This window comes from Dehalobacter sp., assembly GCA_023667845.1.
In the GTDB taxonomy this organism is placed as follows: Bacteria; Bacillota; Desulfitobacteriia; order Desulfitobacteriales; family Syntrophobotulaceae; genus Dehalobacter.
This window is the reverse complement of record JAMPIU010000073.1, coordinates 115344-196606: the sequence shown is the minus strand read 5'-3', so window position 1 is coordinate 196606 and position 81263 is coordinate 115344. Positions and strand designations below refer to the sequence as shown.

The window sequence follows — 81263 nt, the reverse complement described above, 5'->3', positions numbered from 1 at the left end:
ACATGTGTTGTTCGGTTACTTTCAATACCGCTTCTAGACGTTGTTCATAAGAATACTTTGCCAAAGAAAAGTGCACCTCCAAATGCTAGATTTTTTTGTCCAACATTTGGGGTGCACTTCAACTGGCATCTTTTTTAATGACAACTAGTATGTCCTAGAAAACATTTCTTCCTGAGAAAATCTCCTGCATCTCATGTTTGATTCTTTGTTTGACCCTTCTTCTTTTGCTGGAGGATATCTCTTCTTTTTCAGCTCCGAATAAATAATGGTCAAGATCAAACTCTCTCAAAAGCATTTTGGTGTGGAAAATATTGTCCTGATAGACATTGACATCAATCAGCTGATATCTGTTTCTGGTCTCTTCCGAAATAAAATTCTGAATGGAATTGATCTTATGATCAATAAAATATTTTCGACCGTTGACATCCCGGGTAAAGCCCCGGACACGGTAATCGATAATCGCAATATCCGGTTCAAAACTCGTAATCAAGTAGTTTAAAGCCTTTAGCGGCGAGATCTGGCCGCAGGTGGAGACGTCAATATCGGCCCGGAACGTACTAATCCCCTTATCAGGGTGGTTTTCCGGATACGTATGCACCGTAATATGACTCTTATCCAGATGACCGACCAATGACTGCGAATCAGGACCAGGGGCCTCGTTTTCAAGAATTTCCATCGGTTCACGGATCATAATCTGGTTTTCAGCAACCAGCATGGTGACACTGGCGCCCTGAGGGTCGTAATCCTGATTGGCGATATTCAGAATATTGGCTTCAATGATCTCAGCGACAGAAGTTAGAATTTTAACCAGCCTGTCGGCATTGTATTCTTCATCAATGTACTCAATGTATTTCTTATGTTGATCCTGCGATAAAGCATAGCAGATATCATAGAAATTAAAGCTCAACGTTTTCGTCAGGTTGTTAAAGCCGTATAATTTTAGTTTTTTATTGATAGGTTTTATATTCATTTCCTGCACCTGTGCCAAATATTATTTTTTAAGCCTTTTTCTCTCAAGTTACTGCTTTATTATACATATTTTTTAGCTTTTTCTATAGACAGTTCGAATATTTTTTGAACAAATTTTTAAACAAATCTTTTAAAAACAAGACGAAAATGGTGATAATATTCTTTGTAAGATTAACAAGATATAGGTTATAATTTATTAAGAAAAAACAAAGTTTGTGAGTTGAAAAAAATGCGCATAGGCTTCTTTGACTCCGGGGTCGGTGGAATCACCGTACTGCATGAAGCGATCAAGCAGCTGCCCCGGGAGGATTTTATTTATTACGCGGATATTGATCATGTGCCTTATGGGACCAAAAGCAAGGAAGAAGTCCTGAAACTGGTTTTGGATGCTGTTGATTTCATGGCTGCTGAAGGGATAAAAATTCTGGTAGTTGCCTGCAATACGGCGACGAGTATTGCCATCAATGAGCTTCGCCAAAGATATGATTTTCCAATCCTTGGCATGGAACCAGCAGTAAAACCAGCTGTCGAAAATAATGGTTCCAAGAGAATCCTGGTCATGGCCACCCCGCTCACACTTCGCGAAGAAAAGTATCAAAATCTGGTCACCAGACTGGATCAGGACCATCTTGTAGATGGCAAAGCATTTCCGGAGCTTGTTGAATATGCAGAGAATTTTTATTTTGACAAAGATGAAATCCTGAAATACCTGAATCGCAAACTTGGCACTCATAATTTGACCGAGTATGGTACTGTCGTTTTAGGATGCACACACTTTCCATATTTTAAGCGGGTTCTGCAGGAACTGTTTCCTGCTGATACGCACATTATTGATGGAAGTACCGGAACGGTCAATTATCTGAAAAAAATCCTGACCGAAAGAAAACTTTTTGCTGAGGACGGTCATGGTGAGGTCGCTTTCTATTCTTCAGGCCGAAAAGAGCCTTCGGAATCCCGTTATGCCCGGTATCTTCTGCTGCTAGATCAGGATCAATAAAGCCGCTAAGACGGCTTTATTTTTTTGGCGAATATTTCATAACTTCCAGATCTTCGACGGTTATTAATCCTTCATTGACGACCTCGTCCAAAAAAAGCAGAAAGTCCTGCAGATACTCAGCGCTGTCTATTACTTCAATAACGATGGGAAGGTCATTGGAAAGATCCAGTATCCTGGACGTTTTGATTCTCGTATTGGCGCCGAATCCTTCAATTCCCCTAAAGACAGTCGCACCTGCCAGGCCCAGCTCTTTGGCCTTTAAGACAATCGTGTGATAGAGGGATACTCCTTTATATTTGCTGGCTTCTCCAATGTAGATGCGGATGCGTCTTGCCTGACCGGATATCTTTACCATTAGGATCCCTTCCTTTATTTTATTAATAGCTGAGTCAGGCTCATTCCAAGCCAGACTGCAATCAGTCCGACAATCATGCTTCCCAGACCGTTCAGCACAGCTACAATAATTTCTCCGCTCTTAATAAGATTCAGAGTTTCAAGGCTCAGCGTAGAAAAGGTTGTAAACGCACCCAGAAAACCCACAGATATAAATAAACGGGTATTCGGGCTGGTTACGAGGTTTTCAACTCCTAGTACATAGACAATGCCCAGAACAAAACACCCCAGCATATTGACGACGAAGGTTCCCCAGGGAAAAGTATAAAAATATTTTTGATAAATCCAGGTGGAAAGTACATAACGGGCAATAGCTCCAAGTGCACCGCCTAAACCGATCACCAGATAGACGGAATAATTCAAAGGAAGATCAGCCTCCTGCAAAGTTAAATACTCCCTGAAAAAAGAGTTATTTAAGTATATCATTTCATTCCGGCATATTTCAATAAAAAGCTCAATACTTGAATAGGAAGATACGAATTGACATTTTGAGCAATAAGCGTTATATTTATGATGTGAATTCGATAATCATTATCAAAATCGTCATATCGTTATGACATTTGAACAAAATAATAAATTTTTTAAATCTATAAGGAGATTACAATGGACGCTACCTTTCTAACAATGGACAAGATACCCGTAAACTCGAATGCCAGAATTGTCAATATACACATGGATGCCGTATTAAGAAAAAAACTGACAGATATGGGCCTGGTCAAAGGGACAGAATTTAAAGTTGACGGCCAAGCTCCGCTGGGGGACCCTATGAAGATTAATCTGAGGGGATATCATCTAGCTATCCGTAAAAGCGATGCCAGGAAAATTCAGGTTGAAGAGATTTGGAACAGATAATATGAATCTTCCTCCCTATTTTTGGTCATTAAATGATAATCATAATCACTATCATGTATAATTTGCGATGATAAACACCGCAAATTATACCTTGTTAAAACAGCATAGACAGTAATAAATATTGAAACAAACATTGTATGGAATGCTTAATCGCAAGTGTTTCAGGGCAAGGATTAACAGATGAAAAAGAATTTTACGATAGCTCTCGTTGGAAACCCAAACTGCGGGAAAACAAGCATTTTTAATGCGTTGACAGGCTCGAGGCAGCATGTTGGCAATTGGCCGGGAGTAACCGTTGAGAAAAAAGAAGGTACGGTCAGGTTCAACGGGGATGAGATCAGCGTAATTGACTTACCCGGGGCGTATAGTCTTTCCGCCAGTTCGGAGGATGAAATAGTTGCGGTAAACTATATTTTGCAGGAAAAACCCGATGTTGTTGTGAACGTGATTGACTCAGCAAATCTGGAGAGGAATCTTTATTTCACGTTACAGTTGATTGAGATGGATACGAATGTAATCATTGCATTAAATATGACAGATGAAGCAGTGAAAAAGAATATTTTCATCAATACAGCGAAACTTGGAGATGTTCTTGGCGTACCGGTTGTTACTACAGTGGCAACGAAGAACAAAGGGATTCAGGAGTTGCTGGAGACTTCAGCGGCAATGAAAGTAAAACCAAGCCGGCCCGTCCAGCCAGACTATTGGCAAACGATGAACCGGGAATCTGGAGCTTTGGCTGAGGCCCTGGCCCAAGCAGGTATTGCTGGTAAAGAATCGGCGAACTTGGTGGCTGTCAGGCTGCTCGAGGATGAGGCGTTTGCTCGAACGCAAATAGCAGGTTGTCCTACCCTGGAAAAACTGGCTGACAAGGAAAAGGACAGGATAACGAGCCGTTTTGGTCTTGAGCCCGGAATCTATCTGGCAGACCAACGTTATATCTTTATCGGCCAAATCATTAGGGATTGTGTTCGTAGGGAAACGCCTCCGCAAAGAGATCTGACAGAAATGATTGACAGGGTGGTGACAAATAAATGGATCGGGATTCCTTTGTTTTTTGTAATTATGTTTTTGCTGTATCAGATCACAATGGGTCTCGGCAATAATGTTCTTGGGGGCTATGTGGACAGCGCCTTCGGGATCCTGGGGCGGTATGTTTCCGGCTTGCTGGTAAATGCTCCGGTCCTGGCCCAGTCCTTTGTCAGCGATGCGCTGATCGGCGGAGTAGGTTCTGTACTCGTATTTGTCCCGATGATGTTTACCATGTATTTCTTGATTTCTTTTCTTGAAGACAGCGGTTATATGGCCAGGGCAGCCTATGTTATGGACCGGCTGATGAATGCTGTCGGGCTGCACGGGAAAACGGCCGTTGCCATGATTGTCGGCAGCGGCTGCAATGTGGCCGGAATCATGTCCACCCGAACCTTGGACAGCCGGAAAGACCGTATGATCGGCATTTTAATCAGTCCGTTTATTTCCTGCAGTGCCAGGCTTCCGGTCTATGCGCTGTTTGCCGGGGCATTCTTCAGGGGCAAAACGATCGGCATCATACCGTTGGCAGGATTGGTTATTTTTTCACTGTACCTTTTAGGGATCATGGTTGCTGTCGCCGCCGGGAAAATCCTGAGTGAAACATTGTTCAAGCAGGAAAAATCCTACTTTGTTATGGAACTCCCGCCTTATCGTCTGCCGACGCTGAAGAGTTTAATGCGGCACATGTGGAAAAAAACGGAGTCGTTTGTCAGGAAAGCAGGGACCGTAATCCTTGCGATCGTCATCCTGATCTGGATACTATCCGTTTTCCCGGTCGGCGTTGAACCTGGAAGCGCCGAAAGTTTCCTCGGAAAATTAGGTGCAGTCATCGCACCTATATTATCCCCGGCTGGTTTTGGCAGCTGGCAGGCCTCTGTAGCACTTCTTGTCGGGATTGGTGCCAAGGAAGCAATCATTGCGACGTTCGGGCTGGTTTACGGGACAGGCGAAGGAATGCTCGGAGCAGTCTTAGCACAGCATTTTACGCCGCTCTCCGCCTATGCCTTTATGGTAATGACCCTACTTTATTCACCCTGTGCAGCGACCATCGGAATAATTAAAAAGGAGACCAATTCTAATAAATGGACACTGTTTTCTGTTCTCTACTCACTGATCATCGGCTGGATCGCAGCGGTGCTGATCTTTCAGCTCGGTTCGTTGTTCATCTGAAACGAAGAATAGGCAGGAGGTATTGCGATGCTGATCAATTTGTTAACAGAGATTGCCGGTAAACAAGCGAACTCCTTTTCTTCGCTGGCAAAAAAATTGGATATCGATCCAGAGATGATCAAACAAATGCTGAATGACCTGCAAAGACTTGGATACCTGACTGCGGATAATGCAGCCTGCGTCAATGAACAATGTAAGGGGTGCGGGGGCTGCTGCAGCAAAGGAAACGGAGAAGCGGGAGCAATCTTGTGGACGCTCACGGCAAAGGGGAGGGTGCTTTTGGAATCCACGAACCGGTAAGGGTATATGACGCAACACCTAAGTTAAAAAAACCGTTAAAAAAATACTGTCAACAGTATAAAACGATTAACAGTATCTTATAGATTTTAAGTTACGCTTGTTCTAGGGGTTCACCCTACAGTCGGAAATATGAAAAAGCCATTCATCTACTATTTTATTTATCTGTTATTTATTGCTGTCGAGATTCATCATGCCGTTAATGTCGACCACTTCCATTCCTGACGGCAGGTCGAAAGTCCCAGCGGGTACGGCACCTGTTCCAATTTGCAGGTTTTTGAATTCCATAGTGGTCATCTCGCCCCCTGCCTCATATTGGGCCTTCACAACAATGCCGTACTCGGTGCTGATCCATTCCTTGACAGTTGATCCTTCGTTGGTGAAAGTAAGGACTTTGCACTCCATGCCGTTGACTGTTTCAGTCCCGCCTATTGTATACTTAGATTCAACAAGACCACTGACATAATCAACAGGGGTGGTGGTATCCGGACCGTTATATTCATTTAACGTCATTTTTATGGCGCTGTTTTGACCCGAGGTATAAGTAATAAACTCCTTCTTGGACCTATCAAAAATAAAAGTCATCTTTGGGCCGTTAAAGGTGCCCTCCATTTTCATTTTCTGATCCTTGAACCAGACTTTGCTTTCCGAAGATGCTCCGCCGCCAACAATCACATAATCATAGGCCATTTCTTTGACCAGCTGTCCTTTCCCGATCAGACCGGATACAATTTCGTTATCATCAGGTAAAGTCTGTGTTTCTGTCTCTGTCGGAGCCGAGGTTGCTTCATTTTGGGCAGCGGGTTCTTCTTTTCCGCCGCAGCCAGATAAAGCCCCAACGCAAAGAAGCAGCAAAACGAGCAAAAGCGCAAGATACCGTCGCGTCAATCTCATGATATTTTCCTCCTATACCTTCTTTTGTATTCAGATATTAGTATTCAGATAATGGAATTTAAAGATTTAATCATTCGATAAGAATGATGTCAAACTCTATTAGCGGGTAACTCTTCAAAAATGATATTTTGTTAAACTATATTTCGTTATATTATTTTTCGTGATGACTCGTAAAAAGTCCTCTATATACGTATCATTTCATTCCAGAAATTAGAACACCATCCTGAATACTGGAATGTTTTTTTCAGCGATAAAAAAATCAGAGGAACAAGTATTTGAAGGAACAAGTGTTTGAATGTTAGATTTTTTTCCATTCCATGGTATAATATGATGGTCGATTTTTGATTCGACCAAAGCACAGCCATATGAAATGATTGGGAGGGTTGGTAATGATGAATAACAATGTTGAAACGAGGGAGTTTCAGACAGAAATCACCCAGCTGCTGGATATTGTTATTAATTCTCTCTATACGGAGCGAGAGATCTTCTTAAGAGAATTGATATCCAATGCAGCTGACGCTACGGAGAAACTGCGCTACTGCAGGCTCACCGAAAATGAAACAAGCGAATCCGAACAGCCGCTGGAAATTTCCATCGAAACGGATGAAGAAAAGCACACGCTTACCATTACCGATAATGGGATCGGAATGACCAAAGAAGAACTGATTGAGAATCTGGGTACGATCGCCCATTCAGGATCCAAGGAATTTATCAGACAGCTGACCGAGGTCAGAAAGGCCGGATCCGGAAACAATACCGATTTAAGCCTGATTGGACAGTTCGGCGTCGGATTTTATTCAGCGTTTATGGTTGCGGAGAAAGTAACGCTCTATACCCGCTCTTTCAGACCGGACTCCGAAAGCTGGATCTGGTCTTCAAACGGAGCAGGAAGCTATTTAATAGAACCGGGTGATCAAAGCAATTACGGGACCAGGATCGTTCTTCAGTTAAAAGAAAATGCCTATGATTTCAGCAAAGCTGACGAAATCAACAGGATTATCAAACAGTATTCGAGTTTTGTCCCTTATCCCGTGAAAGTCAACGGTGAAAAAGTCAATACCGTCGAAGCAATATGGACGAAAAACGCATCCGAAATCAGTGAGCAGGAATATACGGAATTCTATAAATATATCGACAATGCTTTTGACGAGCCATCTTACAGAATGCACTTTTCCTCCGATGCGCCGCTTTCCATCAAAGCACTGCTGTTTGTGCCTGGAGAAAATTATGAGCGGTTCGGCTTCAGCAAAATGGAGAGAGGCGTTAACCTATTCTGCAAAAAAGTCCTGATTCAGGAAAAATCTGAAGCCATCGTGCCGGAGTGGATGCGGTTTGTACGCGGCGTCATTGACAGTGATGACCTTCCCCTGAACATTTCCAGGGAGACCCTTCAGGACAATGCGCTTGTGGCCAAACTGAACAAGGTAGTCACCGGCAGATTCTTAAAATATCTCGAAGAGCAAGCCAAAGATGATCCGGCCAAATACAATCAATTTTGGGAAAAATTCAGCAGGTTCATCAAAGAAGGAGCAGCTTCGGACTATGCCCACAAGGATGCGCTGGTCAGGCTCCTGCGCTTTGAATCCAACATGACGGCTGAAGGTGAGCTGATTTCACTGGAAGGCTACGTTGGAAGAATGAGAGAGGAACAAAAAGCGATCTATTATGTCAGCGGCTCTAACCGTAAAGTCATTGAATCCGGGCCGTATCTTGAGATATTTAAGGACAAGGGCATCGAAGTGCTTTATACGTATGAACCGATTGATGACTACATCTTAGGCGGGCTTCCTGAATTCAAAGAGAAGAAGATTGTTGCGGCAGAACAAGACAGTCAGGATCTGCCGGATTTAGATGCTGAGCAGCCCGGTAATGCCGAAAGTGAAATTCCTGAGGATGAAGTGAAGGCCTTGTTGGATTGGTTCAAAGAAACACTCGGGGACAGGGTAACCGAGGTGCGTGCTTCCAAACGTCTCGTGGACAGTCCTGCGGTTGTGCTCAGCTCATACGGAACGCATAGTATGCAGAAAATGATGCAGATCATGAACAAGGATATGGAAGATATCCCAGCAGGAATCTTGGAGATTAACAGCCGGCATCCGGTCATTCAGGGAATCAATGAACTGCGCAAGTCGGGCGACGCATTTGCTGCGGCAGCGGCGGAACAGATTCTGGAAAACTCGCAGATTGCCGCCGGGCTGATCATCGATCCCAGGAGTATGGTTAACAGACTCTATAACATCCTGGAAAGAGCGGTTGTAAAGAAATAGTACCGGAGTGATTATTATTACGATTCTACTCTACGGGCTGATAGCGGGTCTGGTTACCGGGCTTGGCGCTGTCATCTCTATCTCGATAAAAAATATCACGAACAAGATACTTTCAATATCGCTCGGATTTGCGTCAGGAATCATGATCGGGATATCTGCCTTAAGTCTGATTCCGACCAGCCTAGACATGAGCAACAGTATCATTTGTATTGCCGGCTTTGCAGCCGGAGCTCTGTTCCTGTTTCTGGTGGATATTTCAATGCCGCACATTCACAAGGTTGAAGCGGATTTGAGTAACTATGCCAAGATGGGGTATTTTATCGCGCTCGGAATCACACTGCATAATCTTCCCGAAGGGATCGCGATCGGTGCGACCAGCGAAGTATCGTATCACATGGGCGTCATGACAGCCTTGACAATCGGTCTGCATAATATTGCTGAAGGTCTTTGTGTGGCGATGCCGCTGTGTCTCGCCAACGTCCCGAAATCGAGGGTCGTCCTGATTACGACCATGACCGGTATGTCAACGCTGCTCGGTACCGGGCTGGGAATGATTCTTGGCCTGATCTCTCCGCTCATCATCGCTTTCTTTCTGGCGTTTGCGGCCGGAGCAATGATCTATATCAGCAGTGACGAACTGATTCCGAAAAGCCACCATTCCCACAGTGAATATGCCAATGTCGGCATCATGCTCGGCTTTATCCTGGCATTAATCCTGTCGTAGAATGATCAATCAATTATTTTGTTTCATCTAGGTTATCGTTTTTTACATGAATCAGTGGGAAAGATATTGTAAAGGTGGTTCCTTCTCCGGGAGTGCTTTCGACCCGTATTTCTCCTCCGCGAAGGTACACCAGTTCGGATACGATTGCCAGGCCGAGTCCCGATCCTTGGCCTTTTCCATGGGAACGGGAACGGTCTCCCTGGAAAAACCTTTCAAAAATATGAGGAACGTCTTCAACCGGGATTCCTTCACCGTTATCCCTGACGGATAGAATAAAACGGGAATTTTCCGATTTAGCGAGGATATCAATCGTTCCGCCGGAAAGTGTATGTTGAATAGCGTTATTAACAAGATTGTACAGGATCTGTTTCAGTTCATCGGGTTTTAATGGAAGTACTTGTGACGTATCCAGGACTTCTGAGACAAAATCATCAATTGTCCGGAAATCCTGGCCGTTGAATCTGAAAGTACGGTCTTTAAGCAGGGGGGCCAAAAGCGGCATAAGCTCGGGAAGCACATCGTGCAGTCCGGAATTGAGCTCTTCGGAATGATCGCTGTTTATTTCTTCCTGGGCGATCCGATTTAAGGTCAGCAGACCCTCGGTAAGCCTGATCAGTCTTTCCGTCTCGATCAGCATGGTCTGATGGGCGGCATCCAAAGTCTCTTTGTCTGCCATACCTGTCCGCTGGAGTATTTCAAGGAAGCCTCTGATCGAGGTCAGCGGAGTCCTGAGTTCATGAGAAGCATCGGCAATAAACCGAGCCATCCGGTTTTTAGCCGATCTTTCCGTATTTAGAGCATTCTCCATCTGTCCAAGCATATGGTTTAAAGCTTCCCGAAGCTGCTGGATTTCCGAAGCGGTTTTATTCATATACGGAAGGCGCAGGTCATAGCGGCCGGCGGCAATCTTGCGGGCCGTAGAGGAAATGTTCAGAAGTGGTTCCAGTGGTTTCTGCAAAACCAGCGCTGTAAAAAATGTACTGAGTAGAATAATGATGATCGCGTTAAAAGTATATCCTCTGAGATTTCGGCTCAAGATCAGGTCCTGTTCAGCCAGCGGCTGACCGATCAAAGCATAGCCCGCATAAGGCTGAATATCGTTGTTTTGTTCCAGGGGGAGACTGTTTACCGAAAGCTGGTTCGTTACGACCGGGGCCACCATCAGCATATACTGCTGTTCGTCGGTATCCTGAAAAATAAAACATCCGCCGGATCTCGCCTTCTCAGCAAGATCAAACTGCAGTTGGTTGCGGCTGAGATTCGGGACCGTACTGTTCGTCTTGCCGTAGCTGTAAACAATCGATTTAAGTTGATAGCCGCTGGTATAAAACGCCACAAAATTTCCCGGGCGGAGTTCGGAGAATCTTCCCGGAGGAAGCTCACTGCTCGAAAGCCAGCTCCCCATACTGTTCCGTATGGCGTAATAGTCTGAAAGCAGGTTCTGCTCCACGCTTTGATACAGGGAATTTTTCAGGGAAGTATACTGAATAGCCCCAATTAACGTAAAAAAAATGATATGGCACACCCAGAAACGCAGCAGGAGCTGCCCTACCAGGGATTGCCGCCAAATATTCAGTTTTTCCAGAGGATGAACTTTCATGATGATCTCCCTAATGTGATCATACTAAAAACACAACGATTGAAATGTTAAACATGCAATGTGTCATGATATTCCTGTGTAAAATGCTTGATATTTGATATCTCGTGTAGACTGCCAGTTACTGCTGTTCCGTCTGCAGGTGGTAACCAAGGCCCCTGACGGTTTTAATGATCGTGTGATCCAGATCCCCGAGTTTCTCTCGAAGATAGCGGATATATACCTCGACGATATTGTCCTCTCCTTCAAAATCGTAACCCCAGATGTGAATCAGGATTTGTTCTTTACTCAACGTTTGATTGCTGTTCCATAAAAGATAGGACAGCAGTTTATATTCGGTAGGAGAAAGCTGCAGAGGCTGATTATCGAGCAAGATTGACTTTTTCAGTTCATCGATCGTAAACCGGCCAATGGTTCTTTTGCCGGATAGATCCGGGAAACGGTTACGCAGCTGAACCTCGATCCGGGCCAGCAGCTCGTCAAAGTGAAAAGGCTTAACCAGATAGTCGTGGGCTCCGAGGCGCAGTCCTTTGACAATGTCTTTGGATGTATCCTTGGCAGTCAGCATAATTATGGAAGCACCGGATATTTCCGGGATGGATTCACATAGTTCATATCCGTCCATGACCGGCATCATAATGTCAAGGATGATGACATGAGGTTCAAAGACAGGGATTATTTCCAGTGCCTTTTTTCCGTTGTCCGCTGTTCCGATATCGTAACCCTCCTGCTTCAGCCCCAGGCTGAGCATCTGGCGGATTGAAGCGTCGTCATCCACGATAAGTATTCTGAATTTATTGGCCATTCGTTTATTCCTCCTGTATCTTTAAAATACACGATTATTCTGAAAGAAAACTGAATACAGTCGCATTCGTCTGTATATCGCCATATATAACTATTTTAACGGTTTGAACAATTTTAACAAGAATTTTCTGCAGCTCGGAATATCCGGATATGCTGCTTAAAATATACAAAAATGATTACGCAGGAAATACGAAATGTATAGATTGGACGAATCGTATAATCATGGTAAAATAATATGATAAACCCAAGGGAAGCTTGGAGGAAAAGTTTGCAAAGAAGTGGTGAGACCATGAAACAACAGATTTTTAATGAATTACTTGCGAAAAAAATTCTGATTCTGGACGGAGCGATGGGAACCATGCTTCAGCAGAAGGATCTGTCTGCCGAAGATTTTGGAGGGCCTGAACAAGAAGGCTGCAACGAAATCCTGACGCTCACCCGTCCTTATATCGTGCGTGATATTCATGAGGCCTATCTGAAAGCCGGTGCGGATATCATTGAAACCAATACCTTCGGAGGCACAAATATTGTCCTTGGGGAATATCATCTCGGGGACAGGGATATGGAAATCAACGAGGCTGCGGCACGGCTGGCCCGCGAAGCGGCCGACAAATGGTCTACAGCGGAAAAACCGCGGTTTGTGGCTGGATCCATGGGCCCGACGACCAAGATGCTGGCCTTTGGAGGCGGTATTACTTTTACTGACCTGGAAGAGGCTTATTGCCGTCAAACCCTTGGCCTTATTAAGGGAGGCGTCGATCTGCTGATCGTCGAAACCTGTCAGGATACGCTGAATATCAAGGCGGCAGGACTCGGGATCCAACGCGCCTTTGCTGAACTTGGGCGGGAGGTGCCGCTGGTCGTTTCCGTGACGATTGAACCTTCGGGTACGATGCTCGCAGGACAGAATATTGAAGCTTTATATATTTCGATACAGCACCTGAAGCCGGCTGCTGTCGGCATGAACTGCGGCACCGGAGCAGAACTGATGAATGATCACCTCAGAACCCTGGAGGGGCTTGCCTCTTGCGCCGTGAGCTGTTACCCGAACGCGGGGCTTCCTGATGAAGAAGGCGGCTACCAGGAAACTCCGGAAGAGTTTGCCGGAAAGATGGCCGCTTACGCAGCCAAAGGCTGGCTGAACATTGCCGGTGGATGCTGCGGGACGACGGATCGCCATATCGAAGCCTTGGCAGCAGCCTTGGCCAAGTACGCTCCGAGACAAATGCGGGCTGCTGAACGAAGCAGCGTCGCAGGACTCGAAGCAGTCTGGCCCGAAGAAGAAAACCGGCCGCTGCTGGTCGGCGAGCGGGCCAATGTGATCGGTTCTCGCAAATTCAAGGAGCTTATTGCCGGTGAGTATTATGAAGAAGGTTCCGAGATTGCCCGAAATCAGGTCAAGAAGGGCGCTCAGATTGTGGATGTCTGTGTGGCCAATCCCGACCGGGACGAACTTGAGGATATGGTTAGCTTTCTGCCCCATGTTGTCAATAAAGTCAAAGCGCCGCTGATGCTGGATACGACCGATCCCGCGGTTTTGGAAGCAGGACTCCGGTTAATTCAGGGCAAAGCAATCATTAATTCGATCAACCTTGAAAACGGCCGGGAACGCTTTGATGAAGTTGTTCCGCTGCTTCGAAAATTCGGTACTGCAGTCGTAGTTGGCTTAATCGATGAACAGGGTATGGCCCTGACCCGGGAACGCAAGCTCGAAGTGGCCGGACGCTCTTACGATCTGCTGGTGCATGAATACGGTCTTTCAGCTGCCGATATTATCTTTGATCCGCTGACATTCCCGGTAGGGACCGGGGATGTCAAGTATCTCGGTTCTGCAGTTGAGACCATTGAAGGCCTGCGACTGATCAAAGCCAAATATCCGGAATGCAAGACGATTCTTGGGATCAGCAATGTCTCCTTCGGTCTGCCTGCGGCAGGCCGGGAAGTGTTGAATGCCGTTTTCGTCTATCTGAATACCGTAGCCGGACTGGACTACGCGATTGTCAATTCCGAAAAACTGGAACGTTATGCGACGATTCCTCAGGCAGAGAAAAAACTGGCCCAAGATCTGCTCTTAAATACGAATGACCAGACCTTAAAAGCTTTTACCGATTTTTACAGAGAGAAAAAGGTCACGGAACAAAAACAGACGTCCGGGCTTTCCGTTGAGGAACGGCTGGCAGGAGCTATTGTGGAAGGCTCCAAAGAGGGCCTGGAGAATGATCTGTACGAGGCCCTGACGAAATATCGGCCGCTCGAAATTATTAACGGTCCGCTGATGAAAGGTATGGAGGAAGTCGGCAGCCTCTTTAACAGGAACCAGCTGATCGTGGCTGAAGTTCTGCAGAGCGCCGAAGTCATGAAGGCAGCGGTGACCATCCTGGAGGCCTATATGGAAAAAGCCGAAGAGGCAGTCAAAGGGAAGATCCTGCTCGCAACGGTCAAGGGCGATGTCCATGATATCGGCAAGAATCTTGTGGAAATCATCCTGGCCAATAACGGCTATAAGGTGGTCAACCTTGGCGTCAAAGTCAGTTCCGAACAGCTGATCGAAGCGGCTAGGCGAGAGATGCCTGATGCGATCGGTCTATCCGGGCTTCTGGTCAAATCGGTTCAGCAGATGCTGTTGACTGCCCAGGATCTTCAGGCAGCCGGAATTAATATCCCGCTGATTCTCGGAGGCGCGGCTCTGTCGCGCAAATATACCGAGGAGAAGATTGCCCCGCAATACGGCGGACCGGTTTTGTATGCGCGCGACGCCATGGCTGGACTGAATCTTCTGAATGGCTTGAAAAGCAAGACGGCCAATGATTCCGGAAGCTATAACGCAGCTAAAAATAATGATCAGGCCGGTAATGTTGGTACGATTTCCGGCAACATCCCAGACAGTATCTCCGGCAGTATTTCTGACAACCACAGCGAAAATAAATTTTCGCCGGTCAGCTTTGACGGACCTGTCTGCCGCCCGCAGCATACAGCACGGGAGGTCCTTCTGGATTATCCGCTGGCGGAGATTATCCCGAACTTGGATCTGCCTTTTATCCTGAGGCGTTATCTCGGGGTCAAAAACAAACTGCGCCACCCTTCCCAGGAAGAAATCAAGGCAGCGGAAAGCCTCCTGCTGGATTCCGAAGATGTTTCCCAAGATAAATCAGCCAAAATCCAGAAATTTGTTCAGGATTTCCTGGAAGAGATCCAAGAACACAAGCTGATTACGGTCAATGGGGTATTTGCGTTTTATCCGGCCTGTGCGAACGGAAATACGGTCGCTATTATGGATTCAGAATCAGATTCGAATCCGGATTCGAATCTGAAAGCTTCAAATATTGTCCTTGAAGAACTCAGTTTTCCGCGTCAGCAAAAAGATAATGGCCTTTGTCTCGCTGATTATGTCCGTCCCTGGAATAAGCTTGACGGTCAGGAGCAGACGTATGATTATCTTGGTATGTTTGCGCTGACTACGGGCCTGGGAATTAGAGAAAAGGCCGAGAATTACCGGGACAAGGGCGAATACCTGAAGTCGTTTCTTCTTCAGGTTCTGGCCCTGGAGCTGGCTGAAGGATTTGCTGACATCATGCATGAAAAGATGCGTAAAATCTGGGGGATTGATAACGGCATCCGGGTTTCTCCGGGCTACCCGATCTACCCTGCACTGGAAGAACAGGCCAAGCTGTTCAGACTGCTGAAACCGGAGGAGATTGGAATAACGCTGACAGAGAATTTCATGATGGACCCCGAAGCGTCTGTTACCGCTGTTGTTTTTTCTCATCCTGAAGCTAAGATATTTAATATTAATCGTTGATCTCTATAATAGATGCTAATAGATGCATGAAATCCCGTCTCGAGACTGAGGCGGGATTTCAAATTTTTCAAAAACCGTGGTTTTGCCTTCTTCTGCTAAAGAGACTTGAAGCATAATTCTGATTTTGATCAAATAGTTCATAAGAATTTTGGACAGCTGGATTTTGAACAAGAGGCTGGACGAAGGTACTCGGTGCTTCCGGAATAGGAGAAGGAACGGCCGGCCCGGGTACAATCTGGTTCAGCGGACGGATTCCAGTCGGGAAGGACTGAAGATTTTTACCAAAGCTAAACAAGCCTCTCCGTGTTTTTTGGCGCTTTCTGTTTTGCTTTTCAATCTTTTTTTCTGCTTTGGTTTGTTTTCTCCCGCGTACACCTGCTTCAGATCCTACTCCTGTTTCTGTTCTTTTTGTCCCTTTTATACCTTTACTTGTATTAATAACTGTACCTGAACCGGTGCTTATTCCAGTACCGGTACCATTTTCTGATCCTGAACTTGGCCCAAGTCCTGATCCTGCTTCTGTCACCATTGTCTTTATTCCTGTGCCACTGTTTGCCTGGGGATTTCCGGGCAAGAGGAATGAAGGGGGATTTCCTTTGAAAATGACTTTATTAATAAGCGGATAGCCGACCCGGTTCAACAAAAAGGTACCGGTTTTACGGGCCATAGGAATACCTATTCTTTTAGCAAGTGGAAGTCCGACTTTCCTGGCAATGGGCATGCCAATTTTTTCAGCAACGAGGGGACCAACTTTACCGGCGATGTATGGCTGAAGTTCCCTCAGTACAATCGGTGCAACTTTTTGCAGAAGATAGGAGGGTTGACCAATACTCATGGGGATTCCTCCTTATGGTTATAATGGAATATATTTACAATAAAAGGATATGTTTTTTTGACGGAAGTGTGTTTGTCTTGATTTATTTATTTTGCAATGATATGGGACTTAAGTAATGTTTTGCATGAAATCTCCAAGAACTAAAATCGCAAGTAAAACGTAAAATAATCCATATAGAAGGCCTTAGATGCATAAAAACGCCAATAAAAGGCTATTGCTTACTATATGTAGTGTTGATAAAATAAGGAATATACAAGATATAGGAAGGATGAGGGTATTGCGCTGTCCTTTTTGTCAGAGTGACGACACGAAGGTGCTGGATTCCAGACAGATTGAGGAAGGCACTGCTATCCGACGCAGACGGGAATGCGATGTCTGCACAAAGCGTTTTACGACGTATGAGCGCTACGAGGATTTTCAGCTGATTGTCGTGAAAAAGGATGGCAGAAGAGAGCCCTTTTCCCGTCATAAACTGCTGTCAGGCTTGAACAAGGCCTGTGAAAAACGCCCCGTGTCTACCGAACAGCTGGAAACAATGGTCACCGATATCGAAAGAGAAATGCGTGATATCAACGACCGCGAAGTGCCGAGCGAATTGATCGGCGAAGCCGTCATGAAAAAACTGTTTGCAGCAGATGAAATTGCGTATATTCGCTTTGCTTCTGTTTACAGGCAGTTCAAGGATATTCAGAAGTTTATGGAAGAGTTGAACGGACTGGTAAAGCGTCGCAAATAAAACAGCCCCCCAAATTGAGATCCTTGCGATAAAGACAGGATATCCATGCAAATAAATATATATGGGAGCAGGAGGACTAAGCCATGTACGTTGTGAAAAGGGATGGAAGAAGAGAAATTTTTAATCAGGAGAAGATTTGCAAGGCGGTAGAAAAGGCTTTTATCGCTACCGAGACCCCCAATGTCACCAACTGGGCGAAGATTGTTACCGACAGGGTATTCTCGGAATTGGAAGCTGCTTACAGTAAGAATGAAGGCTTCCAAATCGAGCAGATTCAGGACAAAGTCGAAGATGTCCTGATGCAGACAGGAAATACCAATGTCGCCAGAGCATATATCCGGTACCGCTTCCAGCATGAAATCATTCGAAATCAGGAAAGCGCCAAAAACGATAACAATAAATTATTCTCTGATTACCTGGGGCTGGGAACCTGGGAAATCAAAGAGAATTCCAATATGGGATTTTCGGTTCAGGGGCTTAACCGGTTTGTAACCAGCAAAGCGACCAATGCTTTCTGGCAATCTCTGCTTCCGTCTGAAGTCGGCAAAGCGCACGATTCCGGTGCTTTACACAATCATGACATGGGAGACCTTGCTCCATATTGCGTCGGCTGGGATCTCAAAGATCTGCTTCTGGTGGGTTTTAGGGGCGCGGAAGGCAAAACGACCTCCAAACCGGCCAAACACTTCCGTTCCGCACTCGGACAGATCGTTAATTTCGTTTATACCTTACAGGGAGAAGCTGCCGGTGCTCAGGCGCTCTCCAGCTTTGATACCTATCTTGCTCCGTTCGTCAGAGTGGATAACCTCGATTATAAACAAGTCAAACAGGGGATTCAGGAATTTATTTTTAATGTCAATGTCCCGACCCGGGTGGGTTTCCAGTCTCCATTTTTTAATATTACGCTCGATGTGCGGGCGGCCGAATCGGCCATCAAAGATGAGCCTGCTGTCGTTGACGGCAAATTCCTGGATACGCCGTACCGGGAATATCAAGCTGAGATGGATATCATCAATATGGCGTTCTGCGAGGTCATGCTTGAAGGGGACGCTGACGGCAATATTTTTAGCTTCCCGATCCCGACATACAACATCACGAAGGGCTTTGACTGGAACAGTGAAGTATCGAGAGCGATCTTTAAAATGACCGATAAATACGGAATCCCGTATTTTGCGAACTTTATCAACTCCGATATGAATCCGGAGGACGCCAGAAGCATGTGCTGCCGTCTGCGTCTGGACAACAGGGAACTCAGAAAACGCGGCGGTGGCCTGTTCGGAGCCAATCCGCTCACAGGAAGCATTGGAGTTGTAACCCTGAACCTGCCGTTGTACGGCTATCTGGCTAAAGGCAACTGGGATCAGTTCATCACACTGATCGATAACCACATGAATATCGCCCGGTCCTCGCTGCAGACCAAACGCAAAACGCTGGAGATCCTGACGGACAACGGCTTGTATCCCTATACTAAATTTTATCTGAGAGATATTAAAAAACGATTTGGCAAGTACTGGACGAACCACTTTTCGACGATCGGTCTAGTCGGCATGAATGAAGCGATCCGTAATTTTACTTCGGACGCCGATGACATCACCACCGTTTTCGGACAGAATTTTGCCAAGGAAACATTGAACTATATGAGAGACCGCATCCAGGAATTCCAGGAGCAAGACGGAGACCTCTATAACCTCGAAGCAACACCGGCGGAAGGTACGAGCTACCGTCTGGCCAAAATCAACAAAAAGCACTATCCCGATATGATTACGGCCGGCGACAATGAACCGTATTATACGAACTCCACCCACCTGCCTGTGGGCTATACCAGCGACCTGTTCCGCGCCGTCGAGCTTCAGGATGACCTGCAGACGCTTTATACCGGCGGGACCGTGCTTCACGGTTATCTGGCTGAAAGTCTCGATGATCTTGCCGTCGCCAAGGCCGTCGTACGCAGGGTGTTTGAGAACTTCCAGCTGCCGTATTTCACGCTGACTCCGACTTTCAGCATCTGCGAAGACCACAAGTATATCAAAGGCGAGCATTTCAACTGCCCCGAGTGCGGCAGGGAAACTCTGGTCATGACGAGGGTCACCGGGTTCTATAGACCGATCTCCGCCATGAACCCCGGCAAACAGGAAGAGAAAAAAGAAACCGTCAAATACCGTGTTATGGGAATCACTCCAAGTCTGTTTGACGGCGTAGCAAAGTAAGGGTAAGTTGTCACAACGTATCTATTTTATGCAGAAACTTTTACGAGTACAGGTATTTAGTATAAAGCAGAACAAGGATTGGTGATCGCAGATGCTAATGGATATTGAACCTTTCTCTCTTGTCGATTATCCTGGACATATCGTAGCAACGGTCTTTTTTGGAGGTTGTAATTTCCAGTGTGGCTACTGCCATAACCCTGCTTTGGTCAACAAGAAGGAGAAGTCGCGGACTTCTCCTTCTGCTGTCATTGAATTTATGAAGACCAGGAAAGGATTACTGGACGGTGTTTGTCTTACTGGCGGGGAGCCGCTTTTATCCCCGGATCTGAATCCCTTTGTAAGAGAGGTCAAAGCGCTCGGTTTCAAGGTGAAATTGGATACCAATGGAAGCAGCCCGGAAAAACTCCGGGAGCTGGCTCCTTTCCTGGACTATATTGCCATGGATATTAAATGTACTCCTGATAAATACGAGAAGCTGACCGCGTGCAAAAACAGCGGAGAGGCGGCGTTTGAAACCATCCAATGGATCAGGGCGAGTACAATTGCATACGAATTCAGAACTACGGTACTGCCGGTCTGGCATACATTTGAAGATCTAAAGCTAATCCGTGAGTTCCTCGGAAATGAAACTCCCTGGGTGCTCCAGCAGTTTCGGCAGTCCCCCCAGGGCGTGCTCGACGGGAAAACTTATGATGCTTATCCTGACTCATGGCTCAAAGAAATGGGAGAGAAGCTGAATTGTCCTGTCCGTGGCCTGAAATAGAAGATTAGTATGAATAGAAGTATTGCTAACCATTTTTTGTGGTTAGCAATACTTCTATGTGGCGGCCTCTGAGTCTGAGGGCGTACGGCTTCATACAACACGGGGTTCCCGCCACTTGGAGAATGATGCATGCGGTTAGGGCGCAGCGGGAACCCCTAAACGTTAGTGCGCCAAGCAAAGCTTGGTACTTCCTGCAAGGTGAAAGTCCTTGCTGGGCAAGGTCTAGCCAACCACCCATATCGAGTGTTGCGCCGAAACTGGCAACAGCAAGGTGAAGCGTACACATTTGGGGGAAGTAAGAAAGGAAATAAGAAAGGTACTTCTCTATAATAAAAAGCTTAACGACTGAGGTAGTACACTTTTAAGCATGGCCACATATCCTATAAGTGAAATTGGTCCAAAGGAGTGTGGATATCATGATGTATCCAGCAAAGGATACAGCAACCGATCCGGAGAATGATCCAGTAAGCAATACAGTACCTGATGTCATCAGCGGACGTACGCCGCATGTCATAGCGGCTGAGATTAACATGATCAAATATCAGGCTGAGAATATCTACCTTACCGCTATCGTCGAGATTGGAAGACGGTTGACGGAGGCCAAAGCCTTTCTTAAGTTTGGAGAATGGGGCAAGTGGCTGGAGGAGTCGGTCGATTTCTCCCAAAGCAGGGCCAATAAACTGATGCGTATCTTCAAAGAGTATGGAGAAGGACAGCTTACCAACTCAAATTCGGAGCCGAATCCGAAATTAAACTACAGCCAGGCGGTGCTTCTTTTAGGTATCCCGAAGGAGGAACGGGCGCAATTCATCGTCGATATGGATGTCGAAGGCATGACCACCCAGGAACTGCGTCAGGCGGTCAAGGAACGGACGCAGGCCCGGCAAGAAAAAGACCAGACCCAGCAAGAGAACGCGGACTTCCAGAAAAAAGTGGAAGACCAAGGTGGTACCATCACCGAGCTGACTGCGGAACTCGCCAATCTAAAGGCCCAATTGGAGAACGTCAAGGCGTCCAAAGAAGAACTCGCTATAACGGCCAGACAGCTGAATGATTCGTTGGAATCGCTCCGAAAAAGCTCATCCGCCCAGAGCTACGAGAGGATGAGAAATAACTTCATGAAGAGTTCGCTCAAAGTCAGGGCTAACCATCTCGCCTTCCTCTGTGAAAACTTGGATCAAACCGTTAGGGAAGTAAAGCAAAAGCTGCGCGAAATCGCCCCTAATGACAAGGAGACGTATATCATTTATAAGAATAAGGTTTGCGATCTTATGGATGTGTGGCGTAAAGACGAGGCGTGGAGCAGGGAAGCTTGCCCCTGCGGAGATGGGCAGTAAGGAAAAAAGAGAACGGAGCTGGACGGCATACCTCCTCAAATTCGGAGCCGAATCCGAATTCGAGGAGGTATACTACAAGCTCAAAATTGCTTTCACCGTACTGGTTCCAAAGCGCTTGAAGCTGTTTATTCGGATAAACGCATATGACATAAAAAGGAGTTCCCTAAATAATACCAAAATTATTTTTCAGGATTGACCATGCAAATTAAAGAAGTTAAAATATTTTTGTAATGGTATTTATTAGTAATATTTCCATTATGTAAGAATGGAGCAGAAAGATGGCTGTATATGTCAACGCCCGGGAAGAAAATCAAAGGGAACTCTTTGTAACTTTTGAGTATACGGCAGAAAGAGTCGAGAAGATCAAATCTATTAAAGGGCGAAGGTGGGAGACTCAGGGCTGCGATGCTGGATTGTACCAAGATCAGTGGATACAATTCTTTCTCTTTACAAAGTTTTTGACGAGTGTTCAAAATATTTTTAAGGAAGCCTGCATAAAAGCAAATATTAAGAAAGATGTATCTGTTCACTCACTCAGACACTCCTTTTCCACCCATTTGCTGGAAGGCGGTACGGATCTGAGATATATCCAGGAACTTTTAGGGCATAAAAATTCTAAAACAACAGAAATATATACCCATGTAAGCCAACGGGATCTAGCCAAAATACACAGCCCAATCGATGCACTGGACATAGAGGTTTAAAAGAAGTAAATTCTGCTAAAGGAAATATCTCCGCAACCCTTGCGGTTTACCTCCATATTTAGATGTAATACGCAATAATTGCGGGAAAACGACGTTAGGCGCAATGTGGTGGCGGCCATCCTAGCCGCCAAGTTAATTTTCTTATTGGAGTTGATATCTTGGGTTATGATTTTAACATACTGAAAGAAAGAATATCTTCTAGTCTTTTGAACCTTGAGTGCGTTGAGGAGGGCGAGGCAGTTGATCTTTCTTTCCATATGACAGATTGGTTATCGGACTTGGAGGATTTAATCAAGTTCTATTCAACGCCTGAGGGTTATAGTGACGAGGAGGTCGAAAGAATTCTTCTGAGGTTTCTTGCTCATGTTCCGGAACATTTAGCAGCTGCAAAGAAGATATTGTATGGGTTTGGCGTAAGCGATACCTTTGGAATAGGAGCCGTAGAACCGACAGAAGTTGATAATGATAAGGAGTGATCTTGTCGGTTTAATCTAGGCTTTGTAGGTCAGTTGTCTGGGGGCTGACCTCCTGTCAGCCTCAGTATTTGAAGGCCACACTGCGCCTAACAGCGAAGTTCCGCAACTTAGAATATATGAATGTAGTAAGACGCTGCGGAACTTCGCGGGACGTTAGGCGAAAGACCATGCGGGAACTGCGCATCCATGCGCGGATTGGAAAAGGACGAATAAAATGATTGGTTTACTGCACATATGTTGGTAAATTCCGCACCAGTGCGGAATTTGAAAAGCCTATTGATAATTGTAATCTGGCTAAATATAGTGAATAGAGGAGGAATAATATGGGATTTATTTCATTGATCTTAGGAGCAATATTAGGGTTTGTCTCTATTTTCGGAATAATATTAAGCCTTATTGGATTAATATTATTAATTATATATTTAGCGAAAAGAAAAACAAAAAAGAAAAAAGGGTTATTAATTGCAGCAATTGTACTGTTATTAATTGGAATACCAACTGCATTTACATTTCCTGGGTTTTATACAATTGCAAATAATGCATCAATGAATCAGTACGTAAACCCTAAAGAATACCCTGTTAACAATGCTGTTATGAAGCATGACAATAACAAGTTGAAAAAATTGTTAGATGAAGGTGCAAATCCAAATGAGATATTTAAAGGTGTACCCGCAATTTTTTGGGCATGCAGCAATTTTGACGATGGTGTTAACTATGAAGCCGCAAAAATATTAATTAGCCATAAAGTCAATCTCTCATACGATGACTGCTCACTGATGAAGGATATTCTAATAGGGGAAAAGCGTTATGATGACCAATCCGACATATACAATATTGTTAAATTATTGATAGAAAATGGTTACAACGTTAATGAAACAGATAGCGACGGGATCACTTTGCTAATGTATGCAACTGTTGATTCCAAATTTGATAAAGGATTTACTCTGTCTAATAAACTTACAGATTTATTATTAAAAAGCGGCGCAAAGATAAATGAAAGAGATAATAAGGGTAGGACAGTACTTATGTGGGCTTGTGGCTCTGTATTGAATTCTAATGCAGATATCTCTAAAATTCCAAGTATTGAACTTAAGGATCAGTTTGCGTCATTTGATTATAATATTATAAAATCCTTGATAAAAACTGGAGTTGACGTAAATTCAAAAGATAACCAAGGGTTTACAGCACTCGATTATTTTAAGCAGACAGAAGAAATTGATAAAAAATGGGGCCAATATGATACGGTTGGACAGACTAAAGATTATATTGATGAATGTAAAGCAATTGAAATATTACTTCAGGGTGAATAATATTTTATCGAGAATTAAAAGAAATGAAATATTAACTGTGCTTATTGTCACATAATGGATGTTAAATATAAATTCAAGAGGAACGTTAAGTGACTCCCATCCGTGGTCGTCTCTGAATCTAGGGGCATGGTCCATCGCCTAACACGGTGTTCCCGCCACTTGGAGGATGATGAATGTGGTAGGGCGCGCGGTGGGAACACCTGAACGTTAGACAAAACCGCCTTGCATGTGGTTTTTAATAGAAGGAGAAGAACGATGCGTCAGTGGAAGATAGGGATATTACTTTTTAATGAGGTCGAAGTATTGGACTTTGCAGGACCATTCGAGGTGTTGTCCATTACCTCTTACCCAGAATCCAATGTTAAACCATTTGAAGTTAATACTGTTGCTCAAACAAAAGAAACAGTCCGAACACGGAATGGACTCCAAGTTGTACCGGATTATAGCTTTGCGGATAATACTAACTTTGACATCTTGATTATCCCAGGCGGATACGGTGCGGAAGAAATTGAAATTCATAATGAAGTAGTTATTGGCTGGATAAAAGGCCAAATGAATAAGGTCACATTTATGTATGCACTGGTGCATTTTTGCTTGCTAAAGCGGGTTTGTTAGATGGTAAGAGAGCCACAACGCACTGGATGGATATTGATAGGTTAGAGAAGGAATTCGAGAAGGTGGTACTAGAGCGAGGCGTTAAGTATGTTGACGCTCAATTAATACACCAGGAAAGAAAATAATGGAAGATATTAGAATCTTGAGATACAATAGGAGTATCGGCCCTTTTCATTATCATAGATGCCGCTATAGGCGGCATAAGGACGAGTTATATGCAATAGTCCGTATCGTGGCTTTCCTTGGAGAATAATCATAATTATATGTAGTGAATCTTATTGATAGTCATTGGAGTGAAAAGTTTGAAAGTTTCAAAGCGAGGTTTTATTACCATATCGTTATTTATATTAGCATTTATAATAGGAACTACTACTGGAACAGGATTTTCTTTTGGCGATGAGTTATTTTTATTTTTAGGAATCCCTTTATGGTCAAATGGACAGATGGGGTTTCATACTCCATCAATAGTCGCTATTATTCTTTTTATAATAGCTTGTATTTGTGCCAAAGCTGAAGTTCCTCGTCTAAGGATTGCTGTCTTAATCCTTTTCTTTATCGTACTATCTCCAATGCTTGTTTCGATAATCAAACCAGCTTATTTTAAAATACAAAACGGGCTTGCTGCAGTTGAATATGAATATAAAAGGAGTCATTTTGATATTAGAAGTACCGCAGACAATAAGGATTTAGATATTACAGGCTATATTGTTTTAACCAATTATGGGAGAGATGAACTAAAAGTTGGGATAAAGATTCCTTTAGATGGATACATGCAACAAATATGGTTTTCAAAGGATGTGATCTTAACAGGATCAAATATATCAGAAAAAGATGGGATATTTACATTGCCTCCAGGTGAAACCCAAACTATCTCAATATTCACGGAAATTCCATCAAAAGATGGTAATAATCATAAAGGTTCAATGAATGGTCCTAATCTTATTTTATCTACTGATAATGAAGTGCGGACGGTTGGGTATGGTCATCTTTGATTGCCTTTGAAGCCGGACTACTGCATATAACACGGCATTCCCGCCACGTTGTCTATATAGGTGTAGAAAGGCGCAGCGGGAATAGCCTGGACGTTATATACGTCATATCCCGCACGGGCGCGCCGTCCTTGGCGCGCTAAATAAAAAATAAAGGAGAATATATGAAAAAATTATTAATAATTGATATTTTTCGTCAAGGCTTTAATCTTTACAAAAAGAACTTTGAGATTTTATTTACTATATCTTTTTTTATAGCACTTATTAATATTTTTAATATATTACCTCAATTTTTGTATCAACTACTAAATGAACCAATATTTATTCTATTAGAATATGTTGTTAGTTTGATAGCAGCTTTTTTAAATGTCAGGTTTGGTATATGCTTGATAATTGTTATATGGGAGTTAATTCATAATAGAAGAATTAATATAGAAAAAGCATATCAACAATCATCAAAATATTTTTGGAGAAGTATAGGTAACACAATTTTAGTAGGACTAACAGTTGTTATTCCTATGTTATTACTAGGGCTTGTTAATAGGTCACTTTTAGAAGTTTATTATAAGTACCCATTGATTGCTATCTTGTCATTGATAATTGCTTTGATATCGACATTTTTCTATTTCGCTCCGATTTCGGTACCACTTTCACCAGAAATTGGCAATAGACTTCGATACAGCATGTATTTAGTAAAAAACAACGTCATTAAAGTTATAATAATTATTTTTGTAAGTACATACCTTATTCATATTCCGTGGTATTTTATTCACTCATTTGGAACAATTTCGCCAGCTTACTTTACTCTATTAAGTGGAAGTATCAACGTTGTTATAAATTTGGTGCTTTTACCATTCTCAATGAGTGTTACAGTAATTTTATATGATAAGTTGATTAAGCTAAAAGATAAAAAGAAAAGCCGAAAATAAGGGTGCGCCATCCGGGCGCACTCTGAATCAAGGGGCGGGATACGACGTATAACAGCGAAGTTCCGCAACTTAGAATAGATGAATGCTGTAAGACGCTGCGGAACTTCGCGAGACGTTCTACGACATATCGTGCACGGACGCGCCATCCATGGCGCAAAAGAGAAAAAGGAGAGGGAGAGTTTTGGAAGATAAAATAATTGTTGAGATTAGTTATACGGATAAAGATATTAGAAACGCAGTATTTGAAGTTATTAATAGAATAAATAGCTTGTGGGTACTATCTGTCTGTGCTTTTTTTGTGTTGGGATTGGTTCTATTTATTACCATAAAAAATGGTTTTTCAGCCTACTATAATGGATTGTTAATTGTTTTTTTAATCATTAGTTTATTATTTTTCGCCATCTACTATATTTACCCAATTAATCGATATATTAAAGTATATAAAATTTGGAAAGTTAGTACTTTTATATTCACATCTGAAAATATAGAAATAATACGTGATTATGCTCAGAGCATATGCAAATGGACCATGTTTATTAAAGCTTGTGAACTAAAAAGGTATTTCATTTTAGTAGATATCAATAAGTCTTTGACGATATTGCCCAAGAGTGCTTTTGGAGATGAATCTGATATCGAGAAGTTTAAAAATATTCTTGCAAGTAAGATGAAATTGCTGAAGTAGATATTCTTAAGGCATCGCCATCCATGGCGCTGTCTGAGTTTGGGGGCACGATACATCGTAGAACAGCGTGTTTACGACACTTTGTCAATATGAATGCGATTGGGACGCGTCGCAAACACGTGAACCGTTCTACGACATATCGTGAAAAGGCCGCGCCGTTCTGGCGCGGATAAAATGGATTATAGGTTATTTCTTTGCGGCAGTCGGATTTTTAGTAACAGTAGAATAACGTGACGTTATTATATATATTCTGAGGTGTGAGGTATGAGATGAATAATAAAATGAAGGAAGAATTGATTGCTCCTTGTGGTATGAATTGCAGACTTTGCTTAGGTAATCAAAGAGAGAAAAATCATTGCAAAGGGTGTCGGAATGAGATAGATATTAGGTATAAAACAAAAGGTAGCGTCAGTTGCATAATCAAAAACTGTTCTGTAATTAAAAGCAATGAATCGGGATTTTGCTTTGAATGTGATAAATACCCTTGCCGGAGGTTAAAACAGTTAGATAAGCGATATCGAACAAAATATCACATGAGCATGCTTGAAAACCTTGAGCAGATAAAGCAATATGGCATTGATTCGTTTTTGCGGAATGAGGAAAATAAATGGACTTGCAAAGAATGTGGCAATATTGTTTGCGTACATAGAGCTTTTTGTTTGATCTGCAAAACTACATACATAGAGTGAGTCTTCTCCTAGATACATAATTATAAAGCTTCGGATAAATTTTTCTTATTTTGTAATACTGGTGCTGATTGCTAGATATTTAAGGCAGCGCCGTCCATGGGAAAGGTTTCCATACCGGGTGTCGAAGGGTAAAATAAAAAGGAGCCTTGAACAAACTCCTTCAATCATTCTATTTAACTTTTCGTACATGGGCTGTTTCCATCTGTAAGGTTTCAATTTTAGTTTCGATTCTTTCGAGGGCATTGATAATAGTATCATTTTTCTCATTTTGTACTTCGCGAGCATCAAATAATGCTTTGATTTTAGAACCCAAATCATTTTCAACTTTTGTTTCTATTTTTTGGACTCGAGAGGTTAATTCTTTAAGTTGGGAGCTAGTTTCGGTTTGGTTTTCAAGGATCTTTCCGAGAAGATCCATTACCTTATCATCCAATACGATCGCCTCCTAATGAATAGCTTATCGTTTTTGGAAGATAAGTCAAGGAGAATTTTTAAGGATCGCCATCCATGACAACTGCTAAATTTGAAGCGCCACACGACGCCTAACACGAGGTTCACGCAACTTTGCAAATATGAATGTGGTTATGACGCTGCGTAAACCCCTAACCGTTATCTGGCATTGGTCGACTGGCCCGCACGTCCTGTGCGGGATTTAGGATTAGCAATTATTTGAGGCAGAGGTTAATTTGAAAGAGGTATGGAAGATATGATTAATATTGAGAGACTGTTAACAATAAAAAAGGAGAATTTACTTGAATTCTCTAAAACTTTAGAGGCAGAAGACATATCTCAGTTAGTGGAATTGTTAACTGAAAAAGATGATAAGCTGAGATATCATTCATTGCTATTATTGGAACATCGTTCAGAGGAATATGATGATGTGTATCCTTTTTGGGATATTTTTTGTGAAAAACTAAAAAGTACTAATTCCTATCAGAGAAGTATTGGGGTAATGCTTATTTCTACTAATGTAAAATGGGATAGAGAAAACAGAATTGATATAACAATTGATGACTATTTAAGAATTTTAGATGATGAAAAACCGATTACGGTACGCCAATGTATACAGTCATTAGGCAAAATAGTTACTTACAGGACAAATTTACATAATAAAGTTGCAAATGAACTTATATCCATTGATATTATGGATATTAAACCAACAATGAAAAAGCTAATATTAATTGATATTCTAAATATTCTTTTGTTAATTAAAAAAAATGATACCTCAGAAGAAATTGATACGTACATTTTTAAAGCACTTACAGGCGGATTGCTTGATAAGAAAGCGATAAAACAAATAGAATTGATGTTAATTTTGAAAGGTGATTTGATAGGTTCATAGACAAGCCTTCACCATCCGAAGCTCGTCTGCGTATGCTGTAATTAAAGCTACCAAAAAGGCGGGAATAAAAATGAATGAACCAATCACTGAACGTACGCCGCTTGTCATCGCGGCTGAGATTAATAGAATCAAACAACAGACTTGTAAAATCAAATTCGTCAGCGCTGACGAATTTAACCTACTATCAGGCCCTCCTTCTTCTGGGGATTCCGGAAGATGAGCGGGAGAAATTTATCCTGCAGCATGATGTTAAAGATATGACTTCCCGGGAGCTTGATCAGACTCTCAAAGAACTGAACCAAACCGCTCCGGAGAAAGAGCAGGCTCAAGTCACGCCCATACCAAATAATCCTCAGGATATCAAAATAGAATATATAACCGTCAAAAAAACCGACAAACCAAAAAGTGGGCCAAAAACTGCAGCCCCCTCAACCTTTACCACGGAGTATGAAGAAAAATGCGCCGCTTGCTGCCAAACAATCGCCGATACATTCTACCAACTGCTGACCATCCAATAATATATGTTTGGTCTAAACTACAGATTCTTGCTATAAATGGCGATTACATTATATTTAATTCTTTAGCTATTTCCCTCAAATAAAAAGTTTCTGTTTTGTCCTTGAATTGTAATATAACGCAATCACCCTTAGTAAATTGTACTTTATTGCCATTATAATCGGTACAGTGTATGCCATATGAAAACTTGTTTGGATGTTCACCTCTGTCATCTAAGATACTACTGAAACATTCTGTAAACTTAATAGTTTTAGCATGAATGTTGTCCGCGTCCGGATGACTCCAAGGATTAAGAACTCTACCATCTGTCAGTTCAAATTCAAATAATATCTTGTCGTCTCTATAAACATAGTCGATGTTCATATCAGCGGAGTTCACTTTCCATCCAAATCCAAAGAAATAGAGATAAGATACTACTGCCAATGCACAGATTGTCAAGGTTATTAGAACTGCTTTAAAAACTTTTCTATTCAGCTTTTTGAATGGTTTGATTTTTTCTTTGTTGTATTCGGTATTTTCTACCCTGACCTCTGCTTTCATTTGCTCAAAAATTTCCTTGCATTGAGGACAATTATTAAGATGCTCTTCGATTTCCAGGTTGCTTTCAGAGCTGGTCAAACCATCAATATAGCTTGGTAACAGGTCTTTTATAATTGCACATTTTATCATTTACAATCTTCCTTTCATAATTTTTTGTTTTGCACGGTAAAAAGTGACTCTTGCCCAGTTTTCATTTTTGTTGAATACTTCCCCAATTTCTCTAAAAGAAAATGCACCAGTGATGCGTAAGAGAACTATTTCCTTTGCAGTTTCATCAAGAATATGTACTGCTTTGATAAGTTGCATTTTATCTTCTATCAGACATAATTCTTCCTCCGGATTAAATTTGTTGGAAACAATATTGTCATTAAGCATAGATGTTTCTTTGCGGCTTCTTTTATCAATCTCTTGATACCACAGATGTTTTGCAATTTGGCAAAGCCATGTCGAGACTTTACATGTACCGTCATAGCGATTGGCTGATTTTATTGCACGGTAAAAGGTCTCCTGCGTGAGCTCTTCCGCAGTATCCTCATCGTTACAAAGAATGATCAGAAATTTAAAGACTGTCTCTGCATATTCCTTATAAATGTCATCTATGTCGAACATGCAATTCACTTCCTTCAAAACATATATCCGATAACGCAGTGTTTTGTTACACCATAATTTAATTTTTTAAAAAGCTGTCCGCCTAAGCAAACAGCTAAACAAAGGTTACAATTACTATGGTCAAAAAATCCTGTACAAATGGCTAAACCAAAGGAGTCAAAGAAGAAGCTTTACCTGGAAAGAGTATGAAGCAAAAATGAAATGGTATGCACTAATAACACCAAGAATAACCGAAAGGCCGGGGTGAACCGGGAACCGACGTGTCTACCGTGACGGCAAAAGCTTTGTTTTACTTTGGAGATGATATGTAGAAAGTCGATTTTTGGTGATATACTATTATTAGAGATGCTTTTGTAACACTGTGTTTAGCGACACTTTGCCAATATGAAAGCTGTATGGGACGCGTCGCAGACACATAAACGTTAGGCGAAAAACCATGCGGGAGACAGCGCTTCCAGGCGCGGAATAGTTTCAGAATAATTTTCTAATGAATGCCATTATAAATGCGATAATAAAGGAAACTGCAAATACATAAATGAATGTTTTTATCCAAGTCTTACCTAAAATCTTTTGTTTGTATTGATATAAGGACATAACCAGACCACTTACAATAATTAATGCAAGCAGATCCCAGGGCGCTTCATTTAGTTTTAACGATCTATATACAACATCAAGAAGCAAAGCAAATGTAATAAAAACATATCCGAATTTATAACTAATATTTTCGATAAATGTTGTTCTTTCATCTTTCTTAACCATATTACTGGCCATTTTCTATAACCTCCTCAAAATAGAATAAGTCTTCAAATTGTTTATTAAGAACTTTTGATAGAATCAATGCTAATTTTGCTGTCGGACAGTATTGACCTGTCTCAATAGAACTAATTGTTTGTCTTGTTACGCCTGCAAGAATTGCAAGATGTTCCTGCGAAAGATTCTTTTCTGCTCGGGCGACTTTTAATCGATTTTTAAGCTGAATATTATCATTCAAACTATCACCTCCTGACTAGATAGTAGCACAGTGAAAAGAAAATGTAAAGCATACTATGCAAACAGACAAGTATACCTATTAAGGGGAGTTGATTATTCTGAATCTGGGGGCGTACAGCTTGGTAGAACAGTGAATTCCCGAAATCTGGAAGAATATGCAAGTAGTAACCAGACTTCGGGAATTCACAAGACGTTCTACGACATATCGTGCAAAGACCACGCCATCCTTGGCGCGGATGTTGTAGTATTCGCAGTAGTAGAAAAGTGTGAAGAAGGGATAATTTATATTAGCTAAGTACTTGACTAGCACCTAAGAGGATACCTTAAGCTGAAATCAGGAGGTGTAAGGTATGCAAGTGAATGAGATTTGTAAACAAACAGGTTTAACGAAAAAAGCAGTTGAGTATTATCAATTAAAGGGTTTAGTATCACCTAAAGTTAACGAGAACGGATATAGGGAATTTTCTGACTCAGATTTATCTCGTTTGAAAGAAATTGCGTTGTTTCGAAAACTGGAATTATGCACTGATGAGATCAAGCAAGTGCTTGATAGTAACGACAAGAAGCACACCCTTGCTTTAATTAAGCAAGCAAAAGAGATTCAGGCAAAGGCAAAATTATATCGACTTGATTTGATAGGACAGTTGATTAATGGGGTGGATGTTGCTGAAATTCAGGATAGATTGAATTTATTAGAACAACAATCTACGATTAAAGAAAAGTTATTAATGGCGTTTCCCGGATACTATGGGAGATACTTCAGCTTTCATTTTGGCCAATTTCTCAATGAACCAGTAAAGACAAATGAGCAGAAAGTGTTATATGACAACATTGTTAACTTCCTTGACGATATGGAACCAATCGAAATTCCAGAAGAGTTTCAATCAATTTTGGACGAAGCTGACAAATATATGGACAATGAAAAAATTGAAGAAATGAGTGCCAACATACAGAGTACTTATGATGACTTTGACACGTATTGGGAAAACAACAAAGATAATATCATTCAATATACAGAATTTAAGAAAACGGATAAGTACCAGAATTCAGTAATGGCACAACTCATGGATTTGTTTCGTAAATTTGGAGAAACAAACGGATACTATGATGTGTTCATTCCGACGATGAGAACGCTAAGTCCAGCATATGATTTTTATTACAAGAAGATGCTGGAAGCAAATGAGAAATTGATACAAAAAATACCTGATGTTGAAAATTGGTACGAACTAACAAAATGAGCATTATCCTTGGTTTATAATTTAAAGTGAAGATGCTAAAGATAAACTGGAAAAGTGGAAAAAAGACTTAAGTGAAAAAACATAAAGAAAGAAGGCCGAATCTCAATTTATTATGACTCGGCCAAAATCTATACTTTTCCAAGCCTATTGACCAAGGTTTATTATCTGGTACTGTCCACCAGACCATCCTAAACCACTTGAAACTTGTAATTTTAAACCTTTTAGGTTTTTAGGAATTTCAAATACAATATATCCACTTTTGCTTGTTCCCGGGTTTACCTGGGCTAGAAAGAAACTATTATCGGTGTTTACATACATGTCTGCTTCAGCCATTGCAGAATATTCTTTGCCTTCAGCATCTTTTAACTTAAATAAACTAGTATCAATGGTACGAGTCTCTTTATCGTTGTTTGATACCTTTACTTTTATTAGTAAATATTCATTTTCGGTTGTTTTTTGCAAATATTGATTTTGCCCAATTTTAGTGCTCCTTTTTACCTCGCTTGCAGTATACCCAATATTTCCTGCCTTAACCTCATCATTTAGCTTATATTCCTGAGGAGTGGAAGTTTGAGGGGTAGACGAATTTGGAGCGGGAGTTGGAGCAGGGGTAGACTGACCGCCACTACATGCTTGGACAAGTATGATAATCACTATGATACATAATAGCCAAAACCACCATCGCCTATAGATGGATTTATTTACCATTATATTTCCCCCTAACATTAATTTGTAATATTTATTATTTCTCAAAACATTCTTTTTGATTCAGAAACAATATCTTGGTTCCAGCCTAAATTATGCAAAGCACTTTATAATTACTCTAAATAAGCTGGTTATAAAAAAATATATTATTAGCTAAGCAGTTTATCTTTGAAAATTTGGTTTATTATTAAATTCATAGTATTTAGCTATGATTGATGAACTCAATACACCAAGAACAATGAAGTTAATAAGTGCCATTAATGTTGAACTAATCTCACTCCGCATCCAAGGTGCTATGTTTACTAGTGTTTGTATTATTCCAGTATTACCAATATAAAAGAGTGAGGATACGCCTAAACCTTTAATTAAATAGTAGTCTTTGCCAGTTAATCTGATAACAATAGTAACAATAACGCCTAATCCAGATCCAAGAAGAAACTGAACGATGTAACCTATTAGAATTCCAGCTGGGGTATATAGAACGTCAGTATTTAGCAAAATGTTTCCAGCTACTACCCAAGGTGGCGTAAATTGAATACCAAATAAAAGAAGTATCCAGTCTATTAAAGTCATGACAATCGCTGCAATTATTCCGCTGATTGTTCCTATAGTGATAGTATCATTATATTTTTTCAAAGTAGTACCTCTTTTCTAACAGAATGATACAAATATAGTCTGTTCAGAAAAAGAGAATTTTATCAATTACTAATTAAGTTAAGCCCTATAGACTTTATGTATGAATAAAATGTTTTTAGTATAAGGAGCCGCCCTCCATGGCGACTTCTCAATCTGGGGGCGACCAACTTCATTTAACAAGGTTTTATCGTAGCTTAGCAAATATGAAAATAGTATGACGCTACGGTAACACCCAGAATGTTATCGGGAATCTGGGTCATTTCTAAAACTCTTAATATCTTACATCGGAATAATGGAACTGGTGATAGAAGGCAACTGACCTTCCTCTTGGACTTCAAGGTTAATCTGACGAGTAACCTCAGTGATATCAGGATAGAGGGTAAAGCGCGTCACACCATAATGTTCAAGTTGAGAAGTGATTAATGGAATTTTCTCGGCAGCGACACAGATTTCAAGGAGATAGTCCGATGCGTCTGAGAAGAGATTCAATGGGATAATCTCTTTATCATGGGGGAATACAGTAAAAACTCCTTTTTGAGCGACAATGTGTGGATTGTTCAAGGGGCCGATGACAGCGGCAGGCTTCTTATTGGCAAGGATTTCAGCATTCGGCCCAAAGTAGAGATCAACAATCTTTTCATCTACATTGGGAATATAGCCAGCTTTAACAAAGCTATGAAATGAGAATGCTTCATTGAGCAGAACGGGATTTAGAATCCAAACTGCGGCATCTTTGCCAACATCGTTAGCACCCCGACCATCCAATGCAAAGAAAAGGGCAGTAAGCGCATCTCGGCTCCAATCCAATAGTCGAGTTGGTACTCCGTAATGCTGCATCATAAAGAGCCAGTGCCAATAAGCTGCCGGACCATTTGGAATGGGAAAAGAGGGCAGCTCCTGTACGAAAGGAATAGCATAGGATTTGAACTTAGATAGATAGATAATTTCCATTTGGGGATTGCGCCCTCTTCGAGTGATGCTGGGTTCTAAATTAAATGCGTTTTGGTTTGCCGGTTGATTTTGACCACGGTACCATAATTCACATCTACCCCCCGCGGGGCAGATTTTTTGGAATGCATAATCTACAGCTCTTAAATAATCTTCAACACTTTCAATCCGAGTCACACAACTAGTAACTGGACTTGATTGTTGTATTTCAGTAAACATTTCCCCACCTCCTTTATAAGTTATGAAAAGTAGGACAGGGAAGTGCGTGTATGGAGTTGTCATTTGAGTGAATGTGTAAATTTGCCGACTTCCGATATATAAGTATTTTTTGTTATCTTTGAAGCCAGGAAATCGCTTGTCAGTTCAGCCTTTACTTTCATTAATACATAAAGAAGAAAATAATGGAAGATAGTGTAAGTCTAGGATACAATAAGGGTATCGTCCCTTTTCGATATCATAGATGCCGCTGAAGGCGACATAAGGACGAGTTAGGTGACAGACCATGCAAGATTTGTAAGGGACTGGCTTTTGGAGTTTTCACTTAAAAATGAAAGTACAGGCCAAAAGAAAGGAAGAGAAACTGATGTCTAAAATCCTTATCCTAGGTGGGACAGGTCAAACTGGCAGATTGATATCGCGTCATCTATTGGAGTATTCCGAAGCTACCGTTACAATTGGGACGCGATATCCCGACAAGGCACAGGTATTTGTTGATGAGCTGAATCAAAAGTACCCCGGTTTACGTGCATCGGCTGTTTATGCAAATGCATCAGAAGCAGAATCCTTACGAACAGCGTTTAAAGACCAGTCTATCGTTGTGGTCGCAGCACCCACGACTGCCTATACCGAAATCGTGGCCCATGCTGCGCTTCAGGCTGGGATTGATTATCTCGATGTGCAGCTTGGCTCCAAGAAATTTGCTTATTTGCAGTCCCTTGCTACAGAAATCAAAAGCGCTGGAAGAACTTTTATCACGGAGGCCGGGTTCCATCCTGGGCTTCCTTCTGCACTGGTTCGTTACGTGGCCACCCATATGGACTCGATTGAAAGCGCCATAACAGCTGGCTATCTCAATATGGGGAAAGATCTTCCTTATACCGAAGCAGTTGACGAATTGGTTGAGTGTTTCAAAGAATATCAGGCTCAGGTCTATAAGAACGGACAATGGACGAAAAAAAGCTCCTATGAAATACGTAAAATAGATTTTGGGAGCGACATTGGATTGAAACGGTGCTATTCTATGTTCTTTGAGGAATTGCAGCCGCTGCCGGAGTTATACCCCTCACTCAAGGATCTTGGCTTTTATATATCGGAGTCACACTGGGTGACAGACTGGGTGATTATGCCAGTTGTCTGGATGTGGCTAAAGATCATGCCAAACGCTGTCAGGTCAATTGGTAAGTTTTTATGGTGGAGCATGGGCACTTTTCACAAGCCGCCATATCGGGTTGAACTTCTGGTTAGGGCATCTGGATATAAGGATGGACAGATGATTCAACCCCACGTCAGCGTTTCTCATCCCGATGGTTACGAATTAACAGCTATCCCTGTTGTTGCGACTTTATTACAATACTTGGATGGCTCTGCCCGTAAGCCCGGACTTTGGATGATGGGGCACTTGGCTGAACCGAATCGTCTTCTAAAGGATATAGAAAAAATGGGCGTGAAGTGCATATCAAGCTTAACCATGTAAATATTTATACAAGGAGTAATCACATGGAGAGATTAACAAAAGCATTAGAAAGCAATGGTCTTTTTATTGTGGAAGATTCTCAACTACAGCATGATGCAAACGGTTATTTTGGGGAAGCCATTAACAAACTGGCAAAGTTCGAAAATTTTTATGATGATTTGATATTTAAACAAAGTGAAATCTCTATGGAATTAGAGAACCTAAGATTTGAAGGCAAAACGAATTCAGTAAAATTCAAGCAACTGCTGACGAATAAAATGACCAATCATACAATATTAATTCTTTTGAAAGCGTATGGATTGCAGTAAATGGAAAAGATGCTAATAGAATTAATGATTCTTACAGTTGTCATTCATATCGTCGATACCCTGGCCTACTCTGTACGCTTAAATTCCGTAAAAAGCGGACAGGTTGCTTTATCTTTTTCTCTTTTCAACATGTTTGTTCTTGTTTCACGGACAGCCAACATGTTTCAGGGACCGTTAATTGCAAGCATTGTTGGTTTAAGTATAGCGCAAGGACTGAACCCGATCAGTGATTTGCGGTTAGTTATTTTTGCTGCGACAGCAGGGACCCTATTTGGAATCCTGCTCATACCTACATTTTTAAAGATATTTGAAGTTGCTGTAAAACGTTTAGAATTAGCCGGTTCTGTACCTTCCTTAGTTGTCGAGGCCCTGCAGGCAAATAATATCAAGCGAATTGTAAAAAGTGCTGTACGGCCTTCGAAGACAATGCTGGAAAGACTAAGGTATAGAGAGATACCCAAAAGGTTACTTGTTATCAATGTTTTGGTTACAGGCATATATACCATTGGGGTCCTTGCCGCTAATTACTCAGCTCTTTTGGTCCCGGAGCAAGCAGCACTAGCAGCAGCAGCTTCATCAGGAATTATTAATGGCATGGCAAGTATTCTACTTACTTTTTTTATCGACCCAAAATCGGCAATTATTACAGACCAGGCATTGAAAGGAATAAGGCCTTATGCTGATGTGAAAGCATTGGTTATTATGCTTATTGCTACAAAACTAATTGGCACATTATTGGGGCAAGTGCTGTTTTTGCCGGCCGCCCAGATTATTGCAAGCTTTTACAGCTAGTAATAACGCCTGTTCATCATGAATATAAGCAAGGAAATAAGAGCCTGTTTATTAATACGATAGGAACTGAAAATAGTTTTCACAGAAAATAAATATTGGAAGAAGGAATTAGCCACATCACCAAGAAATAAACAAAAGAATAGATGAGCTAATCCAATTCAGACTAAACGATTTGATCATAGTTCAATTAACAGCCAGGGAAGAAGCCGAGCATCAAAATGTCTGTCTTGTTGTTTTGATCCATGGGAAGCGATGTAGGCAGTTGAATAATTTTATTAAGGGGGTCATTTTTTTGACGACAATGAGCTCAGTCACTGATTTTCTAGACCAGCGTACTTTAGCTGTGGTCGGGGTATCCAGATCCGAAAAGAAGTTCTCGCGTAGGCTGTATAGAACGTTAAAGAAGAGAGGGTATAATGTTTTTGCCGCAGAAAGCCGACGGCGTAGTGATCGTCGTCCCTCCGGACAAAACCAATAAGGTCGTTAGAGACGCGGTAGAAGCTGGAGTCAGACATATCTGGATTCAGCAGGGGGCTGAATCCAAAGAGGCTATAGACTTTTGTACGGAAAATCATATAAACGTCATCCATGACCAATGCGTCCTAATGTTTGCAGAACCATCGTTTCCTCATTCGTTCCACCGGTCCGTACTGAAGGTGTTTGGAAAACTTCCAGAATAATAGGTTAGCCGGCTCAAAAAACATTTGAGCCGGCGTTTTTTTTCAAAAAATGAATCAGCTTCACTCGACAATGGATACAATAAAGGTTGTAAGATCTTCGACAAGGTTATATTCCTTAGCCTGGACATGGGCTAGCCCTTTGTCGGCGATTAATACCCTGATAATTGGGCGCATCGGCAAACTTTTATTCTGGTCAACTACAATCCCAACCTCACCTGTATTAAGTTTAACTGTACAGCCGGTCGGATAGGCCGCAATATGTTTTAAAAACGTTACAACCAATTGCTGGGAGAATAGCTTGTTTGCACATCCCATTACAATTTCACAGGCTTCATGCGGGACGATCCGGGAGTGGCCCGGGCCATCATTGACCAGATTATCATAGAAGTCGGCCACCCCTACGATTTGAGCCAAGACATGAAGGCGCCTGCCGGATAGCTTACGGGGATAGCCGTTTCCGTTCAGCCATTCATGATGCTGCAAAGCAATATGCGCACTCAATAAGTTTAATTCCGGTTTATTCCGGAGTATTTCATATCCGTGAATGGTATGCGTTTGATATAGGTCATTTTCCTTCGGAGTAAAGGCCTCACGTTTGGCGACAAGCTCTTTCGGCAGCTTGACAGTCCCGATATCGTGAAGCAAAGCCCCTACTGCCAGTGCCTCCAGGGTATCTTTATCCAGCCCCAAAGCTTTGCCCAAAATGGTCGAAAGGACGCAAACACTGACTGAATGCGCATAAACTTGATTGTCATAGCTCCGCATATCTGTCAGGCTTAGAAATATCTTCTCTTGAAATAGGACGTCTCCGATGATGTTGTTTACCGTCTTTTTTACCTGAAAACCATTGAGGTCTTTACCGATTCGTACCGCTTCCGCTGAATGCTCAATGGAGTTCATTGCCTCCCGCCTGTTTTCCTCGGAAATAACATCCTCAATAACGATATCCTTGGTTTCGTCATCGTCCACATAGACAATACTAATGCCCAGTTCTTTTAACCGGTCGATATATGGCTGGGTCAGCGTGACTCCTTTTCCAAGCAATGAACGACCGTTATGCGAGAAGATGGTTCTTCCCAACACGTCTCCCTTTTGAAGCCGGTTTACACTTACCTGACGCAATTGTAATCTTCCTTTCCAATAAATCAGTGCTGGCTGAAGCAACAAAAAAATCACCAGCAGATTGCATGGCGACATTCAAAACAAACCTGAGCGGATTCGGTGGCCTGGCAGTCATCAGAATTATTCTGGAAGACCCATAGCTTTGCGTCCCTGGCTTTCACCAAGTTTGCCATTGTCGTTGCTCCTGTATCCCTATTCGATTGATATTTCGGTCATAGAACCATTGTAACACATCGCTTTCAAGTTCTACAGGGGTTATTTGGAAAATTATTCTTTATTCTGGTGCCAAATGATAAATGGTTCTTGATTTAGCAGAGGAATCTGCTAAAATTCGTATAACTCATTAATGATGTTTATACGCGTACGGATAAATTCTGAAGATAGTTAAAGGAGAAACTAAAAATGGGAGCGGATAAGGTGGTTCATGAATCAGTTGATGGGTATATTTTGCAGTTTCCTGATGAGATACAGGAAATATTAAGAGCAATTAGAAATGTGATAAGAGAAGCAGCACCGGACGCAGTGGAAAAGATCAGCTATCAGATGCCTACGTTTGTATTGAACGGTAATCTCGTTCATTTCGCAGCATTCAAGAACCACATTGGATTTTATCCGACACCAAGCGGGATCGAAGCCTTTAAACAGGAACTGGCCGGTTATAAGGGAGCCAAAGGATCGGTGCAATTTCCGTTAAATAAGCCTATTCCGTATGCGTTAATAAGCAAGATCGTGAAGTACAGAGTCGCGGAGAACGCGCATATCCCAAGAAGAATTCCGTGCTGCGATGTTTAGATACGGCCCTTAATCTTCGGGGGATGCTAAAAAATGATTATTACCAGGAGATGCATGCGATGGTCAAATCAATGGTAAGTAAAGAATACAGGCGGAAATGCGCCGACTTTTCATTATGCGGATTGAATTGCTGTCTCTGTCCGCGCTTTCATACGGACGGTTCTTCAAAGTGCCCCGGCTGCGGGGGTCCTGACTTTTTTTTGAAGCATCCTTCCTGTGCCGTGATTACCTGTAATAAAAAGCATCAAAATGTTGAATACTGTTTTGAATGCAGTGTCTATCCATGTGAGAGGTATCAGGCTCCAAGCCAGGCCGATTCCTTTATATCCTATCAAAATGTATTGCAGGATCAAGCCAAGGCTAAAATGGACCTTCAAAATTATCTTGAAGAACTGACGGAAAAACACAAAATTTTAGGCGAACTAATCGCGAATTACAACGACGGCAAATCAAAGGGATTTTATTGTCTGGCGGTCAACCTGCTGCCGCTTTCCGTCCTGAATAATATGATGGATAAGATCCATCATATGGATCGGATCAACTGCAACGGCAGTGCTGAAGAAGCCGTCCGCTTGCTAAAAGCGGAAGCCGATCGTCTGAATATTCAACTGGTTCTTAGAAAGGCCAAAAAAGATTAGACAAACTATTCAAGCATTATTTCTGGGGATAAATCAAATGTTCTTTGTTTTGGAGGATCAAATATTGTCTGGAATTCGTGAACCAATAGACATTTTTGCTGAGCAGAGACGCAGTCTGAGAGCTGACTGTGAGAACTGCTTCGGATTGTGCTGCACCGCGCTGTATTTTTCAGCTTCGGAAGGCTTTCCAAACGATAAAGAGGCCGGTCAGCCTTGTCGGAACCTGCAGGAAGACTTTCGCTGCTGTATATATCAAGATCTTCAGGGATTGGGTCTGAAAGGCTGCATGGCATTTGACTGTTTTGGCGCAGGGCCAAAAGTATCCAGGCTCAGTTACGGCGGCAGAGACTGGCGGCGATCACCGGAATTCCAGGAGCAAATGTTTGAAGTTTTTCTTGTCATTCGGCAGCTTCAGGAGATGCTCTGGTATTTGACAGAAGCAGAGACATTACAGCCGGCTCATTCAGTTCATGAGGCGCTTTGTACCCTACGGGAAGAGACGGAACGGCTGACACTGCTTAGCCCGTGCGAGCTTCTGAAAATGGACGTACCTTTATATCGTACCGAAGTAAATACCCTGCTGCTTCAGACAAGTGAACTGGTCCGTGTTTCTATTTGTCAGGAGCGGAATATTCAGGCCGGGATTTTGAAGACCTTTAAGCGCAGGAGCAGTCTGGTTGCTGCAGATCTCCGGGAAACAGACCTCAGAGGGGCTAACCTTAGAGGAGCCTGTTTGATTGCCGCAGATCTCAGCGGGAACGATCTGGGCGGAGCTGATTTGATCGGGGCGGATTTGCGCGATGCCGACCTTAGCGGCACTGATTTAAGCCAAAGTATTTTCCTGACCCAGGCCCAGCTGAATACGGCGAAGGGGGACAAACATACCAAGCTGCCGCCATCACTTTTTTATCCAAGACAATGGAGTTTGGACTGATATGGAAATGGAAATTCTCTATTCATTTGAACCAGTCATCAATCAGGAGTCCCGGGTATTGATTCTCGGCTCGATGCCAGGAGTGCAATCGTTGAGGGAGCAGAAATATTATGCACATCCTTACAATCATTTTTGGCGGATTATGTATGCGCTTTTTGACGATGCCCGTAGATGCTCTAATGCTGCGGTACCACGGATGGCAGAAAGCAGCAAACTTCCGGATCCTGATTATGAGAACAGGAAACAATTTCTTTTGGACAGAAAAATTGCCCTCTGGGATGTCATCCGTAACTGCTCCAGAGAAGGCAGTCTCGATAGCAATATCGTTAATGAACAGGTTAATGATTTTCAAAATTTATTTATTCAGTACCCAAATCTGGAATTACTTGCATTTAACGGAGCAAAGGGCTTTAATATATATAAGAGGAAAATCCGTCTGGAGTCTGCTTCCATTGCCTATCTGCTATTGCCCTCAACTAGTCCGGCCAATACGATGAAATTTGGGGAAAAGCTGAGACATTGGAAAGCAATTTTGAAATACTTATGAAATCTTGAAGTAATGCCTATGAAGTTTTAAGCAAGTCGTTGTGAAAGGTGTGAATTGATGGATAACAATCAGCCCGAACTGAAAGAAAATTATACATTTCTGATTGTAGGAGATTCCATTTCCAAAGGCGTGATCTATAACGAGGATCAGGGGAAATATTCGTTATTGGACAGAAACTATGTTTCTCTGGTCCAGAACAGCTTGAAGGGCATGGTCTATAATGCTGCGAAATTTGGTAATACCATCAAAAAAGGTATTGAACGCCTTAATCGGGATGTCTCCAAAACGTGTCCGGATATTGTACTGATCGAATTTGGAGGCAATGACTGTGATTTTGACTGGATGCAGATTGCGAATGATCCAATGGCAGAGCATGAGCCCAAAACGGATTTCAACGTTTTCGGGAAAATGCTTACAGATACCATTATTTCGCTTAAAAACAATAATATTATCCCGGTGTTGATGACGCTTCCCCCGCTTGACGCCGATCGGTATTTCAAGTGGATCAGCAAAAACAGTAATGAGATAGGAAAAAGTATATTAATTTGGCTTGGAAGCGTTACAAAGATATACTGGTGGCAGGAACGCTACAACTCCATGATTGTGAACATTGCAGAGGAAACCAGGACGAGATGGATTGATGTAAGAGGTGCTTTTCTGAAGACGCCGGATTTTACTCAATTGCTTTGTATTGACGGGATCCATCCGAATGAAGACGGGCATAAGGTTATTGCCCAAAAGGTGACGGAATACCTCAGGCAGAATTACAATTTTCTGCTCAAAGATTCTTCCGCGGAAAACCTTTCTTAGCATATTAGAAAGTATAAGCTTTTCATCCTTTACGCTTCTAATCGTCAATCTATTTAACATGTACGATTCTTAGGAAGGGTCAGAATATTGAACAATTTGCTGAATACGCTCAAAAAAAATAAAACGCGGCTGATTGCGTTAGGTGTTATTATTGCGGTGTTGCTGATCATTAAACTGGTTCTAGTGGATCTTGTCTATATCGGTCACCAATACGAAAAGAACAGGATTATTACCCCATGGGGGGGAAAGATAAAATCGGCAAACCTGTCTGTAGATTATACAATTGAACAAGCTCTGAGCGATATTGACAGTCTCGGGTTAAATACCCTGAACGTCCCTGTCCAAATTGATATTCCGTCGTTGACAGCCAGTACGATGAGTATCAATGCGGAAAGCGAAAAGAAAGCGGTCCGGTTGATTAAACGCTTAAGATATAAAGGAATTAACGTCATTCTGGAACCTTATCCGTATATTCAAAACGGTGAGAAATATGAGACGGATCTCAAGCCGGATCATATCAATCAATGGTTCTGGAACTGGAAACAGGTCGTCCTTGTCGAACTTATCCGTGATGTGGCTAAGCCGAATAAAGTCTACGCCCTATGTATCGGTTCCAACTTTGATCAATTTGAGGATCAATGCGGTTATTGGACTGATGTCGCGGATTTTGTCAGGGCGGAATACCAGGGCAAAGTGACTTACCGGACAAACTGGTGGTATACAGCTGAATGGAATGCCGGGCAGGATTTGGCGTACGATACCTACATTGCCAAATTAAATAATCCGGTTCTTGGAAAAGTGGATTTTATCTCTGTGGCAGCTTATTTTGAATTGACCGACCAGGAGACCAATACGGTAGATAACCTTGTAAGCTCGATCTATAAGACCCGGATTTTTGACCGGAACCAGAATATCTATGATGAATTAAAACAGTTGTCTGCGAAATGGAACAAACCTGTATTCTTTGGTGAACTGGGTTTCCCAAAAAGAGACGGTGCTGCAGTTCATCCCTGGAATCCCTTGCCGTCGGAAATAATTAATAACCAGGAGCAGGCAAATTGCTTTCTGGCTTATCAGCAAGTGTTTGAAAAAGAAACCTGGCATCTTGGTTTTTCTGTTTTTGCTGTGGGCAAAGATGATGAAAACAAGAATTATTACCCGAGCGAGCAGAGCAAGCAGGCCATCAGAAGCTGGTACGCCCAATACCAGCATACTGGCGTACAATAGCCGAAAAGCTAAATAAAGTATTTGGCTTTTGCTCCCGGGAAATGATGGTTCATAAACGCCAGAAAGGAAGTCTTTATTTCCTCTATTTTAACGGGTGGGTAGACATATTTTCCGTAGCCGAACTGCCCGAATTTAAATTTGCGTGAAGCTTCATCCATCGGTAGGCTTGTCTGCGGATAGATATTTAAAATATTGGACTTGGCCCGGGAAGAAAAACGATGTGTGATAAATTCAAACGTAAGCGCTGCAGGAGAAAAGTTTGCCGGAGAAGCGGCTTTTAACTGCTCTGCCAGGTCAGCAAAGAGCTTTTCGTATTGATCCATCCAGTTCTCAAATCTGATAATCGGGGCAATAATAAAACCTAAAGGGTAGCCGGCGCGAAGTACTTTTCCGGCTGCCCTTATTCTATTTTCAGCGGATGGTGTCCCATGCTCATAATTTCTGATGATTTCCTCGCAATTCAGGCTGAAACGAAACCTGGTATGGCCGTGATGTTCAAGATTCAAAAGACTATCGACGTCAGTGAATTTTGTGACAAAGCGGAACCTGCCCTGAGGCTGTCTTCCGAAAAATTCAATGCTTTTTCTCAGACTGCCTGTATATTGTTCCACCGGGATTGGGTCGGAAACTGCGGCTCCTTCGAAATAAGTGATCTCGGGTAAACGTTCATGGATTAAAGTTTGGGCTTTCTCAAGCAGTTCATTGATATTGACATAGATGCGGATGTACGGTCTTGCACCCAGCGTCGTGGCTAAATAACAATATTCGCACATCCCGGGACAGCTTGTGGTCAGCGGCAGCTGATAATGAGCCGACGGTTTGCAGGTTTGAAACGTTTTTCCGCGTTTGACACCGATCACCAATGTTTTTTTGGCTTCAAAATAGGTTTCGGCAGCAGTATCTCCGCTCAGACCGGTTATTCTGTTGTGAGAGCTTGTCGCTTTGACCGGAATATTGGTTTGCCGAAAATAATCAACAAGCTTCTTTCCAAGTGGATAATCCAGGGCTTCAGGCTCATAAAAGACCTGTTTGGGCTCGAAATTCAAGTTAATCCCCCTTCTGGAGTACAACATATTCGGGGGTACGGACTTCTTCAGCGCCGACAGTAGAGGGCAATTCATATTTATACCCATTGATCATGGATGAGGTAGTACCATCATCATCCAGAAGATCCTGTCTGAATACAAGGTAGAGGTGAATCAACAAAAAAACCACATAACCCCAGGCGACAAGATGATGACTCATCCTAACCAAATTTTCGTTGTGAAAAGCCGGAATGACCCAGGAAAACAACTTTCCGGATATACCGTCCGGATTGGTGCCTATCCGCATAGCAAAACCGGTTATAATCATGAAAAAACTTCCGATCCAGATGAAGAGAAGATAAGATAGCTGGGCCAGGGCATTATGCCCGAGATGTCCCTGATGTTCTCCTCTCATAAATAAATAGTAGCGGACCGTTGACTTGAGGTCCTGCCAAAAAGCCTTCTGCCAGAAACGTATCTTGGCATACGCATTACCTGCCCAGAACCAATAGAGGCGAAATAACAGATTGGCCGTAAAGATAAAAGCGGCTATTCCATGCCAGTAGCGAACGGATCCCATTAAAAACTGCTGGAAAGCTTCTCCGGGGGTTATAAAGACAGGATTTCCAATATACAGACCTGTAAGAAAGAGTACGGTGACGGCGGCTGCATTTATCCAGTGAAACATCCGGACAGGAAATTGCCAGACGTATACCGGTCTGCGCTGCGGCATCGGGGCGGAACCCTTCTTTTCTTTGGATAAGGCCAATCGTAATCCCTCCGTATCACTTAGAATGTATGCTAGCGTCACCATGGCACGCAAATATTGTGGCCCCTAGATTTTCCCTAGCATAATAGTTTTCCTTGTGGTGTTATCAGGTGTGCTGCGCAGGCGATGCAGGGGTCAAATGAGTGAATGGTCCGGAGCAGTTCCAGGGGCTGGTCGGTAGCAGCGACCGGTGTGTCGAGCAGGGATGCCTCATAAGGACCTTTTTGTCCTGTAGCATCCCGTGGTGAGGCATTCCAGGTTGTTGGCACAACCGCCTGATAGCCTTCCACCTTGCCGCCGCGGATTTTAATCCAATGAGCCAGGGCTCCTCGCGGGGCCTCAGCCCAGCCGACACCCTGCGCTTCTGCCGGCCAGCGGCTGGGTTCCCATTTTTCAGGATTGAAGGTCTGTGTGTCACCGGCTTTAATATTAGCGATTAGGTCCGCATAAAAACCGGCAAGTTGATCGACGCAAAATTTTGCTTCCAGTGCTCTGGCCAGGGTCCGTCCGAGCGTTGAAAACAAAGCGTTGAGCGGAAGATCCAGTTTCTGCAGAGAGCTATCGACCATTTCCTTGATTTCCTTATTGCCTTTGGCATAAGCAACCACGAAGCGGGCCAGTGGGCCGACTTCCATCGCATGGCCCTGCCAGCGCGGTGTTTTGATCCAACTGTATTTTTTTGATTCATCCAAATTGTGATAAGGTGGTTTGGGCCCGTCATACGCTGGATCCGTCCGCCCCTGCCAGGGATGAAGCCCGGCATCCTTATCCTCGTATTGATACCACGAGTGAGATACAAATTCTTGAATATGGCTTGGATCCTTTAGATCAAGATCATAGACTTTGCTCAAGTCCCTGTTCAGGACGATTCCGCGCGGGAACAGGTAGCTGTCCGGTTCGTGGATATCGACCAGCGGTACACCACCGTAGGCCAGGAAGTTGCCGATTCCGCCTCCCCAAAGGTCTTTTTTATAAAAACTAGCAATGGCCAGAATATCCGGAATAAGGACCTGGTTGACAAACGTTTGGGCTTCATCGATCTTTGTTTTCACAAGATTCAGGCGTTCCATATTCAGAACATGGACATCATCAAGGTTGATGCTCGAAGCATGCCCGCCAACCAGATAGTTCGGGTGTGGGTTTTTCCCTCCGAACACGGTATGGACTTTAGCGATTTCTTTTTGCCAACTTAATGCTTCCAGGTAATGCGCGACTCCCATTAGATTGGCTTCCGGAGGCAAGCGATAAGCGGGATGACCCCAGTAAGCATTGGCAAAAATACCAAGCTGGCCGCTTTGGACAATATTCTTAACTTTGTTTTGCACATCCCTGAAGTAACCCTCCGAAGAATTAGGCCACGAGGAGATGGACATAGCTAGACTGCTTGTTGCTTTAGGATCAGCCTTTAACGCACTTAAGACATCAATCCAGTCAAAACCATGCAAATGATAGAAATGAATCACATGATCCTGGGTAAATTGGGTCAGAGTCATGATATTGCGTATGTAGTTGGCATTTTTGGGGATCGGATAATCCAAGGCATCTTCCACTGCCCGCACGGAGGCGATCGCATGGATGTGCGTGCAAACACCGCAAATCCGTTGGACAAACGCCCAGACATCACGTGGATCCCTGTTTTCGACAATCTTCTCAATTCCTCTAAATGTTGTTCCTGAGCTGACGGCATCACTGATCTTTGTCCCGTCAACAATGGCTTCAATGCGTAAATGACCTTCGATCCTGGTGACAGGATCCACAACAATTCTTGTTGTCATTGAGATTCAAAACCTTTCTGCATTAGTCTTCTTTATCATTCGTCTTCTTAGTTACTTGTCTTCTTTGTTTAGCATCCGTACTTCCGGCCGGGTGGTTCTTCTTCCCGCGTCCTCCGGCAGCGGCCGTAATTCCCCCATGGGCAACAACACCCAGACCGGCCACACCTAAAGCGGCAAGACCGATATGGTCAGGGTTGCCGCCGATAGCCTCATTGGGGATCTCAGCCAGGTGAGCATAAAAAGGCGTGCTGGAATCATACCAATTATTCTCGGAACAGGCCATACAAGGGTGTCCTGATTTCACAGGAAAGCTGACTCCGTCATTCCATTCCGTTACGGCACAGGCATTATAGGCAACCGGGCCTTTGCAGCCAACTTTATACAAGCACCAGCCTTTTCTGGCACCTTCGTCATCGAAGCGCTCCACAAACTGGCCGGCATCAAAAAAGGCCCGGCGGGTGCAGCCGTCGTGGACACGTTTGGAGTAAAAGGCTTTAGGACGGCCCAAGCTCGTTAATTCCGGGATTTTCCCAAATGTCAGGTAATGAACGATTGTACCGGTGATGACTTCAGCAATGGGCGGACATCCGGGAACGTCAATGACAGGCTTATTCTTGACAATTCTCCGAATCGGTACAGCCTGTGTTGGATTGGGGTGTGCCCCCTGGACACAGGCGTTGGTCGCACAGGAGCCATACGCTATCACGGCAGCTGCTCCGTCGGCACATTCCTTCAGGAGCTCGTTGGCAGTCATTCCGCCGATGGTACAGTAAATGCCGCCCTCTGCCAGCGTGGCACTGCCTTCGACTACCAGAATATATTCCCCGTAATGTTCCTGCATTGTTTTTAGACGGACAGACTCTGCCTGTGTTCCGGCTGCGGCCTGCAGCGTCTCCATATAATCAAGGGAAATCATATTGAAGATCAGGTCCGAAAACAAAGGGTGGGCGGACCTGATGAAAGACTCGCCGCAGCAGGTGCATTCCTGCAGATTTAGATAAATGACAGGTGGGCGTGACTTGTTTTCCAAAGCTTCCACAATTCTGGGGACAGCGGTTGCATCGAGCCCCAGCATTGCTGCAGTCATGGCACAGAACCTCAAAAAGTCCCGCCGGGATATTCCTTTCTGGCGGGCCCAGTCATAATAGCTGCCCTTTTTCAATATTTTCCCCTCCCGACATAGAATATTGGCTTGCTGAATGAAAAAAAGCCGGTCTTTTGCTAATTCACCATTATTGTGTGTTCCATAGCATATTTTATACATTTCTTTACATATACAGGTATTTTGTAACACGCAGGAGATAGCCGGCAATGTGAGTGAAAAACAGCAACTCAGAAAAATTCGGAACAGCAGAGTAGAATTACCCTTAAATAGATCATAATAATATCAAAGAAATATCCAGTCTGAAAAAGAAGATTGGTGATAAGAATGAATCAGGCAGTCCTATTTGTTCTGCTGATCACGGCTATTAATATTACGTACGTATCACTGACAACGGTACGGTTTATCCTTGTGATCAAGGGCTTAAAGGAGTATGCTTCCATGCTGTCCATGGTCGAAGTGCTCGTGTACATTGCCGGATTGTCTATTATTCTAAAAAACCTGGACAGTTACTGGAACATCGCAGCATATTGCATCGGCTATGGTATCGGAGTGTATCTGGGAAGCAGGATCGAGGAAAGACTTGCTCTTGGGTACATGACTGCCGAGGTCATTGTTGATTCGCTCGATGAGACGCTTCCCAAATTATTGCGTAAGAAAGGATTTGGTGTTACCACCTGGACCGGGGAAGGCCGCGACGGGAAACGCCTCCTGATGTTGGTTCTGGCCAAAAGAAACCGGCAAAAAGAACTTTTGAATATTGTTAATGGTTCCTGCCCAAGCGCGTTTATATTTTTCCAGGAGCCTAAGAATTTCCGCGGAGGATTTTGGGCCGGCAGGCGATAAGAACTCAAAACAGTAAATGGTCTGCAAAGCTGGTGAGGGATAGGAAAATGACGATGAGAATGTAATAAAATAGCAGAGGAGAGGGCCGGTGCCCTCTCCTCTGCTATTTTTCTGAAGGGTATGGATTAAATGATGAACAGCATTTCCACATAAGTCGGTAGCGGCCAAAGCTCCGCGTCAACAAGTGTTTCAAGCTTATCCCCATAGATCCTCAATTCATTCATTGCGACAAAGACGATATCACGGTAGTAAACCGCGTTGGCATGGACATCTTCAACGTCAGCCGCGCCCAAAACAGCTTTTTCCAAAGCCACAGTTTTGGCTTTAAAGGAACCTAAAGCCGAAGATACTTCTTTAATGACTTCTTCCTGAGCCGAGGTGTCCGCAGAAGCTACGGCAGCTTTAACGCTTTGCACGGAACCGGCCAGGTCAGCTGCATATTTTGCAGCTGCGGGAAGAATCAGCCTGTTAGCCATATCAATCATCGTTTTGGCTTCAATATTGATCGTTTTGCTGTATTGCTCCAGCAAAATCTCGTAACGGGAATGAACTTCCTGTTTGCTCAATACACCGTGTTTTTCGAACGCATTGACATTTTTCTCATCAATGAAGTGCTCCAAAGCTTCCACCATGGATTTGATGTTTGGCAGACCACGTTTTTCTGCTTCAGTGATCCAGTCTTCGGAATAGTTGTTGCCATTGAAGATGATACGATTGTGTTTGACCAGAATTTCTTTCAAGAGGGCCTGCAGTTCGCTGTTAAAATCGGCAGCCTTTTCAAGCTTATCGGCAATCTGGCAAATACTTTCAGCGACAATCGTATTTAGGACCATGTTCGGACCGGCGATAGATGCACTGGAAGGAACCATGCGGAACTCAAATTTATTTCCGGTAAAGGCAAACGGTGAAGTCCGGTTGCGGTCGGAGTTATCCTTTGGAATTTCCGGAAGCGTGGACACGCCGACTGTCAAAGTGCCGTTTGGTTTGGATGATACAGCACCGCCATTGTTTTGGATTTGTTCGACAATATCCGAAAGCATGTCGCCGAGGAACATGGAAATGATCGCCGGGGGAGCCTCATTCGCACCGAGACGGTGGTCGTTTCCAGGGTTGGCGGCGGAGACTCTGAGCAGTTCGGAGTATTCATCCACAGCTTTAATGACAGCACAAAGGAAAGTTAAGAACTGAGCATTATCGTGCGGGGTACTTCCCGGATCAAGCAGATTCTGTCCATCATTAGTGCTCATGGACCAGTTATTGTGTTTCCCGGAACCATTGACGCCTGCAAACGGTTTCTCATGCAGCAGGCAGACCAGATCATGATGCAAGGCAACCTTTTTCAAATTATCCATGATCAGTTGGTTATGGTCGGTGGCAACATTGGTTGTCGAGAAAATTGGGGCAATTTCAAACTGGCCAGGAGCAACTTCGTTGTGCTGCGTTTTAGCCAAAACGCCCAACTTCCAGAGTTCTTCATTCAATTCTTTCATAAAGGCGGCGATGCGCTCTTTGATGCTGCCGAAGTAGTGGTCTTCCATTTCCTGGCCCTTAGCCGGCGGAGCGCCAAAGAGTGTTCTGCCGGTAAGGACTAAATCCATTCTGGCATCAAAAAAACTTTTATCAATCAGGAAGTATTCCTGCTCGGGTCCGACCGTAGAAATGACCCGGGTTGCTGTCGTATTGCCAAATAATTTTAACAATCTTACTGCTTGTTTGGAGAGTGCTTCCATAGAACGCAAAAGCGGCGTTTTTTTGTCGAGAACTTCACCGGTATACGAATAGAATACTGTGGGAATTGTCAGCGTGATGTTGCCGTTTCTTTCTTCTCTGGCAAAAGCCGGAGAGGTGCAGTCCCAGGCAGTATAGCCTCTGGCCTCAAACGTGGCTCTAATGCCGCCGCTTGGGAAAGAAGATGCATCGGGTTCGCCTTTGATCAGTTCTTTACCGGAAAATTCCATAATGACTTTGCCGTCGGCAGTCGGAGAAATAAACGAGTCATGCTTCTCCGCAGTGAGTCCTGTCATCGGCTGGAACCAGTGGGTATAGTGGGTGGCTCCTTTTTCGATCGCCCAGTCTTTCATTGCATTTGCAACGATTTCTGCAACATCGGGATCCAGCGCTTTCCCGTCCTCAATTGTTTTTTTCAAAGCTTTGTAGGTTGCTTTGGGCAGCCGTTCCCTCATGACGGCATCGTTAAAAACGTTCATTGCAAAGATATCCATTGTTTCGAAATCTCCCTTCAGATTTAGATATTAAATGGTACATAGATAAATAACCACAAAAAGCAAAAAAAGCAAAAACAAACTTAACCCTCAAAGCGTTTGGTTGAGGAATAAGCATCTTTGCTTAAATTACCTATAAAAATATATCAAAAAGTTAACACACTTTTTTAGAAATAACAAGTGTTTATTCTGATGTATACAAAATATAATCCGGAAATAATCCGGATTATAATTAATCCGGGCCCAGCAGATGAATTGGCAGGATAAATATGCATATAAAAAGAAAATATATAAAGAAAAAATAGTGCTTCAAAAAGAAGTAAATTGACAGAAGCAAATCCGATGAAATAACCGATATGAGAAAATCAATCGCCAAAGGCTTGGTGTCAGCCAAATTTTCTTTAGAAACTAAGGGGGTATTGCTATGAGTCTTGTCTATGTAGGGTTTGTTCCTCATCCTCCGATTCTCGTGCCTGAGGTCGGGCATGGTGAAGAAAAAGGTTGTCAGCAAACAGCAGAGGCTTATAGGACGCTCGTTCAGCAAGTCATCGGGATGAATACGCAGACGGTTCTGATTGTATCTCCTCATGCGCAGCTGGCTGAGCAGGGTTTGGTAATCTTAGACGGAGACACTCTCTCCGGGAGTTTCAGCCGTTTTGGGGCAGGCCAGGTTAGCTTAAGCTTTGAAACAGATCAGCAACTCGTGGAGACCATTAGGGAAGAGATTCCTGATGCTTTTCCTGTCCGGGCAGAGCTTGATCATGGTTCACTCATTCCGCTTTATTTTCTCCATCAAGCCGGATGGTCCGGGAAGATTGTTGTCTTAAGCATGCCGATGAGCCGTCCGGAACATTACGGAAAAAAAGTCGGCCAAATTTTAAATGATGCAGCTGAACGCTGCGCCTTGCTTGCAAGCGGTGACCTTTCCCACCGGCTCAAAGAAGACGGACCTTATGGATTCCACCCTTCAGGCCCCAAACTGGACCAGCTTATAGTCAAAGGATTGAAAAGAGATACAACACTGCTCAGGGGGATTCCCGCCAGTCTTTTGGATGAAGCGGGCCAGTGCGGCTATCATTCCCTGCTGTTTGCACTCGGGGCGAGAGAAGGTGCGATTAAGGTTCTCTCCTATGAAGGACCGTTTGGGGTAGGTTACCTCATTGCTGAGATATTCCGTTCTTCACCGATTGCCGGCTATGCTAGGGAATGTCTGACTTACTATCTTACATCCCCGCCTTTTGACAGGTTAAATATTCCTGGAGACCCTCTGCTGAAAGAAAAGAAAGGCTGCTTTGTTTCCCTTAAAAAGGATGGGGCATTGCGGGGCTGCATTGGTACGATCCAACCGGTAAGAGAAAACCTGGCTTCAGAAATTAGACATAACGCGATAGCAGCAGGTACCCAGGATCCACGCTTTTGGCCGATCCAAGCGGAAGAACTGCCCTTAATATCTGTATCTGTCGATGTTCTTGGAGACACGGAGAAGATTACTGGGCCCGAAGATCTGGATCCTCAGCGTTACGGGGTAGTTGTACGCCGCGGTGGAAAGGTCGGGTTGTTGCTGCCTCATCTTGAAGGGATTGATACGGTTGAGGAACAGGTCGGAATAGCCAAACAGAAAGCTGGTATTGATCCGGAGGAGGAAGTCGAGCTCTGGCGTTTTGAAGTTGAACGTTTTTTTGAATAACAGGAAAGAGGGATGAAGCATATGACAGGATTTTCTGAATGTCCGCTATGTCCGCATCACTGTAAACTCAAAGAAGGCCAGTCCGGATTCTGTAAGGTCAGAGGGTGTCGGAACGGTGAAATCATACCGCTGACTTTTGCTGAAGTCGCTGCGTTTCATCTTGATCCTGTGGAGAAGAAACCGCTTTATCATTTCTATCCGGGAAGCCGGATATTCTCTGTCGGCGGCTATGGCTGCAACCTGCACTGCTTCTTCTGCCAGAACCATGAGATCTCCCAAAAATATGAGCAGGGCCGCCAGATTCCCCCGAAGCAGCTGACGGAAATGGCCGCGGAAGACCAGTCCATCGGGATTTGCTTTACGTATACGGAGCCTCTGGTCTGGTACGAAATGATCATGGAGACAGCTCCGCTGGTTAAAGAGCGGGGAGGAAAGGTCGTCCTGGTATCCAATGGGATTATCGAACAGAAATACCTCGAATATCTAATCCCTTACATCGATGCGGTCAATATTGATATTAAAGGGTTCACCCCGGAATTCTACGAGAAATACACCGGAGGGAAACTGGAGTGGGTGTTAAAAACAGTTGAAACGCTGGTGTCAAACGTTCATACCGAGATCACAACGCTTGTTATCCCGAACTTGAATGACAATCCGCAGGAAATTGAGGCGCTGGCCAAATGGCTGTCCGGTTTAAATACTCCGCTGGCGTGGCATTTGAGCAAATATCATCCAATGCATAAAAGCAAAATACCGGCAACCGATGAAAAGAAACTGAGGAAACTATGGAGGTTGGCCAAAGAAACCCTGCCCTATGTGTACCTCGGGAATATGGCAGGAGGCAACACAACCTATTGTCCGCAATGCGGTCAGGAGGTTATTACCAGAGACATGCGGGTGACCGTTAAAACCACGGAAGGGAAATGCGGGCACTGTGGCCGGGATATCTGGGGAGTTGGACTCTTATGACCAATGACAGGTTTAGGATTAACCAGGTATGCGTAATATTGAAGAATGTATACAGAAATGTATACATTATTTAAACGAAAAACCTCTTTACAGATTGTTTACCGGGTAATATAGTACAGATAGATCGTTTGTTATACGCAAGTCAATCAGGCAACGGGGCCTCAAAAAAGTGCAATACTTTTTTGAGGCTTTTTTTATTAGTCAATCGGCGCGCGGCTAAAGACTTGTATCAAGCTATCTATAAATCTATAAGAAATACATCAAGAAAACTAAGGAGGAGAAGAAAATGAATTACACAACTGGGGATATTGGTTTTATGATTATTTCCACCGCACTTGTTATGTTAATGACACCCGGTCTGGCCTTTTTTTACGGAGGACTGGTTAAAAAACGTCATGTTTTATCCATGATGATGCAAAGTATTATTGCGATGGGTGTTGTAACACTTATCTGGGTAGTTTTAGGTTATTCGCTTGCTTTTGGGCCGGATATCGGTTCAGTCATTGGAGGCCTCGACCATCTGATGCTGAAGGGCGTAGGGCTGGAGCCGAGAACTGAAGGCGCTACGATTCCGCATCTGCTTTTCATGGTCTTCCAAATGATGTTCGCAATCCTGACACCGGCCTTGATGACTGGGGCAACAGCCGAACGCTTACGTTTTCCCGCATTTGTTTTGCTGATGAGTTTCTGGAGTTTACTGGTATACGTTCCGATCGCGCACTGGGTATGGGGCGGCGGCTGGCTTGGAAATTTAGGTGCACTTGATTTTGCCGGCGGTACTGTTGTTCATATCAGTTCAGGTTTCTCCGGTCTGATCGCAGCACTTGTGATTGGAAAACGCATCAATAAGTCCACAGATCCGACTATTCCGCATAATATTCCTTACGTGATTCTGGGCGGCGCCCTGCTATGGTTTGGCTGGTTTGGCTTTAATGCAGGCAGTGAACTGGCGGCTGATGGAATTGCAGTAATCGCTTTTGTAACCACATTTATTGCAGCTGCCTTAGGGCTTTTGGGCTGGGTCGTTGCAGAAAAACTGCACCGTGGGAAGCCTACTGTCCTTGGGGCAATTTCCGGAGCTGTTGCCGGACTGGTAGCCATAACACCTGCTTGTGCCTATGTAACAAATGCTTCCGCAATGGTAATCGGCCTTGGAGCCGGCGGATTATGCTACTTTGCAGTTGCAATCCTTAAAGATAAGCTTGGTTATGACGACGCGCTGGATGCCTTTGGCATCCACGGAATCGGCGGAACCTGGGGAGCTCTGGCGACAGGCATCTTCTGCACAACCGCAGTTAACCCTCTCGGCAAAGACGGCCTGTTCTACACTGGTGAGTTCCATCAAGTCGGCATACAGCTCATCGCAGTACTGGCAACGTATATATACGCAGGTCTGGTAACGTTTATCCTACTGAAAGTCATCGGAGCGATCACTCCACTCACAGCTACAGACGCTGAACAGGTCAGCGGTCTTGATACAACCCAACACGGAGAAAGTGCTTATCCCGATTTTGAAGGATTAACAGCAAATTCGATCTATAATTTATAGAAGCAACAAGATTGCGTTATAAGTGCAGACCTAAAGTATGATATGCAGATGTAAGCTTATGAAGATAAATGAGACCGGAGTCCAGATGTATGCCACCGCTAGGCTGGAAATACATTTGATTCCGGTTTCTGGCTTTATATGGAGAAATTACAGGTTTCTTCGCCGTTGTTGTTTTGTTTCAGACCAACTAAAGCTATAATAGGATACAGGAAAAGACCAAAAGTACATATGACACAAGACAAGTCTATGATACAGAGACTTATTTAACACATGGCCTAGCAAAAGAGATACGATATTGCACGTTGAAACCGGGGTTGAACATGAACAAACGCTATTATACATTAAATGAACATTTCCGCGGATTTTTTGGCGAAAAAGTCATCAAAGTATCTTTGGATGCAGGTCTCAGCTGCCCGAACCGGGATGGGACGGTAAGTGACGGGGGCTGTATATTTTGCAGTGAAAAAGGTTCCGGCGATTTTGCAGGGCAAAGAGGGCTGTCCATTCGCGAACAGTTTAACCAGGTTCGGGAAAGGACTTTGAAAAAATGGCCAAAAGCAAAATATATTGCTTATTTTCAATCGTTTTCTGCGACGTATGGTCCTGAAGATTATCTGGAAAATTTATACCGGGAAGCGTTGGCGCTGGAAGATGTCGTCGGCATATCCGTTTCGACCAGACCGGACTGTCTGAACGAAGCAATCCTTGATGTTCTGGAAGACCTGAATAAACAGACCTATCTATGGGTAGAACTGGGTTTGCAGTCTGTTCATAACAAAACCTTGGACTGGCTGAACAGGGGACATGATTTCAACTGTTTTCTGGAGGGTGTAAATAAGCTCAGACAAAGGAATATCCGGGTATGTACCCATATCATCATGGGGCTTCCCTGTGAAAGCCAGGAGGAAATGTTCAGGACAGCACAGGTGATCAGTCAAATCCCGATACAGGGTATAAAGATTCATTCACTTCATATTTTAAGAGGGACTCCGCTTGCTGATCTCTACAGCCAGGGGAGTCTTCAACTGCTTTCAATGGAACAATATATAGATCTCGTAGCCAATATCCTGGAGATTCTTCCTCCCAATATGATCATCCACAGACTTATGGGCGACGGACCTCTCAATGATGTCATTGCCCCAATGTGGACCCCACGTAAATGGGAAGTCTTAAACGGTATCGACCAAGAGATGGAACGAAGAGGAAGCTTTCAAGGAATCCATCATAACACCAAAATTCCGTTAACCTGGTAAATGCGGTTAACTTAGCCTTCATCAGCGCAATGATTCTCATAATAAACAATTTTCCCTTCCCATGTCTTCAAAATAGCCTGGTGCTCATCGAGGGAAAGAAGATATTGGGGGAGGAGCGGGGTTTTGCCGCCTCCTTTTGGTGCATTGATAATATAGGTCGGAACGGCCAGACCGGAGGTGAAGCCTCTGAGCGCTTCCATCACGGCCAGACCTTCCTGAATGGACGGAATAAAATGCCGGGTGCCTTTGACGTTTTTGGCGTGAAAGATATAGTAGGGACGGACACGGATTTTCAGTAATTCCTGATTCATTTTCTTCATGACATCCGGGTCTGTATTGATGCCTTTGAGCAGTACGGCCTGGTTCCCAAGCACAACACCGGCTGAAACAAGCCTATCTGCAGCCTTTTTGGCTTCCAGGGTTACTTCTTTCGGATGATTAAATTGGGTATTGATATAGATTGGCGGATATTTGGCAAGTATGGCTAGAAGTTCATCGGTAATCCGCATTGGCAGGGTTACAGGGACCCTGGTTCCAAGGCGTTTTATTTCAACATGCGGAATACTATGAAGTTCAGCAAGCAGCCATTCGATGGTCTGGTCACTTAAAAGAAACGCATCCCCGCCTGTGATCAGCACATCCCGGATTTCTGGGTTCTCACGGATATAATCCAGCGCGGCTTTCAGGTCTTCTTTTTCCTTGTGTCCGTCTGTTTCGCCGATATTGCGCCGGCGTTGGCAGTGACGGCAGTACATGCCGCACATGTTGGTAACATTAATGATCAAGCGGTCCGGATAGCGTCTGGTGATACAAGGAGCGGGGGAGGTTAAGGCTTCTCCCATTGGATCTTCTTCTCCGCTTTTATCAAACAGCTCTTCTATTTTGGGTATTCCCTGCAGAAGGATGGGGTCTTCAGGGTTGCTAAAATCCATTAAACTGAGGTAATACGGTGATACAGCCCAGCGGTATATCCGGCCGACTGTTGCGATCTCATTTTTTTGAGCATCAGTTAACGGAAAAAGAGAATCCAGCGTGTTGACATCCGTAATCCTGTGGCTCATTTGCCACCGCCAGTCATCCCAAATTTCCTGGGTTGCCCCGAAGTATTGGAGGATCCTTTCCTTTTGGGCAGAATATAAATCTGTCAGATTAAGTCCGGCAGGTATCTGATTAGCTTTTTGCAGATAGGGTTCGATCCGCTGCTTTAATTCTTCGGTACGTTTAATAGAAAAATAGTGATAATCACGATGCGGTCTATATAGCTCGATTGCCATATTTAGCCCCCCTTTCAAATGCTAATTACAGAAAAAACCTCCATATCATACAAAATAGCGACGCTAAAAATTATACTGCCAACCAATCATAGCATTGTAAGTTGTCGGGCGTCAAGAGGGTTAAAATGTCCGATTACGTCAAATAATGGAAAAATTTTGAAGGTATGGCGCTGCTCCAATATTGCCTGGAAATGGTCTTTTTTTATAGAAAAGATTGTCTTCCCCAACTCCCTAGGGTAGAATTACGTAAAAGGCAAAAATTTGATACGTGCATGAGAAGATACGGATTGATTGACATGGTACTAGGTATCTGAAATCAGCAAAGAAAGAAAGGGATCATATCTTGGAACAGGCCAAATACCAGGAAATTGCGAATGAGATCGCGCATGCCGTCGTTCTCGGCGAGTTCCGTGAAGGGGATAAAATCCACGGAAGGTCGACCCTGGCAGGAAGATTCAATGTTTCTCCGGAGACGATCCGTCGGGCAATTGCTATTCTGCAAAATGAAGGAGTCGTCAGAGTAAAACCGGGTATTGGCATCATTGTGAACTCCAGGATAGAGGCCGAAAAATTTTTAAAGTCTTTTGACCAAAAAAATGAGGTTCAAGCCTTTATTGACGAGTTGAAAAGCCTGATGGAGCAGAGAAAGGAAGTTGACAGGCAAATCGATGCGCTGCTTCAGAAAGTTTCGACCTATGCCGACCGATATATCTCCCGCTGGAATGACGTTGAAGAACTCAAAATCCAGCCGGAATCATCCGCAATCGGCTGTTCCCTGAGAGAGCTTAAAGTCAGAGAAAAAACTGGGGCAACAGTCGTAGGGGTTGTCAGAAACGGCAATGAGAATTTTTCTCCTGAAGCCGACTTCCTGCTCGAAGAAGGAGATATTCTTCTCGTAGTCAGCTCGGAGAATGGCAATAAAAAAGTCCGGAGCTTATTGAAATAATTTCTTAGGGAGGTGTGACGATGAAAAATATGAATGTAACCCTTGTTCTGGTCATAGCCCTTGAAATCGCTCTGGGTCTTTATTTGCAAAATGCTTTTCTATTGGCCGCTTTTATGGTGATTGATGCCGGATATTTCTTCTGGTATATGAAAAATTTAGAGAAAAAGGCCGTACCGCTGCATACGTTAAGCAGGGCAGACCTGAGTGTAAAGATTGCTAACGAAACACTTCCTTACCTGCGCGGCGGTCTGAATAAACAAAACGCCGAAGCCATTGCCAAAATCATTCAAGGGATTGCTCAGGTGGCCGCAGTCTCGATCACCGATTGTGAGAAACAGCTCGCCTATCTTGGGGCAGGCTGCGACAGGCACCATCCCGGTGATAAGATTCTGACGGCAGCGACCAGAGAAGTCATACAGACTGCAAAATATAAAGTTGTTCAGACGCAGGAAGAGTTAAACTGCCCGATGTCGGACACGTGTGACTGTCCTTTGGCTGCGGCAGTCATTGTTCCGCTTTCCTGCAAAGGAAATGTTGTCGGAACATTTAAGCTCTATGAAACGAAGGGCGGAAAGATTTCTCCTGACCTGATCAGGCTTGCACTTGGCATGGGCCAGATTTTAAGCCTTCAGGTGGAAGTAGCTGAACTGGACCATCAGACCAATCTGACGATGGAAGCCAGACTCGATGCTCTTCAGGCTCAGATCAATCCGCATTTCTTTTTTAATGTTCTGAATACAATTATTGCCACCAGCCGAACCAACCCCAACCGGGCCAGAAGACTTTTGATCCATCTGGCCGAATTTTTCCGTAAGTCTTTAAAATCTAAAGGCGCACTCATTTCTCTTCGGGAAGAGATGGAATTCGTTAATAATTATTTTGTGCTGGAAAAAGCTCGTTTTGGGAAAAAGCTGAAGATTAAGCTGGAAATTCCCAAGGAACTGATGGATGCCGAGGTGCCAAGACTGAGTATTCAGCCTCTAGTTGAAAATGCGGTCAAACATGGGATTACCCCCATGATCATGCTGAATGGTGTTGTAACGATCCGGGTCAGGGAACTCGGGCTGGAAGATGGTAAAAGCGAACTTTTTGTAGAAGTCATTGATAACGGAATGGGGATTGAAGAGGATCGGCTGAAAGATGTCCTGCTGCCCGGTGTAGGCTCAGGCAACGGTGTAGGGCTCGCCAATGTCCATGCCCGCCTGAAGGGTTTATATGGTTCAGAATACGGATTAAACATTGAAAGCAAAATAGGTGAGGGGACGACTGTAGAAATGAGGCTTCCATACAAACAGACCAGTCCGCAGCAGCCTTCTGCCGAACCCTGGATTCAGGACCCTATGTCTAGTACCAGGGCCAGAAATGGTATTTGATTTTACGAAGAAACGGGGAACTTCATTTGTATCCAGGTATAGATATTGTTGAAATAGCCAGATTTGAACAGGCCTGCCGGAGACATTCAAAACTGGTTGCCAGACTGTTTACCGACAGGGAGCTGGCTGAACTATCAAAAAAACATATATCTTCTCTGGCTGCCAGGTTTGCAGGCAAAGAAGCGGTACTTAAAGCACTGGGGACGGGGCTCAGTGGTCTAAGCTGGCATGATATTGAGATCCTGCGGAATGAAGCGGGAGAACCAATCGTATATTTGAGTGAAAGGGCACAGGCTGCAGCGCGGTCGAGAGGAGCAGAGAGAGTCCGAATAAGCCTCTCTCACAGTAAAGATACGGCCATAGCATCTGTTATTTTGGAATAGATATCGTTGGTATCCAAAATATTAGACAGCAACGAACGGTGACAGCAACGGGCGGGCATTTTAGGGTTGACATGGTACTTGGCGGTGTTCATTATAAAATAAGTAGGAAAAGTTTTTTTCCGAGGAGGATAGAAAAAAATGCGTATTGTAAGTGCCGGACAAATGCGCAGCATTGATTCCAACGCAATCAATCATTTTGGAATCCCCGGGTCCATTCTTATGGAGAATGCAGCGTTGGCAGTAGTAAGGGAAATAAAGATTATTCTGCTGAAGGATGAAAAAAAGTCGCTTCGCGGTTTGAGAGCAGTTATTCTTGCCGGAAAAGGCAATAATGGCGGTGACGGTCTGGCAGTGGCCAGGCATCTTTGTGTATTAGGGATGGAAGTGACCGTTTTTCTTTTCGCAAATCCTGCTGAGCTTCAAGGGGATGCCAAGCTGAACTATGAATTGTTCCAGAAAATGGGAGAAAAGATCATTCCTGTCGAAGACGAAAAACAGCTTCGTCTATTCAAGCTTGCCCTGATGCAGTCTCAGGTTGCTGTTGATGCGTTGTATGGAATAGGCTTTAAAGGAGAAATTCCGGAATCCCTGGCAGGTTTCATTGAAGACTTAAACAAAGCCGATCTGCCGGTGGTTTGTGTCGATATTCCCAGCGGTCTGGAAGCAGATACGGGGAAAGTACATACGATTGCAGTCCAGGGAGATGTGACAGTTACCTTTGGCTTGCCAAAGCTTGGACATTTTCTCGGAGAAGGATTAATCTATACAGGAAGGCTGGTCATTGACCAAATTTCAATTCCCGAAAAAGTGATAGGCGAAGAAAAAATCTTTGCCTATCTATTGACGGATGAAGTCATCCGGCCTTTGATTCCAGCAAGACACATACTGGGCCATAAAGGTACGCATGGCCGGGCGGTTCTGATTGGGGGATCGCTTGGAATGAGCGGGGCTGTCATCCTGGCAGGAAAGTCGGCTCTGCGCTGCGGGGCAGGGCTTCTTCAGATCGTTACCCCTGAAGCGATTGCTGAGACGGTAGATTTGGGAGTCATTGAAGCTACGGTCTGGCCAGCAAAGGATTATGAAATGTTAAGCGTCAATGCCTGGTCGGTCATTCAGGAGCGGTTACAAGGAGCTGACGCTTGTGCAGTAGGTCCCGGACTCAGGCAGACGGAGTCATTTCTTAATGTCATAAAAAATATACTGATAGAGACCGATGTACCGGTAGTTCTGGATGCAGACGCGTTGAATCTGATTTCCCGCGAACCGGATGTTGTCAGTTTAAGGAAAGGCAGAGGCAATCTTATTCTGACGCCTCATCCAGGGGAAATGGCCCGCTTATGCGGCTGTTCAATTGACGAGGTTCAGGAAAACCGTTTGAAGATAGCGCTGGCCAAAGCCCTGGAATGGGGTGCCATTGTTGTCCTGAAAGGCGCAGGTTCGGTCGTTGCTTCGCCGGACGGCAGAGTTTTTTTGAATCCGACAGGTAATGCAGGACTTGGCACAGGCGGCACAGGGGATGTGCTGACCGGAAGTATTATGTCCTGGATTGCCCAGGGTGTCCCTCCGTTAGGTGCAGCTTGCATGGGGGTTTATCTTCACGGCAAGGCCGGAGATGTTTTAAAAGATCAGTTTGGTTTATCAGGTTTCACAGCTTCGGAGGTAGCTGATTGCCTCCCAAGGGTCAGAAAAGAGATAGAGCAGTTAGGAGATTTTTAGAATGAATATTTTTCGTCCGGTTTGGGCAGAAGTTGATTTGGGGGCTTTAAGACGCAATTTAAAAAGGATACAGCAGTACGCCGGCAGTGAAATAATGCCCATAGTCAAGGCAGATGCCTACGGACACGGTGCAGTGGAGGTTGTTCGGACTCTAAAGGAAGAAGGGATTACCAGATTCGGGGTTGCTATCCTGGAAGAAGCTTTGGAGCTCAGAAGGGAATTCCCGGATATTGCCCTTATGGTTATTGGACCTACATTGTCGAAGTATTCAGAAATACTGGTCAAAGAAGAGATCATTCCCGAAATATTTCAGATCGAACAGGCTGAAGCGCTTTCAGCGGCAGCGTTGAAGCTGAATAAAACAGCGAGACTCCATATCAAAGTGGATACGGGAATGGGTAGGACAGGGTTCCGCGAAAATATACTCGAAAATATTCAAAAAATTGCAAAGCTTCCTGGCCTTTATCTGGAGGGGATTTATACCCATCTGGCCACGGCCGACAGCACTGATTTGTCTTATGCGAAGCAGCAGCTGAAGATCTTTGATGACTTATATGAAAAGTTATGCGCGGCAGGAATAAAAATTCCGATCCGTCATGTCGCAAACTCTGCCGCAATCATGCAAATTCCCGAAAGTCATTACGAACTTTGCCGTCCAGGAATCATATTGTACGGACTTTTACCGATGGACCACGCCGGACAGGAAGCCGGCTTTGAACCGGTCATGTCTTTAAAAACCCGCATTTCCCAGCTGAAGACCATCGAAAAGGGCGAGAGTGTTGGCTATGGAAGGACGTTTATTGCCGACAGGCCCACAAAAGTCGCAACGCTGCCGATCGGTTACGGAGACGGTCTGCGCCGTTCTCTGTCCAACGGCGGTGAGGTCTTGCTGAAGGGAAAGAAAGCCAGGATCATCGGCAAAATATGCATGGATCAGATCATGGTTGATGTAACAGAAATTGAAGGGATCCAAGAAGGAGATGAAGCTATTCTACTTGGCAAAGACGGTGACTTGTTTATTTCCGCAGATCGGATTGCTGAACAATGTGGAACGATTAGCTATGAGATCCTGTGCGGTATTTCCAAGAGAGTGCCAAGGGTGATGGTTGAGAGCAAATAGTATTTGAAAAACATTAATAAAAAAGACCTTTTGGATGCGAGCTGTTTTGAACATACTCAGTCTCCAAGAGGTCTTTTTAATTTTAGTGGTATCAAGACTATATCGTGAGTATCAATGGAATCACGAATCGGATTAGGCAGCTCCGGCTTAGATTACGCCGTGAGCCATCATGGTGTTAGCAACTTTCAGGAAGCCTGCAATGTTAGCACCGACGACCAGGTTGCCTTCACACCCGTATTCTTTGGCAGCTGAGCTGGCATTGCGATAGATGTTGACCATGATGTCTTTAAGTTTGGCGTCAACTTCTTCGAAAGTCCAGGAGTAACGCATGCTATTCTGGGACATTTCCAGAGCGGAGGTTGCAACACCGCCGGCATTGGCAGCTTTACCAGGAGCAAAGATGATTTTATTGGCATGGAATACTTTGACTGCTTCCGGCGTAGAAGGCATATTCGCACCTTCACCGACAGCAAAGCATTTATTGGCAACCAGAGCCTTGGCGGATTCTTCGTTCAATTCGTTCTGCGTAGCGCAGGGAAGAGCGATATCGCAAGGAATGGTCCAGATGCCTTCGAAGCCTTCTTTGTATTCGGCTTTCGGGTGGAATTCCAGATAATCTTTGATTCTTCTTCTCTCAATTTCTTTGAGCTGCTTAACGGTCTTCAGGTCAATACCGTTTTTGTCGTAGATGTAGCCGTTGGAATCGCTCAGGGCAACAACATTGGCACCCAGCTGCATGGCTTTTTCGGCTGCATAAATCGAAACGTTGCCTGAACCGGAGATAACAACGGTAGCACCTTTAAAGGATTTGCCGATGTCTTTAATTGCTTCGTCCATCAGATAAACCAGACCATAGCCGGTTGCTTCGGTACGAACTAAGCTTCCGCCATAAGTCAGGCCTTTTCCAGTAAGTACGCCTTCAAAGAGATTTCTGACTCTCTTATACTGGCCGAACATGTAACCGATTTCTCTGCCGCCAACACCGATATCACCGGCAGGAACATCAGTGTCTGCACCAATATGTTTACAAAGTTCGGTCATGAAGCTCTGGCAGAATTTCATGATTTCGTTATCGGATTTGCCTTTGGGATCGAAGTCGCTGCCGCCCTTGCCGCCGCCGATCGGAAGTCCGGTCAGGGAGTTTTTGAAGATCTGCTCAAAACCTAAAAATTTGATGATGCCAAGGTTAACAGACGGGTGTAAACGCAGGCCGCCTTTGTAAGGACCGATAGCGCTGTTGAATTGAACTCGGAAACCACGGTTAACCTGAACATTTCCCTTGTCATCGACCCAGGGAACTCTGAACATGATCACGCGTTCGGGCTCGACGAGCCGCTCGAGGATACCAGCTTTTTCATATTCGGGGTGTTTGGCAATTACCGGTTCCAAAGATTCCAGCACTTCCTTGAGTGCCTGGTGGAACTCGGGCTCGTTCGGGCTTCTTTTGATAGCCTGTTCCATGACTTGTTGGACATAAGACATATTTTTTACCCTCCAGAAAAAATAATGTTTTTTATCAATAACCGTATTCTACAATATTAATTTGCGTTTGAACATAACAAAACAAACAATATACTGTATTCATTATAAGATATTAGTGATGCAAAATAATGAATTTATAATATTAAATCTAAATATTTAAACATTAGCATTAAAATTATACAAAAAACTAAAAAATACAAAGAAAATTAAAATGAATACAATATTTTTTAGTTAAAACAGTTATGTTGTTGATGGATTTTTGGTAAAATCGTAAAGAAACTATAGATGTAAACTCCAACAAAGGGTGTGTAATATGAAATACAATCAATTGCCAAAAAAACAGGGTCTTTACGATCCGGCCTTTGAGCATGATGCCTGCGGTATGGGATTTGTCGTGAATATCAAAGGTGAAAAATCGCACGACATTGTCGAGGAAGCTTTAACCGTTCTGGAAAACTTAAACCACAGAGGTGCCAGTGGTGCGGATGAGAATACGGGTGACGGCGCTGGCATTTTGGTGCAAATACCCCATGACTTCTTTAAACGGGAATGTGATGTTCTTGGTTTTAATTTGCCGGAAAAGGGCAAATATGGTGTAGGAATGATTTTTGCGCACAAATATGAAGATTTTCGGGTTACCCAGATGGACTCTTTTGAAAAGATTGTTCGTGAGGAAGGACAGAAGATTCTTGGGTGGCGGGAAGTCCCGATCGACAAATCGACGGTCGGCCATAGTGCCAAAGCTGTTATGCCTCGGTTTATACAGGTTTTTATCGGAAGAAGCCCCGATCTGACCGATGATATGGATTTTGAAAGAAAGCTCTATGTCATTCGGAAAAGAGCAGAAAGACTGATCATCCCAATGTGTGAAGATAAGGGCGGCTCCTTCTATATTGCCAGCCTTTCCAGCAAAACCATTGTCTACAAAGGTATGCTTACAGCTGAACAGCTCAGAAACTTTTATCTGGATCTTTCCGATCTCGATTTTGTTTCAGCACTGGCTATGGTTCATTCCAGGTTCAGCACCAATACCTTTCCGAGCTGGGAGCGGGCGCACCCGAACCGGTATATCGTCCATAATGGAGAAATCAATACCATCAGAGGTAACGTTAACTGGATGAAGGCCAGACAAAAATGCATTGATTCACCATTATTTGATGACATTTCCAAGGTATATCCGATTGTTGACGAGTCAGGCAGCGATTCGGCCATGTTTGACAACAGTCTTGAGTTTATCCATCTTACTGGCAGATCGCTTCCTCATGCTGTCATGATGATGATTCCTGAGCCATGGGAAAAGAATGATTTGATGTCCAAAGAAAAAAAGGACTTTTATGAGTTTAATAATTTTATTATGGAGCCTTGGGACGGACCGGCTGCCATGGGCTTTACCGACGGAACCGTTATCGGTGGCGTACTGGACAGGAATGGACTAAGACCATCACGTTATTATGTCACGAAAGATGATAAAGTTATCCTCGCCTCCGAGGTGGGGGTTCTTGACATCAAGCCTGAAAATGTCAAGTATAAAGGCCGTTTGGAACCGGGTAAAATGCTCCTGATCGATACGGAAGCACAAAGGATCATTTCTGATGAGGAAATCAAAAAGAATGTTTCCCTGATGCATCCGTATGAAGAGTGGAATAAGAAGCATATTGTCTATTTAAGTGATCTCCCTGCTGACGACGAATTGGAAGCACCGATGCTGGAAGATATTATCTCCCAGCAGAAAGCATTTGGCTATACCCATGAGGATATCAATAAAATGATTCTGCCGATGGCGACTGATGGCCTTGACCCTGTCGGATCGATGGGCATGGATTCACCGCTGGCAGTACTTTCAGACAAACCTCAAATGCTGTACCATTATTTCAAGCAGCTTTTTGCCCAAGTGACGAATCCCCCGATTGATGGCATCCGTGAGGAAATCATTACCTCCAGCACAATGCTCCTGGGGAATGCGGGAAACCTTCTGGATCCTGACCGGACGCATAGTTCCGCAGTATATCTGGAGTCACCGATCCTCACCAATACGCAATTGGATACCATTATGAAATTAAATAACGGGAAGTTCAAGACAGCCAGGATTTCCATTCTTTACAAGGCAGCTGGCGGCCTTAGAGCAATGGAAAGAGCTTTAGACAAAATATCCCGGGAAGCAGATAAAGCAATTGCTGATGGCACAAATATTCTTGTTCTTTCGGATAGGGGCGTTAATAAAGAATTTGCTGCTATCCCCGCTCTTCTGGCATCTTCAGGGCTGCATCACCATTTGATACGCCGTGAAATCCGGACGAGTGTGGGTATTGTTCTGGAGACCGGAGAAGCCAGGGAGGTACACCATTTCTGTGCCTTGATCGGGTACGGTGTTACCGCGATCAACCCCTATATTGCTTACGAAACGATCAGAGACCTAGCGGCCAAAGGAATGACGAATGGCCTAAGTTATCAGGAGGCCAAAAAGAACTATATTAAAGCCTCGATCAAAGGCATCTTAAAGGTGCTTACGAAAATGGGTATTTCGACGATGCGCAGCTACCATGGTGCCCAGATATTTGAAGCTGTCGGACTGAAAAGAGATCTGATTGACCGCTACTTTACTCAGACGCCATCCCGCTTGGAAGGAATCGGTCTGGAAGAAATTACGATGGAAAATCAAATGCGGCATGAAAGTGCTTTTGATGAGAATGCACTCTACACAGATACACTGGAAATCGGCGGTTTCTACCAATGTAAAGATAACGGGGAGATTCATCTCTATAACCCGGAAACAATTTACTTGCTCCAGCGCGCCTGCCGGGAAGGCAATTACCATCTTTTCAAAGATTACTCCAGAAAAATTAATGACGAGGAGATCTATACACTCAGGCAGCTGCTGGATTTCAAAATAAGCGCCGGAGATACGATTCCTATCGAAGAAGTCGAACCGGTCGAGTCTATCGTCAAAAGATTTAAGACCGGGGCGATGTCCTATGGCTCGATCAGCAAGGAAGCTCACGAATGTATGGCGATTGCCATGAACCGTTTGGGCGGCAAAAGTAACAGCGGTGAAGGCGGCGAGGATCCTGAAAGATTTAGAAAGCTGCCGAATGGCGACAGTCTGATCAGTGCCATCAAGCAGGTTGCTTCAGGTCGCTTCGGTGTTACCAGCAGCTTCCTGGTAAATGCCTCGGAAATACAGATCAAAATGGCGCAAGGGGCCAAGCCTGGAGAAGGCGGGCAGCTTCCAGGCCGGAAGGTTTTTCCGGCAATTGCCAAAGTTAGACACTCAACACCAGGTGTCGAATTAATTTCACCCCCGCCGCACCATGATATCTATTCAATCGAAGATCTGGCGGAACTGATCCATGACCTTAAAAATGCCAACCGTGATGCCCGAATCAATGTTAAGCTTGTTTCTGAAGTGGGTGTCGGTACGATCGCGGCCGGTGTGGCCAAGGGCAAGGCCGACGTTATTCTGATCAGCGGCTATGATGGCGGTACAGGTGCTTCACCGCGAACAAGCATTAAAAATACAGGATTGCCGTGGGAATTGGGACTTGCCGAAACCCATCAGACCCTTGTGCTTAATCGCTTAAGAGACAGAGTCGTCCTGGAAACAGACGGTAAGCTTCTGTCAGGTAGAGATGTTGTCATCGCTGCACTTTTAGGTGCTGAGGAATATGGATTTGCCACCACCCCACTCATTTCCATGGGCTGTGTGATGATGCGCGTCTGCAATCTGAACACATGCCCCGTAGGTATTGCAACCCAGAATGAAGAGCTCCGTAAGAATTTTGCCGGCAAGCCTGAGCATGTTGAGAATTTTATGTTGTTTGTTGCACAGGAAATGCGGGAGATTATGGCGAAACTCGGCTTCAGGACCATTAATGAAATGGTTGGACGTACAGACAGGCTCAAACACAAAGAAAATATTAAGAATTGGAAAGCAGCTAAGGTTGATCTTTCCCAGGTCCTGTATCAGCCCTATGCCGGTGCAGATGTCGGCAGATTTAAGTCACAGCAGCAAAACCATGGACTGGAAGAATCCCTGGATATGCGCAAGCTTTTAAGAATGTGCAAACCGGCCCTGGAACACAAAAAATCAATCCGGGCCAAACTGAAGATCAACAATGTGGACCGCGTGGTTGGAACCATTGTCGGCAGTGAAATAACCAAGCGTTTCGGGGAAGAGGGGCTTCCTGAGGATACCATTAAGCTGACTTTTGTTGGTTCTGCAGGTCAAAGCTTTGGTGCGTTCGCACCCAAGGGCATGTCCTTGGAACTTGAGGGTGATGCTAATGACTATATTGGCAAAGGCCTTTCGGGTGGCAAAATCATGGTCTATCCGCCAAAAACTTCGGATTTTGAACCAGCAAAGAATATTCTAATCGGCAATGTTGCCTTCTACGGCGCAACTTCGGGTGAAGCCTATATCAACGGAATCGCCGGCGAAAGATTCTGTGTCCGGAACAGCGGCGTCAATGCGGTTGTTGAAGGTGTCGGCGACCATGGCTGTGAATATATGACCGGAGGAAAAGTTGTGATCCTGGGTAAGACAGGACGGAACTTTGCTGCGGGTATGTCTGGCGGTGTTGCCTATATCCTGGATTTTGAGGAAATATACTGCAACAAGTCTCTGATTCTTATGGAAAAAATCACTTCGGAAAAGGAACTGAAAGAAATCAGGGAAATGATTCGTAAACATGTGGCGCATACGGGAAGCCCCCTAGGCCGAAAAGTACTGGACAATTGGGCGGATTACGCAGCAAGATTTACGAAGATCATACCCAAAGATTATAAAAAGATGATGGAAAATATTGATAGAGCTCACAAGGCTGGCTTAAGCGGTGAAGAAGCCCTGACGGCGGCCTTTGAAGGGAAGGTCTGATCATGGGAAAAGCAACAGGATTTTTAGAGTATAACAGAATCGATCCGAAGAAAAGGAAGCCTGAAGAACGGATCAAAGACTACAATGAAGTCAAGCTTCCCCAGGATCCTGAGATTGTCCGGACGCAGGGCGCGCGCTGCATGGACTGCGGTGTACCTTTCTGCCACGGCGGTGTGCTCTTGAACGGCGCCGCTTCAGGTTGCCCGCTGCACAATTTAATTCCAGAATGGAATGAGCTTGTCTATAAAGGACAATGGCGGGAAGCGTACAAGCGGCTGAGTAGAACAACGCCGTTCCCGGAATTTACCTCAAGGGTTTGCCCTGCACCTTGTGAAGGGGCTTGTACCGAAGGCTATATCATGGACGCTGTGACTATTAACAGCATTGAATATGAGATTATCGAGAAAGCGTTTGCCGAAGGATGGGTAAATCCTAAGAAGGCCAAAGCCACCGGCAAGAAAGTCGCTGTTGTCGGTTCGGGCCCGTCCGGACTGTCTGCGGCCTATTATCTGAATGCCGTCGGCCATGAGGTCACGGTGTATGAGCGGGATGACCGGGCGGGGGGACTTTTGATGTATGGGATCCCCAACATGAAGCTTGATAAACGATTTATTGAAAGACGGCTTGATGTACTGAAGGCATCCGGGATAGAATTTGTTCTGAATACCGAAGTCGGCAAATATATGAAGGCCCAAGAGCTCGTAGACAACTATGATGCCGTTGTGCTGTGCACAGGAGCTACCAAGCCCCGGGGGCTGGATGTGGAAGGCAAAGATCTGAAAGGGGTTTATTATGCCGTAGACTTCCTAAAAGCGACCACCAAAAGTTTATTGAATTCCAACCTAAAGGATGAGAGTTTTATTAGTGCCAAGGGTAAGAATGTCATCATCATTGGCGGCGGGGATACGGGGACGGACTGTGTGGCCACGGCAATCCGACATGGCTGCAAAAGTGTTTTCCAGTTTGAAATTCTGCCTGAGCCACCTGCTCATCGTATTGAAGCTGCGAACCCCTGGCCGGAATGGCCGAAAAAACTGAAAGTAGATTATGGACAGGAAGAAGCAATCTATCTCTATGGCAAGGATCCGAGGAATTATTGCATTTCCACCACAAAGATTGTGGGCAATGAGAACGGTGAGGTCAAGGAAGTTCATACAGTCAACCTTACCTGGGTCAAAGACGCTGCCGGCAGAATGGTTCCACAGGTGACTCCCGGAAGTGAAAAGGTATGGGAAGCGGACCTGATCCTGCTGGCCATGGGCTTTTTAGGGCCTGAAGACAATATCCCCACAGAGCTTAAGCTGGAGCGGGATGCCCGCAGCAATGTCAAAGCGGAATATGCGTTTTTTGAGACGAATGTTGACAGAGTTTTTGCTGCTGGCGACATGCGCAGAGGTCAGAGTCTGGTTGTCTGGGCTTTCCAGGAAGGAAAGCTGGCAGCTAGAGAAGTGGACAAATATTTGATGGGCAAAAGTATAATTATCTAGCCACTTGTTATGATAAACAGAGTGTAATGTTCATGCCGGATGTGATAACATGATATTACACGGCATCTACCGTTATGCTTTATCATACCGCATAGTAAAGCCAAGTAATGGATAGATGCCAGGATTCATTGCTTGGTTTTTGCGTATCGGTTATTGGCTTTTTGCATGTATAGATTTGAGTGTTAACTATGCTGACAACTACTAATTTTTTAAGAATAAAATGATAGCTAAATTGGCGTAAGGAATGATGTGTAATGGATCAGCGTAAGAAAATAAGATCCGGCCTGCCGGGGCTCGATGAGATCATCGACCATCTCAGGATTGGCGATAATGTTGTTCTGCAGGTTGACAATATCGCAGATTATGAATCCTTTGTGCTGCCTTTTGTCAGAACGAGTCTGGACGAGGGCAGAAAAGTGATCTATATGCGGTTTGCGCGTCATTCTCCAATTATTGACGACAATGAAAATGTTAAAGTGTACCATATCGACGCCGAACACGGTTTCGAAGCTTTTTCCACGCAGGTCCACCAGATCATTGCAGCTGAGGGAGAAGAGGCCTTTTACGTTTTTGATTGTCTGTCCGATCTTTTGTACACCTGGGCAACGGATCTTATGATCGGAAACTTTTTCCAGATTACCTGTCCGTATTTATATGAACTGAAAACGGTGGCTTTCTTTGCAATTTATAAAAATATGAATTCGTATGAGACGATTTCGGCGATTCGGGAAACGACTCAGGTATTGATGAATATCTATAATGTCAGGGGACAGACCTATATCCATCCGGTCAAGGTGATCGACAGGTACTCACCGACGATGTTTCTCCCGCATATTAAGCAGGCGCAGGATTTTATTCCGTTAACAAGCAGCAGCGATGCTTCAAAGCTGTTTGCGGATATGTCCCTGAATGTGTTTGATGCTCCGCGAAGGCATTTGGATTATTGGGACCGGATGTTTTTGAAAGCGTCAGACACCTATGAAAAGGTAAAATTCAGTCGTATGCCGTCTGCTGAGGAAAAAAACCTGGTAGAAAAGCTCTGCCGGATGGTTTTAAGTCGTGATGAAAGATTCCTTGAGTTGCTGACGAAGGTCTTTACCCTGGAAGATCTACTTCAGATTAAGTCAAGTTTAATTGGATCGGGATTTATCGGTGGTAAAGCAGTCGGAATGCTTCTGGCCAGAAAAATTTTACTTGAAGATAAAAATTTTGATTATAAAAAAATTTTGGAACCCCATGATTCGTTCTACATTGGTTCCGATGTCTTTTACACTTATCTTGTAAAAAATGGTCTCTGGAAACTTAGGATGGAGCAGAGAAAACCTGAAAAATATTTTTCTCTGGCCAGAGTCATTAAAAGCAAAATACTTAGCGGTATTTTTCCAGAGAATGTCAAAAACCATTTTTTGCGGGTCCTGGAGTACTTTGGACAATCACCGATCATTGTCCGCTCCAGCAGCCTTTTGGAAGATGGATTTGGCAATTCTTTTGCTGGAAAATATGAAAGTGTTTTTTGTACGAACCAAGGTACGCTCGAACATCGCTATCTTGAATTTGAAAACGCTGTGAAACAAGTCTTTGCCAGCACGATGAGCGACGACGCGCTGATGTACCGTTTGAAACGAGGAATAGCCGACCAGGATGAGCAGATGGCTTTGCTTGTTCAACGCGTATCGGGTTCTTATCGTAAGGAATATTTTTTCCCGGATCTTGCTGGGGTCGGCTACTCAAACAATATCTATGTCTGGGATGAGAAAATGTCTCCGAAAGCGGGCATGCTGCGGGTAGTTGTAGGTCTAGGCACTCGGGCTGTAAACCGTACGGCGGGTGACTATGCCAGAATTATAGCGATTGATGAACCTTTGTCATCACCTTTAACGGATTTTGATGATTACAGGCAATATGCCCAAAGAAATATTGATGCGCTGATGGTAACCAAAAACAGCATGATTGGTATCGCGTTTAACGATCTTTTAAACGAAATTGACGATCCCAAACTGCATTATTTCGCGCAGAGAGACTATACTGCAGAAAAAGTGATGAAAGAAATAGGCCAGCAAGACCGGCAGGCCTGGATTATTAATTTTGATCAATTTCTGTCCGATTCTACTTTCGTCGGGGTCATTCAGAAAATGCTTAAATGCCTGGAAAAATTCTACGCGTATCCGGTGGACATCGAATTTACCGTTAATTTTAAAGATTTGGATCATTATCAGATCAATCTCCTGCAGTGCAGACCGCTGCCCGCAAAAGGTCTTAAAAGTAAGGTGGTGTTCCCGAAACATATTGATTTTCAAAAAACATTCTTTCAAAGCCATAATACTTTTATGGGCGGGAATATCCATTACGGTATTCAGCGAATCATTTATGTCGAGCCTGAAACCTACAGCAGGCTAAGTGACCTCGAAAAATACAGGGTAGCCAGATGTATCGGCAAATTGAACAGCCAGATTGAGAAAGAAAACATGACCGTGCTGCTGCTCGGCCCTGGACGATGGGGAACCAGTACACCTTCGCTCGGCGTGCCTGTTTATTTTTCCGAAATTAATAATATCACCGTGCTCGGTGAAATTGCAGTCAAAGAGGGAGGGTTCACCCCAGAAATATCTTATGGAACCCATTTCTTTCAGGATCTCATTGAAAGTGATATCTTTTATGTGGCGCTTTTCCCGGAAGGCAGGGGAGGAGTCCTTCAGACAAAATTATTAAACCACTTTCAAAATTTGCTTCCTGAGCTGCTACCGCTAAGCGCCTCCCTTGGAGAAATCATTAAAGTATATGATGTCAATAAAGGAACGCATAAAGCTCTGGAGATTATTGCTGATGTCGGGAAACAAAAAGCGGTATGTTTCTTTAAATAGAATTTGATACTGACAAGATAAAAAAGTAGCCCTTCGGGGTCATTTCTTTCCCTCAGGGCTAGAAAATATCTATCAAGGTTAGTGGCATCCGTGATGGCTGCAGCTGTTCATGGCAGAGAATTCCGGAAGCTGGTTATCCAGGAAGAGCTGGATGTTAGCCGAAACGGTGGTATTATCAACCCGAAAAGCACGCACCCCTTGCGCATTGAGTTTCATTAGGGCGCCTGCACCGATTCCGCCAACCAGAATCGCGTCCACCTGTTCTCCACCTAATGCCTTCAAAGGCTGGCACATCCCGTGCTCATGATGAGAGTCTCCGTTGCCGATGACTTTCATCTCTTCTTTATCCAGGTCGTAGATCAGAAAAAATGGGGCTGAGCCAAAATGATCATAGGGGATACTCTCAAGTCCTTTGTCTTCTTTTACAGGGATACAAATTTTCATGTTTAAGCTCCTTCTCTGCGGTTTATTCATTGCTTGAACGCTCACAGCACTTTTCACGCTGGGCCTTGCAAGCATATTGACAATTGAATGGGACGCTGAAAACATCTTTATAGTGGCCCGAGGTGTGGGTGCCTGATATCTGCTCAATGAATCCAATCATATCTTCAAAAACAGATTGCTGCAAATTGTATTGTACGAAGTAGCCTGTTTTCTCGCCAATCAGAAGGCCGGCTTCCTTTAATATTTTAATATGTTGAGACACCGCTGCTTCGGAAATTTGAAGATGTCTCGCAATTCCTTTGGCACAAATGCTTCTTTTAGACAGGATAAGCAAGATCTGCAGTCTTGTTTCGTCAGAAAGCGCTTTGAATACCTGCACAATTTGCTCCATATATCCTCCGAGTATTTTTAATTAACTAAATACTTAACTAAATTATAAAATACTTAAGTAATTAAGTCAAATAAACTGTTTTCTAACCTGGTTATAAAAGAAACTCTTTTGAAGACTGGCATTTTTGTCTGTATGTTATAATGATATGAAGTACTTGTACGCCTTAATTTGAAACGTTTACTGCAATCACTGACAACCCGGAATGTTACATGCCATAGGAACTTTGTTTCGAAACGAACAAGGGAAACCGGTCCTGCATAGGCACGCTGCTTTTGGCAGAGAGAAAAAAATGATCCTATGACAGGGTTTGAGCTACTCGAAATGTAAGAACAAGATACAGGAGGAAAGCACATTGAAAAATGCAATCGTAGTATTTACGAAGGTACCTAAAGCAGGAGAAACCAAAACCAGGCTTACAGAAGCCTGCGGGGGGATATTTTCGCCGGAGGAAGCAAAGAACTTTTATGAGGCGAGTCTTCTCGATGTACTTGACAGCTGTATCGCTTCGGGAAGCGGAGATTTGTATATTTGCTATAACCAGACCGGGGATAGGGACTATTTTGAAAGCATCCTGAGTTCTCTCAGCGATCCGCAGGCTGTCCAAGGAATATTTCCCGACGAAGGAAGCACTTTTGACAGGGGCATGCAGTATGCGTTTGACTATATCTTTAAAGATGGCAGCGATCAAAGGCTTGCTGACAGCGCCATTATCATCGGCGGTGATGTGCCTTCTATTCAGCCGCTTACCATTAAAGCGGCAGCAAAAAAACTTGAAGTGTTGTCTTCCAGCCCGCAGGCTTTTGTATATGCGAAGCAGGTCGGAGAAACAAAGTCGGAAGTTGGCGCTGCTATGATCGAGTCCATCGATCAGGAAGGCGGTTTTAACTTGATTGGCTATACATACACCACACCGTTTACGTTTGACGGCGTGTTTTATAATATGGAAGGCGTTACAGCGCTGGATATGATAGCATTTAAGGCTGCGGAAAACACGATTCCAATCAGTATTGTGGAAATGGTTCCTGATGTAGATATACCAACTGATCTAGGCAGTCTCATTCCGATTCTGAATACCCTGCAGCTGGCAGAGCAATACGATCCGGAAATCGTTTCTCCAAAGAGAACGGTGAAATACCTGCAGGAAATGGGAATTCAGACGGTAGCTGTTGTGCCAAAGTAGGATTAGTCTAGGACAGGGAGGCATAGAATATACTGATGGGAAAACGGTATCAGGTTCTGCAGGATATTGTAGAAAAAGAATTGTCTTATGCAGCACACGATCTGGATCATGTCATGCGGGTCTATCATCTTTGTTTGGTTCTGGCCGGGCAGCGGGATGATGTCGATATGGAGGTATTGATTCCGGCGGTCCTGCTTCATGATATTGCCAGAGCCAAAGAGGATGAGGATAATTCCGGAGAGATCGACCATGCCGTATTGGGTGCGGAAATGGCCGAGAAAATTCTTCAAGACCTGGATTATAATCCGGACTTGAGGCAGAAGATCACAGACTGCATTTTAGCACACCGGTTCAGAACCGGCCATCAACCGGAGAGCATCGAAGCCAAAATCCTCTTCGATGCCGACAAGCTTGATATTATCGGAGCGGTCGGGATTGCCCGTTCTTTCATGCTTGCGGGCCAGCATGGGGAAAGATTATACAGTAAAGTTTCTGTGGAAGAATATCAGAAAGAAAATATTGGTGAGAACGGCAGAATCAAAAATGCCTCCAAGCATACGACCAACCTGGAATTTGAGCTTAAATTAAGGAAAATACCGGACAGGCTGTATACGGAAGAAGCAAAAGAAATTGCCAGAAAAAGGATCAAATTTATGGAGTTGTTTTTTAAAACTTTAGTGGAGGAAACAGAAAATCATTAATTTCTGGAACAAATCTGCGAACCGTTAATATTGGCGGAAAATGAAAAATAAATTGTATACTTGAACTTGGGCATCGATTGGCATGAATCTTGCCGTAAGTGTCAAATTGATGTATCATATAGATGCAACATGATATTCAATGGATGAATTACCTGAGTAAATCCCGTTTTTTATGTGAAAGGAGGAACAAAGCATTTCAATTTCTGTAATTGTTTGATCGCAGAAGGAATGCTGGAAATGGAGTAGCTATGGAATTCCGTATGATATTCGCTGAACAAAGCGATGAGGAAAATCTGAGAGAAATTCTTTGGGAATATGGAATGGATATTTCCGGAGAAATTGATGAACATGTGATTGTCAAAGAAAATGATCAGGTTTTGGCTGGCGGAAAGATTGATGAATATGAGGATTACAAATTCTACCTTGAAGTGTTAGGTGTAAAATCGGAAAATCGCAATTATGGACTTGGAGGTTTTCTCCTCTCCGAAATGATCAAGGCCCCCTGGTTATGCTGTAAAAATCCTCTTTCAAAACATTTGCCGGGAACAAGATTTGAAATTACGACTGTAGCCAGAGGAGCCGCTTCAGGTTTTTATTATTCTTATGGTTTTGAAGCATGCAGTTTCTCTGAAATACCTAAAACTTTTAGAGACCAATGTGATAGCTGTCCGATCCTAGATGACTGCAAACCGGTCCCGATGATTTATTTTGGAGGGAACTCAAAATGAAAAAGGCAATTATTGTATTTACTAAGGTACCTAAAATTGGTGAAGTTAAAACCCGTTTGACGGAAGCACGCGGGGGTATTTTGACCCCTGAGGAAGCAAATGCTCTGTACGAAGCCTGTATGCTCGACGTGATTGACGTAGCACTTAGCCTGGATGATATTGATATTTGGATTTGCTACAACAAAAACGGTGATAGATCTTATCTGGATTCCTTATTGACAAAAGTAAGCTACCCGCAAAAGATTGCCGGTGTATTCAGTGACAACGGCGGATCCTTTAATGAATGCATGCAGTATGCGACAGATTTCCTGCTTAAGTCAGGTGCGGCAGACAGACTCTCAGATGCGCTCCTGATTGTTGGAGGTGATTTGCCGTCGCTTCAGCCCCATATATTAAGGGATGCTTTAGACAGACTGGAAAGCTTAAGCCAGAGTGAATTCGGGATGAAGGTTGCGGAAGTCATTCCGACAGCACCTTCGATTGGAGCTGCAATTGTGGAAGGTTCCTGCCAGGAAGGCGGATTCTCCATTATTGGTTTGACCTGTACGACGTCATTTGGTTTTGATTCCGTCTTTTATAATATCGATGGCATCACGGCACTCGATGTTTTGGTCGCCAAGGCAGAGAATGAGGATGTACCTTTTGGCATGGTTGAGCAGGTGCCGGATGTGGATATTCCTATAGATCTGGCCAGTGCAATGCCTGTTGTCCGGGCGATCGAACTGGCTGCCAAGTATGATGATTCAATGATTGTTCCAAAACGTACGGTTAAGTTCTTAAATGACGTAGGGTTACAGTCGGTTACAATGCCGTCAGTCAGAGAATCGGTATAATATTTTAGTTTGATCCAGAAGGTGGAAGAAAAATATGAGGCAGATACGCCAAGATGTATTTCTTGAACAGCAACAAAGATTGTTCATGACCACTGAACTGCGCCAGGCAATTTCTGTATTGCAGATGTCGACTCTGGAACTTAACGAGTATATCACCAAAAAAATTGAAGAGAATCCTTTTCTGGACGATGAACCTGTTGCAGCTGAAACCAATGAGGTTGCCAGTAAGACGACGACCCGGGTCAATATGGACGACCTGATTGAACATTTTGGCCGCGACAGTAATATTGGACATATCTGGAGTGAGAAGAATGAAAATAATACCGGATATGAGCAATATCTGTCTCACCGTCCAAGTTTATATGAACAGCTTGAATTTCAATTAAATCTGGAGATCAAGAACCCTACGAATATTATCATTGGCAACTATCTGATAGGAAGCATTGACCGGAACGGCTATTTAACAACAGACCTGGAATATATCGGCAAAAAATTGAATGTTGCCGTTAAGAGAGTAGAAGAGGTCCTAAGGGTCATTTATACTTTCTATCCTACCGGCGTAGGCGCCCGTAATCTTCAGGAGTGCCTGCTTCTGCAAATGAGAGCAAACGGTAAGGGCAGCGAGCTTGCGGAGAGGATCATTCAGAACTACTTCCAGGAGCTTGCCGATAAAAAAATGACGAGAATAGCCAATGCGCTCTCCGTGTCTGTGAAGCAGGTCCAGGAAGTATATGATCTTATTAGGACGCTTGATCCCAAACCCGGACTGCAGTTTGCCCCTGATAGAAATCCATTTATCTGGCCTGATGTTACGATTATGAGAGACCAGAACGATTATATGGTTATAGTGAACGACCTTGATTTTAACTATTTGAGATTCAATCAAACGTATGTGGATATTCTCCGTAATTCGAATGCGTTATCTGATGATGTAAGAAAATACCTTGAAGAAAAGTTTGATTCCGCTTTGGGACTCATCCGCGGAATTGAACAAAGAAGACTGAATATTTACAAAGTTGTACAAAGCATTGTTGATATTCAAAGAGAATTTTTCGACAATGGCATTGAATATCTGAAGCCATTGACCATGAGTCAGGTTGCGGACTTGGTTAACATCCATGAATCTACGGTAAGCCGGGTCGC

Annotated in this window: 72 protein-coding genes, 3 pseudogenes and 1 riboswitch (1 of these 76 only partly in view); of the genes and pseudogenes, 50 read left to right on the top strand and 25 right to left on the bottom strand. The window is 43.8% G+C overall.

What is annotated here, in order from left to right:
- Positions 1-154 precede the first annotated feature (154 nt).
- Complete coding sequence (speD, locus tag NC238_06375) at positions 155-970, bottom strand: adenosylmethionine decarboxylase (GenBank protein MCM1565567.1); 816 nt, start codon at positions 968-970, stop codon at positions 155-157.
- Between the two features lie 228 nt (positions 971-1198).
- On the opposite strand from speD, the gene murI reads away from it, so the two are divergent.
- Complete coding sequence (gene murI / locus NC238_06370; protein ID MCM1565566.1) at positions 1199-1966, top strand: glutamate racemase; 768 nt, start codon at positions 1199-1201, stop codon at positions 1964-1966.
- A gap of 16 nt (positions 1967-1982) precedes the next feature.
- Here murI and NC238_06365 read toward each other — a convergent pair whose 3' ends face one another.
- A complete protein-coding gene (locus NC238_06365; GenBank protein MCM1565565.1) occupies positions 1983-2321 on the bottom strand; it encodes a DUF190 domain-containing protein in 339 nt (112 codons plus the stop codon).
- A 14-nt stretch (positions 2322-2335) separates the two neighbouring features.
- Positions 2336-2743 (bottom strand): fluoride efflux transporter CrcB, encoded by a 408-nt coding sequence (crcB, locus tag NC238_06360; protein MCM1565564.1) that lies wholly within the window; start codon positions 2741-2743, stop codon positions 2336-2338.
- Positions 2744-2962: 219 nt separating this feature from the next.
- On the opposite strand from crcB, the gene NC238_06355 reads away from it, so the two are divergent.
- The 3 genes from NC238_06355 to NC238_06345 all read left to right on the top strand — a co-directional run bounded on the left by NC238_06355 (position 2963) and on the right by NC238_06345 (position 5713).
- A complete protein-coding gene (locus NC238_06355) occupies positions 2963-3211 on the top strand; it encodes a ferrous iron transport protein A (GenBank protein ID MCM1565563.1) in 249 nt (82 codons plus the stop codon).
- 180 nt (positions 3212-3391) lie between these two features.
- Positions 3392-5413 carry a ferrous iron transport protein B gene (gene feoB, locus NC238_06350; protein ID MCM1565562.1) on the top strand — a complete coding sequence of 674 codons (2022 nt, stop codon included), beginning with the start codon at positions 3392-3394 and terminating at the stop codon, positions 5411-5413.
- Positions 5414-5440: 27 nt separating this feature from the next.
- Positions 5441-5713 (top strand): FeoC-like transcriptional regulator, encoded by a 273-nt coding sequence (locus tag NC238_06345; protein MCM1565561.1) that lies wholly within the window; start codon positions 5441-5443, stop codon positions 5711-5713.
- 165 nt (positions 5714-5878) lie between these two features.
- Here NC238_06345 and NC238_06340 read toward each other — a convergent pair whose 3' ends face one another.
- Positions 5879-6604 (bottom strand): hypothetical protein, encoded by a 726-nt coding sequence (locus tag NC238_06340; GenBank protein MCM1565560.1) that lies wholly within the window; start codon positions 6602-6604, stop codon positions 5879-5881.
- A gap of 389 nt (positions 6605-6993) precedes the next feature.
- Between NC238_06340 and htpG the strand changes: the two genes are divergently transcribed.
- Together htpG and NC238_06330 are read left to right on the top strand one after the other, a co-directional pair.
- Entirely contained in the window at positions 6994-8871 is a 1878-nt protein-coding gene (gene htpG, locus NC238_06335; GenBank protein MCM1565559.1) for a molecular chaperone HtpG, read from the top strand.
- Positions 8872-8878: 7 nt separating this feature from the next.
- On the top strand, positions 8879-9595 hold the full coding sequence (locus NC238_06330; protein ID MCM1565558.1) for a ZIP family metal transporter: 717 nt from the start codon (positions 8879-8881) through the stop codon (positions 9593-9595).
- A 13-nt stretch (positions 9596-9608) separates the two neighbouring features.
- On the opposite strand, the gene NC238_06325 is transcribed toward NC238_06330, so the two are convergent.
- Together NC238_06325 and NC238_06320 are read right to left on the bottom strand one after the other, a co-directional pair.
- Complete coding sequence (locus tag NC238_06325) at positions 9609-11195, bottom strand: HAMP domain-containing histidine kinase (protein MCM1565557.1); 1587 nt, start codon at positions 11193-11195, stop codon at positions 9609-9611.
- Positions 11196-11313: 118 nt separating this feature from the next.
- Positions 11314-11997: a response regulator transcription factor gene (locus NC238_06320; GenBank protein MCM1565556.1), complete on the bottom strand. Its 684-nt coding sequence runs from the start codon at positions 11995-11997 to the stop codon at positions 11314-11316.
- A gap of 267 nt (positions 11998-12264) precedes the next feature.
- Between NC238_06320 and metH the strand changes: the two genes are divergently transcribed.
- Positions 12265-15795, top strand: a complete 3531-nt coding sequence (metH, locus tag NC238_06315; protein ID MCM1565555.1) for a methionine synthase — start codon at positions 12265-12267, stop codon at positions 15793-15795.
- Between the two features lie 67 nt (positions 15796-15862).
- Here the strand turns inward: metH and NC238_06310 are convergent, their stop codons facing one another.
- On the bottom strand, positions 15863-16630 hold the full coding sequence (locus NC238_06310) for a hypothetical protein (protein ID MCM1565554.1): 768 nt from the start codon (positions 16628-16630) through the stop codon (positions 15863-15865).
- 277 nt (positions 16631-16907) lie between these two features.
- On the opposite strand from NC238_06310, the gene nrdR reads away from it, so the two are divergent.
- The 12 genes and pseudogenes from nrdR to NC238_06250 all read left to right on the top strand — a co-directional run bounded on the left by nrdR (position 16908) and on the right by NC238_06250 (position 28067).
- Complete coding sequence (nrdR, locus tag NC238_06305; protein ID MCM1565553.1) at positions 16908-17366, top strand: transcriptional regulator NrdR; 459 nt, start codon at positions 16908-16910, stop codon at positions 17364-17366.
- 83 nt (positions 17367-17449) lie between these two features.
- Entirely contained in the window at positions 17450-19573 is a 2124-nt protein-coding gene (locus tag NC238_06300; GenBank protein MCM1565552.1) for a ribonucleoside triphosphate reductase, read from the top strand.
- 91 nt (positions 19574-19664) lie between these two features.
- The gene (locus NC238_06295; protein ID MCM1565551.1) at positions 19665-20336 is read left to right on the top strand and encodes an anaerobic ribonucleoside-triphosphate reductase activating protein; all 672 of its coding nucleotides are present in this window, start codon (positions 19665-19667) and stop codon (positions 20334-20336) included.
- Positions 20337-20752: 416 nt separating this feature from the next.
- The gene (locus NC238_06290; GenBank protein MCM1565550.1) at positions 20753-21673 is read left to right on the top strand and encodes a DUF3102 domain-containing protein; all 921 of its coding nucleotides are present in this window, start codon (positions 20753-20755) and stop codon (positions 21671-21673) included.
- A gap of 497 nt (positions 21674-22170) precedes the next feature.
- A pseudogene (locus tag NC238_06285) lies at positions 22171-22377 on the top strand (tyrosine-type recombinase/integrase).
- Positions 22378-22535: 158 nt separating this feature from the next.
- On the top strand, positions 22536-22853 hold the full coding sequence (locus tag NC238_06280; protein MCM1565549.1) for a hypothetical protein: 318 nt from the start codon (positions 22536-22538) through the stop codon (positions 22851-22853).
- A 323-nt stretch (positions 22854-23176) separates the two neighbouring features.
- Complete coding sequence (locus NC238_06275) at positions 23177-24163, top strand: ankyrin repeat domain-containing protein (GenBank protein MCM1565548.1); 987 nt, start codon at positions 23177-23179, stop codon at positions 24161-24163.
- 255 nt (positions 24164-24418) lie between these two features.
- Positions 24419-24903 (top strand): annotated as a pseudogene (locus tag NC238_06270) (DJ-1/PfpI family protein).
- A gap of 177 nt (positions 24904-25080) precedes the next feature.
- Entirely contained in the window at positions 25081-25770 is a 690-nt protein-coding gene (locus tag NC238_06265) for a hypothetical protein (protein MCM1565547.1), read from the top strand.
- Positions 25771-25931: 161 nt separating this feature from the next.
- The gene (locus NC238_06260; protein ID MCM1565546.1) at positions 25932-26696 is read left to right on the top strand and encodes a hypothetical protein; all 765 of its coding nucleotides are present in this window, start codon (positions 25932-25934) and stop codon (positions 26694-26696) included.
- A gap of 181 nt (positions 26697-26877) precedes the next feature.
- Positions 26878-27378 (top strand): YcxB family protein, encoded by a 501-nt coding sequence (locus NC238_06255; GenBank protein ID MCM1565545.1) that lies wholly within the window; start codon positions 26878-26880, stop codon positions 27376-27378.
- Between the two features lie 269 nt (positions 27379-27647).
- On the top strand, positions 27648-28067 hold the full coding sequence (locus NC238_06250) for a DUF3795 domain-containing protein (GenBank protein ID MCM1565544.1): 420 nt from the start codon (positions 27648-27650) through the stop codon (positions 28065-28067).
- A 169-nt stretch (positions 28068-28236) separates the two neighbouring features.
- Here the strand turns inward: NC238_06250 and NC238_06245 are convergent, their stop codons facing one another.
- Positions 28237-28500, bottom strand: a complete 264-nt coding sequence (locus NC238_06245; protein MCM1565543.1) for a hypothetical protein — start codon at positions 28498-28500, stop codon at positions 28237-28239.
- A gap of 264 nt (positions 28501-28764) precedes the next feature.
- Here NC238_06245 and NC238_06240 point away from each other — a divergent pair, with 264 nt between their 5' ends.
- Positions 28765-29409, top strand: coding sequence for a hypothetical protein (locus tag NC238_06240; protein MCM1565542.1), 645 nt, complete (start codon positions 28765-28767; stop codon positions 29407-29409).
- Between the two features lie 70 nt (positions 29410-29479).
- Positions 29480-29918 (top strand): annotated as a pseudogene (locus NC238_06235) (DUF3102 domain-containing protein).
- Between the two features lie 52 nt (positions 29919-29970).
- Here NC238_06235 and NC238_06230 read toward each other — a convergent pair.
- From NC238_06230 to NC238_06215, 4 genes are all read right to left on the bottom strand, one after another.
- Positions 29971-30594, bottom strand: coding sequence for a zf-HC2 domain-containing protein (locus tag NC238_06230; GenBank protein MCM1565541.1), 624 nt, complete (start codon positions 30592-30594; stop codon positions 29971-29973).
- Positions 30595-31074, bottom strand: coding sequence for a sigma-70 family RNA polymerase sigma factor (locus tag NC238_06225; GenBank protein ID MCM1565540.1), 480 nt, complete (start codon positions 31072-31074; stop codon positions 30595-30597).
- Positions 31075-31545: 471 nt separating this feature from the next.
- A complete protein-coding gene (locus NC238_06220; protein MCM1565539.1) occupies positions 31546-31845 on the bottom strand; it encodes a hypothetical protein in 300 nt (99 codons plus the stop codon).
- Complete coding sequence (locus NC238_06215; protein MCM1565538.1) at positions 31835-32065, bottom strand: helix-turn-helix transcriptional regulator; 231 nt, start codon at positions 32063-32065, stop codon at positions 31835-31837. The genes NC238_06220 and NC238_06215 overlap by 11 nt, the downstream gene beginning before the upstream one ends.
- A 349-nt stretch (positions 32066-32414) precedes the next feature.
- On the opposite strand from NC238_06215, the gene NC238_06210 reads away from it, so the two are divergent.
- Positions 32415-33302: a MerR family transcriptional regulator gene (locus tag NC238_06210; GenBank protein MCM1565537.1), complete on the top strand. Its 888-nt coding sequence runs from the start codon at positions 32415-32417 to the stop codon at positions 33300-33302.
- 144 nt (positions 33303-33446) lie between these two features.
- On the opposite strand, the gene NC238_06205 is transcribed toward NC238_06210, so the two are convergent.
- The 3 genes from NC238_06205 to NC238_06195 all read right to left on the bottom strand — a co-directional run bounded on the left by NC238_06205 (position 33447) and on the right by NC238_06195 (position 35810).
- Entirely contained in the window at positions 33447-34010 is a 564-nt protein-coding gene (locus NC238_06205; GenBank protein MCM1565536.1) for a DUF4352 domain-containing protein, read from the bottom strand.
- A 159-nt stretch (positions 34011-34169) separates the two neighbouring features.
- Positions 34170-34643 carry a hypothetical protein gene (locus NC238_06200; GenBank protein MCM1565535.1) on the bottom strand — a complete coding sequence of 158 codons (474 nt, stop codon included), beginning with the start codon at positions 34641-34643 and terminating at the stop codon, positions 34170-34172.
- 279 nt (positions 34644-34922) lie between these two features.
- Positions 34923-35810, bottom strand: coding sequence for an FRG domain-containing protein (locus tag NC238_06195; protein ID MCM1565534.1), 888 nt, complete (start codon positions 35808-35810; stop codon positions 34923-34925).
- Between the two features lie 364 nt (positions 35811-36174).
- Here NC238_06195 and NC238_06190 point away from each other — a divergent pair, with 364 nt between their 5' ends.
- From NC238_06190 to NC238_06175, 4 genes are all read left to right on the top strand, one after another.
- The gene (locus NC238_06190) at positions 36175-37284 is read left to right on the top strand and encodes a saccharopine dehydrogenase NADP-binding domain-containing protein (GenBank protein MCM1565533.1); all 1110 of its coding nucleotides are present in this window, start codon (positions 36175-36177) and stop codon (positions 37282-37284) included.
- Between the two features lie 23 nt (positions 37285-37307).
- Complete coding sequence (locus NC238_06185) at positions 37308-37592, top strand: hypothetical protein (protein ID MCM1565532.1); 285 nt, start codon at positions 37308-37310, stop codon at positions 37590-37592.
- On the top strand, positions 37593-38384 hold the full coding sequence (locus NC238_06180; GenBank protein ID MCM1565531.1) for a lipid II flippase Amj family protein: 792 nt from the start codon (positions 37593-37595) through the stop codon (positions 38382-38384).
- 416 nt (positions 38385-38800) lie between these two features.
- Positions 38801-39064 (top strand): CoA-binding protein, encoded by a 264-nt coding sequence (locus NC238_06175; protein ID MCM1565530.1) that lies wholly within the window; start codon positions 38801-38803, stop codon positions 39062-39064.
- 60 nt (positions 39065-39124) lie between these two features.
- Here NC238_06175 and NC238_06170 read toward each other — a convergent pair whose 3' ends face one another.
- Positions 39125-40186, bottom strand: a complete 1062-nt coding sequence (locus NC238_06170) for an HD-GYP domain-containing protein (protein ID MCM1565529.1) — start codon at positions 40184-40186, stop codon at positions 39125-39127.
- A gap of 95 nt (positions 40187-40281) precedes the next feature.
- Positions 40282-40367: riboswitch (cyclic di-GMP riboswitch) on the bottom strand.
- 221 nt (positions 40368-40588) lie between these two features.
- Here NC238_06170 and NC238_06165 point away from each other — a divergent pair.
- The 6 genes from NC238_06165 to NC238_06140 all read left to right on the top strand — a co-directional run bounded on the left by NC238_06165 (position 40589) and on the right by NC238_06140 (position 45134).
- Entirely contained in the window at positions 40589-40978 is a 390-nt protein-coding gene (locus NC238_06165) for a DUF1801 domain-containing protein (protein MCM1565528.1), read from the top strand.
- Positions 40979-41001: 23 nt separating this feature from the next.
- Positions 41002-41616, top strand: coding sequence for a DUF3795 domain-containing protein (locus NC238_06160; protein MCM1565527.1), 615 nt, complete (start codon positions 41002-41004; stop codon positions 41614-41616).
- A 37-nt stretch (positions 41617-41653) separates the two neighbouring features.
- Positions 41654-42550: a pentapeptide repeat-containing protein gene (locus NC238_06155; GenBank protein ID MCM1565526.1), complete on the top strand. Its 897-nt coding sequence runs from the start codon at positions 41654-41656 to the stop codon at positions 42548-42550.
- A gap of 1 nt (position 42551) precedes the next feature.
- Positions 42552-43097 carry a DNA-deoxyinosine glycosylase gene (locus NC238_06150; GenBank protein ID MCM1565525.1) on the top strand — a complete coding sequence of 182 codons (546 nt, stop codon included), beginning with the start codon at positions 42552-42554 and terminating at the stop codon, positions 43095-43097.
- 57 nt (positions 43098-43154) lie between these two features.
- Positions 43155-43907, top strand: coding sequence for an SGNH/GDSL hydrolase family protein (locus tag NC238_06145; GenBank protein ID MCM1565524.1), 753 nt, complete (start codon positions 43155-43157; stop codon positions 43905-43907).
- Between the two features lie 87 nt (positions 43908-43994).
- On the top strand, positions 43995-45134 hold the full coding sequence (locus NC238_06140) for a hydrolase (GenBank protein MCM1565523.1): 1140 nt from the start codon (positions 43995-43997) through the stop codon (positions 45132-45134).
- 8 nt (positions 45135-45142) lie between these two features.
- On the opposite strand, the gene splB is transcribed toward NC238_06140, so the two are convergent.
- From splB to NC238_06120, 4 genes are all read right to left on the bottom strand, one after another.
- Positions 45143-46207: a spore photoproduct lyase gene (splB, locus tag NC238_06135; GenBank protein ID MCM1565522.1), complete on the bottom strand. Its 1065-nt coding sequence runs from the start codon at positions 46205-46207 to the stop codon at positions 45143-45145.
- A complete protein-coding gene (gene cybH, locus NC238_06130) occupies positions 46182-46928 on the bottom strand; it encodes a Ni/Fe-hydrogenase, b-type cytochrome subunit (protein ID MCM1565521.1) in 747 nt (248 codons plus the stop codon). The genes splB and cybH overlap by 26 nt, the downstream gene beginning before the upstream one ends.
- A 77-nt stretch (positions 46929-47005) precedes the next feature.
- Positions 47006-48703 carry a nickel-dependent hydrogenase large subunit gene (locus NC238_06125; protein MCM1565520.1) on the bottom strand — a complete coding sequence of 566 codons (1698 nt, stop codon included), beginning with the start codon at positions 48701-48703 and terminating at the stop codon, positions 47006-47008.
- Positions 48704-48725: 22 nt separating this feature from the next.
- A complete protein-coding gene (locus tag NC238_06120; protein MCM1565519.1) occupies positions 48726-49865 on the bottom strand; it encodes a hydrogenase small subunit in 1140 nt (379 codons plus the stop codon).
- Positions 49866-50132: 267 nt separating this feature from the next.
- Between NC238_06120 and NC238_06115 the strand changes: the two genes are divergently transcribed.
- The gene (locus tag NC238_06115; GenBank protein ID MCM1565518.1) at positions 50133-50651 is read left to right on the top strand and encodes a DUF2179 domain-containing protein; all 519 of its coding nucleotides are present in this window, start codon (positions 50133-50135) and stop codon (positions 50649-50651) included.
- Positions 50652-50776: 125 nt separating this feature from the next.
- Here the strand turns inward: NC238_06115 and NC238_06110 are convergent, their stop codons facing one another.
- Positions 50777-52873, bottom strand: coding sequence for a glutamine synthetase III (locus tag NC238_06110; protein ID MCM1565517.1), 2097 nt, complete (start codon positions 52871-52873; stop codon positions 50777-50779).
- Positions 52874-53297: 424 nt separating this feature from the next.
- On the opposite strand from NC238_06110, the gene amrA reads away from it, so the two are divergent.
- From amrA to NC238_06090, 4 genes are all read left to right on the top strand, one after another.
- Positions 53298-54560 carry an AmmeMemoRadiSam system protein A gene (gene amrA / locus NC238_06105; GenBank protein ID MCM1565516.1) on the top strand — a complete coding sequence of 421 codons (1263 nt, stop codon included), beginning with the start codon at positions 53298-53300 and terminating at the stop codon, positions 54558-54560.
- 21 nt (positions 54561-54581) lie between these two features.
- Positions 54582-55529: an AmmeMemoRadiSam system radical SAM enzyme gene (gene amrS, locus NC238_06100; GenBank protein MCM1565515.1), complete on the top strand. Its 948-nt coding sequence runs from the start codon at positions 54582-54584 to the stop codon at positions 55527-55529.
- A gap of 286 nt (positions 55530-55815) precedes the next feature.
- Positions 55816-57078 (top strand): ammonium transporter, encoded by a 1263-nt coding sequence (locus NC238_06095; protein ID MCM1565514.1) that lies wholly within the window; start codon positions 55816-55818, stop codon positions 57076-57078.
- Between the two features lie 320 nt (positions 57079-57398).
- Entirely contained in the window at positions 57399-58331 is a 933-nt protein-coding gene (locus tag NC238_06090; protein ID MCM1565513.1) for a TIGR01212 family radical SAM protein, read from the top strand.
- Between the two features lie 11 nt (positions 58332-58342).
- Here the strand turns inward: NC238_06090 and eam are convergent, their stop codons facing one another.
- On the bottom strand, positions 58343-59605 hold the full coding sequence (gene eam, locus NC238_06085; GenBank protein ID MCM1565512.1) for a glutamate 2,3-aminomutase: 1263 nt from the start codon (positions 59603-59605) through the stop codon (positions 58343-58345).
- 343 nt (positions 59606-59948) lie between these two features.
- On the opposite strand from eam, the gene NC238_06080 reads away from it, so the two are divergent.
- The 5 genes from NC238_06080 to alr all read left to right on the top strand — a co-directional run bounded on the left by NC238_06080 (position 59949) and on the right by alr (position 65143).
- A complete protein-coding gene (locus NC238_06080; GenBank protein ID MCM1565511.1) occupies positions 59949-60551 on the top strand; it encodes a GntR family transcriptional regulator in 603 nt (200 codons plus the stop codon).
- Positions 60552-60571: 20 nt separating this feature from the next.
- Positions 60572-61924 carry a histidine kinase gene (locus tag NC238_06075; protein MCM1565510.1) on the top strand — a complete coding sequence of 451 codons (1353 nt, stop codon included), beginning with the start codon at positions 60572-60574 and terminating at the stop codon, positions 61922-61924.
- A gap of 26 nt (positions 61925-61950) precedes the next feature.
- Positions 61951-62307 carry a holo-ACP synthase gene (locus NC238_06070; protein ID MCM1565509.1) on the top strand — a complete coding sequence of 119 codons (357 nt, stop codon included), beginning with the start codon at positions 61951-61953 and terminating at the stop codon, positions 62305-62307.
- Between the two features lie 138 nt (positions 62308-62445).
- Positions 62446-64023, top strand: coding sequence for an NAD(P)H-hydrate dehydratase (locus tag NC238_06065; GenBank protein MCM1565508.1), 1578 nt, complete (start codon positions 62446-62448; stop codon positions 64021-64023).
- Position 64024: 1 nt separating this feature from the next.
- Positions 64025-65143, top strand: coding sequence for an alanine racemase (gene alr / locus NC238_06060; protein ID MCM1565507.1), 1119 nt, complete (start codon positions 64025-64027; stop codon positions 65141-65143).
- Between the two features lie 147 nt (positions 65144-65290).
- Here the strand turns inward: alr and gdhA are convergent, their stop codons facing one another.
- Complete coding sequence (gdhA, locus tag NC238_06055; GenBank protein ID MCM1565506.1) at positions 65291-66625, bottom strand: NADP-specific glutamate dehydrogenase; 1335 nt, start codon at positions 66623-66625, stop codon at positions 65291-65293.
- Positions 66626-66938: 313 nt separating this feature from the next.
- Here gdhA and gltB point away from each other — a divergent pair, with 313 nt between their 5' ends.
- The 3 genes from gltB to NC238_06040 all read left to right on the top strand — a co-directional run bounded on the left by gltB (position 66939) and on the right by NC238_06040 (position 75843).
- Entirely contained in the window at positions 66939-71495 is a 4557-nt protein-coding gene (gene gltB, locus NC238_06050; protein ID MCM1565505.1) for a glutamate synthase large subunit, read from the top strand.
- 2 nt (positions 71496-71497) lie between these two features.
- Positions 71498-72982, top strand: a complete 1485-nt coding sequence (locus NC238_06045; protein MCM1565504.1) for a glutamate synthase subunit beta — start codon at positions 71498-71500, stop codon at positions 72980-72982.
- A gap of 254 nt (positions 72983-73236) precedes the next feature.
- Complete coding sequence (locus NC238_06040; GenBank protein MCM1565503.1) at positions 73237-75843, top strand: PEP/pyruvate-binding domain-containing protein; 2607 nt, start codon at positions 73237-73239, stop codon at positions 75841-75843.
- A 78-nt stretch (positions 75844-75921) separates the two neighbouring features.
- Here NC238_06040 and NC238_06035 read toward each other — a convergent pair whose 3' ends face one another.
- Positions 75922-76287 (bottom strand): NifB/NifX family molybdenum-iron cluster-binding protein, encoded by a 366-nt coding sequence (locus NC238_06035; GenBank protein ID MCM1565502.1) that lies wholly within the window; start codon positions 76285-76287, stop codon positions 75922-75924.
- Between the two features lie 22 nt (positions 76288-76309).
- Positions 76310-76678 (bottom strand): metalloregulator ArsR/SmtB family transcription factor, encoded by a 369-nt coding sequence (locus NC238_06030; GenBank protein MCM1565501.1) that lies wholly within the window; start codon positions 76676-76678, stop codon positions 76310-76312.
- Positions 76679-77030: 352 nt separating this feature from the next.
- Here NC238_06030 and NC238_06025 point away from each other — a divergent pair, with 352 nt between their 5' ends.
- The 5 genes from NC238_06025 to rpoN all read left to right on the top strand — a co-directional run.
- Positions 77031-77858 (top strand): DUF2064 domain-containing protein, encoded by an 828-nt coding sequence (locus NC238_06025; GenBank protein ID MCM1565500.1) that lies wholly within the window; start codon positions 77031-77033, stop codon positions 77856-77858.
- Positions 77859-77893: 35 nt separating this feature from the next.
- Positions 77894-78559 (top strand): HD domain-containing protein, encoded by a 666-nt coding sequence (locus tag NC238_06020; protein MCM1565499.1) that lies wholly within the window; start codon positions 77894-77896, stop codon positions 78557-78559.
- A gap of 248 nt (positions 78560-78807) precedes the next feature.
- Positions 78808-79287 (top strand): GNAT family N-acetyltransferase, encoded by a 480-nt coding sequence (locus tag NC238_06015; protein MCM1565498.1) that lies wholly within the window; start codon positions 78808-78810, stop codon positions 79285-79287.
- Positions 79284-80120, top strand: a complete 837-nt coding sequence (locus NC238_06010) for a DUF2064 domain-containing protein (protein ID MCM1565497.1) — start codon at positions 79284-79286, stop codon at positions 80118-80120. Before NC238_06015 ends, NC238_06010 begins: the two co-directional genes overlap by 4 nt.
- 34 nt (positions 80121-80154) lie before the next feature.
- A protein-coding gene (gene rpoN / locus NC238_06005) for an RNA polymerase factor sigma-54 (GenBank protein MCM1565496.1) crosses the window boundary here: on the top strand, positions 80155-81263 show its 5' portion. The gene runs 277 nt beyond the window's last position; only the first 1109 of its 1386 coding nucleotides appear in the window; its start codon is at positions 80155-80157; its stop codon lies beyond the right edge, outside the window.

What these genes read in the sequence shown, in the direction of transcription:
- gdhA (MCM1565506.1), bottom strand. Translation starts at nt 66,625, where the DNA reads ATGTCTTATGTCCAACAAGTCATGGAACAGGCTATCAAAAGAAGCCCG.
- NC238_06190 (MCM1565533.1), top strand. Translation starts at nt 36,175, where the DNA reads ATGTCTAAAATCCTTATCCTAGGTGGGACAGGTCAAACTGGCAGATTG.
- NC238_06220 (MCM1565539.1), bottom strand. Translation starts at nt 31,845, where the DNA reads ATGGCCAGTAATATGGTTAAGAAAGATGAAAGAACAACATTTATCGAA.
- NC238_06160 (MCM1565527.1), top strand. Translation starts at nt 41,002, where the DNA reads ATGCTAAAAAATGATTATTACCAGGAGATGCATGCGATGGTCAAATCA.
- alr (MCM1565507.1), top strand. Translation starts at nt 64,025, where the DNA reads ATGAATATTTTTCGTCCGGTTTGGGCAGAAGTTGATTTGGGGGCTTTA.
- NC238_06195 (MCM1565534.1), bottom strand. Translation starts at nt 35,810, where the DNA reads ATGTTTACTGAAATACAACAATCAAGTCCAGTTACTAGTTGTGTGACT.
- NC238_06205 (MCM1565536.1), bottom strand. Translation starts at nt 34,010, where the DNA reads ATGGTAAATAAATCCATCTATAGGCGATGGTGGTTTTGGCTATTATGT.
- NC238_06260 (MCM1565546.1), top strand. Translation starts at nt 25,932, where the DNA reads ATGAAAAAATTATTAATAATTGATATTTTTCGTCAAGGCTTTAATCTT.
- NC238_06155 (MCM1565526.1), top strand. Translation starts at nt 41,654, where the DNA reads ATGTTCTTTGTTTTGGAGGATCAAATATTGTCTGGAATTCGTGAACCA.
- NC238_06110 (MCM1565517.1), bottom strand. Translation starts at nt 52,873, where the DNA reads ATGGATATCTTTGCAATGAACGTTTTTAACGATGCCGTCATGAGGGAA.
- amrA (MCM1565516.1), top strand. Translation starts at nt 53,298, where the DNA reads ATGAGTCTTGTCTATGTAGGGTTTGTTCCTCATCCTCCGATTCTCGTG.
- NC238_06030 (MCM1565501.1), bottom strand. Translation starts at nt 76,678, where the DNA reads ATGGAGCAAATTGTGCAGGTATTCAAAGCGCTTTCTGACGAAACAAGA.
- NC238_06345 (MCM1565561.1), top strand. Translation starts at nt 5,441, where the DNA reads ATGCTGATCAATTTGTTAACAGAGATTGCCGGTAAACAAGCGAACTCC.
- speD (MCM1565567.1), bottom strand. Translation starts at nt 970, where the DNA reads ATGAATATAAAACCTATCAATAAAAAACTAAAATTATACGGCTTTAAC.
- NC238_06035 (MCM1565502.1), bottom strand. Translation starts at nt 76,287, where the DNA reads ATGAAAATTTGTATCCCTGTAAAAGAAGACAAAGGACTTGAGAGTATC.
- NC238_06250 (MCM1565544.1), top strand. Translation starts at nt 27,648, where the DNA reads ATGAATAATAAAATGAAGGAAGAATTGATTGCTCCTTGTGGTATGAAT.
- htpG (MCM1565559.1), top strand. Translation starts at nt 6,994, where the DNA reads ATGATGAATAACAATGTTGAAACGAGGGAGTTTCAGACAGAAATCACC.
- splB (MCM1565522.1), bottom strand. Translation starts at nt 46,207, where the DNA reads ATGTTGTACTCCAGAAGGGGGATTAACTTGAATTTCGAGCCCAAACAG.
- NC238_06340 (MCM1565560.1), bottom strand. Translation starts at nt 6,604, where the DNA reads ATGAGATTGACGCGACGGTATCTTGCGCTTTTGCTCGTTTTGCTGCTT.
- NC238_06325 (MCM1565557.1), bottom strand. Translation starts at nt 11,195, where the DNA reads ATGAAAGTTCATCCTCTGGAAAAACTGAATATTTGGCGGCAATCCCTG.
- NC238_06115 (MCM1565518.1), top strand. Translation starts at nt 50,133, where the DNA reads ATGAATCAGGCAGTCCTATTTGTTCTGCTGATCACGGCTATTAATATT.
- NC238_06175 (MCM1565530.1), top strand. Translation starts at nt 38,801, where the DNA reads ATGTTTTTGCCGCAGAAAGCCGACGGCGTAGTGATCGTCGTCCCTCCG.
- NC238_06295 (MCM1565551.1), top strand. Translation starts at nt 19,665, where the DNA reads ATGCTAATGGATATTGAACCTTTCTCTCTTGTCGATTATCCTGGACAT.
- feoB (MCM1565562.1), top strand. Translation starts at nt 3,392, where the DNA reads ATGAAAAAGAATTTTACGATAGCTCTCGTTGGAAACCCAAACTGCGGG.
- NC238_06165 (MCM1565528.1), top strand. Translation starts at nt 40,589, where the DNA reads ATGGGAGCGGATAAGGTGGTTCATGAATCAGTTGATGGGTATATTTTG.
- eam (MCM1565512.1), bottom strand. Translation starts at nt 59,605, where the DNA reads ATGGCAATCGAGCTATATAGACCGCATCGTGATTATCACTATTTTTCT.
- NC238_06225 (MCM1565540.1), bottom strand. Translation starts at nt 31,074, where the DNA reads ATGTTCGACATAGATGACATTTATAAGGAATATGCAGAGACAGTCTTT.
- NC238_06040 (MCM1565503.1), top strand. Translation starts at nt 73,237, where the DNA reads ATGGATCAGCGTAAGAAAATAAGATCCGGCCTGCCGGGGCTCGATGAG.
- amrS (MCM1565515.1), top strand. Translation starts at nt 54,582, where the DNA reads ATGACAGGATTTTCTGAATGTCCGCTATGTCCGCATCACTGTAAACTC.
- NC238_06145 (MCM1565524.1), top strand. Translation starts at nt 43,155, where the DNA reads ATGGATAACAATCAGCCCGAACTGAAAGAAAATTATACATTTCTGATT.
- NC238_06045 (MCM1565504.1), top strand. Translation starts at nt 71,498, where the DNA reads ATGGGAAAAGCAACAGGATTTTTAGAGTATAACAGAATCGATCCGAAG.
- NC238_06210 (MCM1565537.1), top strand. Translation starts at nt 32,415, where the DNA reads ATGCAAGTGAATGAGATTTGTAAACAAACAGGTTTAACGAAAAAAGCA.
- NC238_06150 (MCM1565525.1), top strand. Translation starts at nt 42,552, where the DNA reads ATGGAAATGGAAATTCTCTATTCATTTGAACCAGTCATCAATCAGGAG.
- murI (MCM1565566.1), top strand. Translation starts at nt 1,199, where the DNA reads ATGCGCATAGGCTTCTTTGACTCCGGGGTCGGTGGAATCACCGTACTG.
- NC238_06010 (MCM1565497.1), top strand. Translation starts at nt 79,284, where the DNA reads ATGAAAAAGGCAATTATTGTATTTACTAAGGTACCTAAAATTGGTGAA.
- NC238_06095 (MCM1565514.1), top strand. Translation starts at nt 55,816, where the DNA reads ATGAATTACACAACTGGGGATATTGGTTTTATGATTATTTCCACCGCA.
- NC238_06180 (MCM1565531.1), top strand. Translation starts at nt 37,593, where the DNA reads ATGGAAAAGATGCTAATAGAATTAATGATTCTTACAGTTGTCATTCAT.
- NC238_06310 (MCM1565554.1), bottom strand. Translation starts at nt 16,630, where the DNA reads ATGAGTATTGGTCAACCCTCCTATCTTCTGCAAAAAGTTGCACCGATT.
- NC238_06125 (MCM1565520.1), bottom strand. Translation starts at nt 48,703, where the DNA reads ATGACAACAAGAATTGTTGTGGATCCTGTCACCAGGATCGAAGGTCAT.
- NC238_06300 (MCM1565552.1), top strand. Translation starts at nt 17,450, where the DNA reads ATGTACGTTGTGAAAAGGGATGGAAGAAGAGAAATTTTTAATCAGGAG.
- NC238_06020 (MCM1565499.1), top strand. Translation starts at nt 77,894, where the DNA reads ATGGGAAAACGGTATCAGGTTCTGCAGGATATTGTAGAAAAAGAATTG.
- NC238_06230 (MCM1565541.1), bottom strand. Translation starts at nt 30,594, where the DNA reads ATGATAAAATGTGCAATTATAAAAGACCTGTTACCAAGCTATATTGAT.
- NC238_06275 (MCM1565548.1), top strand. Translation starts at nt 23,177, where the DNA reads ATGGGATTTATTTCATTGATCTTAGGAGCAATATTAGGGTTTGTCTCT.
- NC238_06015 (MCM1565498.1), top strand. Translation starts at nt 78,808, where the DNA reads ATGGAATTCCGTATGATATTCGCTGAACAAAGCGATGAGGAAAATCTG.
- NC238_06090 (MCM1565513.1), top strand. Translation starts at nt 57,399, where the DNA reads ATGAACAAACGCTATTATACATTAAATGAACATTTCCGCGGATTTTTT.
- gltB (MCM1565505.1), top strand. Translation starts at nt 66,939, where the DNA reads ATGAAATACAATCAATTGCCAAAAAAACAGGGTCTTTACGATCCGGCC.
- NC238_06075 (MCM1565510.1), top strand. Translation starts at nt 60,572, where the DNA reads ATGAAAAATATGAATGTAACCCTTGTTCTGGTCATAGCCCTTGAAATC.
- NC238_06290 (MCM1565550.1), top strand. Translation starts at nt 20,753, where the DNA reads ATGATGTATCCAGCAAAGGATACAGCAACCGATCCGGAGAATGATCCA.
- NC238_06355 (MCM1565563.1), top strand. Translation starts at nt 2,963, where the DNA reads ATGGACGCTACCTTTCTAACAATGGACAAGATACCCGTAAACTCGAAT.
- NC238_06365 (MCM1565565.1), bottom strand. Translation starts at nt 2,321, where the DNA reads ATGGTAAAGATATCCGGTCAGGCAAGACGCATCCGCATCTACATTGGA.
- NC238_06240 (MCM1565542.1), top strand. Translation starts at nt 28,765, where the DNA reads ATGGAAGATATGATTAATATTGAGAGACTGTTAACAATAAAAAAGGAG.
- NC238_06185 (MCM1565532.1), top strand. Translation starts at nt 37,308, where the DNA reads ATGGAGAGATTAACAAAAGCATTAGAAAGCAATGGTCTTTTTATTGTG.
- NC238_06065 (MCM1565508.1), top strand. Translation starts at nt 62,446, where the DNA reads ATGCGTATTGTAAGTGCCGGACAAATGCGCAGCATTGATTCCAACGCA.
- NC238_06320 (MCM1565556.1), bottom strand. Translation starts at nt 11,997, where the DNA reads ATGGCCAATAAATTCAGAATACTTATCGTGGATGACGACGCTTCAATC.